The organism is Streptomyces sp. NPDC030021 (assembly GCF_055574035.1).
Map to the genome: position 1 here is coordinate 71,795 of NZ_JBVIAH010000006.1, position 112,776 is coordinate 184,570.

At 71.5% G+C, this 112,776-nt stretch carries 109 protein-coding genes and 2 pseudogenes (1 of these 111 running past the window's edge); 29 read left to right on the forward strand and 82 right to left on the reverse strand.

From position 1 onward, the window contains the following. Window positions 1-168: 168 nt before the first annotated feature. Together ACZ4YL_RS13575 and ACZ4YL_RS13580 are read left to right on the forward strand one after the other, a co-directional pair. A complete protein-coding gene (locus ACZ4YL_RS13575) occupies window positions 169-501 on the forward strand; it encodes a hypothetical protein (RefSeq protein WP_468116394.1) in 333 nt (110 codons plus the stop codon). Between the two features lie 53 nt (window positions 502-554). Further along, window positions 555-1,316: an SDR family oxidoreductase gene (locus ACZ4YL_RS13580; protein ID WP_468116396.1), complete on the forward strand. Its 762-nt coding sequence runs from the start codon at window positions 555-557 to the stop codon at window positions 1,314-1,316. Window positions 1,317-1,456: 140 nt separating this feature from the next. Here the strand turns inward: ACZ4YL_RS13580 and ACZ4YL_RS13585 are convergent, their stop codons facing one another. Then, the gene (locus ACZ4YL_RS13585) at window positions 1,457-2,614 is read right to left on the reverse strand and encodes an ROK family transcriptional regulator (protein WP_468116398.1); all 1,158 of its coding nucleotides are present in this window, start codon (window positions 2,612-2,614) and stop codon (window positions 1,457-1,459) included. Between the two features lie 55 nt (window positions 2,615-2,669). Between ACZ4YL_RS13585 and ACZ4YL_RS13590 the strand changes: the two genes are divergently transcribed. From ACZ4YL_RS13590 to ACZ4YL_RS13605, 4 genes are all read left to right on the forward strand, one after another. After that, complete coding sequence (locus ACZ4YL_RS13590) at window positions 2,670-3,917, forward strand: MFS transporter (RefSeq protein ID WP_468116400.1); 1,248 nt, start codon at window positions 2,670-2,672, stop codon at window positions 3,915-3,917. 81 nt (window positions 3,918-3,998) lie between these two features. After that, window positions 3,999-5,396: a uracil-xanthine permease family protein gene (locus ACZ4YL_RS13595; protein WP_468116402.1), complete on the forward strand. Its 1,398-nt coding sequence runs from the start codon at window positions 3,999-4,001 to the stop codon at window positions 5,394-5,396. 75 nt (window positions 5,397-5,471) lie between these two features. Further along, the gene (locus tag ACZ4YL_RS13600) at window positions 5,472-6,113 is read left to right on the forward strand and encodes a DUF5995 family protein (RefSeq protein WP_468116404.1); all 642 of its coding nucleotides are present in this window, start codon (window positions 5,472-5,474) and stop codon (window positions 6,111-6,113) included. A 49-nt stretch (window positions 6,114-6,162) separates the two neighbouring features. Next, window positions 6,163-6,756: a hypothetical protein gene (locus tag ACZ4YL_RS13605; protein ID WP_468116405.1), complete on the forward strand. Its 594-nt coding sequence runs from the start codon at window positions 6,163-6,165 to the stop codon at window positions 6,754-6,756. Window positions 6,757-6,834: 78 nt separating this feature from the next. Here the strand turns inward: ACZ4YL_RS13605 and ACZ4YL_RS13610 are convergent, their stop codons facing one another. The 3 genes from ACZ4YL_RS13610 to ACZ4YL_RS13620 all read right to left on the reverse strand — a co-directional run bounded on the left by ACZ4YL_RS13610 (window position 6,835) and on the right by ACZ4YL_RS13620 (window position 10,011). Beyond that, on the reverse strand, window positions 6,835-8,532 hold the full coding sequence (locus ACZ4YL_RS13610) for a flavin monoamine oxidase family protein (protein ID WP_389116644.1): 1,698 nt from the start codon (window positions 8,530-8,532) through the stop codon (window positions 6,835-6,837). Window positions 8,533-8,575: 43 nt separating this feature from the next. Beyond that, window positions 8,576-9,376, reverse strand: coding sequence for a carbon-nitrogen hydrolase family protein (locus ACZ4YL_RS13615; RefSeq protein WP_468116406.1), 801 nt, complete (start codon window positions 9,374-9,376; stop codon window positions 8,576-8,578). A 236-nt stretch (window positions 9,377-9,612) separates the two neighbouring features. Continuing rightward, on the reverse strand, window positions 9,613-10,011 hold the full coding sequence (locus ACZ4YL_RS13620; RefSeq protein ID WP_468116407.1) for a hypothetical protein: 399 nt from the start codon (window positions 10,009-10,011) through the stop codon (window positions 9,613-9,615). 387 nt (window positions 10,012-10,398) lie between these two features. Between ACZ4YL_RS13620 and ACZ4YL_RS13625 the strand changes: the two genes are divergently transcribed. Continuing rightward, the gene (locus ACZ4YL_RS13625; RefSeq protein ID WP_468116408.1) at window positions 10,399-11,109 is read left to right on the forward strand and encodes a GNAT family N-acetyltransferase; all 711 of its coding nucleotides are present in this window, start codon (window positions 10,399-10,401) and stop codon (window positions 11,107-11,109) included. A gap of 17 nt (window positions 11,110-11,126) precedes the next feature. Here ACZ4YL_RS13625 and ACZ4YL_RS13630 read toward each other — a convergent pair whose 3' ends face one another. Then, the gene (locus ACZ4YL_RS13630) at window positions 11,127-11,582 is read right to left on the reverse strand and encodes an Lrp/AsnC family transcriptional regulator (RefSeq protein ID WP_007262967.1); all 456 of its coding nucleotides are present in this window, start codon (window positions 11,580-11,582) and stop codon (window positions 11,127-11,129) included. 10 nt (window positions 11,583-11,592) lie between these two features. Continuing rightward, window positions 11,593-13,083 carry an amino acid permease gene (locus tag ACZ4YL_RS13635; protein ID WP_468116409.1) on the reverse strand — a complete coding sequence of 497 codons (1,491 nt, stop codon included), beginning with the start codon at window positions 13,081-13,083 and terminating at the stop codon, window positions 11,593-11,595. A 298-nt stretch (window positions 13,084-13,381) separates the two neighbouring features. Here ACZ4YL_RS13635 and ACZ4YL_RS13640 point away from each other — a divergent pair, with 298 nt between their 5' ends. The 8 genes from ACZ4YL_RS13640 (at window position 13,382) to ACZ4YL_RS13675 (ending at window position 23,352) form a co-directional block, all read left to right on the forward strand. Continuing rightward, complete coding sequence (locus ACZ4YL_RS13640; protein ID WP_468116771.1) at window positions 13,382-13,672, forward strand: SDR family oxidoreductase; 291 nt, start codon at window positions 13,382-13,384, stop codon at window positions 13,670-13,672. Between the two features lie 83 nt (window positions 13,673-13,755). Continuing rightward, complete coding sequence (locus ACZ4YL_RS13645; protein ID WP_468116772.1) at window positions 13,756-14,772, forward strand: GDSL-type esterase/lipase family protein; 1,017 nt, start codon at window positions 13,756-13,758, stop codon at window positions 14,770-14,772. A gap of 118 nt (window positions 14,773-14,890) precedes the next feature. Next, window positions 14,891-15,862, forward strand: a complete 972-nt coding sequence (locus tag ACZ4YL_RS13650) for an SCO0930 family lipoprotein (RefSeq protein ID WP_468116773.1) — start codon at window positions 14,891-14,893, stop codon at window positions 15,860-15,862. Between the two features lie 211 nt (window positions 15,863-16,073). Next, entirely contained in the window at window positions 16,074-16,913 is an 840-nt protein-coding gene (locus ACZ4YL_RS13655) for a LytR/AlgR family response regulator transcription factor (RefSeq protein ID WP_468116410.1), read from the forward strand. 209 nt (window positions 16,914-17,122) lie between these two features. Further along, window positions 17,123-17,398 carry a hypothetical protein gene (locus ACZ4YL_RS13660; RefSeq protein WP_468116412.1) on the forward strand — a complete coding sequence of 92 codons (276 nt, stop codon included), beginning with the start codon at window positions 17,123-17,125 and terminating at the stop codon, window positions 17,396-17,398. A 116-nt stretch (window positions 17,399-17,514) separates the two neighbouring features. Beyond that, a complete protein-coding gene (locus tag ACZ4YL_RS13665) occupies window positions 17,515-19,245 on the forward strand; it encodes a sodium/solute symporter (protein ID WP_468116413.1) in 1,731 nt (576 codons plus the stop codon). Next, a complete protein-coding gene (locus tag ACZ4YL_RS13670; RefSeq protein ID WP_468116415.1) occupies window positions 19,242-20,483 on the forward strand; it encodes a sensor histidine kinase in 1,242 nt (413 codons plus the stop codon). Before ACZ4YL_RS13665 ends, ACZ4YL_RS13670 begins: the two co-directional genes overlap by 4 nt. Before the next feature lie 58 nt (window positions 20,484-20,541). Beyond that, window positions 20,542-23,352 carry a helix-turn-helix transcriptional regulator gene (locus ACZ4YL_RS13675; protein ID WP_468116417.1) on the forward strand — a complete coding sequence of 937 codons (2,811 nt, stop codon included), beginning with the start codon at window positions 20,542-20,544 and terminating at the stop codon, window positions 23,350-23,352. On the opposite strand, the gene ACZ4YL_RS13680 is transcribed toward ACZ4YL_RS13675, so the two are convergent. The 29 genes and pseudogenes from ACZ4YL_RS13680 to ACZ4YL_RS13820 all read right to left on the reverse strand — a co-directional run bounded on the left by ACZ4YL_RS13680 (window position 23,304) and on the right by ACZ4YL_RS13820 (window position 52,735). After that, window positions 23,304-23,849 carry a sigma-70 family RNA polymerase sigma factor gene (locus ACZ4YL_RS13680; protein WP_468116419.1) on the reverse strand — a complete coding sequence of 182 codons (546 nt, stop codon included), beginning with the start codon at window positions 23,847-23,849 and terminating at the stop codon, window positions 23,304-23,306. The genes ACZ4YL_RS13675 and ACZ4YL_RS13680 overlap by 49 nt on opposite strands. 298 nt (window positions 23,850-24,147) lie before the next feature. Beyond that, window positions 24,148-25,590 carry a GuaB1 family IMP dehydrogenase-related protein gene (locus ACZ4YL_RS13685; RefSeq protein ID WP_468116420.1) on the reverse strand — a complete coding sequence of 481 codons (1,443 nt, stop codon included), beginning with the start codon at window positions 25,588-25,590 and terminating at the stop codon, window positions 24,148-24,150. Between the two features lie 145 nt (window positions 25,591-25,735). Next, window positions 25,736-26,887, reverse strand: a complete 1,152-nt coding sequence (locus ACZ4YL_RS13690; protein WP_468116421.1) for an XdhC family protein — start codon at window positions 26,885-26,887, stop codon at window positions 25,736-25,738. Then, entirely contained in the window at window positions 26,887-28,197 is a 1,311-nt protein-coding gene (locus ACZ4YL_RS13695; RefSeq protein ID WP_468116423.1) for an IS701 family transposase, read from the reverse strand. Before ACZ4YL_RS13695 ends, ACZ4YL_RS13690 begins: the two co-directional genes overlap by 1 nt. A gap of 72 nt (window positions 28,198-28,269) precedes the next feature. Beyond that, window positions 28,270-28,917 carry a TMEM175 family protein gene (locus ACZ4YL_RS13700; protein WP_468116424.1) on the reverse strand — a complete coding sequence of 216 codons (648 nt, stop codon included), beginning with the start codon at window positions 28,915-28,917 and terminating at the stop codon, window positions 28,270-28,272. 114 nt (window positions 28,918-29,031) lie between these two features. Further along, on the reverse strand, window positions 29,032-29,373 hold the full coding sequence (locus ACZ4YL_RS13705; protein WP_301372423.1) for a nuclear transport factor 2 family protein: 342 nt from the start codon (window positions 29,371-29,373) through the stop codon (window positions 29,032-29,034). A gap of 12 nt (window positions 29,374-29,385) precedes the next feature. Beyond that, a complete protein-coding gene (locus tag ACZ4YL_RS13710) occupies window positions 29,386-30,912 on the reverse strand; it encodes an ATP-binding protein (protein ID WP_468116425.1) in 1,527 nt (508 codons plus the stop codon). Next, on the reverse strand, window positions 30,909-32,165 hold the full coding sequence (locus ACZ4YL_RS13715) for an MFS transporter (RefSeq protein WP_468116426.1): 1,257 nt from the start codon (window positions 32,163-32,165) through the stop codon (window positions 30,909-30,911). The genes ACZ4YL_RS13710 and ACZ4YL_RS13715 overlap by 4 nt, the downstream gene beginning before the upstream one ends. Window positions 32,166-32,227: 62 nt before the next feature. Continuing rightward, entirely contained in the window at window positions 32,228-33,061 is an 834-nt protein-coding gene (locus tag ACZ4YL_RS13720; RefSeq protein ID WP_468116428.1) for an FAD binding domain-containing protein, read from the reverse strand. Continuing rightward, a complete protein-coding gene (locus ACZ4YL_RS13725) occupies window positions 33,058-35,463 on the reverse strand; it encodes a xanthine dehydrogenase family protein molybdopterin-binding subunit (RefSeq protein ID WP_468116430.1) in 2,406 nt (801 codons plus the stop codon). Before ACZ4YL_RS13725 ends, ACZ4YL_RS13720 begins: the two co-directional genes overlap by 4 nt. A 5-nt stretch (window positions 35,464-35,468) precedes the next feature. Further along, on the reverse strand, window positions 35,469-35,993 hold the full coding sequence (locus ACZ4YL_RS13730) for a (2Fe-2S)-binding protein (protein WP_351157508.1): 525 nt from the start codon (window positions 35,991-35,993) through the stop codon (window positions 35,469-35,471). Window positions 35,994-35,995: 2 nt separating this feature from the next. Next, window positions 35,996-36,637: pseudogene (locus ACZ4YL_RS13735) on the reverse strand (NADPH-dependent F420 reductase); the annotation flags it as partial. A gap of 75 nt (window positions 36,638-36,712) precedes the next feature. Continuing rightward, complete coding sequence (locus ACZ4YL_RS13740; RefSeq protein ID WP_468116431.1) at window positions 36,713-38,197, reverse strand: aldehyde dehydrogenase family protein; 1,485 nt, start codon at window positions 38,195-38,197, stop codon at window positions 36,713-36,715. A gap of 34 nt (window positions 38,198-38,231) precedes the next feature. Then, window positions 38,232-38,972 carry a type 1 glutamine amidotransferase domain-containing protein gene (locus ACZ4YL_RS13745; protein WP_468116432.1) on the reverse strand — a complete coding sequence of 247 codons (741 nt, stop codon included), beginning with the start codon at window positions 38,970-38,972 and terminating at the stop codon, window positions 38,232-38,234. 70 nt (window positions 38,973-39,042) lie between these two features. Further along, window positions 39,043-39,786 (reverse strand): MinD/ParA family ATP-binding protein, encoded by a 744-nt coding sequence (locus tag ACZ4YL_RS13750; protein ID WP_468116434.1) that lies wholly within the window; start codon window positions 39,784-39,786, stop codon window positions 39,043-39,045. Beyond that, on the reverse strand, window positions 39,787-41,046 hold the full coding sequence (locus ACZ4YL_RS13755; protein ID WP_390799878.1) for a PP2C family protein-serine/threonine phosphatase: 1,260 nt from the start codon (window positions 41,044-41,046) through the stop codon (window positions 39,787-39,789). Continuing rightward, the gene (locus ACZ4YL_RS13760) at window positions 41,028-41,501 is read right to left on the reverse strand and encodes an ATP-binding protein (RefSeq protein ID WP_468116436.1); all 474 of its coding nucleotides are present in this window, start codon (window positions 41,499-41,501) and stop codon (window positions 41,028-41,030) included. The genes ACZ4YL_RS13755 and ACZ4YL_RS13760 overlap by 19 nt, the downstream gene beginning before the upstream one ends. After that, a complete protein-coding gene (locus ACZ4YL_RS13765; RefSeq protein ID WP_030008825.1) occupies window positions 41,498-41,809 on the reverse strand; it encodes an STAS domain-containing protein in 312 nt (103 codons plus the stop codon). The genes ACZ4YL_RS13760 and ACZ4YL_RS13765 overlap by 4 nt, the downstream gene beginning before the upstream one ends. 16 nt (window positions 41,810-41,825) lie before the next feature. Then, window positions 41,826-43,973 (reverse strand): glycogen debranching protein GlgX, encoded by a 2,148-nt coding sequence (gene glgX / locus ACZ4YL_RS13770; RefSeq protein ID WP_468116437.1) that lies wholly within the window; start codon window positions 43,971-43,973, stop codon window positions 41,826-41,828. Further along, entirely contained in the window at window positions 43,970-44,326 is a 357-nt protein-coding gene (locus ACZ4YL_RS13775; protein WP_468116439.1) for an STAS domain-containing protein, read from the reverse strand. Before ACZ4YL_RS13775 ends, glgX begins: the two co-directional genes overlap by 4 nt. A gap of 37 nt (window positions 44,327-44,363) precedes the next feature. Then, window positions 44,364-46,187, reverse strand: coding sequence for an AGE family epimerase/isomerase (locus tag ACZ4YL_RS13780; RefSeq protein ID WP_468116441.1), 1,824 nt, complete (start codon window positions 46,185-46,187; stop codon window positions 44,364-44,366). 3 nt (window positions 46,188-46,190) lie between these two features. Continuing rightward, a complete protein-coding gene (locus ACZ4YL_RS13785; RefSeq protein WP_468116443.1) occupies window positions 46,191-46,628 on the reverse strand; it encodes a VOC family protein in 438 nt (145 codons plus the stop codon). Then, window positions 46,628-47,239, reverse strand: a complete 612-nt coding sequence (locus tag ACZ4YL_RS13790; RefSeq protein WP_390799874.1) for a DJ-1/PfpI family protein — start codon at window positions 47,237-47,239, stop codon at window positions 46,628-46,630. Before ACZ4YL_RS13790 ends, ACZ4YL_RS13785 begins: the two co-directional genes overlap by 1 nt. Continuing rightward, complete coding sequence (locus tag ACZ4YL_RS13795) at window positions 47,232-48,851, reverse strand: GMC family oxidoreductase (RefSeq protein ID WP_468116445.1); 1,620 nt, start codon at window positions 48,849-48,851, stop codon at window positions 47,232-47,234. Before ACZ4YL_RS13795 ends, ACZ4YL_RS13790 begins: the two co-directional genes overlap by 8 nt. A 9-nt stretch (window positions 48,852-48,860) precedes the next feature. Next, on the reverse strand, window positions 48,861-49,244 hold the full coding sequence (locus tag ACZ4YL_RS13800; protein ID WP_351157529.1) for a nuclear transport factor 2 family protein: 384 nt from the start codon (window positions 49,242-49,244) through the stop codon (window positions 48,861-48,863). Window positions 49,245-49,257: 13 nt separating this feature from the next. Next, a complete protein-coding gene (locus ACZ4YL_RS13805) occupies window positions 49,258-49,713 on the reverse strand; it encodes a nuclear transport factor 2 family protein (protein ID WP_030008817.1) in 456 nt (151 codons plus the stop codon). Window positions 49,714-49,736: 23 nt separating this feature from the next. Continuing rightward, on the reverse strand, window positions 49,737-50,171 hold the full coding sequence (locus tag ACZ4YL_RS13810) for a nuclear transport factor 2 family protein (RefSeq protein WP_468116447.1): 435 nt from the start codon (window positions 50,169-50,171) through the stop codon (window positions 49,737-49,739). A 50-nt stretch (window positions 50,172-50,221) separates the two neighbouring features. Next, window positions 50,222-51,868, reverse strand: coding sequence for a thiamine pyrophosphate-binding protein (locus ACZ4YL_RS13815; protein ID WP_468116449.1), 1,647 nt, complete (start codon window positions 51,866-51,868; stop codon window positions 50,222-50,224). A gap of 42 nt (window positions 51,869-51,910) precedes the next feature. After that, a complete protein-coding gene (locus ACZ4YL_RS13820; protein WP_053169639.1) occupies window positions 51,911-52,735 on the reverse strand; it encodes a type 1 glutamine amidotransferase domain-containing protein in 825 nt (274 codons plus the stop codon). A gap of 318 nt (window positions 52,736-53,053) precedes the next feature. Here ACZ4YL_RS13820 and ACZ4YL_RS13825 point away from each other — a divergent pair, with 318 nt between their 5' ends. The 5 genes from ACZ4YL_RS13825 (at window position 53,054) to ACZ4YL_RS13845 (ending at window position 56,488) form a co-directional block, all read left to right on the forward strand. Continuing rightward, window positions 53,054-53,320 (forward strand): UBP-type zinc finger domain-containing protein, encoded by a 267-nt coding sequence (locus ACZ4YL_RS13825; protein WP_468116775.1) that lies wholly within the window; start codon window positions 53,054-53,056, stop codon window positions 53,318-53,320. After that, on the forward strand, window positions 53,317-55,047 hold the full coding sequence (locus tag ACZ4YL_RS13830; RefSeq protein WP_468116451.1) for an FAD-dependent oxidoreductase: 1,731 nt from the start codon (window positions 53,317-53,319) through the stop codon (window positions 55,045-55,047). The genes ACZ4YL_RS13825 and ACZ4YL_RS13830 overlap by 4 nt, the downstream gene beginning before the upstream one ends. A gap of 55 nt (window positions 55,048-55,102) precedes the next feature. Beyond that, window positions 55,103-55,612 carry a hypothetical protein gene (locus ACZ4YL_RS13835; protein ID WP_030729546.1) on the forward strand — a complete coding sequence of 170 codons (510 nt, stop codon included), beginning with the start codon at window positions 55,103-55,105 and terminating at the stop codon, window positions 55,610-55,612. Window positions 55,613-55,685: 73 nt separating this feature from the next. Next, entirely contained in the window at window positions 55,686-56,009 is a 324-nt protein-coding gene (locus ACZ4YL_RS13840; protein WP_314253357.1) for a putative quinol monooxygenase, read from the forward strand. Window positions 56,010-56,011: 2 nt separating this feature from the next. After that, window positions 56,012-56,488, forward strand: a complete 477-nt coding sequence (locus tag ACZ4YL_RS13845) for a group II truncated hemoglobin (RefSeq protein ID WP_468116453.1) — start codon at window positions 56,012-56,014, stop codon at window positions 56,486-56,488. 285 nt (window positions 56,489-56,773) lie between these two features. Here ACZ4YL_RS13845 and ACZ4YL_RS13850 read toward each other — a convergent pair whose 3' ends face one another. The 7 genes from ACZ4YL_RS13850 to fmt form a co-directional block, all read right to left on the reverse strand. Continuing rightward, on the reverse strand, window positions 56,774-57,235 hold the full coding sequence (locus ACZ4YL_RS13850) for a barstar family protein (RefSeq protein ID WP_468116455.1): 462 nt from the start codon (window positions 57,233-57,235) through the stop codon (window positions 56,774-56,776). Next, on the reverse strand, window positions 57,232-57,663 hold the full coding sequence (locus ACZ4YL_RS13855; RefSeq protein ID WP_468116456.1) for a guanyl-specific ribonuclease: 432 nt from the start codon (window positions 57,661-57,663) through the stop codon (window positions 57,232-57,234). The genes ACZ4YL_RS13850 and ACZ4YL_RS13855 overlap by 4 nt, the downstream gene beginning before the upstream one ends. 49 nt (window positions 57,664-57,712) lie before the next feature. Then, window positions 57,713-57,934 carry a CarD family transcriptional regulator gene (locus ACZ4YL_RS13860; RefSeq protein WP_030012151.1) on the reverse strand — a complete coding sequence of 74 codons (222 nt, stop codon included), beginning with the start codon at window positions 57,932-57,934 and terminating at the stop codon, window positions 57,713-57,715. A gap of 123 nt (window positions 57,935-58,057) precedes the next feature. Further along, on the reverse strand, window positions 58,058-59,071 hold the full coding sequence (locus ACZ4YL_RS13865; protein ID WP_030729529.1) for a sugar-binding transcriptional regulator: 1,014 nt from the start codon (window positions 59,069-59,071) through the stop codon (window positions 58,058-58,060). Between the two features lie 124 nt (window positions 59,072-59,195). Continuing rightward, complete coding sequence (rpe, locus tag ACZ4YL_RS13870) at window positions 59,196-59,882, reverse strand: ribulose-phosphate 3-epimerase (RefSeq protein ID WP_030729526.1); 687 nt, start codon at window positions 59,880-59,882, stop codon at window positions 59,196-59,198. A 240-nt stretch (window positions 59,883-60,122) separates the two neighbouring features. Next, window positions 60,123-61,598: an RsmB/NOP family class I SAM-dependent RNA methyltransferase gene (locus tag ACZ4YL_RS13875; RefSeq protein WP_468116457.1), complete on the reverse strand. Its 1,476-nt coding sequence runs from the start codon at window positions 61,596-61,598 to the stop codon at window positions 60,123-60,125. 134 nt (window positions 61,599-61,732) lie between these two features. Continuing rightward, window positions 61,733-62,677, reverse strand: a complete 945-nt coding sequence (gene fmt, locus ACZ4YL_RS13880; protein ID WP_468116459.1) for a methionyl-tRNA formyltransferase — start codon at window positions 62,675-62,677, stop codon at window positions 61,733-61,735. A 249-nt stretch (window positions 62,678-62,926) separates the two neighbouring features. Here fmt and ACZ4YL_RS13885 point away from each other — a divergent pair, with 249 nt between their 5' ends. After that, the gene (locus ACZ4YL_RS13885) at window positions 62,927-63,478 is read left to right on the forward strand and encodes a hypothetical protein (RefSeq protein WP_468116461.1); all 552 of its coding nucleotides are present in this window, start codon (window positions 62,927-62,929) and stop codon (window positions 63,476-63,478) included. A gap of 156 nt (window positions 63,479-63,634) precedes the next feature. Here ACZ4YL_RS13885 and ACZ4YL_RS13890 read toward each other — a convergent pair whose 3' ends face one another. The 14 genes from ACZ4YL_RS13890 to pyrR form a co-directional block, all read right to left on the reverse strand. Then, complete coding sequence (locus tag ACZ4YL_RS13890) at window positions 63,635-65,755, reverse strand: primosomal protein N' (RefSeq protein ID WP_468116462.1); 2,121 nt, start codon at window positions 65,753-65,755, stop codon at window positions 63,635-63,637. A 239-nt stretch (window positions 65,756-65,994) separates the two neighbouring features. Then, window positions 65,995-67,203: a methionine adenosyltransferase gene (metK, locus tag ACZ4YL_RS13895; protein ID WP_030841517.1), complete on the reverse strand. Its 1,209-nt coding sequence runs from the start codon at window positions 67,201-67,203 to the stop codon at window positions 65,995-65,997. 212 nt (window positions 67,204-67,415) lie between these two features. Next, window positions 67,416-68,615 (reverse strand): bifunctional phosphopantothenoylcysteine decarboxylase/phosphopantothenate--cysteine ligase CoaBC, encoded by a 1,200-nt coding sequence (gene coaBC, locus ACZ4YL_RS13900; protein ID WP_468116777.1) that lies wholly within the window; start codon window positions 68,613-68,615, stop codon window positions 67,416-67,418. Window positions 68,616-68,736: 121 nt separating this feature from the next. Continuing rightward, complete coding sequence (gene rpoZ, locus ACZ4YL_RS13905) at window positions 68,737-69,009, reverse strand: DNA-directed RNA polymerase subunit omega (RefSeq protein ID WP_004948662.1); 273 nt, start codon at window positions 69,007-69,009, stop codon at window positions 68,737-68,739. Window positions 69,010-69,082: 73 nt separating this feature from the next. Beyond that, window positions 69,083-69,646, reverse strand: coding sequence for a guanylate kinase (gene gmk, locus ACZ4YL_RS13910; RefSeq protein WP_030008745.1), 564 nt, complete (start codon window positions 69,644-69,646; stop codon window positions 69,083-69,085). A gap of 61 nt (window positions 69,647-69,707) precedes the next feature. After that, entirely contained in the window at window positions 69,708-70,031 is a 324-nt protein-coding gene (locus ACZ4YL_RS13915; RefSeq protein ID WP_030008746.1) for an integration host factor, read from the reverse strand. 303 nt (window positions 70,032-70,334) lie between these two features. After that, entirely contained in the window at window positions 70,335-71,174 is an 840-nt protein-coding gene (gene pyrF, locus ACZ4YL_RS13920; protein WP_468116464.1) for an orotidine-5'-phosphate decarboxylase, read from the reverse strand. Then, on the reverse strand, window positions 71,171-72,280 hold the full coding sequence (locus ACZ4YL_RS13925) for a quinone-dependent dihydroorotate dehydrogenase (protein ID WP_468116466.1): 1,110 nt from the start codon (window positions 72,278-72,280) through the stop codon (window positions 71,171-71,173). Before ACZ4YL_RS13925 ends, pyrF begins: the two co-directional genes overlap by 4 nt. Before the next feature lie 89 nt (window positions 72,281-72,369). Further along, window positions 72,370-75,678, reverse strand: a complete 3,309-nt coding sequence (gene carB, locus ACZ4YL_RS13930; RefSeq protein ID WP_468116468.1) for a carbamoyl-phosphate synthase large subunit — start codon at window positions 75,676-75,678, stop codon at window positions 72,370-72,372. Continuing rightward, window positions 75,671-76,834, reverse strand: a complete 1,164-nt coding sequence (gene carA / locus ACZ4YL_RS13935) for a glutamine-hydrolyzing carbamoyl-phosphate synthase small subunit (RefSeq protein WP_468116470.1) — start codon at window positions 76,832-76,834, stop codon at window positions 75,671-75,673. The genes carB and carA overlap by 8 nt, the downstream gene beginning before the upstream one ends. Continuing rightward, a complete protein-coding gene (locus ACZ4YL_RS13940) occupies window positions 76,831-77,412 on the reverse strand; it encodes a PH-like domain-containing protein (protein ID WP_030008751.1) in 582 nt (193 codons plus the stop codon). Before ACZ4YL_RS13940 ends, carA begins: the two co-directional genes overlap by 4 nt. After that, entirely contained in the window at window positions 77,409-78,695 is a 1,287-nt protein-coding gene (locus ACZ4YL_RS13945) for a dihydroorotase (RefSeq protein WP_468116471.1), read from the reverse strand. The genes ACZ4YL_RS13940 and ACZ4YL_RS13945 overlap by 4 nt, the downstream gene beginning before the upstream one ends. Before the next feature lie 2 nt (window positions 78,696-78,697). Next, window positions 78,698-79,741, reverse strand: a complete 1,044-nt coding sequence (locus tag ACZ4YL_RS13950) for an aspartate carbamoyltransferase catalytic subunit (protein ID WP_468116473.1) — start codon at window positions 79,739-79,741, stop codon at window positions 78,698-78,700. Between the two features lie 106 nt (window positions 79,742-79,847). After that, window positions 79,848-80,423: a bifunctional pyr operon transcriptional regulator/uracil phosphoribosyltransferase PyrR gene (pyrR, locus tag ACZ4YL_RS13955; protein ID WP_030732111.1), complete on the reverse strand. Its 576-nt coding sequence runs from the start codon at window positions 80,421-80,423 to the stop codon at window positions 79,848-79,850. Between the two features lie 297 nt (window positions 80,424-80,720). Between pyrR and bldD the strand changes: the two genes are divergently transcribed. Beyond that, window positions 80,721-81,221, forward strand: a complete 501-nt coding sequence (gene bldD / locus ACZ4YL_RS13960) for a transcriptional regulator BldD (protein WP_030008755.1) — start codon at window positions 80,721-80,723, stop codon at window positions 81,219-81,221. A 168-nt stretch (window positions 81,222-81,389) separates the two neighbouring features. Here bldD and nusB read toward each other — a convergent pair whose 3' ends face one another. The 15 genes from nusB to ACZ4YL_RS14035 form a co-directional block, all read right to left on the reverse strand. Beyond that, a complete protein-coding gene (gene nusB, locus ACZ4YL_RS13965; RefSeq protein ID WP_189740290.1) occupies window positions 81,390-81,824 on the reverse strand; it encodes a transcription antitermination factor NusB in 435 nt (144 codons plus the stop codon). A gap of 3 nt (window positions 81,825-81,827) precedes the next feature. Continuing rightward, entirely contained in the window at window positions 81,828-82,394 is a 567-nt protein-coding gene (gene efp, locus ACZ4YL_RS13970) for an elongation factor P (protein ID WP_030008757.1), read from the reverse strand. A gap of 59 nt (window positions 82,395-82,453) precedes the next feature. After that, window positions 82,454-83,560, reverse strand: coding sequence for an aminopeptidase P family protein (locus tag ACZ4YL_RS13975; protein ID WP_468116476.1), 1,107 nt, complete (start codon window positions 83,558-83,560; stop codon window positions 82,454-82,456). A gap of 125 nt (window positions 83,561-83,685) precedes the next feature. Then, window positions 83,686-84,495, reverse strand: coding sequence for an AAA family ATPase (locus ACZ4YL_RS13980; protein ID WP_468116478.1), 810 nt, complete (start codon window positions 84,493-84,495; stop codon window positions 83,686-83,688). Window positions 84,496-84,587: 92 nt separating this feature from the next. Next, entirely contained in the window at window positions 84,588-85,028 is a 441-nt protein-coding gene (aroQ, locus tag ACZ4YL_RS13985; RefSeq protein WP_453706381.1) for a type II 3-dehydroquinate dehydratase, read from the reverse strand. Then, window positions 85,025-86,116, reverse strand: coding sequence for a 3-dehydroquinate synthase (aroB, locus tag ACZ4YL_RS13990; RefSeq protein ID WP_030009558.1), 1,092 nt, complete (start codon window positions 86,114-86,116; stop codon window positions 85,025-85,027). Before aroB ends, aroQ begins: the two co-directional genes overlap by 4 nt. Continuing rightward, window positions 86,113-86,631 (reverse strand): shikimate kinase, encoded by a 519-nt coding sequence (locus ACZ4YL_RS13995; protein ID WP_468116481.1) that lies wholly within the window; start codon window positions 86,629-86,631, stop codon window positions 86,113-86,115. The genes aroB and ACZ4YL_RS13995 overlap by 4 nt, the downstream gene beginning before the upstream one ends. Further along, window positions 86,628-87,812 (reverse strand): chorismate synthase, encoded by a 1,185-nt coding sequence (aroC, locus tag ACZ4YL_RS14000; protein WP_301372376.1) that lies wholly within the window; start codon window positions 87,810-87,812, stop codon window positions 86,628-86,630. Before aroC ends, ACZ4YL_RS13995 begins: the two co-directional genes overlap by 4 nt. Window positions 87,813-87,944: 132 nt before the next feature. Continuing rightward, window positions 87,945-88,136, reverse strand: coding sequence for a hypothetical protein (locus ACZ4YL_RS14005; protein ID WP_468116483.1), 192 nt, complete (start codon window positions 88,134-88,136; stop codon window positions 87,945-87,947). 31 nt (window positions 88,137-88,167) lie between these two features. Further along, window positions 88,168-88,992 (reverse strand): shikimate dehydrogenase, encoded by an 825-nt coding sequence (locus ACZ4YL_RS14010; protein WP_468116485.1) that lies wholly within the window; start codon window positions 88,990-88,992, stop codon window positions 88,168-88,170. A gap of 6 nt (window positions 88,993-88,998) precedes the next feature. Continuing rightward, complete coding sequence (mltG, locus tag ACZ4YL_RS14015; protein ID WP_468116487.1) at window positions 88,999-90,837, reverse strand: endolytic transglycosylase MltG; 1,839 nt, start codon at window positions 90,835-90,837, stop codon at window positions 88,999-89,001. A 128-nt stretch (window positions 90,838-90,965) separates the two neighbouring features. Next, window positions 90,966-91,436 (reverse strand): Holliday junction resolvase RuvX, encoded by a 471-nt coding sequence (gene ruvX / locus ACZ4YL_RS14020; protein ID WP_030009552.1) that lies wholly within the window; start codon window positions 91,434-91,436, stop codon window positions 90,966-90,968. A 2-nt stretch (window positions 91,437-91,438) separates the two neighbouring features. Next, on the reverse strand, window positions 91,439-94,108 hold the full coding sequence (gene alaS, locus ACZ4YL_RS14025; RefSeq protein WP_468116489.1) for an alanine--tRNA ligase: 2,670 nt from the start codon (window positions 94,106-94,108) through the stop codon (window positions 91,439-91,441). Continuing rightward, window positions 94,108-94,452 carry a DUF6167 family protein gene (locus tag ACZ4YL_RS14030; RefSeq protein ID WP_468116491.1) on the reverse strand — a complete coding sequence of 115 codons (345 nt, stop codon included), beginning with the start codon at window positions 94,450-94,452 and terminating at the stop codon, window positions 94,108-94,110. Before ACZ4YL_RS14030 ends, alaS begins: the two co-directional genes overlap by 1 nt. An 8-nt stretch (window positions 94,453-94,460) precedes the next feature. Next, window positions 94,461-94,904 (reverse strand): DUF948 domain-containing protein, encoded by a 444-nt coding sequence (locus ACZ4YL_RS14035; RefSeq protein WP_468116492.1) that lies wholly within the window; start codon window positions 94,902-94,904, stop codon window positions 94,461-94,463. A 147-nt stretch (window positions 94,905-95,051) separates the two neighbouring features. On the opposite strand from ACZ4YL_RS14035, the gene ACZ4YL_RS14040 reads away from it, so the two are divergent. Further along, a complete protein-coding gene (locus ACZ4YL_RS14040) occupies window positions 95,052-97,223 on the forward strand; it encodes an ATP-binding protein (protein WP_468116494.1) in 2,172 nt (723 codons plus the stop codon). Between the two features lie 78 nt (window positions 97,224-97,301). Here the strand turns inward: ACZ4YL_RS14040 and rpsD are convergent, their stop codons facing one another. Continuing rightward, entirely contained in the window at window positions 97,302-97,913 is a 612-nt protein-coding gene (gene rpsD, locus ACZ4YL_RS14045) for a 30S ribosomal protein S4 (RefSeq protein WP_008740451.1), read from the reverse strand. Window positions 97,914-98,154: 241 nt separating this feature from the next. Between rpsD and ACZ4YL_RS14050 the strand changes: the two genes are divergently transcribed. Continuing rightward, window positions 98,155-98,877 carry a DUF2470 domain-containing protein gene (locus tag ACZ4YL_RS14050; protein WP_468116779.1) on the forward strand — a complete coding sequence of 241 codons (723 nt, stop codon included), beginning with the start codon at window positions 98,155-98,157 and terminating at the stop codon, window positions 98,875-98,877. Window positions 98,878-98,891: 14 nt separating this feature from the next. On the opposite strand, the gene ACZ4YL_RS14055 is transcribed toward ACZ4YL_RS14050, so the two are convergent. Beyond that, window positions 98,892-99,356, reverse strand: coding sequence for an HNH endonuclease family protein (locus ACZ4YL_RS14055; RefSeq protein ID WP_468116496.1), 465 nt, complete (start codon window positions 99,354-99,356; stop codon window positions 98,892-98,894). 21 nt (window positions 99,357-99,377) lie between these two features. On the opposite strand from ACZ4YL_RS14055, the pseudogene ACZ4YL_RS14060 reads away from it, so the two are divergent. The 3 genes and pseudogenes from ACZ4YL_RS14060 to ACZ4YL_RS14070 all read left to right on the forward strand — a co-directional run. Beyond that, window positions 99,378-99,650 (forward strand): annotated as a pseudogene (locus ACZ4YL_RS14060) (DUF6262 family protein); the annotation flags it as partial. Window positions 99,651-99,674: 24 nt separating this feature from the next. Continuing rightward, window positions 99,675-99,884 (forward strand): hypothetical protein, encoded by a 210-nt coding sequence (locus tag ACZ4YL_RS14065; protein ID WP_468116498.1) that lies wholly within the window; start codon window positions 99,675-99,677, stop codon window positions 99,882-99,884. 195 nt (window positions 99,885-100,079) lie between these two features. Further along, entirely contained in the window at window positions 100,080-100,625 is a 546-nt protein-coding gene (locus ACZ4YL_RS14070) for a hypothetical protein (protein ID WP_468116500.1), read from the forward strand. 151 nt (window positions 100,626-100,776) lie between these two features. Here ACZ4YL_RS14070 and ACZ4YL_RS14075 read toward each other — a convergent pair whose 3' ends face one another. The 5 genes from ACZ4YL_RS14075 to ACZ4YL_RS14095 all read right to left on the reverse strand — a co-directional run bounded on the left by ACZ4YL_RS14075 (window position 100,777) and on the right by ACZ4YL_RS14095 (window position 105,656). Next, window positions 100,777-101,523: a hypothetical protein gene (locus ACZ4YL_RS14075; RefSeq protein WP_468116502.1), complete on the reverse strand. Its 747-nt coding sequence runs from the start codon at window positions 101,521-101,523 to the stop codon at window positions 100,777-100,779. A gap of 1 nt (window position 101,524) precedes the next feature. Then, window positions 101,525-102,883: a replication-associated recombination protein A gene (locus ACZ4YL_RS14080; RefSeq protein ID WP_468116504.1), complete on the reverse strand. Its 1,359-nt coding sequence runs from the start codon at window positions 102,881-102,883 to the stop codon at window positions 101,525-101,527. 41 nt (window positions 102,884-102,924) lie between these two features. Continuing rightward, window positions 102,925-103,542 carry a vitamin K epoxide reductase family protein gene (locus ACZ4YL_RS14085; protein WP_468116506.1) on the reverse strand — a complete coding sequence of 206 codons (618 nt, stop codon included), beginning with the start codon at window positions 103,540-103,542 and terminating at the stop codon, window positions 102,925-102,927. 133 nt (window positions 103,543-103,675) lie between these two features. Next, a complete protein-coding gene (hisS, locus tag ACZ4YL_RS14090) occupies window positions 103,676-104,935 on the reverse strand; it encodes a histidine--tRNA ligase (protein ID WP_468116507.1) in 1,260 nt (419 codons plus the stop codon). Window positions 104,936-104,945: 10 nt separating this feature from the next. Continuing rightward, complete coding sequence (locus ACZ4YL_RS14095) at window positions 104,946-105,656, reverse strand: MBL fold metallo-hydrolase (RefSeq protein ID WP_328964054.1); 711 nt, start codon at window positions 105,654-105,656, stop codon at window positions 104,946-104,948. A 153-nt stretch (window positions 105,657-105,809) separates the two neighbouring features. Here ACZ4YL_RS14095 and ACZ4YL_RS14100 point away from each other — a divergent pair, with 153 nt between their 5' ends. Together ACZ4YL_RS14100 and ACZ4YL_RS14105 are read left to right on the forward strand one after the other, a co-directional pair. After that, on the forward strand, window positions 105,810-106,601 hold the full coding sequence (locus ACZ4YL_RS14100) for a peptidylprolyl isomerase (protein ID WP_468116509.1): 792 nt from the start codon (window positions 105,810-105,812) through the stop codon (window positions 106,599-106,601). Between the two features lie 191 nt (window positions 106,602-106,792). After that, entirely contained in the window at window positions 106,793-108,022 is a 1,230-nt protein-coding gene (locus ACZ4YL_RS14105; protein ID WP_468116511.1) for a DUF349 domain-containing protein, read from the forward strand. Window positions 108,023-108,172: 150 nt separating this feature from the next. On the opposite strand, the gene ACZ4YL_RS14110 is transcribed toward ACZ4YL_RS14105, so the two are convergent. From ACZ4YL_RS14110 to secD, 4 genes are all read right to left on the reverse strand, one after another. Further along, window positions 108,173-110,605: a RelA/SpoT family protein gene (locus tag ACZ4YL_RS14110; protein ID WP_468116512.1), complete on the reverse strand. Its 2,433-nt coding sequence runs from the start codon at window positions 110,603-110,605 to the stop codon at window positions 108,173-108,175. A gap of 301 nt (window positions 110,606-110,906) precedes the next feature. Beyond that, window positions 110,907-111,461, reverse strand: a complete 555-nt coding sequence (locus ACZ4YL_RS14115) for an adenine phosphoribosyltransferase (protein WP_468116514.1) — start codon at window positions 111,459-111,461, stop codon at window positions 110,907-110,909. Continuing rightward, window positions 111,458-112,513, reverse strand: a complete 1,056-nt coding sequence (gene secF / locus ACZ4YL_RS14120) for a protein translocase subunit SecF (protein ID WP_468116516.1) — start codon at window positions 112,511-112,513, stop codon at window positions 111,458-111,460. The genes ACZ4YL_RS14115 and secF overlap by 4 nt, the downstream gene beginning before the upstream one ends. 3 nt (window positions 112,514-112,516) lie before the next feature. Beyond that, window positions 112,517-112,776 carry the final stretch of a protein translocase subunit SecD gene (gene secD, locus ACZ4YL_RS14125; protein WP_468116517.1) on the reverse strand. 1,531 nt of this gene lie beyond the right edge of the window, so 260 of the gene's 1,791 nt are visible here — the last part of the coding sequence; the start codon falls outside the window, past its right edge — the gene reads right to left on this strand; it ends in the stop codon at window positions 112,517-112,519.

Below are 112,776 nucleotides of genomic sequence, written 5' to 3' on the forward strand. Positions count from 1 at the left end.
CTACTAAAGCTACTTGGGAGCCATACGGCCCTCTGGCACTCTGGGGACACCTCTCCCCAGCCCCTTTCTGGGTGGTCGGTGGTGCGGTCCCCCCCCCCCCCCCCCCCCGCGCCCGAGCCGCGCTTCGCACCGGACCCCGAACGGTGGCAGAGCCTCGTGGAAACCTTCATGACGGCGGCGCGCGGCGGGGACCTGGCCCGGCTGGAGGGGCTGCTGACGGCCGACGTCCGGTTCGTCTCCGACGGCGGCGGCGCGGTCAACGCGGCGCTGCGGCCGATCCTGGGGCGGGAGAAGGTGGCCCGGTTCGCGATCGGGGTGCTCAAGAAGTTCGCCGGGGACCTGCCGGTCAGCGTCGCGGAGATCAACGGGGTACCGGCGCTGCTCTTCGGCGAGACGGCCGTTCTTCTGGTGGAATTCGAGAACGGGCTGGTCAGCGGGCTCAGCACGGTACTCAACCCGGAGAAGCTGGAATTCCTCCAGCGGCAGCTGTCACATTCCTGAGGGCCCTCCGGTCTCCGCTGCCGAAGGAACCACATCGGCGAAAGGCGGACCCCATGAGCACCATCCTCGTCACCGGCGGCACCGGCACCCTCGGCGTGCTCGTCGTGGACCGGCTCCGGAACGCGGGCCACGAGGTCCGCGCGCTGAGCCGGCACGCCCCGGAGTATCCGGTCGACCTGCTGGACGGCAGCGGGCTGGACGGTGCGATGGCCGGCGCGGAGGTGATCGTGCACTGCGCGAGCAATACGCGCGCCGGGGGCAAGGACGACGACACCGCCACCCGGCACCTCATCGACGCGGCCCGGCGGGCGGGGACCGTCACCAACATCGTCTACATCTCGATCGTCGGGGTGGACGTGGTGCCGCTCGGCTACTACCGGACGAAGCTGAAGGTCGAGCGGCTGCTGGAGGCGTCCGGGCTGGGCCTGACCATCCTGCGCACGACGCAGTTCCACGACCTGGTGGCGCAGCTGGTGGACACGGCGGCGAAGCTGCCGCTCGTGCCGGTGCCGATGCCCGGCGGGGTGCGGGTGCAGCCGATCGCCGTCGGGGAGGTCGCGGACCGCCTGGCGGAACTGGCCGTCCCGACCCCGTCGGGCCGGGTCCCGGACATGGGCGGCCCGGAGATCCGCACCCTGCCGGACCTGGCCCGCACCTACCTGACCGCGACGGGCCGCCACCGCCGGGTGATCTCCGTCCCCCTGGCGGGCAAGGCCTACGCGGGCTTCAAGCGCGGCGGCCACCTGGCCCCGTCCCACGCGGCGGGCCACCTCACGTTCGCGCAGTTCGCGGCGGGGCGGGGGCGGGGACGGTAGGGGGTGTGGCGGGGCGGGGGCTTCGGGGGCTTCGGGGGCTTCGAGGGGACGGGCGCGGGCGGAATCGGAGAAGCGCGGCGGGGGCGCGGGTGGGCGGGAGCCCCCGCCACACCCCCCGCCCCCGGAGCCCTCCCCCGCCCCTACCCCCCGAACAGCACCGCCTGCGCGGCGTCCCGCGCCGCCAGTTCGGCTCCCGCCAGGACCGCCGGGTCGCCCAGGGTCGTGGCGCGGATCTCCGTCGGGACCGGGGTCAGCTTCGCCACGCGGTGGGCGACCCGGGCGGCCAGGGCGGGGCCGCCTGCGCGGCCCAGCTCGCCCGCCAGGACCACGCAGCCCGGGTCCAGGATCGCGGCGGCCGCCGCCGCGCCCAGCGCGAGCCGTTCGGCCAGGGCTTCGAGGAAGGCCTCCCCCGCGGCTCCGGCCACGGCCTCCTCCGCCGGGCCCGCGAAGCCGTGGGCGCGCGCGAGCGCGGTCACGGCTTCGCGGCCCACCAGGGCGTGGAATCCGCCCGCGCAGTCCTCGGCCGACGGCAGGCCGGCGGTGCCCGGCACCGGAAGGAAGCCGATCTCGCCCGCTCCGCCGGAGGCGCCCCGGCGCAGCCGGCCGTCCAGGACCACGGCCGCGCCCACGCCCGCGCCGAGCCACAGCAGGACGAAGGAGTCCAGGTCGCGGGCCACGCCCAGGCGCTGCTCGGCGAGTGCGGCCAGGTTGGTCTCGTTCTCGACGACGACCACGGCGGGCAGGCTGCGCTGCAGGGCGGTGACCAGGTCCCGGTGCCAGGCCGGGAGGCCGCTGGTGTCGCGGAGTTCGCCGGTGGCCGGGGCGACCAGGCCCGGGGCGCCTATGACGACGGTGTGCAGTTCGGCGGCGCCGGCTTCGCGTGCGGTGCGCAGCAGGGCGGCCACCGCGTCCTCGGGGGCGCCGACGGGCAGGGCGGCTTCGGCGAGGGGGCGGCCCAGGAGGTCGGTGACGACTGCGGTGACCCGGTCGGTGCGCACGTCGAGGGCGGCCAGGTGGGCGCGGTCGGCGACGATCCCGTACAGCTTGGCGTTGGGGCCGCGGCGCTGTTCGCCGGATTCGCCGGCGACTTCGATGAGTCCGGCTTCGGTGAGCCGGTCGACGAGGTCGGCGACCGAGGGGCGGGAGAGGCCGGTCATGGTTTTGAGCTGGGTGGCCGTCAGCGGCCCGGATTCCTGGAGGAGTTGCAGGGCGAGGCGGTCGTTGATGGCCCGGGCCGTGCTGGGCGAGGCGGGGGACGGTGCCGGAGTGGTGGTGGGGGCAGGAGTCACGGAGCCCATCCTAGGGAGTCGGGCCCATTATCTATCAGGCAGGGTCCCTGATAGTTTAATCGTCATGACCGGGGACACCGACCTCAGCCCGGCGCACCTGCGCCATGCCCGCTATGCCATCGCCGCCGTCTTCTGCACCCACGGTGCCGTCACCGGCTCCTTCGCCACCCGTATCCCCTGGATCCAGGAGCACGCCCAGCTCAGCCCGGGCACCCTGGGCCTGGCGCTGGCCGCCCCCGCCGTGGGTGCGGCACTCGCGATGCCGCTGGCGGGCCGCATCAACCACTGGCTCGGCGCACGCGCGGCGCTGCGGGCCCTGCTCTCGTTCTGGACCCTCTCCCTGATCCTGCCGAGCCTCGCCCCGAACCTGCCCACCCTCTGCTTCGCGCTCTTCGTCTACGGGGCCACCGCCGGCATGTCGGACGTGGCGATGAACGCGCTGGGCGTGGAGACGGAGAACCGGCTGGGCCGCTCGATCATGTCCTCGCTGCACGGCATGTGGAGCGTGGGCGCGCTGCTCGGCTCGGCCGCGGGTGCCGTCGCCGCGCACGCCGGGGCCGACGCCCGGCTGCACCACCTGGTCGCCGCGCTGGTCCTGACGGCGGGCGGGCTGTTCGCCGTACAGGGTGTGCTGGACCTGAGGGCCGACCAGGGGGCGCAGGCGCCGCCGCACTTCGCGCTGCCGCCGAAGTCGGCGCTGCTGATCGGGGCCGTCGGGTTCTGCGCGGTCTTCGCCGAGGGCGCGAGCCTGGACTGGTCGGCGGTCTACCTGCGGGACGTCCTGCACACGGACGCGGGTCTGGCGGCGGCCTCCACCACCGCCTTCGCGCTCACCATGGCCCTGGCCCGGCTGGTCGGGGACCGGGTGGTGGACCGGTTCGGGGCGGTGCGCACGGTCAGGGCGGGCGGGGTGGTGGCCACCGCGGGCGGGCTGCTCGTGGTCGGGGTCCGGCATCCGGCGGGCGCGCTGGCCGGGTTCGGGATGATCGGGCTCGGGATCGCGGTGGTGGTCCCGCTGGCCTTCGCCGCGGCGGGGCGCAGCGGCCCGGCCCCGGCGCAGGCCATCGCCGGTGTCGCGACGATCACGTACACCTCGGGGCTGATCGCCCCGTCGGCGATCGGCGCGGTGGCGGACGCGACCTCGCTGGTGGTGTCCTTCGGGCTGGTCACCCTGCTGGCGTTCGCGCTGATCGCGGGTGCCGCGGTACTGCGCCAGGGGCCGGCGGTGGGGCAGGCTGGGGGCGATCTCGGCGGGGTGACGGCGAAGCCCGGCCCCACCGAGCTCGACGAACCTGCCCAAACCCGGCCGTAACATGTCGACTGGCCGCAGCGGCACGTACCCGTGCGCTGCGGCCTCGATGTGTGAGCAGCAGCCGGAGAAACGGAGTGGAACATGGGCCTCGGCGTGGGCTGGACCCTGCACGGAGACGGGCGGACTCCCGCCCCCGGGGCGGTGGTCCGGCCGGAGGAGCGCCTGTCGTGGCCGCGGACCGCCGGGCTGGGCGCGCAGCACGTCGTGGCGATGTTCGGCGCGAGTTTCGTCGCTCCGGTCCTGATGGGCCTGGACCCGAACCTGGCCATCATGATGTCCGGTGTCGCGACGGTGATCTTCCTCCTCGCGACCCGCGGCCGGATCCCGTCGTACCTGGGCTGTTCGCTGTCGTTCGTCGGTGTCGCTGCGGCCATCCGGGCCGCGGGCGGGGACAGTGCGGTGGTCACGGGCGCCGTCTTCGTCGTGGGCGTGGCGCTGTTCCTGGCGGGCCTGGTGGTCCAGCGGTTCGGCGCCCGCGTGATCCACACGGCGATGCCGCCCATCGTGACGGGCGCGGTGGTGATGCTGATCGGCTTCAACCTGGCACCGGTGACGGCGAGCACGTACTGGCCGCAGGACCAGTGGACGGCGCTGCTGACGATGCTGTTCACGGGGGCGGCCGTGGTCTGTCTGCGCGGTTTCTGGTCGCGCATCGCGATCTTCCTCGGTCTGCTCTTCGGGTACGGGATCTCCTGGCTCTCCGACCTGCTCTTCGGGAAGATCCACTCGACGCTGGGCGGGGAGGCGGCCGTCGACCACTGGCGGCTCGACCTCTCGGCGGTGGCCAAGGCCGACTGGCTCGGGCTTCCGTCCTTCCACGCACCCGCCTTCGAGTGGTCGGCGATCCTGATCGCCCTGCCGGTGGTGATCGCGCTGATCGCCGAGAACGCGGGCCACATCAAGGCCGTGGGCGAGATGACCGGCGATCCGCTCGACGACAAGCTGGGCACGGCGATCGCGGCGGACGGCGCCGCGTCGATGCTGTCCACGGCGGTCGGCGGCCCGCCGAACACCACCTACTCCGAGAACATCGGGGTCATGGCGGCCACCCGGGTCTACTCCACGGCGGCCTACTGGGCGGCCGCGGGCTTCGCGCTGCTCTTCGGGCTGTGCCCCAAGTTCGGTGCGATCGTCGCCGCGATCCCGGGCGGGGTGCTCGGCGGCATCACGGTCATCCTCTACGGGATGATCGGCCTGCTCGGCGCGCAGATCTGGATCAACGGCGGGGTGGACCTGCGCAATCCGCTGAACCTGGTGCCGGCCGCGGCGGGCGTCATCATCGGCATCGGCGGCGTGAAACTGCAGATCACCGACACCTTCGAGCTGGGCGGCATCGCGCTGGGCACGATCGTGGTGATCACCGGCTACCACGCACTGCGCTACCTCGCCCCGGCGCACCTCAAGCAGGAGCCCCTGCTCGACGCGGGCACCTCCACCTACGACGAGGGCTCCGGGGACGGCCAGGACAAGCCCCGTTGACGGGGTTTCGCCCGAACCGGGGAAGCCTACGGCCAAGTTCCCCGGATCCGCGCCGGCGCCTGCGACCCTGCCCCCATGGAAGCGGTGCTGGCGCGGATGCGCGCCCTGGAGGAGCGGCTCCCGCCGCAGGACGGTGTCGCCGTCTTCAACCGGGTCTACCTGACGGTGACGGAGACCCTGCACCGGCGGATCGAGCACGGCGCCTTCCCGGCGCCCCGGCGGGCGCAGACGCTCAGTGTGCGGTTCGCGGAGCGGTACCTGACGGCGGTGGAGGCGGACCGGGCCCCGGCCTGCTGGCGCCCGCTGCTGCAGTACCGCCGCCATCCGGGGATCCGCCCGCTGCAGCACGCGCTGGCCGGGATCAACGCGCACATCGGCCATGACCTGGCGCTGGCGGTGGTGGCCACGTGCGGTGAGCTGGACTGTGAACCGCGGGCCCTGGAGGCGGACTTCGACCGGGTCGGCGACACGCTGGTCTCCCTGGAGGAGCACATCCGGGAGGACCTGATGCCGGGCCCGGACCTGTTGGAGATCGCCGACCCGCTGACCCATCTGGTCGGCTCGTGGAGCCTGGAGCGCGCCCGCGCCGGGGCCTGGTCGGCGGCCCGCCTGCTGTGGACGCTGCGCCGGGCGCCGGACCTGGCCGAGGAGTTCACGGACTCCCTCGACGCGGGCGTGGGCCTGGTCGGCCGCTGCCTGCTGACCCCGCGGGGCTGAGACGCCTGCCGCCCCCGGGTCGTCGCGGGCCGCCGGATAGGTTCGCCGTATGACGACGCTTCTCCTCGACGGCGGGCCGGTCACCCCGGACGCCCGGGTCAGCCGGACCGGCGGGGTGCCGACGGCGCCCGCCGGGACCGTGTGGCCGGTGTGCCGCGTGTGCGCGGGACCGCTCCAGTTCCTCGCCCAGATCGTGCTCGGCGACGCCGCCCCTGCGGGGCCCGGCGTGCTGGCCCTGTTCATGTGCGCCCACCGGCCCGGGCGGTGCGAGCAGTGGAGCCCGACCGCGGGCGGCAACCTGGCCCTGCTGCTGCCCGCCGGGGACCTGGTGCCCGTACCGGCGCCCGACGCGGACGAGGACGTCCTCGGGCTGGGCGCCGTCCGCGCGGCCGTACCCGTCCCGGCGGCGCCGGACGGCACCGCACCGGCCGGGCGGGCGGTCCTCGGCTCGCTCGGCGGCGAACCCGACTGGCTCCAGGACGACGAGACGCCCGACTGCCCCGGCTGCGCCCGGCCGATGGCCTTCGTGGCCGGCCTGCGGGAGGGACCGGAGCCCACCACCGCCATGAACTTCGGCTCGGGGCGGGCCTACGCCCACGCGTGCGCCCCCTGCGGGCGGGCCGCGCTGCTCTGGCAGTGCTGACCTGACCCCGGACATGAGAACGGGCCGTCCCCGCGCTGCTCACGCGGGGACGGCCCGTGGCCTGGGGAACCCGGAGGATCAGTCCTCGGGGAGTTCGACCGGGGCGATGTCGTCGTAGACGTCGCCCGGGCCCGGGTTGGTGGAGTCCGTGGAGCCGCCCAGGTGGTGCATGACGCCCCAGACGGCGTTGAGGGCGGTCTGGACCGCGCCCTCGGCCCAGCCGGCCGTCCAGGAGATGTCGTCGCCCGCGAGGAAGATGCCGCGCTTGTCCTCGGGGAGGCGGTCCTGCATGAAGTGGGTGAACAGGCGGCGCTGGTAGCGGTAGTGGCCCGGGAGGTTGGCCTTGAACGCGCCCATGAAGTAGGGCTCGTCCTCCCAGGAGACGGTGACCGGGTTGCCGATGATGTGACGGCGGATGTCGACCTTCGGGTAGATCTCGCCGAGGGACTTCAGCATGACCTCCATCCGCTCGTTCGCGGACAGCGGCAGCCACTTGAGGCTGTCGTCGCACCAGGTGTACGAGAGGCAGATGACGGCGGGCTTGTCCGGGCCGTTGTCCAGCAGGTACGTGCCGCGGGTCATCCGGTCGGTCAGCGTCATCGACATGACGTCGCGGCCGGTCTCCTCGTCCTTGTCCAGCCAGAACGGCCGGTCGACGGGGACGAACAGCTTGGACGACTCCATGTAGTGGGTGCGCTCGATCGCCGTCCAGTGGTCGATCGGGAACAGCGTGTCGTCGCACTCGATCTTCGACAGGAGCATCCAGGACTGGGCCGTGAAGATCGCGGCGCGGTACGTGCGGATGTCGCCGGAGGAGTCGGTGACCGTGATGCGGTTGCCGGCCGTGCGGTGCAGGCGGGTGACCGCCGGGCGCGGGGTGCCGCCGTGCAGGGAGGACAGCGAGGTGCCCTGGGCCCAGTGCACGATCTTCTCCGGCTCGCGCTCCCACAGGCGCAGCGGCAGCTGCTGCGAGCCGCCCACGATGCCGCGGTGGTGGTCGTCGGCCTCGGTGTAGACGACGCGCAGGATCTCCAGGATGGAGTTCGGGAAGTCGGTGTCCCAGCCGCCCGTGCCGAAGCCGACCTGGCCGAAGATCTCGCGCTTGCGGAAGGACTTGAAGGCCTCCGACTTGCAGAGGAAGCCGTAGAAGGTCTCGTCGTCGAGCTTCTCGACGAGCTTGGCCCAGATCTCGCGGATGCGCGGGACGTCCCGCTCGCGCATCGCGGTGTTCATGTCGGAGAAGTCGGCGCCCTCGTCGAGGCAGGCGTTCCACGCGGCGGACACGTCGCGGTAGACCTGCGGGAGGTCGGCGATGGTCTCGGCGTAGTGGGTCTCGCCCTTGAGGTCGACGACCGTGGAGGGGGTGGCCTCGGCGAGCGGGTTCGGGAAGGGCTCCGTGACCAGGCCGACGAGGTCGATGTAGTGCTGCAGGGCCGTGGAGGACGGCGGGAAGCGCATGGCGCCCATCTCCGCGGTGAGGCCCTCGGTCTCGGCGCCCTCGAAGCCGACGGTGCGCAGGCGGCCACCGATCTGGTCGGCCTCGTAGACGACGGGCTTGAGGCCCATCTTCATCAGCTCGTACGCGGAGATGATGCCGGACAGCCCGCCGCCGATGACGGCGACCTCGGTGCCGAGCTCGGTCGCCGGTATCTGGCCGAGGCCCGCCGGGTGGGCGAGGAAGTCGTCGTACGCGTACGGGAAGTCCGGACCGAACATGGTGATCGGCGGCTGTCCGTCGCTGTGCGGGACGGCGGTGGTGGGCACCGTGGACGTCATGGGGGTACGTCTCCTTGCGGCAGGGCTGGGGGAAGAAGGGGGCTCAGACGAGGGAGGCGTAGAGCCCGGGTCGGCGGTCGCGCAGGTACGGGTTGTTCTCGCGCGAGGCCGACAGCAGCTCGGGGTCGGCCTCGCCGAACACCAGCTCCTCGCCGCGGCCGGCCCGGGTCCGGGTGACCCCGTCGGGGCTCGCCAGGCAGCTGAGTCCGACGAACTCGAACTCGCCTTCCGGGCCGGTGCGGTTGACGTACGCGATGTACATCTGGTTCTCGAAGGCCCTTACGGGGACGAGCTGTTCGGCGACGAACTGGAACGGGTGCATCTGCGCGGTCGGCACCAGGAGGAGGTCGGTGCCGGCGAGCGCGTGCGCCCGGACGTTCTCGGGGAACTCCACGTCGTAGCAGATCATGATGCCGATGCGGAGGCCGTTCAGGTCCGCCTGGACGACGGGGGTGTCGCCGGGGGTGAAGGCGTCCTGTTCGAAGCAGCCGAAGAGGTGGGTCTTGCGGTAGTTCGCCAGCGCCGCGCCGTCGGGGCCGATGAGCTGGGCGGCGTTGTAGACGACGCCGTCCGCGCCCTCCGGGTAGCCGTACAGGACGGCGATCCCGTGGCGGCGGGCGATCTCGCCGATGGCCTGGGCGGAGACGCCGTCGGCGGCTTCGGCGAGTCCGGGGATGTCCTTGAGGTCCAGCGCGTAGCCGGTCAGGAACATCTCCGAGGTCACGAGGAGCCCGGCCCCGCTCTGTGCGGCGCGCGCCGCTGCCTCGTCGAGCTCCTTGAGGTTCTCGGCGGTGTCGCCGAGAACTCCGGAGCTCTGGAGGAGGGCGGTGCGCAGCGGGGGCATGGGCTACCTCTGTGACAGGCGGGGAGGGGGTCATAAAACGGTACGTTCGCGCGTTCGATCCGGACAAGCCGTGAGCGTTGCGCTCCGCGCATCGATTCGTTGCGTGTTCCCTGACCGACGCGGCGATTCGTTGCGCGGGCGCCCCCGGGGGTGTCTTGTCGATCAGCCCGGCCTGATCGGCAGGACACCCCCGGGCCCCCTGGTGGACCTCGTACGACCCCTGCTGCGCCCCCCTGCTAGGAGTCGGTGCGGAAGGCCGGGTGGGCGGCCAGGAAGCGCAGGTCGTCGAGGATGTCGGGGGTGTGGCCTGAGACGACGCGGCCGCTCCAGGTGTCGACGAGGGCCGGGACGGTCAGGGCGCCGTCGAAGTGGTGGCCGGTGGCCTCGTAGGCCAGCCGCAGCGCGGTGTACTCGGCCGCCCGGGGGTCCGTACCGAGGACGGTGGCGGTGATCGAGCGGGTCAGGCCCAGCGCGGCGAGGGTGTCGGTCACCCGCAGGGAGCGGGGACAGCCGGCGCGGAGGTAGAGGTGGTAGCGGTGCGGTACGGGGGAGAAACCGGCTCCGATGCGGCCGCGCGGGGCGGGCGCCTGGCCGGTGCGGGGCAGCGGGGTGCGGGGCAGGACGGTGTGCGACATGACTCTCCTGGGGTGGAGGACAACACGGCTGGGCCCCGGGCGGCGCGGTGCGCGCGCCCGGTCCGGGTCACTCGTCTCTGAGGGGGGTCAGCCGCGCGGGCCGAAAGCGCTGCACACCCGCAGGAGGTCGATGTGCAGGCGCCGGGTGAGCCACCAGCGCCGGAGGGTCCGGGATCGCGTGTCCGTGTGCGTGTCCGCCGTCCGGGCCGTGTCCACCGCCGCCACCCCCGTCCTGTCCTCGGCCGCCCCCGTCCGGTGCTGGTTAGGCTTCCGGTGGCGGGCGCTGTCCGTCATGGCCGTCCCCCGCAGTCTCGTGGCGGCGCCCGGGGCCGTCAAGAAGGCGGTCACGACCCGGACGCCGCCACCTATGGAAGGAGTCCAGCACCCATGTCCCCCGAGAGCGGCACGCTGTGCGGCAGTGAAGTACTCGACAATCCGGTCTGGGCCGCGCTGACCGGGCCGCACCGCGATTTCGCCGAGTTCGCGCCGGCGGGTCTGGCGGCCCGCTACACGCTGGACACGTCCCCCTTCTCGGCGCTCGCCGATCCGCAGGACCCGCGGGCGTGGGCGGATCTGGCCGCGCTGACCGGGCCCGGGGAGGAGATCTGGGTGACCGGGCTGCTGACCCCGCCGCCGGGGTGGCAGACGCTGGTGACGGTTCCGGGTGTGCAGCTGGACGGGCGGGGGGTACGGGCCGGGGCGGCGCCGGAGGCGGTGGCGCTGGGGCTCGGTGACGTACCGGAGATGCTGGAGCTGGTGGGGCTGACCAAGCCGGGCCCGTTCCTGGACCGGACGGTCGAGCTGGGCACGTACCTCGGGATCCGTCACGAGGGCCGGCTGGTCGCGATGGCCGGGGAGCGGATGCGGCCGGAGGGCTGGTCGGAGATCAGCGCGGTGTGCACCCACCCGGACCACCGGGGACGGGGCCTGGCGGCCCGGCTGATACGCGCGGTCGCGGCGGAGGTCCGTGAGCGCGGGGAGCGCCCGTTCCTGCACGCGGCGGCGGCGAACACCGGGGCCGTGCGGCTCTACGAGTCGATGGGCTTCACCCTGCGCCGCAGCCCCCTGTTCCTGGGGCTGCGTACGCCGCAGGCGTGACCGCCGGGAGACACCCCCTAGGCGGGTGCGCCCGAGGTGAAGCGGCGCAGGAGCGGGGAGAGGACGAGGACCGACTTGGTGCGTTCCACGAACGGCTCGCCCGCGATGCGTTCCAGGACCCGCTCGAAGTGGCGCATGTCGGAGGCGAAGACCTGGACGAGGGCGTCCGCGTCGCCGGTGACGGTCGACGCGGACACCACCTCGGGGTATCGCTCCAGTCCTCGCCGGATGTCGTCCGGCGAGGTGTTGTGCCGACAGTAGATCTCGATGAAGCCCTCGGTCTCCCAGCCCATGGCGGCCGGGTCCACGCGGACGGTGAAGCCGGTGATGGCGCCTTCGGCGCGCAGCCGGTCCACGCGCCGCTTGACGGCGGGCGCGGAGAGCCCGACCTCGGAGCCGATGTCCGCGTAGGAGCGGCGGGCGTCCTCGGCGAGGGCGTGCACGATGCGTTCGTCGAGATCGTTCAGTCGCACGGGGGGTGAATCAATTCTGTTCAGCGGCCTCCGCGGCCGTGGCGGCCAGGGTGGCCACAGTGGCCAGGCTGGAGCGGCGCATGCCGTAGAAGAAGTAGATCACGAGCCCGACGGCCATCCAGCCACCGAAGTACAGCCAGGTGAGTCCGGGCAGCTCCGTCATCAGGTAGGCGCAGAGGAGGAAGCCCACGATCGGGGTGACGGGGAAGAGCGCGACCTTGAAGGTGCGGTTCATCTCCGGGCGGGTCTTGCGCAGGATGATGACGGCCAGGTTGACCAGGCCGAAGGCGAAGAGCGTGCCGATGCTGGTGGCGTTCGCCAGCTCGCCCAGCGGGATGAAGGCGGCGAGCAGTCCGCAGAAGAGGCAGACGATGATCGTGTTGACGCGCGGGGTGCCGGACTTCGGGTCGACCTTGGCGAAGGCCTTGGGCATCAGGCCGTCGCGGGACATGGCGAAGAGGATGCGGGTCTGGCCGTAGAGGACGGCGAAGACGACGCTGGCGATGGCGACGACGGCGCCCGCGGCGAGGATGACGCTCCAGAAGGAGTGTCCGGTGACGTTCTCCATGATCTGGGCCAGGGCGGCCTCGCTGCCCTCGAACTCCTGCCACGGCATGGCGCCGACGGCGACCAGGGCGACGAGGCAGTAGATCACGGTGACGATGGCGAGCGACAGCATGATCGCGCGCGGCAGGTCCTTCTTCGGGTTCTTGGCTTCCTCACCGGCGGTGGAGGCGGCGTCGAAGCCGATGTACGAGAAGAACAGCATCGAGGCGGCGGTGCTGATGGCGGTGATGCCGAGCGGGGCCAGCGGGGTGTAGTTGCCGGCCTTGATGCCCATGAAGCCGATGACGATGAAGACCGCCAGCGTCACGATCTTGACGCCCACCATGATCGAGTTGATCCGGGCGCTCTCCTTGGCCCCGCGGAGCAGGAAGACCATGCAGAGCAGGACGACGACCAGGGCCGGCATGTTGATGTAGCCGCCCTCGCCCAGCGGGGCGGAGAAGCCCTCGGGGATGGTGAAGCCGAGGGTGCCGTCCAGCAGCTCGTTGAGGTACTGGCCCCAGCCGACGGCGACGGCCGCGACGGAGACGCCGTACTCCAGGACGAGGCACCAGCCGCAGATCCAGGCTATGAGCTCACCCATGGTGGCGTAGGCGTAGGAGTACGAGGAGCCCGAGACGGGGATCGAGCCCGCGAGCTCGGCGTAGGAGAGCGCCGAGAAGAGCGCGGTCAGGCCCGCGACGATGAAGGCGATGAAGACGGCCGGGCCGGCGATCGGGGTGGCCTCGCCGAGGACGACGAAGATGCCGGTGCCCAGGGTCGCGCCGATGCTGATCATGGTCAGCTGCCACATGGTGAGCGACCGCTTGAGCGCGCCGCCCTCACCCTGGCCGCCCTCGGAGACCAACTGCTCCACCGGCTTGCGGCGGAGCAGCGGGTTGACGGGCCTGCGGGCCTCTGAAGCGAGCGGTGGCGCCTGGCCGTGGTCGAGCACGAGGGGACTCCTTGTCACTGCGGATCGGGGAGGTCAGGGGAGGCGTCGACCGCGACGATCCGGAGCAGGGCAGGGCCCGTCGGAAGAAGGGTCTGCTCATGGGGGACCGCCGAGCAGGCGATCCGCGCCACTCCACGTACAGCGAGTGAGCCTACGAGCTGAGTGATACCGCCCGTAATGGACCATCCTTGCACATTGACGCACGATCGTTGCGCGGATCCGTCACTGACAGTCGTTTGTTGCGTAGGGATGATCGATCGCTGCGCAGGCCGCCCTGGGCCCCTTTTCTTGACACTTCATCAGATCTGCCGCAGCGTGCCGCGCTGAACCCGCCCGGAGCACCTACGGGGCCGCCGCGTCCGACCTGACGGCATTGGTCCGCTCCGCGGCGGTGGAACCGGGCCCGAGCGGGGTACGGGTGAACGCGGTGGCACCGGGGGTGGTGCGGACCCCGCGGGCCGCCGCCCCGCCGGGCACCGGGGGCGGCGGCGCACCACGGAGAACGCCCCGCCGGGCCGAGGCAGGCGCTCGTGGCTGGCGGTGGGTCGGCCTGAAGTTCCCGTATCCGACGATCGGAGGCGACCAGTGATACCAGCGGGACCAGGTGGACCAGCCGGGCCGGCAGGACCGGGACTGCCGGCCGGGCCGACGGAACCGGCGTGGCCGGCCGGGCTGCAGCGCCACCCTGACGAGCCGGAGCCCTGGCAGGACGCGCTGCCCTTCCTGCGCGGGGTCGCCTGGCTGGACCGGGGACGGCCCGTCCGCGCCGATCCGGCCGACACCATGCGGCTGCCCTGGGACACGGGCGAGCGCTCCACCCTGCCCATCGGCGTCCGGCTGGAGTTCACCACCGAGACCGCGCGGGCGGTGGAGGTCCGCTACCGGGCGACCGTGCCCGGCCCCACCGACGCGCTGCGCGACCTCGCGCACGGCTTCGCACTGTGGGACCGGCACGGGGTGGTCACCGAGGTGTTCACCGACCCGGCCGCGGAGGCCGTCGTACGGATCGGCCTGGGCGGCGGCACCGGCCCGTTCACCATCCACCCGCCCGAGACCCAGTCCCCGCTGATCCTCGGACTGCGCGGGATCGGCGGCCCGCTCGCCCCGGCGCCGCCCGCCCCGCGCTGGGTGGTGCACGGCGACTCCATCACCGAGGGCTGGTGGTCCACGCGCCCCGCGCACGGCTGGCCCGCCGTCACCGGCCGGGCGCTCGGCTGGGACACCGTCAACCTCGGCTACGCGGGCGCCGCGCGCGGTGAGCTGACCACCGCCGAGCAGCTCGCGGGCCTGCCCGCCGACGTCCTCACGCTCGCCTTCGGCACCAACTGCTGGTCCCGGGTGCCCTTTTCGGCTCCCCTGCTGTACGAGACCACGCGGGCGTTCCTCGAACTGGTCCGCCAGGGGCACCCGCGGACCCCGATCCTGCTGGTCTCCCCCGTCCTGCGGCCCGACGCCGAGCGCACCCCGAACAAGCTCGGCGCCACCCTCGGCGCCCTGCGTGACGCGATGGAGCGCGCCACCCGGGACCGGATCGCCGCGGGGGACGACCGGCTCGCCGTGCTGCCGGGCCGGGACCTGCTCGGTCCGGAGCACCTGGCGGACGGCCTGCACCCCAACGACAGCGGACACCAGGTGCTCGGCCTCGCTGTGGCCACGGCTCTGCGGCGCAGCGGGTTCGGCACGGGGTGAGTGAAACAGCCCACACCGGGCAAGGTGAACAGATCTCCCCCACCGCGGCGTGTCCTGGGCAGAGTTGACGCCATCACGGTGGCGGACACGAAGGACACCACAAGTGGGAGAGATCAAGATGGGCATCAAGCGCGGAACCACCCTGGCCGCGGCCGCGATCGTCGTCGTCCTCGCGGCGACGGCCTGCGGCCCCTCGGACGACAAGGCCGCGGACACGACCAAGCCGGTCGGGGCCGCCGCCGCCGCGGACAACGGGAAGGCCCCGGCCGCCGCCGACGGCGCCTACGGCTCCGACGGCGCTGCGGGCGCCTCCGGCGCCAAGCCGGCCGGGCAGTTGGCGATCGCACCCAACGACCAGCTCGGCTCGGTCCTCACCGACAGCGCGGGGATGACCCTCTACCGCTTCGACAAGGACACGGCCAAGCCCCCGAAGTCGAACTGCGACGGCGACTGCGAGAAGACCTGGCCGGTGGTCGCCGCGGGCGATGCCACCGCCGCCGCGGGCATGGACCCGGCGCTGCTGGGCGAGGTGGTGCGCACCGACGGCAGCAAGCAGCTGACGGTGGCCGGCTGGCCCGCGTACCGTTACAGCAAGGACGCCAAGGCGGGCGACGTCAACGGCCAGGGCGTCGGCGGGGTGTGGTTCGCGCTGGCGGCCGACGGCAAGAAGGCCGCGAAGGGGGCGGCGACCGAGGGGGCGCCCCCGGCCGCGGGCGGTGCCGCCGAGGCCGACGGGAAGCTGTCGGTGGCCAAGGACCCCAAGCTGGGCGACCACATCGTCGACGGCAAGGGCATGACCGTCTACCGGTTCAAGCCGGACACCCAGTGGCCGATGACCTCCAAGTGCGTGGGCGACTGCCTGACCAAGTGGCCGGTCGTCGCGCCGGTGGAGAAGGCCAAGGACAAGGGGATCGCCGAGAAGAACTACACGGTGCTCAACCGCCCGGACGGCATGAAGCAGCAGAGCGTCGACTGCTGGCCCGTCTACACCTTCACCGGTGACAAGAAGCCCGGCGACGTCAACGGCCAGGGCGTGGGCGGCACCTGGTACGCCGTGTCCCCCGACGGCAAGCTCATCACCGTCCAGTAGTCCCTCCCCCTCCCGTCACTCCCCTCCCTCCCCCCACCCCGTTCGCGCGGCCCTCGCCCACATCCCCCCTGGGCGGGGGCCGCGCCCCGTCCCCGTTCCGCCGCGGCCGAGTCCTCCCTAGGGGTGTCTTGCCGATCAGGCCGGGCTGGCGGGGCCTGGCACCGCGCCCTGATCCGGCCTGATCGGCAAGACACCCCCTAAACTCGGCCGCATGCTGCGCGTACTGGCCGTCGACGACGAGAAGCCGCTCCTGGAGGAACTCCTCTACCTGCTGCGCTCGGACCCCCGGGTGCGCAGTGCGGAGGGTGCCTCGGACGCCACCGAGGCCCTGCGCCGGGTCACCCGGGCGCTGGAGTCCGGCCCGGACGGGGCCGACGGCATCGACGTGGTGTTCCTGGACATCCACATGGCCGGACTGACCGGGCTGGACATCGCGCGGCTGCTGGCCGGGTTCGCGCGGCCGCCGCTGATCGTGTTCGTCACCGCCCACGAGGGTTTCGCCGTACAGGCCTTCGACCTGAAGGCCGTGGACTACGTGCTCAAGCCCGTGCGCCCGGAGCGGCTGGCCGAGGCCGTCCGGCGGGCCTGCGAGCAGCTCGGCCGGTCCGAAGAGGGCCCGGCTGCCGCGGTGGCAACCGCCGACGCCCCGGTGGCGGGCGCCCCGGCCGTGCCGGCGCCGCGCCGCCCGGTCGCCGAGGTCACCGTCGCCGACCGCGCACCGGACCAGATCGCCGTCGAACTGGGCGGGGTCACCCGCTTCGTGGCGATCGCGGACATCTCCTACGTCGAGGCGCAGGGCGACTACGCCCGCCTGCACACCGACGAGGGCAGCCACCTGGTCCGGATCCCGGTGTCCACGCTGGAGGAGCGCTGGGCGGCGCGCGGGTTCGTACGGATCCACCGCCGTCATCTGGTGGCGCTGGCGCGGATCGACGAGCTCCGGCTGGAGGCCGGGACCACCAGTGTCCGGGTGGGGGCGGCGGAGCTCCAGGTGAGCCGCAGGCACGCGCGGGAGCTGCGGGATCTGCTGATGCGGCACGCGACCGGCTGAAACCGGCCGCGCCCGGGCCGCTCCCGGGCCGTTCATCGGTCGCCGCCGGGCCGTTCGCGTCCGACCGTCCGGCGCTCGGGGGCGCCGTTCGTCGCGCTGGGAGGGGCGTACGGCGATCCGCCGGAGCCGTCGGCCGCACCGCCGCCCGATCGGCCCTCGGCGCCGTCGCCCCTCTCGTATCGTGGATCTTCCGGCGCGGGAGGAGCGAGATGTCCGAGATCCAGGCGCTGGTCGACGCCCTGAACGGGCTGCCCCGGGCCCGGCCTGCCGGGCCCGCCGAGGCCGAGGCGCTGCTGGCCCGGCTGCGCAGTGCGGCCGCCCGCTGGGCCGACATCCTGTACGAGGCCCGCGAGGGGGTCCGTGAGCAGGTGCCGCCGCGGGCGGAGGCGGCTCTGACGCTGGCGTTCCGGCGCGCGGAGGAGTCGTACGTGGAGCTGGAGATCGCCCTGCGCGACTGCGCGGAGCACCGCGACCCGGCCCTGTGACGGGGTCGTCCGGGCGGGCGGATCCGACGGCTCCGGTGGGTCCGAATCGAGCCTGTCGCCCGGTCAGGGGGCGTGCGTAGACTCCGGACACGCCTCTCCAGCCGAAGGACCGCCCGGTGAACCAGACGTACGCGCTGACCGCGGTCGCCGTCGTCGTCCTGGTCACGATCCTGGTCGGGGCGCTGGGCCTGCGGATGTCGCGGACCACGTCCGACTTCTACGTCGCCTCGCGCACGGTGGGGCCCCGCCTGAACGCGGCGGCCATCAGCGGCGAGTACCTGTCCGCCGCGTCCTTCCTCGGAGTGGCGGGGCTGGTGCTGCTCCAGGGGCCCGAGATGCTCTGGTACCCGGTGGGCTACACCGCCGGGTACGTGGTGCTGCTCGTGCTGGTGGCGGCCCCGCTGCGCCGCTCGGGCGCGTACACGCTGCCGGACTTCGCGGAGGCGCGGCTGGAGTCGCTGGTGGTGCGCCGGATCGCGGTGCTGTTCGTGGTCGGGGTCGGCTGGCTGTACCTGCTGCCGCAGTTGCAGGGTGCCGGGCTGACGCTGGAGATCCTGACCGGGGCCCCGCACTGGGTCGGCGGGCTGGTCGTGGCGTTCGTGGTGACGGTGGCGGTGGCGTGCGGCGGGATGCGTTCGGTCACCTTCGTCCAGGCCTTCCAGTACTGGCTGAAGCTCACGGCCCTGCTGGTGCCGGCCTTCTTCCTGATCGCGGCCTGGGCCGGGGACGGCGCGCCGCGGGCCACCTTCGACGCACCGGCCGTCTTCCGGGAGCACACCTCGGTGACGGTCGCGGAGGACGTGCGGCTGTCGGTGGCGAATCCGCTGACGGTGACGGTGACCGGGCAGGTGGACGGGCGCGGTTACGTGTCGGTGCCGCTGACCCTGGCCGCCGGTGAGCATGCCGTACGGGCCCACGCGCGGCTGGAGTTCGCCGCGGACACGCCGGTTCCGGACACCCTGGCCGAGGCGCGGCCCGGGGTGTCCACCTGGTCGGTGCCGACCTCCGGCGGGCTGCGCGAGTACCGGCTGTACGCCACGTACGGGCTGATCCTGGCGACCTTCCTCGGCACGATGGGCCTGCCGCACGTCGCGGTGCGGTTCTACACCAGCCCCGACGGGCGGACCGCGCGGCGCACCACGCTGGTCGTGCTCGCACTCGTCGGTGTCTTCTACCTGCTGCCGCCGGTGTACGGGGCGCTGGGCCGGATCTACACCCCCGAGCTCGCCCTGACCGGCGACGCGGACGCGGCAGTGCTGGTGCTGCCCGGGCGGATGCTCGGCGGGGTGCTCGGCGAGCTGCTGGGTGCGCTGCTGGCCGGGGGTGCCTTCGCGGCGTTCCTGTCGACGGCCTCGGGGCTGACGATGGCGGTGGCGGGGGTGCTGCACCAGGACGTGCTGCCGGCGCGGGGGGTGCGCAGCTTCCGCTCGGCGGCGGTCGTGGCGATCCTGGTGCCGCTGGCCGGGAGCGTGGCGGCGACGCAGGTGCCGGTGGCGGACGCGGTGGGCCTGGCTTTCGCCGTGTCGGCGTCCTCGTTCTGTCCGCTGCTGGTGCTGGGCATCTGGTGGCGCGGGCTGACCCCGCCGGGTGCGGTGGCCGGGCTGGTCACGGGCGGCGGGGCGGCGCTGGGCGCGGTGCTGGCGACCCGGGCCGATCTGGCGCCGCCGGGCTGGACGCACACGCTGCTGGCGTGGCCGGCGGCGTGGTCGGTGCCGCTCGGGTTCCTGACGATGGTGGCGGTGTCGCTGGCCACCCGGTCGCGGATCCCGGCGGGGACGGCGGCCACCTTGGCCCGGCTGCACCTGCCGGAGGTCGTGGCCGGGGAGCGGGCGGGAGGTCTGCGGTGACCGGGGTGGTACCGGCGGTCCTGGCGTTGCCGACGGTGGCGGGTGCGGTGCTGCTGCTGGGTGCGGGCTGGACGGCGGGCCGGTGGCACGCCCGCCGCGGGGAGCGGGCGGCCGGGATGGACCTGGGGACCCCGGTGGAGCGGGCCACCTTCCACACCCTGCACACGGCTTCGCTGGCCGCTCCCCCGCTGCGCGCCGGGCTGACCGAGGACGCCGCCCGCAAGGCGGCCCGCCGGCTGCGGTCGCTGCTGGGCACGGAGGCGCTGTGCCTCACCGACCGGGAGTCGGTGCTGGCCTGGGACGGTCCGGGCGCCGACCACCATCAGCGCCGGGCGATGGCCCGGGTGGCGGTGATGCTGGCGTCGGGACGCAGCCAGAGCGTACGGACCGAGTGCCAGCGGCCCGACTGTCCGCTGAAGTGGGCCGTGGTGGCTCCGCTCACCGGCGAGGACGGGGTGCTGGGCGCGCTGGTGGCGTACGGCTCGCGCGAGTCGGCGGTGCTGGTGCGGGCCGCGACGGAGGTCGCCCGGTGGGTGTCCGTGCAGCTGGAGCTGTCCGAGCTGGACCGGTCGCGGACCCGGCTGATGGAGGCGGAGATCAAGGCCCTGCGGGCGCAGATCTCCCCGCATTTCATCTTCAACTCCCTGGCCGCGATCGCCTCGTTCGTCCGCACGGATCCGGAGCGGGCCCGGGAGCTGCTGCTGGAGTTCGCGGACTTCACCCGGTACTCCTTCCGGCGGCACGGCGATTTCACCACGCTGGCCGACGAGTTGCGCTCCGTGCAGCAGTATCTGGCCCTGGCCGGTGCCCGGTTCGGCGACCGGCTGAAGGTGACCCTGCAGGTGGCGCCGGAGGTGCTGCCGGTGGCGCTGCCCTTCCTGTGCCTGCAGCCGCTGGTGGAGAACGCCGTGAAGCACGGGCTGGAGGACTCCACCGAGGAGTGCCGGATCACGATCACGGCGCGGGACGCGGGCGCGGAGGCGGTGATCACGGTGGAGGACAACGGGGTCGGGATGGATCCGGCGCTGCTGCGCCGGATCCTGGCCGGGGAGCACGGCGGTTCCTCCGGGATCGGGCTGCCCAATGTCGACGAGCGGATCCGGCAGGTGTACGGGGACGCGTACGGTCCGGTGATGGAGACGGGGGTCGGGGCCGGCATGAAGGTCACCCTGCGCATTCCCAAGTACCGTGCGGGCGTGCACAGTTCACCGTCAGGACACCAGCCTCCGCGGCTCTGAGGGCCTGCCGGCGTGGCATCCTGTGACCGGCGCGACGTGACCGGAGGGAATCGCCGACGTGCGGGTCGGGCGAGAGCAGCAGCGTGACGAGTTACGGGACTGGGTGCGCGGGGGTGCGGAGGGCCGCGGAGGCCTGCTGATCGTGGAGGGCGAGCCCGGCGCGGGCCGCACCGACTTCGTGCGCGGCGCCCTGAGCGGGGCGGCGGCGCTCGGCTGCCGGGTGCGGTACGCGGCGGCCGACGCCCTCGGGGCGGAGCTGCCGCTGCGCGCCGCGCTGGACTGCCTGCACCCCGGGGGCCCGGACCGGGCGGCCGCCGTCGCACTGCTGCGGGAGGCCGAGGAGGCGGCGCGGCCGGGCGGTGCGCTGCTGGCCGCCATGGACCTGCTGACGGTCCGGGTCGAGGAGTGGTGCGCGCGGCGGCCGCTGCTGCTGGTGCTGGACGACGCGCACTGGGCGGACCCGGCCAGCCTGCTGCTGTGGCAGCGCCTGGCGGGCTGGGCGGTGGCGGGCCGGCTGCCGCTGCTGCTGGCGGTGACCCGGTGGGTGGTGCCGGGCAGGCCCGAGCTGGAGCCGCTCTGCGCGACGCCGGGCGGACGCACGCTCCGGCTGGAACCGCTGTCCGCGGCGGAGACGCACGACCTGGTCCGGGACCTGCTGGGGGCGGAGCCGGGCCCCCGGCTGCGGGAGGCGGTGCGCCAGTCGGGCGGCAACCCCCGGCTGCTGCGGGATCTGCTCGCGCAGTGGTCCGGGCTCCTGCGGACCGAGGGCGGCCGGGCGGAACTGCTGGTGGCGGAGGAGGAGTTGCCGCCGCCGTCCGCCTCGGTGACGCGAGGCCTGGACCGGCTGTCGGGGCCCGCGCGCGCCGCCCTGCGGCACGCGGCGCTGCTCGGTCCGGCCTTCACCGTCCGCGAGCTGGCCCTCGTACGGGGCAGGCTCGCCCGGGAGTTGCTCACGGAGCTGGCGGAGCCCCTGGCGGCCCGGCTGCTGGCGGACACCACCGGCGGGCGGCTGCGTTTTCGCCACCCGGCCCTGCGGCTGGCACTGTACGCCGAGACCCCCGAGGCCCTGCGCGCGGCCCTGCACCAGGACGCCGCCCGTGCCTTCGCCGAGGCGGGACTGCCCGCGGCCCGGACCGCGGAACAGCTGCTCGGCGGCGGCCTGCTGACGCCCTGGGCGGTGCGCTGGCTGGCGGACTCGGCCCCGGCGCTGATCGCGGGCGCCCCGGGCGCGGCGGCCGAGCTGCTGGAGCGGGCCATCGCACAGGGCGACCCGCGGGAGCGGGAGACCCGGGACGCGCTGGAGGAGCGGCTGGCGGACGCCGCGCTGCTGCTGCGCCGCCCCGAGTCGGTGGAGCTGCTGGCCGCCCTGCGGGCCCGGACCACCGACCCCGGCCGACGGGCTGCGGTCGACTTCAAGCTGGTCTCCGCCCTGATGATCCAGGGGGACATGGCCCGCTCCCTGGCGGTGACCGAGCGGGCGCTGGCACAGGAGTTCCCGTCCGTCGCCCTGCGGCTGCGCCTGGAGGCCTGCCGGGTACTGGCCCTGGCCGATCTGCACCGGGCGGAGGAGGCCCACGCGCTGGCCGGGCCGGTGGTGGCGGCCGCGCGGCGGCTGCGCGATCCGCTGTGCGGGGCGGAGGCCCACCACGCGGCGTCGTACGCGCTGTTCCACCTGGGGCGCGGCCGGGCCTCGCTGCGGCACGTGGCGGAGGGGATCGGGTGGGCGCGTCGGAGCCCGGAGGCCAACGACATGCGGTTGCTGCTGCTGGCGAACCAGGCGGAGGGGCACATGCGGTTCGACGAGCCGGAGGTCGTGGCCGCCGCGCTGGAGGAGGCGCGCGAGCTGGCTGCGGCGACCCGTTCGACCGGGCGGCTGGTGGTGACGGAGGCCCGGCTCGCCGAGTTCCACTACCGGCTCGGCGACTGGGACGGGGCCCTGGCCGGGGTGGCGCGGGCGGGCCGGCTGCCGGTCTCGGACGGCTGGCTGCCGGTGGTGGTGCACGGGCTGCGGACGCTGGTGCTGGGCCACCGGGACGAGCGGGAGGCGGCGCGGGCCGAGCTCGCGGACCTGCCCGCGGACGCCTTCGCCACGCCCACGGCCCGCCGCTACGCCTCCCACGTACTGCTCGCGCGGGCGCTGCTGGCGGAGCGGGACGGGCGGCCGGCCGACGCGCTGGGCGCGCTGCTGCCCGCGCTGGCGCAGGGTGTGGAGGAGGAGGTGGTGTACGAGCGCCCCTGGGTGCTGTCGGAGATCGTCCGGCTGGCGCTGGAGTGCGGGGAGAGTGCCACGGCCCGGGCGGCGGTGGAGTGCTGCGCGCGCTCGGCGCGGGCGCTGGCCGAGTATCCGGGGCCGGCGCTGGCCCTGCTGCGCTGCCGGGGTCTGTTCGCGCAGGATCCGGAGCTGCTGGAGCAGGCGGTGGTGCGCGGTGAGCGCGGCGGGTGGCCGCTGGTGCTGGGCCAGACCCTGGAGGACCTCGCGGTGGCGCGGGCCTGGCACGGGGATCTGGCGGGGGCGCGGTCGGCGCTGACGCGTGCGGTGGCGGTGTACGAGGGTCCGGGCGCCCGGTGGGACGTCGCGCGGGCCGATGCCCGGCTGCGGACCTTGGGGGTGCGCCGGGGCAGCCGGTCGGCGCGGCGCAGACCGGCCAGCGGCTGGGAGGCGCTGACCCCGGCCGAGCTGAAGGTGGCGCTGCTGGTGGCGCAGGGCCGGTCGAATCCGGAGATCGCGAGCGTGCTGTTCCTCTCGCCGAGGACGGTGCAGACGCATGTGTCGCACATCCTGGCGAAGCTGCAGGTCCGTTCGCGGGCGGCGGTGGCGGCTCAGGCGGCGGCGCGGCCGCCGGGCGCGGCGGGCCCGCCGGGTCCGTAGCCGGGCATGGCGGCGCGCAGGGCCCGTAAGGCGTAGTGGGTACGGGACTTCACGGTGCCGGCGGGCACCCCGAGCTCCGTGGCGGCCTCGCAGACGGAGGCGCCCCGGTAGTAGATCTGCACGAGCACGGCGCGGTGTTCGGGGCTCAGCAGTCGCAGGGCCCGGCGGACGTCGAGGGTGGCGACGGCCTGTTCGGTGTGGTCGTCGGCGGCCGGGGAGTGGTCGAGGGCGTCGGGCCCGACCTCGGCGGGCCGCACCAGGCGGGCCCGCCGGGCGTCGATGGCGAGGCGCCGGCCGACGGTGTAGAGCCAGGGCCGCATGGAGGCGTGGCCGCTCTCCAGGGCCTCGGGGTGGGTCCAGGCCCGGAAGAGGGTCTCCTGCAGGAGGTCCTCGGCGCGCTGGCGGTCGCCGAAGGTGAGGCCGAGGAGGAATCCGTAGAGGGCCTTGCCGTGCTCGCTGTGCAGCCGGGCGAGGGCGTGCGGGTCGGTTCCGGTCACGGGGTGCCCCTTCCAGGTCGGGTCACCTCAGCGTGACGGCCCGCTGCCCCGGAGTTATCCGCCGCTTGGCGTATCCGGACCCGTCCTGCGCCGAACGGTCCCCCGGCGCGCCGAACGGTCGCTCCGTCTTCCCGGGGCTCCGCCCCGGACCCCCGCGCCTCGTATCCAGCCCCGCCGGCGTTTGAGGCGCGGGGGTCTGGGGGCGGAGCCCCCAGCAGTGACTCCGGGCCCGCGGCCGGGTACGACCGTGGCCCCGGCCGTCCGGGAAGGGACGGCCGGGGCCACGGAAAGAGACGGCCTAGCTCCAGCTGGCGTGCAGCGGCTTGCCCTCGGCGTAACCGGCGGCGGACTGGATTCCGACCACGGCCTTCTCCTCGAACTCCGCGAGGGAGCCGGCACCGGCGTAGGTGCACGAGGAGCGGACGCCCGCGATGATCGAGTCGATCAGGTCCTCGACGCCCGGGCGGGCCGGGTCGAGGAACATGCGCGAGGTGGAGATGCCCTCCTCGAACAGGCCCTTGCGGGCCCGGTCGTAGGCCGACTCCTCGCTCGTGCGGTTCTGCACCGCGCGGGCGGAGGCCATGCCGAAGGACTCCTTGTAGAGGCGGCCGTCGGCGGACTGCTGGAGGTCGCCCGGGGACTCGTACGTACCGGCGAACCAGGAGCCGATCATCACGTTGGACGCGCCGGCGGCCAGCGCCATCGCCACGTCACGCGGGTGACGGACGCCGCCGTCGGCCCACACGTGCTTGCCGTACTTCTTCGCCTCGGCCGCGCACTCCAGCACCGCGGAGAACTGCGGGCGGCCCACGCCGGTCATCATGCGGGTGGTGCACATGGCGCCGGGGCCCACACCGACCTTGATGATGTCCGCGCCGGCGTCGATGAGGTCCTTGACGCCCTCGGCGGCGACGATGTTGCCCGCCACGATCGGGACCTGCGGGTCCAGGGCGCGGATGGCCTTGATCGCGCTGATCATCGACTCCTGGTGGCCGTGCGCCGTGTCGATGACGAGCGTGTCCACGCCCGCGTCGAGCAGCTGCTTGGCCTTGGCCACGAAGTCACCGTTGATGCCGACGGCGGCCGCGATGCGCAGCTTGCCGTTCGCGTCGGTGGCCGGGGTGTAGAGCGTCGCGCGCAGGGCGCCCTTGCGGGTGAGGATGCCGACGAGCTTGCCGTCCTTGTCGACGGCCGGGGCCATCTTGCGGTGGCCGGCGTCGAGCTGGTTGAAGGCCTCGCGGGCGTCCATGCCGGCGTCGATGAGCAGCAGCTCCTTCGACATGACCTCGGAGAGCTGGGTGAAGCGGTCGACACCGGTCAGGTCGTGGTCGGTGACGACGCCGACCGGGCGGCCCTCGGCGTCGACGACGACTCCGGCGCCGTGGGCGCGCTTGGGCAGCAGGGACAGCGCGTCGGCGACCGTCTGGGTGGGCGCCAGCGTGATCGGGGTGTCGAGCACGAGGTGGCGGGTCTTCACCCAGGAGATGACGTCGGTGACGATCTCGATCGGGATGTCCTGCGGGATGACGACGATTCCGCCGCGGCGGGCGACCGTCTCGGCCATCCGGCGGCCCGCGATGGCGGTCATGTTGGCCACGACGAGGGGAATGGTGGTGCCGGTTCCGTCGGGCGAGGACAGGTCGACACCCTGACGGGAACCGACCGCGGAGCGGCTCGGCACCATGAACACATCGTCGTACGTCAGGTCGTACGGCGGCTTCAGGTCATTGAGGAAACGCACGTGCTGAACATCCCAGTCGATCGAAGGATCCGTCTACGCCCCGGCAGGACAGCCGAGGAAACGCACGTACTTCATTCTCCCACGACCTGGCGTTCACGCCGCCCGGGCTGATCGTCCAGGACGGACCGGGCCGCATGGTCGTTTCCTACGGGACCTTGGTCCCGGCGGGCCGGGTCCGGCGGTGGACCGGGCCGCGCCGCCGGGCCAGCGGGAGCACCGATCCGCCGTGCCGGACGGCCGTGAACTCGGCGGCGATGGCCAGCGCGGTCTCCTCCGGGGTGGCGCCGCCGAGGTCGAGTCCGATGGGTGAGCGCAGGCGGGCCAGGGCGGAGTCCGTGACGCCCTGGGCCCGCAGCCGTCTCTCGCGTTCGGTGTGGGTGCGCCGCGATCCCATGGCCCCCACGTAGCCCAGGGGCAGCCGCAGGGCCAGTTCCAGCAGCGGTACGTCGAATTTGGCGTCGTGGGTGAGGACGCAGACCGCGGTACGGGAGTCCAGGCGGCCCGCGTCCCATTCGGCGGCCAGGTGCCGGTGCGGCCAGTCGACGACGACCTCGTCGGCGTCGGGGAAGCGGGCCCGGGTCGTGAAAACGGGCCGGGCGTCGCACACAGTGACCCGGTGGCCGAGGAAGGCGCCGATCCGGGCGAGGGCCGCGGCGAAGTCGATGGCCCCGTAGACGAGCAGCCGGGGCGGCTCGGCGGCCGATTCGACGAGGAGGGTCAGGGGCTGCCCGCAGAGCCCGCCGGCCGTGCCGAGCTCGGCGGTGCCGGTGCGCCCGGCCAGCAGCAGCGCCCGAACCTGCCGGGCGGCGGCCCGGTCCAGGTCGGGGCCGCCGGCGAGCCCGCCCTCGTAGGTGCCGTCGGCGTGCACGGCGAGGGCCCGGCCCAGCTGGGGCGGCGGTCCGGAGACCACCCGGGCGAGCGCGGCCCGGGTGCCGTCGGCGGCGGCGTCGAGCACCGAGCCGAGCACGGGCCGGACCGGGTCGAGCCCGCGCACCGGGGTGACCAGGACGTCGAGGACTCCGCCGCAGGTCAAACCCACGGCGAAGGCGTCGTCGTCGCTGTAGCCGAAGCGGTGCAGGCCGCCTTCGCCGGAGGCGATGGCGTCGAGGCACAGCTCGTGCACGGCGGATTCCACGCAGCCTCCGGAGATGGAGCCGAGCGCGGTGCCCTTGTCGTCGACGGCGAGGGAGGCGCCGGGGCCGCGGGGAGCGCTCCCACTGACGGCGACGACGGTGGCGAGTGCGAACTCCCGCTGCGCGGCGCACCACGCGCGTAGCTCGTCGGCTATGTCGAGCATCAGCGGATGTACTCGCGGCGCGGGGTCTGTCCGGGCAGGTGCGGGCGCGGCGGCAGGACGGCCGGGGTCGCCGGCCGGGCTGTGGCCTGTCTGGGCGGTGCGGCGGTCGCGGCGGCCGACCGGGTGGGTCCGGGGTATCCGTCGGGTATCGGCGGGCGCGCGCCGAGCAGTTTCGCGGCGTGGGCCACGCTGGCGAGGGTGGCGTGGTGGTGCCAGCCCCGGAAGGAGCGGCCCTCGAAGTCCCGGATGCCCGCGGGTTCGCAGGTCTCGGCGAAGTCGAGGGAGACGCGGTCGGTGAGTTTGGCGAGCAGGAAGAGCTGGGCGAGCGGCCGGTCTCCGATGTTGGTGATCCAGAACTCGGAGGGCAGCAGGGCGGTTTCGGTCCAGGCTCCGACCAGCAGCAGCGGGGTGGGCGGCGCGGGCACGGGGCGGTCCTCGCAGGGGGTGGCGAAGATCGAGGCCGAGGTCAGCAGGGTCACCGCGCCCTCGGCGCGGCCGTGCCGGGTCCATTCGACGACGCGGCGCTGGGAGCGCAGGGAGTCGATGAGTTCGCGGGCGGGGGCGGTGTGCGGGCCGGGCTTGTACCGGCCGGCGCCACCGAAGGAGACGGGCAGTGAGCCGTCGACCTTGAAGACGAAGGGGATGTCCTGGAGGGTGAAGGACTCGATGCTCTGGGGGAGATCGCAGTTGGCGACCTCCATCACCACGGGCCGGCGCTGGAGTTGCCAGCTGGCGGCCATCCGCTGGACGGCGTGTACGGCGTCCTGGGCGGGGGTGAGGGAGCGGGCCGTGTCGGGGATGCCGGCCCGGCGGCGGCGCAGGAGTTCGCTGGTCCAGGGCCCGGGGAGGGTGAGGGTCCATTCGACGGGGAAGCTGGCCTCGCTGGAGGCGAGCCAGATCCCGCTCGCCTGCTGGCAGTTGGCGGTGCGGCCGAGCTGGGGGACGAACTGCCGGCCGACGCCGACGGAGCGGTCCCCCGCCTTCTCTATGACCATGGGCTGGAGCACCCAGGCCAGGGGGCGCTGTGCGGTGCGTTCGAGGTGCTGGGCGAGGGAGCGGCGGACCGGGGTCCAGTCCCAGGGGGACTTGCTGATGAACTGCTGGAGGCTCTGCTCGACGGAACTGGCCCCTGTTCCGGCGATGTTACGAATTGTTTTCTTCCCGGCGGTCCGCACCAGACCGTTCAGATAAACGCGGGCCCAGTTTCGCTGGTCCCGCCGGGGTAATGATTCGAAGAGAAGAGAGATCAGGACGTCGATCAATTCGGAGATTTCCGTCGTGGAATCCTCCGGCAGGACTACGCGAGCCATCTGGGCCTCCCCCGCGACCAGCTAGATCCAATACCCTACTTGACCGTGCAGAACGGCCGTAGGCCCCGGCGGCTACTTCCTGAGGTCGCTGGCAGATTCGAGCCGCTCTTCCTCTACCACGAGGGGGATGGGGATCTGGTTCGCCGCATAGTAGATCGCGATCAGGAAGTGGGCGACAAGTGTGAGTGGTGCGGAGTAGAAGGCCAGCAGGACGGTGGTGGGGTACGCGATGGCCCCGAGGCCGAAGCGCACCCGAGTGGCGCGTGCGCCCTCCTTGTCCACCCGCTCGTGGAAGAGGTGGCCGACCCGGGTGACGTACCACCAGAAGGCCAGGAACGCCAGGGCGTAGGCCACGGTGACGCCGCTGTAGAGCACGGCGGCGGCGTTGGCGGAGCCGCCTTCCTCCATGAGGTGCTCGGCGAGGACATTGGTGGTGTACGGGACCACCGATACCACCATCAGCACCAGGAGATTCAGGAACAACAGGGGGCGGTCCACCCTCCTGAGATGACTGAAGATGGTGTGGTGGTTCACCCACATCACGCCGATGATGAGGAAACTCACGACGTAGGCGGCGTAATGGGGCCACTGTTCCCGGACTCCGTGCCAGAAGTCCGAGCCGGTTTCTTCCGGAACCTTTAATTCCAGAACGAGGATCGTGATGATGACGGCGAATACACCGTCACTGAATGCCTCGATCCGCCCGGTTTCGTTTTCCATTGCCTCCCCTTTGCCACTTCTTTCATGTGAGCGGCCCGCGCGCACGCGCTATGCCACACATACGGGGAGGGCGCTGCGGCGCCCTCCCCGCACACGCTACCCAGATTCCGGCCGTCAGCTGCCGAATCCGGCTGTCTGGCGCCAGATTCGGCCATCGCGGACGACAAGTGTCCCGAACGCGTGCTCCGGTTCACCGTTCAGGTTCATGATCGCCCGGTAGAAGATGGTGTCTTCGGTCTCGATATACTCCTGGAGTTCCACGAGCGAGGGCTTCACCGTCAGATAGCCGGTGAACGTCTCGCGAACGGCTTCGATCCCCACCGAGGCCCCTTCGAAGCGCAGCAGCACGGCGTCGTCGGTGTAGTTCTTCATCACCGCCTCGATGTCCAGGGCGGCCAGCGCCTCCATCTGGCGGACGAACACCGGGTGCAGCTTGGAGATGTCGTACTTGGCCATGTCGACTCCGTTTCAACTGGGAGAGGTGCCCACGATGGGTGCCGTTTCGGGTGTTGTCGCAGGTGAGGCGCAGGACTGGGTGCTGCCGGCGAAGGGCAGCCGGACGACCATCCGGGTCTCACCGGGACGCGAGCGGGCGGTGATCGACCCGTGGTGGCGCTGGGTCACGATGCGGTAGCTGAGGTGCAGCCCCAGTCCGGTGCCCTTGCCCACGTCCTTGGTGGTGTAGAAGGGTTCGAAGATCCGCGGCAGGGATTCGGCCGGGATGCCGCGGCCGGTGTCGGCGATCTCGACGACCATGCAGACGCCTTCGGCGCGGGCGCGCAGCGTCAGTACGCCGGCGCCCTCCATGGCCTCGGCCGCGTTGTCGACCAGATTGGTCCACACCTGATTCAACTCACTGGGATAGCCCGTCAGTTCGGGCAGGCCGGGCTCGTACTCACGCACGATGCTGATGCCGGCGAGCTTGGCACGCAGGACGACCAGCGTGTTCTCCAGTCCGTCGGTCACCGGGAAGCGCTGTTCGGGCGCCCGGTCGAGGTTGGCGTAATCCCGGGTGGCGGAGACGAGCTGGGAGATCCTGGGACCCGCGGCCCGGAGCTCCGCCGCGAGCGAGCGGATCTCCAGCAGCGCCGCCAGGTGGTCCAGGGCCGGGGCGAGGGCCGGCTCCCCCACGCCCTCCAGCCGCTCCAGCAGCCAGCCCAGCTCCAGTCCGAGGTCCGCGACCCCGGATCCGAGCAGGCCGGGCCGTTCGGTGCCCGCCTCCTCGGCCCAGTCGGCGATCTCCTCCTCGGCGTCGGCCTGGGCGAACGGGTCGGTGGTCACCGGCGGCGGCAGCTTGTCCAGTTCGTCGGCGAGCCGGTCGAGGAGCGCGCGCTCCGCGCCCGAGGCGGCCGCGCCCCAGGCCTGGGCGGTACGGGTGAGCCGGTCCAGGGCGGGGGCCAGTTCCTGTGCGGCCCGGGCCACGGCCGCCGCCGGGTTGTTCAGCTCGTGGGCGAGCCCGGCGGCCAGGGTGCCGAGCGCCTCCACGGTGGCCCGCTTGCGCGCTTGCACCTCGGAGGACTTGATGCGCCACGCCAGTACGGGGATCAGTACGGCGGCCACCCCGTGGCAGCGGGTCAGCATCTCGAAGAAGACCGGCTTCGGGTAGGCCACCACCGTGGTCGAGGGACCGCTGGCGGCCGCGGTGGCCACGTAGGAGCCCTCGGTCAGCAGGGGCAGTTCGCCGGTGAACCGGTGGGCGGCGGACGGCTTGCCGTCGTGCTCCTCGGCGGCGGCGCTCTCCTCCTCGGTGGAGTGGCGGGTGAGCACCTCCTCCCGGCCGTCGACGACCTTGGTGACGACCAGCCCGCCCGAGAGCAGGACGTGGAAGCCGGTGGCCTCCTCGCCGTCCCGGAAGAGGACGTCGCCGTCGGCCAGGATCCGGGGCTCGGACACCGAGACCAGCCAGTCCAGCTGCTCCTCGGTGATCCCGGCGAAGATCTCCAGCTCGCGCAGGGCCGACCGCAGCTCCGGGCCCTTCATGTCCGCCGCGTTCACGCCGCACTCCCCTCGGCCCGGGTACGGGCGGCCAGTCGCAGGGTGGCCAGCAGGGCCAGCGCGCACACGCCGGCCACCGCGGCCATGAAGCCGACCGAGGTGCGGTGCAGCCCGTGGATGTTGGTGAGCATCCCGGCGAGGACCGCCGGAACGCTCATCGCGAGGTACGCGAAAACGTATACGGCGGCGGTCAGTTCACCGCGGTGCGCCGGCTGCGCGAGCGTGCTCAGCGCGCGGAAGGAACCGAGGAACGCGGCGCCCCAGCCGCTGCCCAGGACGGCCGTGGCCACGAGGAACACGGCGGCCGAGCGCATCCCCAGCGCGACCAGCACCAGGCCGAGTCCGGCGAGGAGGCCGAACAGGCCGAGCACGGCGGTGCGCAGCGCCTCCGTGCGGCCGAGCATCAGCTGGGCGGCGGTGGCGGCGCCCGCGAGCAGGGCGACCGTGGCCCCGCCGACCAGGTAGTTGGTGGACTCCAGCAGCGACAGCGCCAGGTGCGGGCCGAGGGAGAGGTAGAAGCCGCCCACCGACCAGACCGCGACGATGGTCAGGACGAGGACGGTGAAGCGGCCCCGGGCGTCCGCCGGTATGCGGATCCGGTGCGGGACCACCCGGAAGCGGCCGCCGGCGCCCGGTGCGCTCTCCCGCATCCGGACCACCCCCACCAGGGTCACGGCGAAGGCCCCGACCAGCAGCAGGTAGCTCAGCACGGTCGGGGCGGGCGCGAACTGGACGAGGAGCCCGGCCCCGATCCCGCCGAGCCCGATGCCCACGGTGGGCCCGGCGCTGTTGACCTGGGCGCCGAGCGCGGGCCTGGACGCGGGGCTGAGTTCCAGCAGGGCCGCGCCCATCGCCCCGGTGGCCAGGCCCACGGCGAGCCCCTGGACGGCGCGGGCGGCCAGCAGCAGTCCGAGCCCCTGGGCCCCGGCGAACAGGGCCATCGAGACCATGGCCAGGATCAGTGCGCCGCCCAGCACCGGGCGCCGGCCCAGGGTGTCGGAGAGGGAGCCGAACAGCAGGAGCCCGGCCAGCACGGTGACCGCGTACAGGGCGAAGACCACCGTGATCGTGCCGGAGGAGAGCCCCCACCGCTGCTGGTAGAGCACGTAGAGGGCGGAGGGCACGGAGGAGGAGAGCATCAGCAGGACGAGGACCGCTCCCACCACCCAGAAGCCGGAGCCTCTGGGCGCACTGGCCGCGTGGGCGGCTGGGTGCACGGTTACCCCCGTGGTCGTCTCGGATGTGTCGGCCACTGCGTCACTCAACTCCCCCGTGATGGGGCCCGTGCCGGGCCCCGTGGTGTGCCCGTCTCGGGCTATCGGTCGAGAGCCTGCTCGGCCCTCTGCAAGGCTCGGGCCGTGAGGACCCCCACGAGATGACCGAGGTATTCGGCCGAGGTGCCGCGCCCGGGGACGAAGAGCTCCCTGGGTTCGGCACGGAAGGCCGCGAGCACGGTCTCCGTGCCGTACGGTCCCCCGCGCAGCCGGTCCTCGACCCCGCGCAGCCGCAGTGCGCGGGAGGTGGCCCCGGTGACGGCGATGCGCGGCCCGCCGGGGGTGATCCGTACGGCTGTGGCGCACACCGGGTAGCGGGTGGCGCGGTCGGCGGTCTTCTCGAAGGCGGCGGCCGGGCCGGCGGCCGGCACCACCAGGGCGGTGAGGACGGTACCGGCGGGCGCGCTGCCGGCGGCGAACTCCTCGGCCGCCAGGGTGGACCGCCCGCCGGGGCCGGCCAGTTCGACCACGGCGTCGGCGGCCATGGCGGCGACCGGCAGGTCGGTGGCCCGCCCGGTGGCGGCGAGGTTGCCGCCGACGGTGCCGAGGTTGCGGACCTGGGGGTCGCCGTTGGCGCGGGCCGCGGCGGCCAGTTCCGGGGCCTCGGCGAGCACCAGCGGATCGGCGGCGAGCTCGGCGAGCGTGGTGAGGGCCCCGATCCGCAGCCGGGTGCCGTCGGGAGTGCGCGTGACGCCGCGCAGCTCCTCCAGCCGCCGGATGTCGACCAGGAGCGCGGCCCGGTCGGATCCCGCGCGCAGGTCGGGCAGCAGGCTCTGGCCTCCGGCCAGGATCCGGGCGCCGCGCGTCCCGGACAGCAGGGTGAGCGCCTCGTCGAGGCCGGCGGGCCGGACGTAGTCGAACTCGGTGAGGATCACTGGGCTTCCCCTCTCAGGCGGCGCCAGACCTTCTCGGGGGTGAGGGGCATGTCGATGTGCTGGACGCCCAGGTCGGACAGGGCGTCGACGACGGCGTTGACGACGGCCGCGGCGGGCGGGACGGTGGCGATCTCGCCGGCGCCCTTGGCGCCGAGCGGGTTGTGCGGGCTGGGCGTGACGGTCTTGTCGAGCGTGAAGAACGGCACGTCGGCGGCGCGCGGCAGGGCGTACGTGGTCAGGTCGGAGCTGATGAGCAGGCCCTGTTCGTCGTAGACGGCGGCCTCCATCAGGGCCTGGCCGAGGCCGTGCGTGATGCTGCCCTCGATCTGGCCGAGGACGATCTTGGGGTTGCCGATGTGGCCGGCGTCGTCGACGGCGGTGTAGGACACCACCTCGGTCTCGCCGGTCAGTTCGTCGATCTCGACGACCGCCACGTGCGTGCCGAAGGGGTAGTTGAAGTCCGGCGGGTCGAAGTGGGTGGTCTCGTCGAGGGCGGGTTCGATCTCCGCGGGCAGCCCCCAGCCGTACCACATGGACATCGCCAGCTCGGCGAAGGTCTTGGTGTTCTGCTCGTTGCCCTCTTCGTAGACGCGGCCGCCCTCGTAGACGACCTTGTCCTCGGGGACCCCCAGGAAGACGGCGCCGGCCCGGATCAGCTTGCTCTTGATCTTGCGGGCGGTGAGGGCGACGGCGGGCGCGGCCATGCTGTAGGAGCGGGAACCGTAGGTGCCCTGCCCGTACGGGGCCTTCTGCGTGTCGCCCTCCAGGACCTGGACGGTGTCCGGGTCGATGCCGAGCTCGTCGGCGGCGACCTGGGCGAAGACCGTGCCGTGGCTCTGGCCGGTGGAGGCGGAACCGACGATGACGGTGACCTCGCCGGTCGGGTGGACGCGGATGTTCGCGCTCTCCCAGGTGCCGCCGAGCATCCCCTCCTGGGACATCCGGGTGGAGGGGCCGACCCCGCAGATCGCGACGTAGGTGGCGAGGCCGACGCCGAGCCGCTTGCCGCGGGTGCGGGCCTCGGCCTTGCGGGCGGGCATGTCGGCATAGCCCGACAGCTCGACGGCCTTGTCGAAGTTCAGCTGGTAGTTCCCGGAGTCGTAGGTCCAGCCGAGGCCGTTGTCGTACGGGAACTTCTCCTTCGGCACCAGGTTCTTGCGGCGGACGGCCGCCGGGTCCATGCCGATCTCGGAGGCGTACCGGTCGACGAGGCGCTCCATGAGGAAGGCGGCCTCGGCGCGTCCGCTGCCGCGCTGGGCGCCGAGCGAGACGGTGTTGGTGAAGGCGGCGTAGACCTCGCAGAAGGCGGCGTCGATGTCGTACATGCCGCTGATGGAGCGGCCCATCAGGGCGGTGGCGACACCGGGGCCGATGGTGGAGGGGTACGCGCCGAGGTTGGCGTAGCTGGTGCAGCGCACGGCGGTGATCCGGCCGTCGCGGGTGCCGGCGAGGGTGACGTGCTGGCGGTGGTCGCGGCCCTGGACGGTGGAGTTCATCAGTCCGGTGCGGGTGTCCACCCACTTCACGGGCCGGCCGAGCGCCCTGGAGAGCAGCAGGACCAACGGCATGTCGGGGTACAGGTACCCCTTGGTGCCGAAGCTGCCGCCGACGGTCGGGGCGATTACCCGGAGCTTGTTGAAGGGGATGCCGAGGACCAGCGCCGAGAGCAGGAAGCGGTGGTTGTGCGGGCCCTGCGTGGTGGCGTAGAGCGTGTACTCGCCGGTGGCGGTGTTGTAGTCGCCGACCGCGCCGCGGGGCTCGATGGGGCTGTTGATGGTGCGCTGGTTGACCAGGTCGAGCTCGACGGTGACCTCGGCCTCGGCGATGGCCGCGTCGGTGCGGTCCTTGTCGCCGCAGGTCCAGTACGCGTTCAGGTTGCCCGGGACGGCCTCGTGCAGCTGCGGCGCGCCCTCGGCGAGCGCCTCGTCGGCGCGGGTGACCACGGGCAGCGGCTCGTACTCGACGGCGATGGCGGCGAGTGCCGCGGTGGCCTGGCGCGGGGTCTCGGCGACGACCACGGCGATGGGGTCGCCCACGTGCCGCACGGTGTCGCCGGTGAGGACCGGGCGGGCGCCGGGAAGTCCGTAGGGGTGGGGCGGGAAGTGGCTCTCGACGCCGCCGGGGATCCAGATGCAGGGCAGCGGCATGACGTCGGTGAAGTCGGCGGCGGTGGCCACCTTGAGCACGCCGGGCAGCTGCTCGGCGGCCTTGGTCTCGATGGAGAGGATCTTCGCGTGCGCCACCGGGCTGCCCAGGATGGCCATGTGGGCGGTGCCCGGCAGGTCGATGTCCGCCACGTACGTGGCCTCGCCGCGCAGCAGCTGCGGATCCTCGCGGCTGTCCAGCGGCTGTCCGAGGACGCCGTTCCCCGTGGCCGGGGCCTCCCCCGTCACTGCGGTCATGTCCCTCACACCTCCTGTCCGGCAGCGGTGGACGCGGCGACGGCGGCGGGCTCGGAAACACCGGAGGGCGCCTCGGCGCGGGCGGCCGCGCAGGCGCGCTGCACGCCCCGTACGACGCTGTGGTAGCCGGTGCAGCGGCAGAGGTTGCCGGTGAGCCACTCGCGGATCTCGGGTTCGGTGGGGGCCTCGCCGCCGGCGGTGGAGTCGACGAGTTCGCCGAGGGCCATGACCATGCCGGGGGTGCAGAAGCCGCACTGGGTGCCGTGCTCCTGGCGCAGTGCCTCCTGGAGGCCGGACAGTTCACCGCCGCGGGTGGTCTCGCCCTCGATGGTGGCCACCTCGCCGCCGGCGGCGGAGACGGTCAGGACCAGGCAGCTCTTGACGGACCTGCCGTCGAGGCGGACGACGCAGGTGCCGCACTGGCCGGTGTCGCAGCCGACCTTGGTGCCGGTCAGCCCGAGGCCGTCGCGGAGCCGTTCCACGAGCAGTTCGTTCGGCGGCGCCGAGAACTGCTCGGGTCTTCCGTTCACACTCAGTGTGATATCCATGCCAGCGCCTGCGCTTCCGTGAGCGGCCGGTTGAAAAGGGGCCCGCCGGGCTGTTGGAGAATTCCTCCGGAGTGCAACGGGCCGGTGTCCACGGGTGCGAATCCCAGATCCGTGATGATTCCCGCGACGATTTCCTTCGCTTTCACGTCGTCGCCCGCGGTGAAATGCGCCAGGCGTTCTCCGGGGGCGGTTCCGGCGACGGCGAGGGTTTCGAAATGCATGGTGTTCAGGGATTTGACGACCTGGGCGTCGGGGTACCACTCGGCGACCAGGTCGCTGGAGCCGCGCCCGCCGAGGTCGGCGGGGGTGCCGGGGCCGCCGAACGCGTTCGTGGCGTCCACCAGCACCTTGTCCTGCACGGCGTAGGGCGGGAGCAGCCCGCGGACGCGTTCGAAGGGCACCATCAGCACCAGGAGTTCGGCCCGGTCGGCGGCCTCGGCGGGGTGCGCCGCCGAGGCCGCCCGTCCCAGCTCGGCCACGAGCGGGCCGAGGGTCTGCGGGCCCCGGGCGTTGGCGAGGACGACCTGGTGGCCTGCCGCCACGAGGATCCTGGCCAGGGTCGAGCCGATCCGCCCGGTGCCGATGATGCCTGTCCGCATTGCCGCTCCTCGGGAATGGGTTCTCGTTCGTGGGTCTCGTTCGCGGTCTCGTTCGCGGTCCCGGTCGCGGTCCCGGTCCCCGTCGCGGACTCGGTCGCGCTCTCAGTCCATGCCGATCCAGACCGACTTGGTCTGGGTGTAGCTCTCCAGCGACTCGGGGCCGCACTCGCGGCCGTAGCCGGAGGCCTTGTAGCCGCCGTAGGGCACGGCGGGGTCGTACTGGTTGTAGCAATTGACCCAGACCGTGCCGGCCTTGATCTGCGAGGCGACCCGGTGGGCGCGCCGCAGGTCCTTGGTGTGGACGCCGGCGGCGAGGCCGTACGCACTGTCGTTGGCGATGCGCACGGCGTCCTCCTCGGTGTCGAAGGGGATGATCGACAGAACCGGGCCGAAGATCTCCTCCTGGGCGATCCGCATGCCGTTGTCGACGCCGGTGAAGATGGTCGGCAGGAAGTACAGGCCCTGACTGGAGGCGCCCTCGGGGGTCCAGCCGCTGCCGCCGGTGCGCAGGATCGCGCCTTCCTTCTCGCCGACCTCGATGTACGAGCTGACCTTGTCGAACTGTCCGCGGTGGGCCAGCGGTCCGAAGAGGGTGGCCGGGTCGCGCGGGTCCCCGGGCTTGAGTTCGGCGGCCCGGCGGACCAGGCGTTCGACCATCTCGTCGTGGATGGGGCGCTGCAGCAGCAGCCGGGAGCCGGCGGTGCAGATCTCGCCCTTGTTGTAGTAGATGCCGAAGAAGGCGAGTTCCTCGGCGGCGTCGAGGTCGGCGTCGGCGAAGACGATGTTGGCGGACTTGCCGCCGAGCTCCATCGTCACCTTCTTGAGGGTGCCGGCCGCCTTGCGGATGATCGTCTGACCGACCGATGTGGACCCGGTGAAGGCGATCTTGTCGATGTCGGGGTGGCCGGTGAGGGTCTCCCCCAGTTCCACGCCCGGACCGGTGATGACGTTCAGCACCCCGTCGGGGATCTCCGCCTCCTGGAAGAGCTCGGCGATCTTCAGGGCGGTCAGCGGGGTGGCCGGGGAGGGCTTGTGGACCACCGTGTTGCCCGCCGCGAGGGCCGGTGCGATCTTCGTCATCGACAGCAGCAGCGGGAAGTTGAACGGGGTGATGGCGCAGACCACGCCCAGCGGTTCGCGCAGGGTGTAGGCGAGCTGGCCGCCGGCCGGGGCGCGCGAGGAGCCGTCGACGCGGGTCACGGCCCCGGCGTAGTAGTGCATGAGCTGGGCGGCCATGGGGGCGTCGACCGTGCTGGAGAACGCGAACGGCTTGCCCATGTCCACGGTCTCCAGCAGGGCGATCTCCTCCAGGTCGCGCTCGATGAGCTCACCGACCCGGTTCAGCCGCAGCGCGCGCTCCTGGGCGGACAGTCTGCTCCAGGGGCCTTCCTCGTACGCCGTGCGGGCGGCGGCGACGGCCGCGTCCGCGTCGGCGGCGGCGGCCTGGGCCACCGGTACGATCTCCTGCCCGTCCACGGGGCTGATGTCCGGTTCGGTACGGCCGTCCTGGGCCGGGACCCAGGCGCCGCCGATGAACAGTTTCCCGGGGTTGGCGAGGGGCTGGCCGCTCAGCTCACGCTTGGTCATGGCTGCCTTCCGGTTTCGGGTGCGGGGGGCGGTACTAGCCCTTCGCGAGCTGCCGTAAGAAGGTCTCGGCGAGGGCCTTGGAGGAGTAGGGGTTCTGGCCGGTCGTCAGCTTGCGGTCGACGACCACGTGCGAGTCCCAGATGGCTTCGGCCTTCTCGTAGCGGGCGCCGAGCCGGGTGAGTTCCACCTCCAGGATCAGCGGGAGCCGGCCGGCCATGTTGGTGACCAGTTCCTCGCTGTGCGAGAAGGCGGTCATCCGGTAGCCCTCGAAGGGCCAGCGGCCTTCGCCGTCGCGCAGGGCGAGCAGCGAGGTGTGGCCGTGGCAGACGGTGGCGAGCGGTTTGTCCTGCGCGATGACCCAGCGCAGGATCTGGGCGAGCTCGTCGGACTTGGGGAGGTCGCCGATGGCGCCGTGACCGCCGCTGACGTACACCCCGTCGTAGTCCGTGATGTCCTTCTCGGTGAGGGTCTCCAGTGCGATGGGGGCTCTCAGCTGGGGGGTGTTCTCGATGACCCGGACGTATTCGGCGGCGTTGGCCGTGTCCTCGTCCGGCGAACCCTGGGGGCGGACCCACTGGAGGAACTGGGGGTCGATGCTCGTCTGGTCGACCGTCGGCGCCCGGCCTCCGATCGTCGCCACGTCCACGTCGTGGCCGGCTGCTTTGAAGAGCGTGAAGGGCACGACGAATTCCTCGGCCCAGAATCCCGAGGGGTGCTGTTCACCGTCGAGCAGATGCAGTGTGGCTTTGGCCGTCATGACGACGAGAATCTTCATGATTCTCTCCTTGTTCTGGATTCGCTGCCGATTCAACACGCCACCCGCAGGGGGCGTAAGGGGGACGACGTCAGGCCCGCGATACTTCGTCACGTGCGTCCAACGCCGAGATGATGGTGCGGAATTCACCGACCAGGGGGTGGTCGGGGTGAGCTTCGGCAAATATGCGCTCCCCGTACAGAGCAGCCATTTCCGGCGAGTAGGGAAGGATTCCGGCCAGTGGCGCCCCGTAGACCGCCTCGGAGCGCCGACGGGCCGCTTCGCGGTCGATGCCCTCGGGGGCCATGCTCAGTACCAGGGTCCGCCGGCAGGTCAGGCGCCCGGCGAGGGCGATGGTCTCCTCGACCCCGGAGAGGTCGATCCGGTCGGCCCGCGCCATGATCATCAGTACGTCGGCGCTCGCCATGGCGGTCACCGACTCGTTGTTGAGCCCGGCGTGGGTGTCGAGCAGCAGCACGTCGAGGGCGTGGTGCGCGGCCAGCCGGTCGAAGCCCTCCGGCAGCAGCCCCACGTCGTAGCCCCCGGCCATGATCTCGCGCAGGGCGGCCGTCCCGGTCCGGGCCGGTACGACGTACAGCCCGGGTACGCCCGTCTCCTGGGCGGTGGTCTCGATCTCGCAGCGGCCGAGCAGGTAGTCGGTCAGGGAGGCTCCGGGCCCCAGGCGGAACAGCAGGTCCAGGGTGGGTGACTGGATATCGGTGTCGACCACCCCCACCCGGCGTCCCTCGGCCGCGAGGAGCAGCGCGAGGTTCGCCAGTACCGAGGACTTGCCCGTCCCACCGCGGTGCGAGTGCACGACGATGGTGCGGGTCATCTAGGCCACCACCCGGGTGCCGGCACCGTCCGCGCGCGGCCCCCGCGCCGCGCGTGGCCGGTGCAGGGCCAGCATGGTGACGTCGTCGTGCTGTTCGGCGGTGCCGGTGTGCTCGCGCACCGCCAGGTCCATCCGGTCGACCACGTCCTTGCCGCTGACCGGTGGGCCGGCGAGCAGTTCCAGCATCCGGTCGTCGCCGAGGAAGCTGCCGTTCGGGCAGCGGGCCTCGGGGACCCCGTCGGTGAAGGCGAACAGGGTGTCGCCCGGGTCGAGCTGGGCGTAGCCGAGGGTGTAGACGCAGTCGGGCAGGATGCCGACGGCCGGTCCGGTGATGTGGAGGGCGACGGGCGGGCTGCCGTCGGCGGGCAGCAGCAGGGGCGGGTTGTGGCCGCCGTTGATGTAGACGAGGCTGCCGGTGAGCGGGTCGAGCACCCCGAAGAAGAGGGTGGCGAAGTAGCCCTGCCGCAGGTGGTTGCGGGTGAGGTAGCCGTTGGTGGCGGTGACCGCGTTGAGCAGCGGGGTGGCGCCGACGACCGGGATCCGCCGGCTGCCGCCGGCGCGTCCGGCGGCGACCAGGTGCTGCAGGCCGCTGTTCTGGGCGGTGTGCCGCAGCAGGGAGCGGATGAGCGCCATGAACAGCGCGGCTCCGACCCCCTTGTCGCAGACGTCGGCGACGACGAAGGCGAGCCGGCGGCCTCGGGAGATCTCGAAGACGTCGTAGAAGTCTCCGGCGACCTGCCGGGCGGGACGGAACCGCACGTCGATCTCCCAGCCGTCGGGGACGGGCATCGATTCGGGCAGGAAGCCCGCCTGGATCTCCCGGCCGATCTCCAGTTCCTTCTCGTAGCCCATGAGTTCGGCGCGGGCGTCGGCCTCCCGCAGGGTGCGGCCGAGTCCGGCGCGCTCCGAGCAGCTGTGCAGCCGGGCCCCGACGAGGGCGGGCAGGAAGGGCGGTACGAGGTAGTCGTGCCCGATCCGGACGTGCTCCTCCAGGGCGGCGAACTCCGTCACGGTCCAGACGACCACGATGGGGGCCCCGGCCCAGCGGCGGAGCCGGCGTACGGCCATCCGTACCGCCTCCCCGTCGGACTCGGCCGGGGCGAGCAGGACGTCCGCGACGGGCAGCAGTTCCAGCGCGCCTTCGCGCAGCTCCGTCAGGGAGCGGGTGACGAGTGCCGCGTCCATCGTCCGCAGAGCGTCGAGCAGCTCGGGCGGCGGTGGCGGGTACACGTCGAGGATGATCACGGTCGTGGAGGGCATCGGTCCGTCCCCTCAGCCTTCACAGTCAGGGTGCTGATGTTGCGGCCGTCCCTGTGCGCGTAGCCGAACTCGTCCACGCTGGTCAGCGCCAGGTGGATGCCGAGGCCGCCGATCCGCCGCTCCTCCGGGGGGACCCCGGGGGCGGGCGGCAGGCGGCCTTCGACGGGGTCGAAGGGGGGTGCGGTGTCCTCGATGACGATCTGCACCCCGCCCGGGCCGGAGCGGCCGCGGACGGTGATCCGTCCGTCGCCGCCCCGGTACCCGTGCATCACGACGTTCGTGGCCAGTTCGTCCACGGCCAGCCGGAGCCGGTAGGTGGCACCCTTGTCCAGGTGCGCCGTTCCGGCCAGCCGCAGGATGAACGTGGCGATTTCGCCCAGTGCCCCCACCGTTGCGGGCACTTCCAGTACGCGGGACGTCCTCGCCAGTTCGACCATGTCAGTCACGGTGGTCACTCATCGGAGAGAACGATGCTCCGGTCGAGCCCGGCGGTCCGGATGGTCCGGGACACGGGCTCGATGGCACCGACCACCTTGATGGTGACGTCGTTCGCGACCTTCTGCTGGGCGAAGACCAGGGAGCGCAGTCCGGCGCTGGCCATGTAGCCGACGCCGGCCATCCTGATCTCGACGGTCTGGGTGCCGTGGCCGGCGGCCTTCTCGATGGTCCGGTGGAAGTCCGGCGCGGTCTTGGCGTCCAGCTCGCCCGTCAGTTCGATCACGGTGGTGTCGCCCTCGATGCTCAGGGACACGGAAAGCGGCATGTCAGGTCTCCTTCGGTCAGGGCGTGTCGAGGTCGTCGCGATCGTTCGTGCGGCCCACCAGGATCACGACCGAGCGCGGGCCGATCAGGTACTTCCCGGCGTTGTCCAGCTCCTGCTCGGCCCCGGGGGTGCGGATGTCGTACGGTGCTTCGGCCCCGGTGTCGGCGAACAGGTGCCAGCTCCGGCCTCCCGGCAGGGCGGGCAGTTCCAGGTCGTGCGACTCCCAGTGCGCGTTCATGGCCACGTACACCACGTCGTCGTCACCGGTACCGCAGCGGGCCACCGCCAGCAGCCGGCTCTCGGCCGACCAGTCGGGCTGCCAGGCCCGCTCCCCGTGCCAGCTGATGTCCGGCAGGCCCAGGTTCTCGCGGACCCGGCCGGTGGGGTGGGCGGTGGAGCGCAGTTCGCGGTGGTGCTTGCGGAACTCGATCATCTCCCGCGTGAACCGGAGCAGTTCGGCGTTGTCGTCGACCTGGTCCCAGTCGAACCAGGAGAGCTCGTTGTCCTGGCAGTAGGTGTTGTTGTTGCCCTGCTGGGTGCGCGCGACCTCGTCCCCGGCCAGCAGCATCGGGATGCCCTGGCTGGTGAAGAGGATGGCCAGGGCGTTCTTCATCTGGCGCGTCCGCAGCCGGTTGATCTCGGGGTCGTCGGTCGGCCCCTCGGCCCCGCAGTTCCAGCTGGCGTTGTCGTTGCCGCCGTCGTTGTTGCCCTCGCCGTTGGCCTCGTTGTGCTTGTCGTTGTACGAGACGAGGTCGGCCAGGGTGAAACCGTCGTGGGCGGTGAGGAAGTTGACCGAGGCGGAGGTGCCGCGGCTGGAGTACAGGTCGGGCGAGCCGGCGATCCGGGTGGCCAGCTCGCCGGTGACGCCGGGGTCGCCCTTGAGGAAGCTGCGCACGGTGTCGCGGTACTTGCCGTTCCACTCGGCCCAGCGGCCGTACGCCGGGAAGTTGCCGACCTCGTAGAGGCCGCCGGCGTCCCAGGCCTCGGCGATGAGCTTGGTGTGCCGCAGGACCGGGTCGTAGGCGAGCAGTTCCAGCAGCGGCGGGTTGGGCAGCGGGGTGCCGTCCAGGGCCCGGCCGAGGATGGCCGCCAGGTCGAAGCGGAAGCCGTCGATGTGGTAGTCGGCGACCCAGTGGCGCAGGCAGTCGAGCACGTAGTTGCGCACGACGGGGTGGTTGCAGTTGACGGTGTTGCCGGTGCCGCTGAAGTTGAAGTAGTACCCCTCGGGCGTGAGCATGTAGTACGTGGCGTTGTCGAGCCCCTTGAAGGAGATCGTCGGGCCCTGCTCGTTGCCCTCGGCGGTGTGGTTGAAGACGACGTCGAGGATGACCTCGATGCCGGCCGCGTGCAGGTCCTTGATCAGGGTGCGGAACTCGTCGCCCTGCATGCCGTAGCGTCCGGTGGCCGCGTAGCCGGCCTTGGGCGCGAAGAACGAGACGGTGTTGTAGCCCCAGTAGTCGAAGAGCTGCTCGCCCGTCTCCGGGTTGGTGCGCGGGTTGTCGCTCTCGTCGAACTCGAACACCGGGAGCAGCTCGATGCAGTTGATCCCGAGTTCCTTCAGGTACGGGATCTTCTCGCGCAGCCCCGCGAAGGTGCCGGGTGCGGTGACCTGCGAGGACGGGTGCCGGGTGAAGCCGCGCACGTGGGTCTCGTACACGACGAGGTCCTCGGCGGGGATGCCCAGCGGGGTGTCGTCGCCCCAGTCGAAGTCCTGGAGGCAGACGCGGGAGCGGTACTGGTAGCCGCGGCTGCGGTCCGGCTCCACGCCCCACACGTCCCGGCCGGCGATCAGCCGGGCGTACGGGTCGGAGAGCACCTGCCGGGCGTCGAAGCGGTGGCCGGTGACCGGGTCGTAGGGGCCGTCGGCCCGGTACCCGTACTCGATGTTCTCGTGGTCGAGGCCGAAGACGGTCATGGCGAAGACGCTGCCGGTGCGGAATTCCTCGGGGAACTCCAGTTCGGCCATCGGCTCGGGTTCTCCGCGCTTGAAGATGACCAGGGTCATGGAGGTGGCCTGGTCGGAGAAGACGGAGAAGCTGACCCCGCCGGGGACCACGTTGGCCCCGAAGGGGAACGGTTTGCCGGCGCGGACGCGGTACCCGCCCACCTCGTGGGTCGGGTACGCGTCGACGCGCAGCACCTGCTCGGACCGGGTCTCGGTCATCGCGCGGCCTTGGCCTTGGCCTTGGCCTTGGCCGCCGCGGCGACGGCCTCGCCGGTCTCGAAGAAGTCGAGGAACCCGGTGGCCGACATGACGAACCGGACTTCCTCGCTCACCCCGTAGAGGGTGACCGCGACGCCGGCGTGCTGCGCCTCGCGGTAGACCACGAGCAGGGTGCGCAGGCCCGCGCTGGAGACGTAGGAGACCGCCGTGAGGTCGATCTTCAGCGGCTTGCCCTCGCGGACCAGCGGCAGCAGTGCCTGGAGCAGCGATCCGGATGTCTCGCTGTTGATCTCGCCGGTGGCGACGAGCACGGTGCCCGTCTTGTTCCGGCGTTCCTTGACGTTGAGAGTCATTGCATTCCCCTCTGGTTGGGGCGCCCCCCGTTGAGCGCTACTTCTTGGCCACTGGACGCAGCCGGACCTTGACCTTCACGCGGCTCTGCACGTCGGGCAGCCGTACGGTGAGGGCATCGGCGTCGAAGTCGGTGTACGGCTTCTCGTCGATCTCCACGGACGCGATCCGCACCGAACCGGCGGGAAGCAGGTCGGGCGAGACGCGCAGGACGCGGTCGGGCAGGTTCGTCGGGTCGGGCTGGAAGTGGAAGTCCATCTCCCGGCCGTTGATGAGCAGGTTGTTGTAGACGGCGGAGAGGTAGCAGAGCTCCGCCGAGTGGTACATGGACATCGAGTGGCTGCCCTTGAGCCGCTCGGTGCCGAGCAGGTACGGCGTACCGCTGGCGAGCACGTTGAAGTAGACGGCTCCCTCGTCGTGGTCGAGGAAGAAGGTGTTGTAGAAGGCCTGGGCCTGCCGGGCCTCGCGCAGGTTCGCGTCGCCGCCGACCGTGCCGTTCAGGATGAGGTAGGCGAGGATCGCCTGCTCCTGCTGCCACCAGGCCTTGCGGTCGTGCCAGGCGAACCGGTACGCCTCCTGGTCGCCGTCCTTGATCCGCTCGACGACGTCGTACCAGCCACCGCGCTGCACGTCGCTGCCGACCGCCGGCATGATCTCGCCGATCTTCTTGGCGAGCTGCTCGTACTCCGGCTTGGCCTTCAGCGAGTTCATCCGCATCAGGTTCCAGGCGATCTTCAGGTTGTGTCCGACCACCGCGCGGTTCTGCTGCCAGCTGTGCGCGGTGTCGTGCGACCAGTCGCGGAAGAAGCGCTCCTGGACGAAGGGGCTGTTCTTGTAGTCCGGGAACTTGTCCGCGATGGTGTCGAAGGTGTATTCGAGGAAGTCGGCGTACTTCTGGTCGCCGGTCGCCAGGTACAGGTTGATCAGGTAGGCGGGCGCGTGGTCGCCGACCGAGTTCCAGTTCTTGCGCTCGGCGTTCTCGCCGAGGGACTCGTGGTCGGCGCTGAAGAGGATCGGGTCGATGTGCGAGTAGTAGCCGCCCTGCTCCGGGTCGAAGAAGAACTTGTCGAACAGCCTGATGGTGGCGTCCGCATCGTTCTTGATCCGAATGTCACCGGTGACCCGGTACGTCTGGATGGGGCCGGCCAGCGCGTAGATCTGCTCGTACATCGGGATCGCGTCGTAGTCGTCGGAGAACTCCGAGGTGAAGAGCTTGCGCTCGCTGTCCCCGTCGACGCTGATGCCGTGGTACCAGAAGACCACGTCCTCCTCGCTGTCCACGACCCGCATGTGCTTGCGCAGGTACTCGGTGCCGCGCTCGGCGACCTCCAGGTACTCGTCCTTGCCGGTCAGCAGGTAGGCCGAGGCCATGCCGTAGACCAGGCGGGAGATCGTGTCGGTCTCCTGGACGTGGCTGGCGGTCTTGTCACCGCCGAGCCGGATCTCGGTGCGGTACCCGGTGAAGTCCACCGGTCCGTCGCCGAACTGCGCCCGCTTGTAGAAGTCGGCCAGGGATTCGATCTGCTTGATCCACCAGCTGGGCTCCTCGAAGCGGTAGTCCTCGGCCCCGCGGCCCAGGAAGACCAGGCGCTTGGCGTCGAAGCGTCCGCCGTGCTCCGGGTAGTGGACCCCGTAGACGAAGAGGAACCGTCCGGGCGAGAGCATCTCGTCGATGTGCCCGGAGGCGTCGATGTAGGGCTCGTCCAGGTTGCGGACCAGCTCGGCGCTGGGGTCACCGGCGAGGGAGACGTCGAACTCGCGTCCGTCGGAGGTCTTCAGCCTCAGCAGCCGGGCCCCGGAGTCGAAGCGGGTGACGTATCCCGCGATCGTGTCGGAGAAGGAGAAGGTCACGGCGTCAGCCATGGGTCACGCACCGTCCTTGTCGTGAGAGCCGTCGTCCTCGTATCCCTGACTGACCTCGACGATGACCCCGTCGGGATCGCGGACCCACACGGTCCGCCAGCCGCAGATGAAGTCGTCGAAGTCCAGTGGTCCCAGGGTCACTTCCGCCGCGTCGCCCAGCTCGGCCAGGAACGCGTCCACGCTGTCGGTCTGGAAGGCCAGGTGGCGCATCCGGCCGGGGGCCTGCGGGCCGTCGTCGTTCGCCGGGCGGGCCGGGCCGGTCTCGCCGGCCGCGAAGAGCTCCAGGTACGCGTCCCCCTGGCGCAGGAACACGATCTGCGTCTCCCCGAGGTCGACCACCCGGGCCCGGGTGAAGCCGAAGTACCGGGTGTAGAACTCCTCGGTGGTCTTCTGGTCCGTGCAGTTCAGTCCTACGTGGGACCACCGCAGCCCGGCCGCCATCAGCCGGCTCCCCGGCCCCGGCCGGCCGCGATCAGCTCGATGATCCGGCGGGCGAACAGGTGGTGGTGGGCTCCGGTGCGGCCGGTGACCAGGTCCCCGTCGACCACCACGTCCTCGTCGACGTACTCCCCGCCCATGTTCCGGACGTCACCGATGAGGTTGTTGTGGCAGACCACCTTGCGGCCGCGGATCTTGTCCGGGATCGAGGAGGCCAGCCACATGCCGTGGCAGATGATCCCCTTGAGGACCGTCGGCTCCTCGAAGGCCCGGCGCAGCAGCTCGGTCGCCGGGGCGAGGACGTCCACGTCCTCGGTGTAGCGCAGCCGGTCGGCCACCATGCCGGAGGGCACGATGATCGCCGCGTACCGGCGCAGCTCCGCGTCGCCCAGTCCCTCCAGGGACTGCGTGGCCGTGAAGGGCGCCCGGTACTCGTGCCCGGTGAAGGTGATGGAGTCGTTGCCCCACAGCCGGGTCAGGAAGTCGACCTCGGCGCCCTCCTCGGCGAAGCGGCGCTGGTAGTAGAAGATCTCCGGCTCGTAGTAGTCGCTCTCGACCAGGACCGCGATCCGGGTCCCGGACAGCGCGCCCTCGCGCAGCACCGCGTCAGACACGGGAGGCTCCCTTCAGGAAGTCCGCCGCGCGCTCGGCGATCATCGCGATGGCGGTGTGGCAGTTGCCGGACGGGACCGCGGGCATCACGCTCGCGTCGACCACGCGCAGGTTCCGTACGCCGTGCACCCGCAGCTCGGGGTCGACGACGGAGAGGTCGTCGATGCCCATGCGGCAGGAGCCGGCCTGGTGGTGGTAGCTCTCCGACTTCTGCTTCACGAAGGTCCGCAGGTCGTCGTCGCTCACGTAGCCCGGGCCGGGCTGGAGCTCCTGCTTGTACCAGGGGGAGAAGGCGGAGGTCGCGAAGATCTCCCGGGCGATCTTGACGCCCTGCACCATCCGTTCCAGGTCCCACCGGTCACCCAGGTAGTTCGGGTTGATCAGCGGGTGGGCCAGCGGATCGGCGCTCGCCAGCTTGATCCAGCCGCGCGATACGGGCCGTACGACACCGGGCAGGATCGACACCGTATTGGGGTGGTCCTGGCCGACGATCACGTCGAACGGCACGTGGACGAAGGCGATCTGCAGGTCGGGGGCGGGCAGCCCGGGCTGCGAGGACAGGAATAGAGCGCTCTCCGACAGGTTCTGCGCCGGCGGCGGGAGCTCCTGGGTGACCTCGGCCATCAGCCCGGTCAGGACGTGGTTGTGGAAGTTCTCGCCGACCCCGGGCAGGGCCGCGGTGACCTCGATGCCGTGCTCGCGCAGCTGCTCGGGGTGGCCGATGCCGGAGAGCAGCAGCAGCTTCGGGGACTCGATCGCCCCGGCCGCCACGATCACCTCGCGGCGGGCCCGTACGGTGTGCGTCCCGGGCGCCGCGACGCTGCTGTGGCCGTCCCGGACGGTCCGGCCCGGAACGTCGCTGTCCGAAAGCGTGGCGGGAGCCTTCAGCTGGACGTACTCGACGCCCGTGCAGGTGTCCCCGTCGAACAGCAGCCGGGTGCTCTGCGCGTTGGTGCGCAGGGTCAGGTTGGGGCGCCGCAGCGCCGGCTCCAGGTAGGCGGCGAGGACGCCCTGGCGGCGGCCGTCGGCCACGTCGATGTGGTGCCAGCCGGTGCCGAAGAGACCGCGCCGGGGGCCGTCGGTGTTGAAGTCGTCGATCTCCTGGTGGCCCAGCTCGACGGCGGCGTCGATGAAGGCGCGGGAGACCGGGTTGGGGTCGTGCCGCCCGGCGTTGGTGATCCGCTGCGGGCCGCGGGTGCCCGTGGTGGCGGCGGTGGCGTCCTCCTGGCCCTCCAGCAGGGCGAAGTAGGGCAGCACGTCCTCGTGGGACCAGCCGGCGGCGCCCTGGTAGGCCCAGTTGTCGAAGTCCGAGGCGTGGCCCCGGATGTGCATCATGATGTAGAGGTTGCTGCTGCCGCCGGGGGCCTTGCCGCGCGGTTCGTACGTACGGCGGCCGTCGAGTCCGGGCTGCGGGGTGCTGGTGTAGCCCCAGTCCACCGGCCCGCCGAGGAGCTTGTACCAGGAGGACGGGTCGTCCACCTCGGGCGGGATGCGGGAGCCGCCCGCCTCCAGGACCAGGACGGAGACGTCCGGATCCTCGGAGAGCCGGTCCGCCAGCACGCTGCCGGCGGTGCCGGATCCCACGACGATGTAGTCGTACTCTTCGACGCTCACGGATCCCCCTCAGCCCTGGCTCAGCACCTGGAAGGGAACCGTGTCGTGGTAGTTCGCCATGTAGGCGATCTTTCCGTCCACGATCCGGAAGAAGTTCATGACCTCGGCCTCGATGGCCTCGCCGGAGGCGCTGACCGCGGTCAGGTGCGAGACGGCCGCGGCCTTCTCCCCGTCGACGACGAAGTGCACGGGCTCGTTCCGGAAGACCCGGTACATCGTGCCCATGCCCTTCATCATCGAGCGCAGCACGTCCAGGCCCTCGATGTGGCCGGCGAGCTGCTCGTCCATCACCTGGTCGTCGGCGAACAGGTCGCACCAGCGGTCCCAGTCCCCGGCGTTGGCGTACTCGTAGTACTTCCGAAGGATTTCGGTGTGGCTCTCGTGTCGGTCCATCGTGCCCAACCCCCTATCGGTCCCTGCGGGTTCCGTCCGGCGCGAACGGCGCCCAGAACTGGCTGAAGGCGGTCGCCGAGTCCCCGAAGAGCCCGTCGCGGCCCTCGACGATCCGGCCGCCGCGCCACCGCATGAAGTGGAAGACCGGGTAGTCCATCCGCTCGTACGGGGACGTGCTCGTCTCGTCCGCGCCGTCCCGCAGGGCCACGTTGCGGCACACGTCGGCGCTGCAGTCCTCGCCGACGAGGACCGCCTGGATGTCCATCCGGAAGGTGCCGCCCGTGAGCTTGTGGGTCTGCCCCATCAGCTCCAGGAAGGCGTCCAGGCTCTCGTACCAGCCGGCCAGCGGGTGGCTGCCCGGCACCAGCCAGCGCAGGTCCTCGGAGTAGTACTCCAGGATGCGCGCCCGGTCGCCGGAGCCGAGGGCGGCGTAGGCCGCCTCGACCCGCTCTCGTGTCACTTCGGTCATCGTCGCTTCTCCTTCGCCGGCGCTCAGAGCGAGCCGGAACCGGGCATCGGCGCCAGGTCGTTGACGGTGTACTGCTTGATCAGCGGTCCGTCCGGACCGGCCACGACCGTCCAGGTCTGGTCGGCGTCGAAGCCGAGCCACTGGCTGCGGGCGGCCGGCGGGTCCCAGATCTTGGCCTGCCAGTTGACGAGGACCCGGACGACCGCCCGGTCGCCCTGGATGACGGGCTCCACCTTCGTGACGGTGTGCACCTCGTCGAAGAAGCGGTGGGTGACGGCCGCGTACCAGCGGCCGAACCCGTCGTGTCCGAGGAAGGTGTCCTCGGGGACCTTGAACTCCAGGTCCTCGGTGATCAGGGCGAGCACGTCGTCCAGACCCACGTGCTGGTCCAGCGCCACGTACCAGTTCTCGGCGAAACTGCGGATCGCGTCCTCGGTCAGCTGCCGCTCGGCGGGCATGCGGTCTCCTCCTGTCCGTACGGGGCCTTGCGTCGGATGGCTGTCGGCTGTCAGATCTGGATGTCGACGAGGAACGGTCCGGGGTGGGACAGCATCCGGCCCACGGCGGCGACCGCCTCGTCCGGCTTCTCCACGCGCATCCCGCCGGCGCCGAGCGACCGGGCCAGCCCGGCGAAGTCGATCTCGGGGTGGGAGAGGTCGAAGGAGCCCGGGAAGCCGTGCTCCGGGATGTCCCGCTCCCGCCAGTACTGGGCGATGTTGTCGTCCAGCAGCCGGTACTTGCGGTTGTTGCACACCACGAACTTGGCGTCGATGCCGTGCCGGGCCGCCGTCCACAGCGCCTGGTACGTGTACATGGACCCGCCGTCGCCCGCGAAGCCGACCACCAGCCGGTCCGGCCGGGCCAGCTTGGCCCCGACCGCGCCCGGGAAGCCCACGCCGAGCGAGCCGCCCCGGGTGAGGTGGTAGTCGCCGGGCCGCTCCGCCGGCAGGTACCGGGTGACCAGCGGCGAGGTGGTCAGCGCCTCGTCGAAGACGATCAGGTCCCCGCCGGTGCGCTCGGCCAGGGTCTTCAGGAAGACGGCCATCGGCGTGCCGTCGTCCGTGGCCGACCGCGCCTCCCGCACCTCGCGGACCCGCTCGCGGGTCCGAACGTCGAGGCGTGCGGCCGCCGCGGCCCGCCGCTGCGGGCCGAGGCTCCGCTCCAGTACGCCGGCCAGCGCGCGCAGCGCCTGCTTGGGATCCGCGGCCAGGCCCAGGTCCACCGGGTGGTTCTTGGCGATCTCGTAGGCGTTGAGGTCGATGTGGACGACCTTGGCGCCCGCCCGGAAGGGGCTCTCCAGTTCGGGGAAGACCTCCGGGAAGACATAGGTGCCGACGATCAGCACCCCGTCGGCGTCCCCGACGAGCTCCTTGCTGTGCGGGCCGAACATGTGCCCGGTCTGGCCCCGCCGCAGCGGGTGCGAGGCCGCGATGTTCACCTCGGACGAGTCGACCTCGTACACGTCGGCGCCCAGCAGCTCGGCGACGGCGACGAGCTCGTTCTGCGCCCCGGAGAGCGCGACCCCGTCCCCGACCAGGACGACCGGCCGCTCGGCGGAGGCGAGCAGCTCGGCCGCCCGCCCCACCGAGGCCGGCGAGGGCGACACGTCGGTGAGCACCTCCGTGGAGGGCAGGACGGGCTCGGAATTGAGCTCGTCCAGCACGTCCATGGGCAGCGCCACGAACACGGGCCCGCGGGGCGGGGTGAGCGCGATCTTCACGGCCCGCCGGATGGTGCGCAGGACCGAGTGCCGGTCGGTGACCCGCGTCGCGTACTTGGTCACCGGCTTGGCCATGGCCACCAGGTCGGAGGCCATCTGCGCGTCCATGGCGTCGTAGCGCACCCCTGCGTCACCGGCGACCACGACGAGCGGGGTGTGGCCGCGCAGCGACTGGTAGAGCATGCCAATGCCGTTGCCCAGGCCGACGCCGGAGTGCAGCTGGAGCAGGGCCGCGCCGCCGGTCGCCCGGGCGTACCCGTCGGCGATGCCGGCGGCCACGGTCTCCTGGAGGGCGAGGATGTAGTGGAAGTCCTCCGCCGCGTCCACCGCGTCGAGGAATCCCTGTTCCACCGTCCCCGGATTTCCGAACATCACATTCAGGCCGTCGGCCTTGAACTGCTCGATCAGCCTTTCCCGTCCGGGAGTGGCTTCCATGACTTCCCCCTCAACTCTCCGATTTCCCTGCGGCCTCCGGGATCACCAGCCGTATCGGGTGAGACCGTCCTCCAGGACTTCCACGATCTTCTGCCCCGTGAGATATGAGTCGGGGGTGGAACGTCCGGTGACGAAGGGGAAATCGACGATGACCGACACCGGCTTGCCGAAGTTCCCGTGGTACGCGCCGCGCGGGCCCGTCGCGTCGCGCAGGATGTATTCCAGCGGATACGGCGGCGGCCCCATGTTGAAGTCGGTACCGAGGAATCCGGTGCCGTCCTTGTAGTCGTACTCCTTGCAGTGGCCGGTCACGTGCTTGCCCCAGATGATGCTCCTGCGGTCGCCCCAGTCCCGGGCGAAGGCCAGGCAGGCGACGCCGTAGCACTCGGCGGCGACGACCTTGCCGGCCTTCCGGAAGGCCAGGATCAGGGCGTGCACGCGCTCGTTGTTGGCGAGGTCCGCGATCGGGCCGCTGCCGCCGACGATGAGGATCGCGTCGTACCCGGCGATGTCGGCGTCGAGTTTGTCGAGATCGCGGTGGTACTGCTCCAGCTTGGGCAGATAGCCCTCGTCGCTCGTGTACGGACGCTCGGGGACCCACGCCTCGATGTCGAGCGGCGAGTCCAGCCGGCTCGACTGCTCGAACTCGCGCCCCAGCCGGGCGTTCTCCTCGGTGGTGACCGAGCGTCCCAGCGGGGGATCGATGTAGTTCGCGTCGAGGCTCGGCGGAAGAGCGTGTGCACGCTTTCCGGTCGGCGTGGCGAATATGACCTCGTAGCCCCGCTCGTCGAACTTCGATACGGGGCCTATCAGTTCCTCGGCCCAGTAACCGTGTTCGGAGACAATGACCAGAATCTTTCTGCTCACGTATTCCTCCAGGCGCCGCCTGTTGTCGTTGGCGTCCCCCACACTGGCCGTGCCCAGGGGCTTCGTCAAAGCGCTGGTATGCGACTTCGTGAGGTAGCGGGCCAGGTCGTGGCGGCACCTCAGGAAGTCGTCCGCAGACGTCATGAAGTAGCTTCAGGACTACCTGACTTCGGCCGAATCGATGAACCATTCCGGTGGCTCCGCCCTATCGTCTGGACGCGCCGTGAATCACGGGCGAACGAGCCGATTCGATGAACGAGTGACAGCGCGAGCGACAGCACGGGCAAGAGCACGAGGAGAGGGACGGGGACGATGGCGATGGACCTGTTGTGCACACACGGCGATCAGATACGTCCGGTGAAACCCACGGCCGTGGGCTGCGAGGAGTGCCTCATCGCCGGCGACACCTGGGTGCACCTGCGGATGTGCCTCAGCTGCGGGCACGTCGGATGCTGCGACTCGTCGAGGAACCGTCACGCCACCCGGCACTACCGGACCACCGAGCACGCCATCGCGGCCTCCCACGAGCCCGGCGAGGACTGGGCCTGGTGCTACGCCGACCAGCTGATGCTGGACCCGGCATGAGCGCGGCCCCGGAGAGTTCCGCCGCCGCCACCGCCACCTCGGCGGCCGCGGCCGCCGAACGCGCGGAGCACAAGAAGCCGGTCATCCTCGCCGTGGACGACGACCCGCAGGTGCTGCGCGCCGTCCGCCGCGACCTGCGCAGCGCCTACGGCGACCGATACCGGGTGCTCGGCGCCTCCTCGGCCGCCGACGCCCTGAAGATCCTGGACTCCCTCGACGAACGCGGCCACGACCCGGCGCTGTTCCTCGTGGACCAGCGCATGCCGGACGTGACCGGCGTCGAGTTCCTGCTGGAGGCGGTCAGCCGCTTCCCGGACGCCCGCCGCGTCCTGCTGACTGCCTACGCGGAGACCGACGCCGCGATCACCGCGATCAACCGGGTCCGACTGGACTACTACCTGCTCAAGCCCTGGGACCCGCCGCACGAGCGGCTCTTCCCGGTCCTGGACGACCTGCTGTCGGACTGGCTGGCCACCTACCGGCCGGCGTACGACGGGATCATCGTCGCCGGCCACCTCGTCTCCCCCGGCACCCACGCCGTGCGGGACTTCTTCACCCGCAACGGCCAGCCGTTCCGCTTCCTCAACGTCGAGCGGGACCCCGAGGCGCTGACCCTGATAGCCGCCCAGCCCGACGGGGCGCTCCCCCTCGTCCGCTTCCCCGACGGGTCGGTCCTCTCGGCCCCGACCGACACCCAGCTCGCCCAGCGCCTGGGCCTGGCCACCACCGCCTCCCGCCCGCACTACGAGTGCGTCATCGTCGGCGCGGGCCCGGCGGGCCTGGCGGCGGGCGTCTACTCGGCCTCGGAGGGCCTGTCGACCCTCATGCTGGACTCCCGCGCCCCGGGCGGCCAGGCGGGCACGTCCAGCCTGATCGAGAACTACCTCGGCTTTCCCTCGGGCCTCTCGGGCGGCGACCTGACCCGCCGGGCCACCATCCAGGCCTCCCGGTTCGGCGCCGAGATCCTGCACCCCGTGGAGGTGGTCTCGCTGACCCGGGACGACCCGGCCAAGATCCTGACCCTGGCGGACGGCACGGAGATCTCCGCCGAGACGGTGCTGCTGGCCACCGGGGTCTCGTACAACCGCCTCGACGCCCCCGGCGCGGACCGCTTCGAAGGGGCCGGCCTCTACTACGGCGCGGCCACCACGGAGAGCTCGGCCTGCATCTCGCAGCACGTGTTCATCGTCGGCGGGGCCAATTCCGCGGGCCAGGCGGCGGTGCACTTCGCCAAGTACGCCGCCCGCGTGACGATCCTGGTCCGCGCGGCCTCCCTGGACGCGAGCATGTCCCGCTACCTGATCGACGAGATCGACCGCACCCCGAACATCGAGGTGAAGGTGCGGACGACGGTGGTCCGGCTGGACGGCGAGGAGCACCTCGAACGCCTCACCCTCCACGACGCGGACACGGGCGAGGACACCGAGATCCCGGCCCGCTTCATGTTCACCTTCATCGGCGCCCGCCCGCACACCGACTGGCTCACTGGCGTCGTCGAGCGCGACGAGTACGGCTTCGTCCTCACCGGCTCGGACCTGATCTCGAACGGCGGCGAACTCCCGGCCGAGTGGAGCCTGGAGCGCGCCCCGTACCCCCTGGAGACGAGCGTCCCCGGAGTCTTCGCGGCGGGCGACGTCCGCGCCCACTCGGTGAAACGGGTCGCCTCGGGGGTCGGCGAGGGCGCGATGGCCGTCTCGCTGATCCACCGCTACCGCTCGATGGGCTGAGAGCGAACACCGCGAGCCTTGCGATCAAGGCCACAACGGATGCAACGTTGATTACATGATTACAGCCGAACAGAGCGAACAGCTCCGCGCGTGGTTTGCCGAGCGCCTGCCGGTCGACGTCTACGAGTCCCTGGACTCGGTCACCCTCGACCGCGAGGAGATCACGGTCGTCGGCGTCATACCGGCGACCGAATCGGTCAAGGAGTTCCGCGAACGCACCCGCGAACAGCGCATCGAAGTGGCCCGCGAGGCCGAAGAGCTCTACCGCCGGAAGGTTGCCTGGGGCGTGCGGGTGGGTGAGGAGACGACCCTGTTCACCCACCTCGCCGTCCCGGTGATGACCCGCCTGCGCCAGTCCGAACGCCAGGTCCTCGACACGCTGGTCGCCGGCGGAGTGGCCCGCAGCCGGGCCGACGCCCTCGCCTGGTGCGTCCGGCTCGTCGGCCGCAACACGGACGAGTGGCTGACTGAGCTGCGCGACTCCCTGGACAAGGTCCAGCGGGTCCGCGCCCAGGGCCCCGACGTCTCGGAACCCACCGACTCCATGAAGTCCGAGTCCGAATGACGAATCCGCCCCACGGCGGCGCGTGATCGCGTAAGGCTGGCGACGACCTACACCCAGGGAGAGGCACGCACCCATGACCACCACCGTCGAATACATCCGCTACCGGATCGCATTGGACGACCAGTCGGCCTTCGAGGACGCGTACGCCCGGGCCGCCGAGTCCCTGGCCGCTTCGCCCGAGTGCATCGACTACGAGCTGGCCCGCTGCGACGAGGAGAAGGAGCGCTACATCCTCCGGATCCGCTGGACCTCGATCGAGGACCACCTGGGCGGGTTCCGCAAGGGCGAGCACTTCCCGGCCTTCTTCAACGCGATCCGTCCGTACGTGACGGCCATCGAGGAGATGCAGCACTACCTCGTGACGGGCGTCGTGGGCACGGGAAAGGCCGCCGGATAACGATGAGCACCACACCCACCATCTACGAGTGGATGGGCGGAGCGGAGGCGATGAACCGCCTCACGGACGCCTTCTACACCCACGCCCTGCAGGACGAGATCCTGGCCCCGGTCTTCGCCGGCATGGACTCGGAACACCCGCAGCACGTCGCGGTCTGGCTGTCGGAGGTCTTCGGCGGCCCCGCGGACTACACCGCCCACCACGGCGGCCACCAGCACATGGCCACCAAGCACCTGGGCCGGGCGATCACCGAGCAGCAGCGCCGCCGCTGGGTGGACCTGCTGATGGACACGGCCGACGAGGTCGGCCTCCCGACGGACCCGGAATTCCGGGGGGTGTTCGCCTACTACATCGAGTGGGGCACCCGCATGGCCCTGATCTACTCGGGCTCCAACCCACCCCCGGTCGATGCGGCCAAGATCCCGGTCTGGTCCTGGGGCCAAACCCCACCCTGGATCCCGAACACCCCGCAGGACTGAGCCAACGGGGGGCAGGCCTAGCGCTTGCCCCCCAACCAGGCCGCCCAAGCACCCCAGCCCGGCCGCACAACCCAGCCCCGCCGGCGCCTGAGGCGCTCCTTCAGCCCCGCCCAGCCCCGCCGGCGCCTGAGGCACTCTTTCAGCCCCGCCCAGCCCCGCCAGCGCCTGAGGCACTCCTTCAGCCCCGCCCGGCCCGACCCAGCCTCGCCGGCGCTTGAGGCGCTCTTTCAGCCTCGCCGGCGCTTGAGGCGCTCTTTCAGCCTCGCCGGCGCTTGAGGCGCTCTTTCAGCCTCGCCGGCGTTTGAGGCGCGGGGTCCGGGGCGGAGCCCCGTCAACCGGCCCGGGCCCGGCTTCGGCTTCGGCTTCGGCCAGCACCACCACCAGCTCCGGCCCGCCTCCGCCGCCGCCGCCAGGATCCGGCTCCCGCCAGAAGTCCACGGCCTCCTCCAGCACCTCGACCAGCGTCTCCCACTCGCCCGGCCGGGCACTGGCATACCCACGCCAAGAGCTGATGGCCAACAGCCGCCCCCCGCCCCCGGCACCCGGGAGCCACGACAGGTCCCGCAGCGCGTCGGCCAAGGCGTCCCAGTTCCCGCCGACCCACTCCGGCAGCCGCAAGGCATCCCCGCACCGGCGCATCAGCTCGGCCTTGCCCCGTACCCCGCCCAGGTCCAGCCGTACGGTCGTCCAGCCCGCAGCTTCGGCGGCTTCGAGCGCCGGGGCGAGCGGCTGCGGGTCCAGGCTCATCGGAGAACCGCCTTGAAGGTGTCGTAGTGGTCGTCCGTGTAGAAGAACTCCCCACCCTCACCCGTCACGATCCGCCGGGCTCCGCGATCACGCTCTCCCGGCGTCCGCACGGTGTACTCGTGGTAGTAGCCACGTTTCTGCTGGGGCAGGACCTTCTCGAAGTTCCCGAAGACCGTGCCGTCCTGCCGGTAGGGGTACGGCCCGCCCTTGTCGATCAGCGCGAGCACGTCACGGGCCTGCTGCGGCAGCCCGTCGGCCCGTACGGTGGCCATCCCCTTCGCCCACCCCGGGACGGCGGAGGCACTCGCACTGGCGGCGGCAGGTACGGGTTTCGACCCGCCACAACCCACCGCACCGACCAGCGCGGCACAAAGGAACAGGGCCCCCAGCAAACGCAGCAACGATCGGGGCACGTTCCGAAAGATCATGCACCGATCGTGCCAAATATCCGATTCGCTCGCGAATCGCCCGGTGGCCTCAGAGCGCGGCCATCTTGGTGTAGGGACTCAGGATTCGCTTCTGAACCGAACCGAAGTCGACGAGAACAGCGATCCCCTCCTCGATTCCGACGACACGGCCGAGGCCGTGCTCATCGTGGGTAACCCGGTCGCCGACGTTGAACTGCCGGATGGGCTGCTCCACGGGGGCCTTGAACGGGCTGGACGGCAAATGGCGGCGAGGTACTGCTGACTTTGTCATTGGAACCAGTATGCGCCCCGCAGGCCGCCGCGCGGTCCGCCGTTCGGATCTCAATTCCAGCACCATCCACACCGATGGCGGCAGCAGCGGCCGCCACGGCCCGTCACGCCCGGTCAGACCGCATCAGTCGTCCGGGTCGGCCCGGTCCAACGCCGGCCGCAGTCCTGGGGCCGACTCGGTGAGGAGGTAGTCGGCGACCGCCGTGTCGGTGACGAGACTGGTCACCAGACCCGACCTCAGCACGGCCCCGATCGCGGAGGCCTTGCGCAGCCCGCCCGCGATCGCCACGACCTCGGGAATCCGCCGCAGCCGGTCCGCCTCCACGGTGATGCACCGCTCGCCGAGGTCCCGGCCCACACGACGCCCCTCGGAGTCGAACAGATGCGCGGACATCTCCGCCGCCACACCCAGCGAGGCGTAGTGCTCCCGCTCCTCGTCGGTCAGCATGTCGTGCACCGTCGAGATGCCCGGCTCCCACGAGCCGATCGACACGGCCGCGACCGTCACCTTGTCGAAGTACTCGAAGGCACGCGCGATCCCCGTCTGGCTGCGCAGCGCGGCCGCGGTCGCCGGATCGGGCAGCAGCATCGGCGCGTAGATCGGGTGCGCGTCACCGCCCGAGACCTGGGCGGCCCGGCGTACGGCTTCGACCGAACCGCGCTCGGCGGTCCCCGCGTCGTACACGCCGGTCAGCTGCACCACGGTGCACTGCGGCAGCCGGTGCAGGGAGGCGGCCATGTGAATGGTCGACCGCCCCCACGCCAGGCCCAGTACGTCGCCTTCGTTGACGAGCTCGCCCAGCAGATCGGCGGCGACCGCGCCCAGGTTCTCCGGGTCGGGCGCATCCTCGGTGGCGTCGGCGGGCGACTCCACGACGACGGCGTGCCGGAGCCCGTACCGGGCCCTGAGCGCGTCCGACCGCTCGGCATCGAGCTCGGCCGGTACCCGGATCTCGATCCGTACGAGGTCACGTTCGAGGGCGGTCTCCAGGACCCGGGCCACCTTGAAGCGGCTCACGCCGAACTCCTCGGCGATCTGGATCTTGGACTTGCCCTCCAGGTAGAAGCGGCGCGCCATGGCCGCCGCCTGCACCAGCTCCGCGGGTCCCATCCGCAGGGCTGACCGTCCCGCCGACATTGCAGACACCGCGTTCTCCTCACTGCTGTTCACACTCTCGACTCGCCGTTCATCCTGTCAGATCCGACGGCCGTTGATCAGCCTGGACAGCTCCCGTTCACCGAGCTGTTCATCAACCCTTGGTTCAGTGGTCGCAAGCCCACGGCGCGGCTGCGATCGCCGCACCCGCCTGCTCACGCAGCGTGCGCACGGCGGTGGCGGGATCGACCGCTCCGTAGACCGCACTGCCCGCCACGAAGACGTCCGCGCCGGCCTCGGCACAGCGTTCGATGGTCGAGGCGGAGACCCCGCCGTCGACCTGGAGCCACAGCTCCAGACCGTGCTTGGAGATCAGCTCCCGGGTACGGCGGATCTTCGGGAGCATGATGTCGAGAAAGGGCTGGCCGCCGAAGCCGGGCTCGACCGTCATGATCAGCAGCATGTCGAGCTCGGGAAGGATGTCCTCGTACTGTTCGATCGGCGTCGCGGGCTTGAGCGCCATCGAGGCGCGCGCCCCCTTGGCCCGGATCTCCCGCGCGAGCCGCACGGGCGCGGCGGCGGCCTCGGCGTGGAAGGTGACCGAACCCGCGCCGGCCTCCACGTACTGGGGGGCCCAGCGGTCCGGGTTCTCGATCATCAGGTGAAGGTCCAGCGGGATGTCCGTGGCCCTGCTCAGGGATTCCACGATCGGCATACCGAGGGTCAGGTTCGGGACGAAGTGGTTGTCCATGACATCGACATGCAGCCAGTCGGCCCCCTCGACGGCCTTCGCCTCCTCGGCAAGTCGGGCGAAGTCGGCGGACAGGATGCTGGGATAAATCTGAGCGGCCATGCCCCAAGCCTGCCATGCCCCCACCGGGTTCCGGCCACGACCCCGCAAGTCGCCCCACGCGGGACGGGACGGGACCACCGGGCACGGTACAGCCGGGACCGGGTGGTGCGAGAGCGGCCCCGGGGGGCGGGATCCGGCCGGGCGGAGGCTTCGAGATGCGGGAGCCGGCCGGGCGGCGTCGGGGAGGTGAGGCGGGGGCGCCGGAAGCCGGGGCCTGTCACTGAGCGGTACCCGGCTCGGCTACGCCGTCCGCCTCAGCAGCGCCAGGTACATCGCGTCCGTGCCGTGCAGGTGGGGCCAGAGCTGGACGTCGGGGCCGTCGCCCAGGGCCGGGACGCCCGACATGAAGGGCCGTGCGTCGATCAGTTCCGCGGACACCGGGGACTGGCCCGCGCCGCGGCCCTTCAGGACGTCGTCCACGACGACCCGGGTCTCCGCCAGGTGCGGCGAGCACGTCGCGTAGCCGACGATGCCGCCCACCCGCACCGCCGACAGCGCCTCGCGCAGCAGCCCGCGCTGGAGCGGCGCAAGGCTCTCCAGGTCCTCCGGGCGGCGGCGCCAGCGGGCCTCCGGGCGGCGGCGCAGCGCGCCCAGGCCCGAGCAGGGGACGTCCATCAGGACGCGGTCGAAGGAGCCCGGCAGCCAGGCCGGGCGGGTGCCGTCGGCCGCGATGACCTGGTACGGGCCCGGGTTGCCCGCGAGCGAGCGCTCCACGAGCCGGGCCCGGTGCGGCTGCTTCTCCGAGGCCAGCAGGAACGCCCCGCGCTGTGCCGCGAGCGCCGCGAGCAGCGCCGCCTTGCCGCCCGGGCCCGCACAGCCGTCGAGCCACCGCTCGTCGCGGCCCTCGACCGGTGCGGCCGCCAGGGCCATGGCCACCAGCTGGCTGCCCTCGTCCTGCACACCCGCGCGGCCGTCGCGGACCGCCTCCAGCGCGCCCGGTTCGCCGCCCTCGGCCATCCGGACGGCGTACGGCGACCAGCGGCCCGGCAGTGCCGAGTCCTCGCCGACGGCCTCCAGGAGTTCCGCCGGCGTGGACCGGCCCGGGCGGGCCACCAGGGTCACCTCGGGCCGTTCGTTGTCGGCCTCCAGCAGGTCCTCGATGCCCGCGCGCCCGCCGCCCAGCGAGTCCCACAGGGCGCTGACGACCCACCTGGGGTGCGAGTGGTACACCGCGAGGTGTTCTTCGGCGTCGTCCTCGTAGGGCGGGGCGACGCGCTCCAGCCAGCCGTCGAGGTCGTGCGCGGCGATCTTCCGCAGGACGGCGTTCACGAACTTGGCGCGTCCGTCCCCGAGCACCACCCGGGCCAGTTCCACGCTCGCCGAGACCGCCGCGTGCGTGGGGATGCGGGTGCCGAGCAGCTGGTGGGCGCCGAGCGAGAGCACGTCCAGCACCGGCGGGTCGACCTCGCGCAGCGGGCGGTCGATGCACGCCTTGATGACGGCGTCGTAGGTGCCCTGGCGGCGCAGTGTCCCGTAGACCAGCTCGGTGGCCAGTGCCGCGTCGCGCGCCTGGAAGGTCTCGTCCTGGCGGGCCTTCCTGAGCAGCGGCGGCAGCACGAGGTTGGCGTAGGCGTCGCGCTCGGCCACCGCCCGGAGCACCTCGAAGGCCAGCATCCGGACGGGGTCCTTCTGGGGCCGGCGGTAGGGCTTGGCCTGCTTGCCGCCCGCGCCTGCGGGGGCAGGCTTGCGACGGGGCTGACGGGGCTGTTCGCTCACGTGAAAGGTGCTCCGGGGTTACGAGTGCTACGAGTGCTACAGGTGGTGCGAGTGGTGCCAGTCCTGCGGGTCCTGCGGGCGGGTCCTGCGCGTGGTGCTTGGGGACGTCCGCGCTCGGGCGCCGTCCCCACCGATCAGCCTACGTCGGCTCCGCCGAGCCGCTCGCCGGGTGCGATCCGCACCCCGCGCGCCCAGTCGGCGGCCCGCATCGGCTTCTTGCCCTGCGGCTGCACCCACAGCAGCTCCACGGCGTGCGAGCCGGTGCCGGCGTACACGTTGTTCTTGGCGGGGGCCAGCTCGCCCGGTTCCAGGTCCGTGCGGTCGGGCACCAGGCCCAGCGAGATCAGCTTGAGGCGTTCGCCGCGGAAGACGGTCCACGCACCCGGGGCGGGCGTGCAGCCGCGCACCACGCGGTCGGCGCGCATCGCGGGGGCGGTCCAGTCGATACGGGCGTCCTCCACGGTGATCTTGGGCGCGTGGGAGATCCCGTCGTGGGGCTGTTCGACGGCGCGCAGGGTGCCGTCCTCGATGCCGTCCATGGTGGCGGCGAGCAGTCCGGACCCGGCGAAGGCGAGCCGGGTGAGCAGGTCGCCGCTGGTGTCGGTGGGCCGGATCTCCTCGGTGAGGATGCCGTAGACCGGGCCGGTGTCCAGGCCTTCCTCGATGCGGAAGGTGGAGGCGCCGGTGACCTGGTCCCCCGCGATGATCGACTGCTGGACGGGGGCGGCTCCGCGCCATGCGGGCAGCAGCGAGAAGTGCAGGTTGACCCAGCCGTGCCGGGGGATGTCGAGGGCGCTCTTGGGGATCAGTGCGCCGTAGGCGACGACCGGGCAGCAGTCCGGGTCGATCTCGCGCAGCCGGGTCTGGAAGTCGGGGTCGCGGGGCCGGACGGGCTTGAGCACCTCGATGCCCGCTTCCTCGGCGCGTTCGGCGACCGGGCTGGCGACGAGGCGGCGGCCGCGGCCGGCCGGTGCGTCGGGCCGGGTGATGACGGCGGCGACCTCGTGCCGCCCGGAGGCGATCAGGGCGTCCAGGGCGGGTACGGCGACCTCGGGGGTGCCTGCGAAGACGAGCTTCACTGGGGGACTACCTCGCTATCTCGGCTGTCAGCAGCGCACCAGTCTATGGGGCGCGGGTCGGGCCGCCCACCTGTGGTGTTGAGGGGGCGTACGCACACGCGCGCGCCTCTCGCATATGCCGACACGCCCCCACAGCGTGACCTGGGCGACGGGTGGCGCGTTGTCAAGAGAGATTGACCGAAACGGGCCGCGCGTGAACGGTGTCTGCGGCCCGATCCGCCCTTCAGCACCGGTTCGAGAGGCTTCTTCATGGCCGACCACGCCACCCACGACGCCCAAGCCCGGGCCAGCCTGCACCTCCTGGTACGGGACATCGAGCGGGTTCGCCGGCAGGTGGATGCCCTGCGTACGCTCACCGCCCAGCTCGGCAACGTGTACCGCCCGCGCCGATCGGGTCCCTCCACCGGCTTCGTCGTCTACGGCCGGGCGCCCGCGCCGACCGTCCGCCTCGCGCAGGAGCTTCGGGACAGCGTCGAGACGCTGGTCACCGCTGCGGTGGACTTCGACCGCTCGCTCGGTTTCTCGTGGGACGCGGTCGGTTCGGCGCTCGGTGTCACCAAGCAGGCCGTGCACCGCCGCTACGGGGCCCGGCGGGCGCAGTCCGCCGAGTCCACGGAGCCGCCGGCCGAGGGGACGACCACCCGGACCCTGGGGCCGCTGCCGACCGTCCCGGCGGCCCGCTCGATGCCGCCGCAGCCGGTGCGCGAGGAGGCCCAGGCGGCCGCCGCCGGGGGTGTTCCCGGGCGGGGGCTCGCAGAGGCGCCCCGCTCCCCCGCCTTCCCCGGTCCGCGCAACGGCTGAGGGGCGTCCTGCCGCCGGGACGCCGACACCCGACGGCCGGCCGCGCCGGCTCGCCGCGCCTGAGTCCACCCCCGGTGGGACGACCGTACGGGTCGTCCCACCGGGGGTTTCGACGTTCGGCGACGGCCTTGTGCGCACCGCGTCGGCGCGGCCGCGTCAGCCGATGTCGGGTGGGTCGATCCGGACCCGGACGGCCTCCGCCGCCGGAACCCCCTTCGCCAGCCGGGCCACCTGCGCCGACTTCAGGGCGGCCGCCAGGGCGGCTCCGCTGCCCGGCGGCACCCGGACCAGCGCCCGCTCCCCGGGGGACGGCTCGCCGCGCCGCCCGGGGAGCGGCACCGGCCCCAGGATCTCGGCGTCGGGCGGCAGTCCGGCTCCGGCCAGGAAGGCCTCCACGGCCTCGCCCCGGCCGGCCACCGCCGCCATCCGGGACACCGGGGGGAAGCCGAGCTGGGACCGCTCCGCGAGCTCCCGTACGGCATGGCCCACGGGGTCCCACCGGACGAGCGCCTGGACGGGCCGCAGCGTCGGCTCGGCGACCACCACGACCTGGCCGTCGCCGCGGACCAGGGAGGCGGCCGCGATCCACCGCCGCAGCGCGTCCTCGCCGGCCCGCAGGTCGGGCCGGGTCAGCATGGCCCAGCCGTCGAGCAGCAGCGCGGCCGCGTACCCGGCGCCCGCCGCCACCGGTTCGGCGCCCGGGGTGCACACCACCAGGGCGGGCCGGTCCGGCACCTCGTCGAGGACGTGGTCGCGTCCGGAGGTCCGTACGGCCACGGCGGGGAAGGCGCGTCCCAGTTCCTCGGCGGTGCGCCGTGCGCCGACCACCTGGGCCCGCAGCCGGAACGATCCGCATTCCTCGCAGTGCCAGGACGGCTCGCCCCGCCCGCACCACCCGCACCTCAGGTCCCGCTCGTCGGGGGCCTCCAGCGGTCCCGCGCAGACCGTGCAGCGGGCGGGGGTGCGGCACCGCTCGCACGCCAGCCGGGGCACGTAGCCCCGCCGCGGTACCTGTACGAGTACGGGCCCGGTCTTCAGCCCTTCCCGTACGGTCTCCCAGGCCAGGCTCGGCAGGCGCGCGGCCCGGGCGGCCTCGTCGCGGGCGAGCAGCTCGTCCCCGACGGTCCGGATCCGGGGCGCGCAGGCACGTACGGTCTCGCGGTCGGCGATCAGGGGCCTGGCCCAGCCGGACTCGACCAGCTGGGCGGCCTCCACGGTGCAGCTCGTGCTGCCCGCGAGGAAGCCGCAGCCGTCGCCCACGGCGCGCAGCTCCAGTACCTCCCGGACGTGCGGGAAGGGGGCGTTGTCGTCGCTGTGGCTGGAGTCGCCGTCGTCCCAGACGGCGACCAGCCCGAGGTCCCGTACGGGTGCGAACATCGCGGCCCGGGTGCCGATGACGGCCCGTACGGAGCCCCGGTGGACCGCCAGCCATTGGCGGTAGCGCTTCTCGGGCCCCGACTCGGCGGTCAGCAGCGCGTGCCGGCCCTCGCCGAGCAGCGCGGTCAGGGCGGCGTCGACGCGGGCGGCGGTCCGCCCGTCGGGGAGGACCGCGAGAGCCCCGCGTCCGGAGGCCAGGGTGGCGGCCATGGCGCGGGCGAGTTCGTCGGCCCAGCCGGGGCCGGGCAGGGCGGTCCACACGGCGCGCGGGGCGGCGCCGGTGGCTAGGGCCCGCAGGAAGCCGGGCCCGGCGCCGTACCGCTCCCAGCCCGCGGGCTCGGGGGCGGGGGGCGGCGGCAGGGGTTCCGGGGAGGGCTTGGCCTCGGCCTTGGCGTTGCGCGGGGGCAGGGCGAGCTGGAGCACGTCGGCGAGGCTGCCCGCGTAGCGGTCGGCGACGGCCCGGGCGAGGGCGAGCATGCGGGGGCTGAGGACCACCTCGGGCGAGACCACGTGGGCGAGGGCGGCCAGTGCGCCGTCGTAGTCGGACTCGGCGCGGCGCTCGACGATGAAGCCGTCGATGAGACCGCCGCCCTCGCGGCGGCCGCCGCGCACATGGTGGGAGCCGGCGCCGAACCGGACGCGGACGCGGACGCCGGGCTGGGCGGCCTCGGAGAGCTCCTCGGGGACGGCGTAGTCCCAGAGCTGGTCGAGGTGGAGCACGCCCTTGTTCACGAGGATCCGGGCGACGGGCAGCTCGGCTGCGAGGGCGGCCCCGCGCCAGGTGCGCGGCTTCGCCTTGGGCGCCTTGGCCTTCGCCTCGGCGACCATGTCCCGGATCAGCGCGAGCTGCTCCGGCGGGCCACCCGCCTCGGTTTCGCTCTCGCCGTTGTCCCTGCTCACAGCAGCATTCTTACCAAACGCCACCGACAGTGGGCGCCCTCCCGAGATCAGGGCGGGCGGCGGCGGGTGGAACCGTCCTTCAACGCCGGGCTCGCGCCCGGCTCCAGATGAAGCCGTCACCCCGCGCACCGGGAGGGCAGGAGCAGCATAGGCACCGGGGCGACGGCCGATCAACGCAATACGGCCCCGGACCTGTGGGGGTCCGGGGCCGTACGTGTCCGCAGTGCGGCGGGGCGTGCTTACAGGCCGGCGGCCGTGCGCAGCGCGTCCACGCGGTCGGTGCGCTCCCAGGTGAAGTCCGGCAGCTCACGGCCGAAGTGGCCGTAGGCGGCGGTCTGGGCGTAGATCGGGCGCAGCAGGTCCAGGTCGCGGATGATCGCGGCCGGGCGCAGGTCGAAGACCTCGCCGATCGCGTCCTCGATCTTCTGGACCTCCACCTTGGCGGTGCCGAAGGTCTCGACGAAGAGACCGACGGGCTCGGCCTTGCCGATGGCGTACGCGACCTGCACCTCGCAGCGCGAGGCGAGACCGGCGGCGACCACGTTCTTGGCGACCCAGCGCATGGCGTAGGCGGCGGAGCGGTCGACCTTCGACGGGTCCTTGCCGGAGAAGGCGCCGCCGCCGTGGCGGGCCATGCCGCCGTAGGTGTCGATGATGATCTTGCGGCCGGTGAGGCCGGCGTCGCCCATCGGGCCGCCGATCTCGAAGCGGCCGGTCGGGTTCACCAGGAGGCGGTAGCCCTCGGTGTCGAGCTTGATGCCGTCCTCGACGAGCTGGGCCAGGACGTGCTCGACGACGAACTCGCGGATGTCGGGAGCGAGCAGCGAGTCGAGGTCGATGTCCGAGGCGTGCTGCGAGGAGACCACGACGGTGTCCAGGCGCACGGCCTTGTCACCGTCGTACTCGATGGTGACCTGGGTCTTGCCGTCGGGGCGCAGGTACGGGATGGTCCCGTTCTTGCGGACCTCGGAGAGCCGGCGGGACAGCCGGTGCGCGATGTGGATCGGCAGCGGCATGAGCTCGGGGGTCTCGTCGCAGGCGTAGCCGAACATCAGGCCCTGGTCGCCGGCGCCCTGCTTGTCGAGCTCGTCCTCGTCGCCCTCGACGCGCTTCTCGTAGGCGGTGTCGACGCCCTGCGCGATGTCCGGGGACTGGGCGCCGATGGACACCGAAACGCCGCAGGAGGCGCCGTCGAAGCCCTTCTTCGACGAGTCGTAGCCGATTTCGAGGATCTTGTCCCGGACGAGCTGCGCGATCGGCGCGTAGGCCTTCGTCGTCACCTCTCCCGCGATGTGCACGAGACCCGTGGTGATGAGGGTTTCCACGGCGACGCGCGAGGTCGGGTCCTCGGTGAGGAGCGCGTCGAGGATCGTGTCGCTGATCTGGTCAGCGATCTTGTCGGGGTGGCCCTCGGTGACGGACTCCGAGGTGAACAGACGACGGGACACAACGCTCCCTGGGGTTGCAGCGGCTGCTGGCTGATCATTTGGCGGAACCACATCGGGGGCTGCGCCCGATCACGTTCCGGATGCAGTTTATCGGTCGCCACCGTTTCCTGGGCCACCCGTCTCGCCTTATGGGAGCCGTGTGACCTGCGGCACTCCCATTCTTACCCACGGAAGTGACCTGGAGAAGGGGAAACGGCCCAGGCGCGTCGCGACTAGAGCCGGGCCGCCACCTGGTCCCAAATCACCTCGGCCAGAGCCTCCTTCGGACCATGGGGCACCTGCGCCTCAGAGCCATCGGAGGCCAGGATGACCGCTTCATTCTCCTCGGAACCAAAGGTTCGGGCCTCTCCGACCTCGTTCACGACGAGAAGATCACAGCCCTTCCGGGCGAGCTTGGCGCGGCCGTTCGCGAGGACGTCGTCGGTCTCGGCGGCGAATCCGACGACCACCTGACCGGCCCTGGCACGATCGGCCGAGATCTCCGCGAGAACGTCCGGATTCCTTACGAGCGCCACCGGCGCCGGGTCCTGCCCGTCCTTCTTCTTGATCTTTCCGCCCGCGTATTCGGCGGGCCGGAAGTCGGCCACGGCCGCTGCCATCACCACGGCGTCGGCGTCCGCGGCGGCCTTGAGCACGGCCTCCCGCAGCTGCACGGCCGTCCCCACGCGTACGACGTCCACCCCGGCCGGGTCTGCCAGCGCGGTGTTGGCCGACACCAGGGTGACCCGGGCGCCGCGGGCGACGGCGGTACGGGCGAGGGCGTAGCCCTGCTTGCCGGAGGAGCGGTTGCCGAGGAAGCGGACCGGGTCCAGCGGCTCCCGCGTGCCGCCCGCGCTGATCACCACGTGCCGCCCGGCGAGGTCGGGCTCGGCCACCCCGCGGGCCAACACCCGTCGGCAGACCTCGTAGATCTCCTCGGGGTCGGGCAGCCGGCCCTTGCCGGTGTCCTTGCCGGTCAGCCGGCCGACGGCGGGCTCGATGACGAGGGCGCCGCGCCTGCGCAGCGTGGCCACGTTCTCCTGGGTGGCGGGGTGCTCCCACATCTCGGTGTGCATGGCCGGGGCGAAGACCACCGGGCAGCGGGCGGTGAGCAGGGTGTTCGTGAGCAGGTCGTCGGCGAGCCCGTGGGCGGCCTTGGCCAGCAGGTCGGCCGTGGCGGGGGCGACGACGACGAGGTCGGCGGACTGTCCGATGCGCACGTGGGGCACCTCGTGAACGGATTCCCAGACCTCGGTGGAGGCCGGGTTCCCGGAGAGGGCGGACCAGGTGGCCTCCCCCACGAAGTTCAGGGAGGCCGCGGTGGGCACCACCCGCACGTCGTGGCCGGACTCGGTCAGCCGGCGCAGCAGCTCGCACGCCTTGTAGGCGGCGATCCCGCCGCTGACTCCCAGTACGACCTTCGGCTTGTCCACCACGTACTTCCCTTCGACGGCTGCGACGCGTTCGGCTCTGATCGTCGTCGTACCCACCCATGACACACCACAGGCCCGGCAGATGTTCTGCCGGGCCTGTGGTGAAAGGACTTCTGGTGCCTTACTGGGCCGGGGCCTCGATGGCCTCGGAGGTCAGCAGACCAGCGTTGATCTCGCGCAGCGCGATCGAAAGCGGCTTCTCGTGGACGTGGGTGTCCACCAGCGGGCCGACGTACTCGAGCAGGCCCTCACCGAGCTGCGAGTAGTACGCGTTGATCTGACGCGCACGCTTGGCCGCGTAGATCACGAGGCTGTACTTCGAGTCCGTGGCCTCGAGCAGCTCGTCGATCGGCGGGTTGATGATGCCCTCGGGCGCAGTGATGGAAGAGGACACGCTCTACCTTCCGAAGATGGGTGAAAGATGGGGCCGCCCTGGAATCGATCGAATGAAAAACATCGATCAACGATCAGACAACTGCCATCAAGGCTAGCAGCTCACGGGCCACGTCCTCGACGGAGGTGTTGACCAGGGTGGTGTCGAACTCGGATTCGGCAGCGAGTTCGATCTTGGCGGCCGCGAGCCGGCGCTCGATGACCTCCGCCGATTCGGTGCCCCGGCCGGTCAGCCGGCGGACCAGTTCGTCCCAGCTCGGCGGGGCCAGGAAGACCAGCTGGGCGTCGGGCTTGGACTCGCGGACGAGCCGTGCGCCCTGGAGATCGATCTCCAGCAGTACCGGCTCGCCGTTGTCCAGGCGTTCCAGCACCGCGCCGCGGGGGGTGCCGTAGCGGTTGCCCGCGAACTCGGCCCACTCCAGCAGCTCGCCGTTGGCGATCAGCTTGTCGAACTCGTCGTCATTGACGAAGAAGTAGTGGACTCCGTGTCGCTCACCGGGCCGCGGCTTGCGGGTGGTGGCCGACACCGAGAGCCATACCTCGGGGTGAACCTTGCGCATATGCGCGACGACCGTGCTCTTGCCGACCCCTGAGGGGCCGGAGAGCACGGTCAGCCGCGGACGAACCTCTGCTGCCATAGAGCGATTATCCAGGTTCTCAGGACTGCCTGAGAACGCCGGGAGAACTTCAGGCGACGCCTCAGGCGCCGGTGCTGCCGAACTCGCGCTCCAGAGAGGCGATCTGGTTGGAACCGAGACCTCGGACACGCCGGGACTCGGAGATGCCGAGACGCTCCATGATCTGCTTGGCGCGCACCTTGCCCACGCCAGGCAGAGACTCCAGCAGGGCGGAGACCTTCATCTTGCCGATGACGTCGTTCTCCTGGCCCGTCTTGATGACCTCTTGGAGCGAGGCACCGGAGTGCTTGAGTCGATTCTTGACCTCGGCCCGCTCCCGGCGAGCCGCGGCGGCCTTTTCGAGCGCGGCTGCGCGCTGTTCAGGGGTAAGGGGCGGAAGAGCCACGCCTACGTCACCTCGGATGTCGAACTGTCGGATACGGACCGGTGGGCAGCCCGAAGGCACCACACCTGGCGAGCTCCCGAACAGCGATCGAAACGCGTTCGCTGCACGTTCACTCTGGTCGGAGACTAGCGGCCAACAACGCTCCAGTCAGCGAGAACGGACGAAAAGTCCTGGTCAGCCTCCACCGAACCGTACATCACGGACAAAATACCCCGGTTTTGTCCGATGAAGAGCGTTCGAGTTTCGCCAAGAAATGCGAGAGGCCCTGCCGCGGAGGTGCGGCAGGGCGTCCCGGGTGACCGATTACGCGGTGACGGCCTCGTGGATCTCGTCGGCGAAGCGCCGCGCCGCGTCGCGCAGGGCGCGCACGTCCGGACCGTGCTTCAGGACCCCCCGCGAGACGTTCGGGACCACGTTGCGCACGGCCTTGCCGAAGACGCCCGGCAGGTCCGCCGCCGTCGCGCCCTGCGCGCCGATGCCGGGGGCCAGCAGCGGCCCGTTGATGTCCAGGTCGAAGGAGGACAGATCGCCCAGCGTGGCACCGACCACCGCGCCGAAGGAGCCCATGGGGGTGGCGTCCGCGTTCTCCGCCGCCAGGTGCGCCAGCATCGTCGCGCCGATCGTCCGGCCGTCCTCGCGGACCGCCCGCTGGACCTCGGCACCCTCCGGGTTCGAGGTCAGCGCCAGGACGAACAGGCCCGCGCCCGACTCCCGGGCCAGGTCGACGGCCGGCTTCAGCGAGCCGTAGCCCAGGTAGGGGGAGACCGTCAGCGCGTCCGAGAACAGCGGCGAGGCCGGGTCCAGGAAGGCCGAGGCGTACGCCGCCATGGTCGAGCCGATGTCCCCGCGCTTCGCGTCCATGACGACCAGCGTGCCGGCCGCCCGGGCGTCCGCGACGGCCCGCTCCAGGACGGCCACGCCCTTCGAGCCGAACCGCTCGAAGAAGGCCGCCTGGGGCTTGAAGACCGCCACCGACTCGGCGAGCGCCTCGACGACCGTACGGGAGAACCGCTCCAGGCCCGCGATGTCGTCCTGCAGGCCCCACTGCGCCAGCAGGGCGGCGTGCGGGTCGATGCCGACGCACAGCGGGCCCCGGGAGTCCATCGCCGCGCGCAGGCGGGTGCCGAACGGGGTCACAGTCACTTGGTGGCCTTTCGGGTCTCGGCGCCCACCGCTTCGGCGAGCGTCGCGTACGGGCTGTTGGCCAGGCGCGCGGCAAGGCCCTTGTGGATGGCGCGGGCGTAGAACGGGCCCTCGTAGATGAAGGCGCTGTAGCCCTGGATCAGCGTGGCGCCGGCCAGGATCCGCTGCCAGGCGTCCTCGGCGTTCTCGATGCCGCCGACCCCCACCAGGACCAGGCGGTCCCCCACGCGGGCGTACAGGCGGCGCAGGACCTCCAGCGAGCGCTCCTTGACCGGGGCGCCGGAGAGCCCGCCGGTCTCCTTCACCAGGGACGGGGAGGACTTCAGGCCCAGCCCCTCCCGGGCGATGGTGGTGTTCGTCGCGATGATGCCGTCCAGGCCCAGCTCCAGGGCCAGGTCGGCGACCGCGTCGACGTCCTCGTCCGCCAGGTCGGGGGCGATCTTGACCAGCAGCGGCACCCGGCGGTCGGTCACCGTGCGGTCGGCGGCCTCCCGTACGGCCGTCAGCAGCGGGCGCAGCGACTCGGTGGCCTGGAGGTTGCGCAGGCCCGGGGTGTTCGGGGAGGAGACGTTCACCACGAGGTAGTCGGCGTGCCGGGCGAGGCGCTCGGTCGAGGCGACGTAGTCCCCCACGGCCTCCTCCTCGGGCACGACCTTGGTCTTGCCGATGTTGACGCCCACGACGGTCCTGAAGACCGCCTCACGGGCCGCCAGGCGGGCCGCCACGGCCGCCGAGCCCTCGTTGTTGAAGCCCATGCGGTTGATCAGCGCGCGGTCCGGCACGAGGCGGAAGAGCCGCTTCTTCGGGTTGCCGGGCTGCCCCTCGGCCGTGACCGTGCCGATCTCGATGTGGTCGAAGCCGAGCATCGACATGCCGTCGATGGCGACGGCGTTCTTGTCGAAGCCGGCGGCGAGGCCGAAGGGGCCGTGCATGCGCAGGCCGAGGGCCTCGGTGCGGAGCTCCTCGTAACGCGGGGCCAGGGCGGCCGCGACGAAGGTGCGCAGCACGGGGGTGCGGGCGGCGAGGCGGATCCAGCGGAAGGCCAGGTAGTGGGCCTGCTCCGGGTCCATCCGCTTGAAGACCAGGTTGAAGAAGGTTTTGTACATTGTCGGAAAATCCCTCTGCGCTCGTGAAGAGGGGGACACCCGTCGTGAAACCGGTGTCCCCCTCCCCGTGTCCGGGCTTACGGCCTGCGTCAGTCGCGGGCTGCGGTCAGGTGCTCCGCGTGCTCCTGGAGGGAGCGGACGCCCACGTCGCCGCGGTTGAGCGCGTCGATGCCCTGGACGGCGGCGGCGAGCGCCTGGACCGTGGTCAGGCAGGGGACGCTGCGGGCCACGGCCGCCGTACGGATCTCGTAGCCGTCGAGGCGGCCGCCGGTGCCGTACGGGGTGTTGACGATCAGGTCGACCTGGCCGTCGTGGATCAGCTGGACGATGGTCTTCTCGCCGTTCGGGCCCTCGCCCTCGCTGAGCTTGCGCACCACGGTGGCGTTGATGCCGTTGCGGCGCAGCACCTCGGCGGTGCCGGAGGTGGCCATCAGCTCGAAGCCGTGGGCGACGAGCTCGCGCGCCGGGAAGATCATCGAGCGCTTGTCGCGGTTGGCGACGGAGATGAACGCGCGGCCCTTGGTGGGCAGCGGGCCGTACGCACCGGCCTGCGACTTGGCGTAGGCGGTGCCGAAGACGGCGTCGATGCCCATGACCTCGCCGGTGGAGCGCATCTCCGGGCCGAGGACGGTGTCCACGCCGCGGCCGTGGATGTCGCGGAAGCGCGACCACGGCATGACGGCCTCCTTGACGGAGATCGGCGCGTCGATCGGCAGGGTGCCGCCGTCGCCGGTCTTCGGCAGCAGGCCCTCGGCACGCAGCTCGGCGATGGTGGTGCCGAGCGAGATGCGGGCGGCGGCCTTCGCGAGCGGGACGGCGGTGGCCTTCGAGGTGAAGGGGACGGTCCGGGAGGCGCGCGGGTTGGCCTCCAGGACGTAGAGGATGTCGCCCGCCATCGCGAACTGGATGTTGATCAGGCCGCGGACGCCGACGCCCTTGGCGATGGCCTCGGTGGAGGCGCGCAGGCGCTTGATGTCGTAGCCGCCGAGGGTGATCGGGGGCAGGGCGCAGGCCGAGTCGCCGGAGTGGATGCCGGCTTCCTCGATGTGCTCCATGACGCCGCCGAGGTAGAGCTCGTGGCCGTCGTAGAGGGCGTCGACGTCGATCTCGATCGCGTCGTCGAGGAAGCGGTCGACCAGCACGGGGCGGGTCGGGGAGATCTCGGTGGACTCGGCGATGTACGACTCAAGGCGGGCCTCGTCGTAGACGATCTCCATGCCGCGGCCGCCGAGCACGTAGGACGGGCGGACCAGGACCGGGTAGCCGATCTCGTCGGCGATCGCCTTCGCACCCGTGAAGGTGGTGGCGGTGCCGTGCTTGGGGGCCGGCAGGCCGGCGTCGGCGAGGACCTGGCCGAAGGCTCCGCGGTCCTCGGCGGCGTGGATGGCCTCCGGGGAGGTGCCGACGACGGGGACGCCGTTGTCCTTGAGGGCCTGGGCGAGACCGAGGGGGGTCTGGCCGCCGAGCTGGACGATGACGCCGGCGATGGGGCCGGCCAGCGACTCGGCGTGGACGATCTCCAGCACGTCCTCGAGCGTCAGCGGCTCGAAGTACAGGCGGTCGGAGGTGTCGTAGTCGGTGGAGACGGTCTCCGGGTTGCAGTTGACCATCACGGTCTCGTAGCCGGCGTCGCTGAGGGCGAAGGAGGCGTGGACGCAGGAGTAGTCGAACTCGATGCCCTGGCCGATGCGGTTCGGGCCGGAGCCCAGGATGATCACCGCGGGCTTGGTGCGGGGCGCGACCTCGGACTCCTCGTCGTACGAGGAGTAGAAGTACGGGGTCTTCGCGGCGAACTCGGCGGCGCAGGTGTCGACCGTCTTGTAGACCGGGCGGACCCCGAGGGCGTGCCGGACCTCACGGACGACGTCCTCGCGCAGGCCGCGGATCTCGGCGATCTGGGCGTCGGAGAAGCCGTGGCGCTTGGCTTCGGCGAGCAGCTCGGGGCCGAGCTTCTCGGCGGCGGTCAGCTCGTCCGCGATCTCCTTGATGAGGAAGAGCTGGTCGACGAACCAGGGGTCGATCTTCGTGAACTCGAAGACCTCTTCCTGGGTGGCGCCGGCGCGGATGGCCTGCATGACGGTGTTGATGCGGCCGTCGGTCGGGCGGACCGCGGTGCGCAGCAGCTCGTCCTTGTCGCCGGTGGGGCCGACGAAGGTGAACTGCGAGCCCTTCTTCTCCAGGGAGCGCAGGGCCTTCTGGAGGGCCTCGGTGAAGTTGCGGCCGATGGCCATGGCCTCGCCGACCGACTTCATGGTGGTGGTGAGGGTGGCGTCGGCCAGCGGGAACTTCTCGAAGGCGAAGCGCGGGGCCTTGACGACGACGTAGTCGAGGGACGGCTCGAAGGAGGCCGGGGTCTTCTCGGTGATGTCGTTGGGGACCTCGTCGAGCGTGTAGCCGATGGCCAGCTTGGCGGCGATCTTGGCGATCGGGAAGCCGGTGGCCTTCGACGCGAGCGCCGAGGAGCGGGAGACGCGCGGGTTCATCTCGATGACGATGACGCGGCCGTCGACCGGGTCGATCGCGAACTGGATGTTGCAGCCGCCGGTGTCGACGCCGACCTCGCGGATGATCGCGATGCCGATGTCGCGCAGCCGCTGGTACTCGCGGTCGGTCAGGGTCATCGCCGGGGCGACGGTGATCGAGTCACCGGTGTGGACGCCCATCGGGTCGAAGTTCTCGATGGAGCAGACGACGACCACGTTGTCCTTGGTGTCGCGCATCAGCTCCAGCTCGTACTCCTTCCAGCCGAGGATGGACTCCTCCAGGAGCACCTCGGTGGTCGGGGAGAGCGTGAGGCCCTGGCCGGCGATGCGGCGCAGCTCGTCCTCGTCGTGGGCGAAGCCGGAGCCGGCGCCGCCCATGGTGAAGGAGGGGCGGACGACGACGGGGTAGCCGCCGAGGGTGTCGACGCCCTTGATGACGTCGTCCATCGAGTGGCAGATGACCGAGCGGGCGGACTCGCCGTATCCGATCTTGGCCTTGACGGCTTCGACGACGCCCTTGAAGAGGTCGCGGTCCTCGCCCTTGTTGATGGCCTCGACGTTGGCGCCGATGAGCTCGACGCCGTACTTCTCCAGCACACCCTGCTCGTGCATGGAGATCGCGGTGTTGAGCGCGGTCTGGCCGCCGAGGGTCGGGAGGAGCGCGTCGGGGCGCTCCTTGGCGATGATCTTCTCGACGAACTCGGGGGTGATCGGCTCGACGTACGTGGCGTCGGCGATCTCCGGGTCGGTCATGATCGTCGCGGGGTTGGAGTTCACCAGGATGACCCGCAGGCCCTCGGCCTTGAGGATGCGGCAGGCCTGGGTGCCGGAGTAGTCGAACTCGGCGGCCTGTCCGATGACGATCGGGCCGGAGCCGATGACCAGGACGGACTGGATATCGGTGCGCTTAGGCACGCTCGGCCTCCATCAGGGCGGTTTCCATCAAAGACGTGAAGCGGTCGAAGAGGTACGCGGCGTCGTGCGGGCCGGCGGCCGCCTCGGGGTGGTACTGGACGCTGAAGGCCGGCTGGTCGAGCAGCTGGAGGCCTTCGACGACGTTGTCGTTCAGGCAGACGTGGGAGACCTCGGCGCGGCCGTAGGCGGTCTCGGTGACCTGGTCGAGGGGCGCGTCGACGGCGAAGCCGTGGTTGTGCGCGGTGATCTCGACCTTGCCGGTGGTGCGGTCCTGCACCGGCTGGTTGATGCCGCGGTGGCCGTACTTCAGCTTGTAGGTGCCGAAGCCGAGCGCGCGGCCCAGGATCTGGTTGCCGAAGCAGATGCCGAAGAGCGGGGTCTTGCGCTCCAGCACGCCCTGCATGACGGCGACGGGGCCGTCGGCGGTGGCCGGGTCGCCCGGGCCGTTGGAGAAGAACACGCCGTCCGGCCGGACCGCGTAGACGTCCTCGACGGTGGCGGTGGCGGGCAGCACGTGCACCTCGATGCCGCGCTCGGCCATCCGGTGCGGGGTCATGCCCTTGATGCCGAGGTCGACGGCGGCGACGGTGAAGCGCTTCTCGCCGATCGCGGGGACGACGTACGTCTCCTTGGTGGCGACCTCGGCGGAGAGGTTCGCGCCCTTCATCTGCGGCTGCGCCTGGACCTTGGCCAGCAGGGCCTCGTCGCGGATGCCGACCCAGGCCTCGCCCGAGAAGATGCCGACGCGCATGGCGCCGCGCTCGCGCAGGTGGCGGGTCAGGGCTCGGGTGTCGATGCCGGAGATGCCGACGACGCCCTGCTTGACCAGCTCCTCGTCCAGCGAGCGCCGGGAGCGCCAGTTGGAGGGGACGCGGGCGGGGTCGCGTACGACGTAGCCGGCGACCCAGATGCGGGAGGACTCGGGGTCCTCGTCGTTGACGCCGGTGTTGCCCACGTGCGGGGCGGTCATCACGACGACCTGCCGGTGGTACGACGGGTCGGTGAGGGTCTCCTGGTAGCCGGTCATGCCGGTGGAGAACACGGCCTCGCCGAAGGTCTCCCCCACAGCGCCGTAGGCGCGGCCGCGGAAGATCCGACCGTCCTCCAGGACGAGTACGGCGGGAGCTTTGGCTGCTCCCCTGGTGGAGGTCGTCATCGTTCGGCGCCTTCCGTCGTGATGGATGAGTTCATGAGATTGATGGCTTCGACCCAGGCGGCGTGTTCGGCCGCGCGGTCGGAGCGGAATCCGGAGTCGATCAGCTTGTCGCCGTGCGCCCAGGTGACGACGAGGAGACCGCCCTCGGTGAGTACCTTGCCCGCGATTCCCTTGTCGAGGCGGGCGCCGCGCAGTTGCGCGGCCGGTACGAAGAAGTCGTTGGCCCCCGGTCGGACCACATCGAGGCCCGCGTCGGTGAGCGTGAGCTCGACCCGGCTGCGCAGGCCCAGACCGTGGGCGACGATCCGGTCGAGCCACTGCCCGGCGGTGGTGGACCCGTGGTACCGGCCGGTCAGGGCCAGCCGGTGCTCGGGGAGACCGTCGGGTGCGGCGGGCAGCTCCGGCAGATCGTTCTGCAGGGCGCCGCGCCATTTCCAGCCCTGCCGCATCAGCCAGTAGACGAACGCGACGAAGACGGCCAGGCCGATCACCCACGCCATGCGGGCACCGAAGCTGGTCACCTCCGCCGACTGTCGTTCGGCGGCCTCGGCGGCCAGTTGGATTACTGCAGGTGTCACGCCAGTTTCCCGTCCACGACCGTTGCCCGGCCCCGCAGGAAGGTATGAGTGACGCGCCCCGGCAGCTCACGGCCCTCGTAAGGCGTGTTGCGGCTGCGGGAGGCGAAGTGTGCGGGGTCCACGACACCACGGTACGAGGTATCGACCAAGGTCAGGTTCGCGGGTTCACCTGCCGAGACGGGACGGCCGTGGTTCTCCAGGCTGCCGATGCGCGCCGGAGCGAAGCTCATCCGCTCGGCGACGCCCGCCCAGTCAAGCAGTCCGGTCTCGACCATCGTCTGCTGGACGACGGAGAGCGCGGTCTCCAGGCCGACCATGCCCATGGCGGCGGCGGCCCACTCGCAGTCCTTGTCCTCGTGCGGGTGCGGGGCGTGGTCGGTGGCGACGATGTCGATCGTGCCGTCGGCGAGCGCCTCGCGCAGGGCCAGCACGTCGCGCTCGGTGCGCAGCGGCGGGTTGACCTTGTAGACCGCGTTGTACGAGCGCACGAGCTCCTCGGTGAGGAGGAGGTGGTGCGGGGTGACCTCGGCGGTGACGTCGATGCCGCGGGACTTGGCCCAGCGGACGATCTCGACGGATCCGGCGGTGGAGAGGTGGCAGATGTGGACGCGGGAGCCGACGTGCTCGGCGAGCAGGACGTCGCGGGCGATGATCGACTCCTCGGCGACGGCCGGCCAGCCGCCGAGACCGAGTTCCGCGGAGACGATGCCCTCGTTCATCTGGGCGCCCTCGGTGAGGCGGGGCTCCTGGGCGTGCTGGGCGACGACTCCGCCGAAAGCCTTCACGTACTCCAGCGCGCGGCGCATGATCACGGCGTCGTCCACGCACTTGCCGTCGTCGGAGAAGACGGTGACGCGGGCGGCGGACTCGTGCATGGCGCCCAGCTCGGAGAGCTGCTTGCCCTCCAGTCCGACGGTGACGGCGCCGATGGGCTGCACGTCGCAGTAGCCGGACTCCTTGCCCAGGCGCCAGACCTGCTCGACGACGCCGGCGGTGTCGGCGACCGGGAAGGTGTTCGCCATGGCGAACACGGCGGTGTAGCCGCCGGAGGCGGCGGCGCGGGTGCCGGTGAGGACGGTCTCGGAGTCCTCACGGCCGGGCTCGCGCAGGTGGGTGTGCAGGTCGACGAGGCCGGGGAGGAGGATCTGGCCCTCGGCCTCGATGACGGTCGCGCCCTCGGCGGACAGGTTCTGGCCGACCTCGGCGATGGTCTCGCCGTCGATCAGGACGTCCTGCGCCTCGCCGCCGAGTACCTTCGCACCACGGATAAGGATCTTGCTCATGGTTACTTGCTCTCCTCGGCATCAGAGGGACGGCGCGAAGCGCCTCCGTCAAGGGTGGTGGTGGGCGACGGGCGGGAGGCTGCGGGGGTGGTGGTGACGGCGGGCTCGGAACCTCCGAGCAGCAGGTACAGGACGGCCATCCGGGTGGAGACGCCGTTGGCGACCTGCTCGACGGCCGTGCAGCGGTCGGAGTCGGCGACCTGGGCGGTGATCTCCATGCCGCGGTTCATCGGGCCGGGGTGCATCACGATGGCGTGCTCGGGCATCTTCGCCATGCGGTCGCCGTCGAGGCCGTACCGGCGGGAGTACTCGCGCTCGGTCGGGAAGAAGGCGGCGTTCATGCGTTCGCGCTGCACACGCAGCATCATCACCGCATCGGACTTCGGCAGCACCTCGTCGAGGTTGTACGAGACCTCGCAGGGCCAGGTCTCGACGCCGATCGGGACGAGCGTGGGCGGGGCCACCAGGGTGACCTCGGCGCCGAGGGTGTGCAGCAGGTGGACGTTGGAGCGGGCCACGCGGCTGTGCAGGATGTCGCCGACGATGGTGATCCGGCGGCCGTTCAGGTCCTTGCCGAGGCCGGCGTCGCGGCCGACCAGGCGGCGGCGCATGGTGAAGGCGTCCAGCAGGGCCTGGGTGGGGTGCTCGTGGGTGCCGTCGCCGGCGTTGACGACGGCGGAGTCGATCCAGCCGGAGGTCGCGAGCCGGTAGGGGGCGCCGGAGGCGTGGTGGCGGATGACGACCGCGTCGGCGCCCATGGCCTCCAGGGTCAGGGCGGTGTCCTTCAGGGATTCGCCCTTGGAAACGGAGGAACCCTTCGCGGAGAAGTTGATGACGTCGGCCGAAAGCCGCTTGGCGGCCGCTTCGAAGGAGATCCGGGTGCGGGTCGAGTCCTCGAAGAAGAGGTTGACGACGGTGAGGCCGCGCAGGGTGGGCAGCTTCTTGATCGGCCGGTCCGCGACACGGGCCATCTCCTCGGCGGTGTCGAGGATCAGGACGGCGTCGTCGCGCGTGAGGTCGGCGGCCGAGATGAGGTGGCGCTTCATCTGGATGGCTCCGTAGGTCGGGAGGGCAGGCGGACTGACTGCAGGGGTGCGAGCGGGCAGGGCAGGGCTCGGCGCGGGCCCGGTCGGGGCCCGTCACTCGGACGGTCTACTGGCCTGCTGCCTGGGCGGTCCGCTGGCCGAGCAGCACGGCGTCACGGCCGTCCTCCTCCTGGAGCTGGACCTTGACGGTCTCCCGCAGCGACGTGGGGAGGTTCTTGCCGACGTAGTCGGCGCGGATCGGCAGTTCGCGGTGGCCTCTGTCGACGAGGACCGCGAGCTGCACGGCGCGGGGGCGGCCGAGGTCGCCGAGGGCGTCGAGAGCGGCGCGGATGGTGCGGCCGGAGAAGAGCACGTCGTCGACGAGGACGACGAGGCGGCCGTCGAGGTCGTCGCCGGGGATCTCGGTGCGACCGATCGCGCGGGCGGGCTTCATCCGCAGGTCGTCGCGGTACATGGTGATGTCGAGGGAGCCGACCGGGATCTTCGTGCCGGTGATCTCTTCGAGCTTGGCGGCCAGCCGGCGGGCGAGGTAGACACCGCGGGTGGGGATGCCGAGGAGCACCACGTCGTCGGCACCCTTGGCGCGTTCGACGATCTCGTGGGCGATGCGGGTCAGGACCCGCGCGATGTCCTGCGCTTCGAGTACGGGGCGCATGGAATCGGTGTTCTGCTGGGTGTCCATGAAAAGGACCTCCTTCTCCGCCTCACGGGACGGACCTTAAAGGACGTCTGATGTACGCCTCACACGGTACCAGGGAGAGGCCGGTGACTCGGACCGGGCCGGTACGGAATGACCCTCTCCGGGCTGCTGGGACGAACACTCAGGGGGGCGACGAAGACCATTCGGCTTGACGCATCCAAGTAACGCTGCGTAACCTCACAGTGAGTTACCAGCCGCGCGGCGGAGCCGCACGTAGTTACGTAGTTACGTAGTCGCAGTGTGTCCACCAGTCACAGCGTCACAGCGTCCGGGAGCGTTATGTCCAGCGAATACGCCAAACAGCTCGGGGCCAAGCTCCGCGCCATCCGCACCCAGCAGGGCCTTTCCCTCCACGGTGTCGAGGAGAAGTCCCAGGGCCGGTGGAAGGCCGTCGTGGTCGGTTCCTACGAGCGCGGGGACCGCGCCGTGACCGTCCAGCGTCTTGCCGAGCTGGCGGACTTCTACGGGGTTCCGGTGCAGGAACTGCTGCCGGGGACGACGCCCGGCGGGGCTGCCGAGCCGCCGCCGAAGCTGCGTCTCGACCTGGAGCGCCTGGCGGGCGTCCCCGCCGAGAAGGCCGGCCCGCTGCAGCGTTACGCGGCGACGATCCAGAGCCAGCGGGGCGACTACAACGGCAAGGTGCTGTCGATCCGCCAGGACGACCTGCGCACCCTGGCCGTCATCTACGACCAGTCCCCCTCGGTCCTGACCGAGCAGCTGATCAGCTGGGGCGTGCTGGACGCGGACGCCCGTCGCGCGGTGGCGCACGAGGAACTCTGAGTCCCGGTCTCCGGACCAGCAGAAACGTTTACCGGTGGGCGCCGGACCCTTGCGGGGTCCGGCGCCCGCCGGTTTTTGCGTTCCCCGCCCCGCGCCGCATACGGAAGGGCCCGCAACGCGTACGTTGCGGGCCCTTCCGTATGGCGGTGCCGGCGCCGGTCCGTGCGGTCAGCTCTCGCTGCGCCGCAGGCTCGGCTTCAGGTCCTTGAAGCGGGCCAGCAGCCCGTTCACGAACGAGGGGGACTCGTCCGTCGAGAACTCCTTGGCCAGCTGGACGGCCTCGTCGATGGCCACGGCGTCCGGGGTGTCGTCCACCCAGATCAGCTCGTAGGCACCGAGCCGCAGGATGTTCCGGTCCGCGACCGGCATGCGGTCGAGTTCCCAGTCCACGGCGTAGGTGATGATCAGATCGTCGATGCGGTTCACCTTGTCGGCGTAACCCTCGACGAGATCCATCGTGAAGGCGCTGACCGGCGGCTGCCGGTCGTCCGACCGCGCGTGGCGGATCCAGTCCGCGAGGACCTCGCGGACGGGCACGTCGCGCTGGTCCGCCTCGAAGAGGATCTGGAAGGCGCGCTTGCGCGCATTGCTCCGAGCAGCCACGGGTTAGTTGCTCTTCCGGCCGAGGTAGTCGCTGGTGCGGGTGTCGACCTTGACCGTCTCGCCGGTGGTGACGAAGAGCGGGACCTGGATCTCGTAGCCGGTCTCCAGGGTGGCGGGCTTGGTGCCACCGGTGGAGCGGTCGCCCTGGACACCCGGGTCGGTGTGCTCGATCTTGAGCTCGACCGCGGCCGGGAGCTCGACGTAGAGCACCTCGCCCTCGTGCTGGGCGACAGAGGCGGTGAAGCCCTCGATCAGGAAGTTGGCGGCGTCGCCGACAGCCTTCTTGTCCACCATCAGCTGGTCGAAGGTGGTCATGTCCATGAAGACGAAGTACTCGCCGTCCATGTAAGAGAACTGCATGTCACGGCGGTCGATGGTGGCCGTCTCGACCTTCGTGCCGGCGTTGAACGTCTTGTCGACGACCTTGCCGGAGAGCACGTGCTTGAGCTTGGTGCGCACGAAGGCCGGGCCCTTGCCGGGCTTGACGTGCTGGAACTCGACGACGGACCAGAGCTGGTCACCGTCGAGCTTGAGCACCATGCCGTTCTTGAGGTCGTTCGTGGAAGCCACGGTTGCGGAATCTCCTGCACTGGAAGACCACGGGTGCGCGCACAGCCCGGCAGAGCCGGCTAGAGCGCGAGCAGCTCCTTGGTCGTAATGGTGAGTAGCTCGGGACCGCCGTCCGCCTCGGGGCGTACGACGAGCGTGTCATCGATCCGGACACCTCCCCGGCCCGGGAGGTGAACCCCCGGTTCGACGGTGACCGGCACGCAAGCGTCCAGTTTACCCATTGCCGTAGGTGCAAGCTGCGGGTCCTCGTCGATTTCGAGGCCCACGCCGTGTCCGGTCCACGGAGCGAGGGCTTCCGCGTGGCCCGCGGAGTCCAGGACGGAGCGTGCGGCATGGTCCACGTCCCGGTACGCGGCCCCGGGCAGCAGGGCCTCGCGCCCGGCCCGCTGGGCGGTGAAGACGAGGTCGTACAGCTCGATCTGCCAGTCGGCGGGGCTGGTGCCGATCACGAAGGTCCGGCCGATCTCGCACCGGTAGCCACGGTAGTTGGCGCCCAGGCAGACCGTGAGGAAGTCGCCCTCCTCCACCCTGCGGTCGGAGGGCCGGTGCCGGGAGCGGCCGGAGTGCGGGCCGGTGCCGACGGAGGTCGGGAAGGCGGGGCCGTCCGCTCCGTGGTCGACGAGCCGCCGCTCCAGCTCCAGGGCGAGGTGCCGTTCGGTGCGCCCGACGAGGATGGACTCCAGCAGCTCCCCGAGAGCCTGGTCGGCGATCTCGGCGGCGATCCGCAGGCAGGCGATCTCCTCCTCGTCCTTGACGAGGCGCTGCTGCTCGACGGCGGTGCCGAGGTCGGCGAGGCGCAGTTTGGGCGCGACGGAGCGCAGGGCCCGGTGCCGGCTGACGGTGAGGTGGTGTTCCTCCACCGCGAGCGAGTCGGCCCGGACGGAGGCGGCCAGATCGGCGGCCGCGACGGCCGGGTCCCCGCCGGGGCTCCCCAGGACGGAGACGTGCAGGTGCTCGTCGAGACGGCCCTCGTCGGCCTCGCCGGTGGGCGCGCCGGAGCAGAACAGCATGTCCTCGGTGGGGCCGACGAGCAGCACCGCGCCGAGCGGGGACGCCCCGGAGAGGTAGCGGACGTTCGCCGGACGCGTGATCAGTGCGGCGGCGTTCCCCGCGGCGGCACATCGGTCGCGAAGCAGGTCCCGGCGGGCGGCGTACACGTCTGACATGTCTTCGAGCGTACGAGCGCCCCGCCGATCCGGCCCGGCGAGCGCGTCCGGACGGGCCTGGGACGGCCTGGGGCGATGCCGTGCCGATCGGCGGGAGCCCGGCCTGAGCGGCAGCACGCCCCCTGCTACCCGGGCCAGCCGCCGGGGGCGGACAGGGCGCGGGCCAGGGCCTCGTCGAGGGCGCGGGCGGTGCCCTCGACGTCGAGGTGGGAGTTGTCGATGATCGGCAGTCCGGAGCCGTACCAGCCGGCCATCCGGCCGTGGATCCGCGCGACTTCCTCGTCGGAGAGCCGGCGGTTGCCGGAGCGGGCCGCGTTGCGCTCCAGGACGATCTCCAGGCCGGGCAGCAGCACCACCGGCAGCAGCGTGGGGCCCACGTGCCGCTTCCAGCCGCCCAGCCCGACCACGGGCCGGTCCGGGAAGACGGCGTCGTCCAGGATGCAGGAGATGCCGTTCGCCAGGTAGTTGCGGGCGGCGAAGCCGCAGGTGCGGCGGGCGAGCCGGTACTGGGCCTCGGAGTGCTCGTTCCAGCCCGCCTGGGGGTCGGCGAAGCCGGAGCAGACCCACTCGCGGACGTCGTCCAGGCTGACGTGGGCGGTCGGCACGGGCCGGGTGCTGGCCCAGTGCCGGGCGACGGTGGTCTTGCCGGCGCCGGCCGGGCCGATCAGCAGTACGGCGAGGACGGCCCCGCCGGTGCCCGGCACTGCGGGAGGCAGCGGGATGTGCCCGGTGGCCTCCGGCACGGCGGGCACCGGCTGCGACTGATGGTGCTGGTGAGGCGGCTGGTGGGGCTGGTGGGGCGGCTGGGGCGGAGACTGCGGCGGGGGCGAACCCGGCCAGCCCTGTGCCGGGGGTATCGGCGGCTGCGGGGGCGCCGACGAATGCGGTCCCGGCTGCCCCCAGCCCGCGCCCCCGCCCCCCACTCCGTGCTGCATCCGCTGCCACTCCGTCTCGTTCCGGCGACTGATGCGAGAACGTTATATGACTGCCGGGGCCCGGCCGTCCACCAGCACCGTCAGGCAGCGTGTCAGGCGGAGATCTCGTCCGCCAGTGCGCGCAGCGCAAGCCGGTACGAACCGATACCGAAGCCCGCCACCGTTCCGGTCGCCACGGCTGCGATGACCGAGGTGTGACGGAACTCCTCGCGGGCGTACGGGTTCGAGATGTGCACCTCGATCAGCGGCGCCGTGCGCTGCGCGGCCGCGTCCCGCATGCCGTACGAGTAGTGGGTGAAGGCCCCCGGGTTGATGACCACGGGGATCTTCCCGTCCGCCGCCTCGTGCAGCCAGCGGATCAGCTCGCCCTCGTCGTTGGTCTCCCGGACCTCGACGTCGAAGCCGAGCTCCTCTCCCAGCGAGCGGCAGCTCTCCACCAGTCCCGTGTACGAGGTGGCCCCGTACACATCGGGTTCGCGCGAGCCGAGCCGGCCCAGGTTCGGGCCGTTCAGCACGAGGACGCGGCGGCTCACGCCGACACCTCTCCGTAGGCCGCGACCAGGTGCGCCGGGTCGGGACCCTCCAGGACGGTCGGCTTGGCCAGCCCGTCGAGGACGATGAAGCGCAGCAGGTTGCCGCGGGACTTCTTGTCGACCTGCATGGTCTGGAGCAGCTTGGACCACTGGTCGCCGCGGTAGGTCAGCGGCAGCCCGACCGAGGCGAGGACCGCCTTGTGCCGGTCGGCCGTCGCGTCGTCGAGCCGGCCCGCGAGCCGGCCGAGCTCGGCGGCGAAGACCATGCCGACGGACACGGCCGCGCCGTGCCGCCACTTGTAGCGCTCGTTCTTCTCGATGGCGTGCGCGAGGGTGTGGCCGTAGTTGAGGATCTCGCGCAGTCCCGACTCCTTGAGGTCGCTGGAGACCACGTCGGCCTTGACCTGGATGGAGCGCACGATGAGCTCGGCGGTGTGCGGGCCCTCGGGCGTACGCGCCGCGGCCGGGTCCTCCTCGATCAGGTCGAGGATCACCGGGTCGGAGATGAACCCGGCCTTGATGATCTCGGCGAGGCCGCTGACGTAGTCGTTGACCGGCAGCGAGTCCAGGGCCGCCAGGTCGCAGAGCACACCGGCCGGCGGGTGGAAGGCACCCACGAGGTTCTTGCCCTCGGCGGTGTTGATGCCGGTCTTGCCGCCGACCGCCGCGTCCACCATCGCGAGGACGGTGGTCGGTACGGCGACCCAGCGCACCCCGCGCAGCCAGCTGGCCGCGACGAAGCCCGCGAGATCGGTGGTGGCTCCCCCGCCGACGCCGACGATCACGTCGGTGCGGGTGAAGCCGGACTGGCCGAGGGCCTTCCAGCAGTAGGCGGCGACCTCGACCGTCTTGGCCTCCTCGGCGTTCGGCACCTGGATGGCGACCGCCTCGTAGCCCTGCTCGGCCAGGTCGTCGCGCAGCGCCTCACCGGTCGAGGCCAGCGCCTCGGGGTGGATCACGGCGACCCGCTGGGCCTTCGTACCGATCAGGGAGCCGAGCTCGCCGAGCAGCTGCCGCCCGACGAGCACGTCGTACGCGTCGTGTCCGGCGCTGGCGCCGACCTGGATCCGCGTCACCTGGTCTGTCATACGTCCTTCAACTCCAGAGCGTCGAGGACCGCCTGGGCGACCTCTTCGGGGGTGCGGTCGTCGGTGGCCACGACGACGCGCGCGACTTCGGTGTACAGGGGGCGCCGGGCGTCCATCAGCTCGCGCCACTGGCGCCGCGGGTTGACGGCGAGCAGCGGGCGGGCGGCGCCGAGGCCCACGCGCCGTACGGCTTCCTCGACGTCCATCGACAGGTAGGCGACGGGCAGGCCGGCCAGCAGCGCGCGGGTGCCCTCGTCGAGGACGGCGCCGCCGCCGAGGGCGAGGACTCCGGTGTGCCCGGCGACGGCGGCGGAGACCGCCTGCCGCTCCAGCTCACGGAAGTACGGCTCGCCCTCGTCGACGAAGATGTCGGAGATCTCCCGGCCCTGGGCCAGGGCGATGTCGGCGTCGGTGTCCCGGTAGGGGACGCCGAGCCGCTCGGCGAGCAGCGCCCCCACCGTGGACTTGCCGGACCCCATGGGGCCGACGAGGACGACCAGCGGTCCGGCCGTCACCGGATCTGCAGGTTGTCGAGGTACGACCGGACGTTGCGGCGGGTCTCCGGGACGGAGTCCCCGCCGAACTTCTCGACGACCGCGTCGGCCAGGACGAGGGCGACCATGGCCTCCGCGACGATGCCGGCGGCTGGCACGGCGCACACGTCGGAGCGCTGGTGGTGGGCCACCGTCGCCTCTCCGGTGGCCACGTCGACGGTCGCCAGCGCGCGCGGGACGGTCGCGATGGGCTTCATCGCGGCGCGTACGCGCAGCAGTTCGCCGGTGGTCAGTCCGCCCTCGGTGCCGCCGGAGCGGCCGGAGGTGCGCCTCAGGCCCTCGGGGGTGGAGACGATCTCGTCGTGCGCCTTCGAGCCGGGCACGCGGGCGAGCTCGAAGCCGTCGCCGACCTCGACCCCCTTGATGGCCTGGATGCCCATGAGGGCGGCGGCGAGGCGGGCGTCGAGACGGCGGTCCCAGTGGACGTGCGAGCCGAGGCCGACCGGGACTCCGTACGCCAGCACCTCGACGACACCGCCGAGGGTGTCGCCGTCCTTGTGGGCCTGGTCGATCTCCGCGACCATCGCCTTGCTGGCGTCCGCGTCGAGGCAGCGCACCGGGTCGGCGTCGAGCTTGTCGACGTCGGCGGGGGTCGGGTAGACGCCGTACGGGGCCTTGGCCGCGGCCAGTTCCACCACGTGCGAGACGATCTCGATGCCGGCGACCTCCTTGATGAAGGAGCGGGCGACGGCGCCGAGGGCGACGCGGGCGGCGGTCTCCCGGGCGCTGGCGCGCTCCAGGATCGGCCGGGCCTCGTCGAAGCCGTACTTCTGCATGCCGGCGAGGTCGGCGTGGCCGGGGCGCGGACGGGTCAACGGCGCGTTGCGGCCGGTGTCCTTGAGCAGCGAGGGGTCGACGGGGTCGGCCGACATGACCGTCTCCCACTTGGGCCACTCGGTGTTGCCGATCATGACCGCGATCGGGGAGCCCTGGGACAGGCCGTGGCGGACGCCGCCGAGGAAGGTGATCTCGTCCTGCTCGAACTTCATCCGGGCACCGCGGCCATAGCCGAGCCGGCGCCGGGCCAGGTGATCGGCCACCAGCTCGGTGGTGACCGGGACGCCGGCGGGAAGACCCTCCAGCGTCGCGACCAGTGCCGGTCCGTGCGACTCTCCTGCGGTCAGCCAACGCAACCTGCTCAACGATGCTCCTCATGCTCGCGCCTGGTACAGCGACGGCGCGATCGGGTGCGCGGCCCGGACCCGCCTCACCCGATCCTCCCACGTCCGGAGGGGTTTATCGGGCCCCGGTCCAGCTATCGGACGCCTGGGGCGTCAGCGGGCCCGCCGGCCGCGCTCGCGCTGCCAGGTGATCCCGTACCAGAGGACGACGGAACCGAAGAGTCCGAGAATGAGCGCCTTGGCCCACAGGGGCAGGGTCCCGAACGCCACCCTGACCATGCTGAAGACGACGAAGGGGAGGTCCCACTTCGACGCGAGTACCTCGTCCGTGCTGTTCCCGTCCATGCCGCCCCCCGTGAATACGCAGGTGGAAAGCCTAACGGGCGGCGAGCGCCCGCTCTCCGGCGGCCCTCATGGCGGCGAGCGGACCCGGGGTCCGGCCCGTCATCAGCTCGACTTGGAGCACGGCCTGGTGGACGAGGAGGTCGAGTCCGCCGACGACCTGGCCGCCCTGCCGGGACCAGGCCGCGGCCAGCGCGGTCGGCCAGGGGTCGTAGAGGACGTCGAAGAGGGTGCCCGCCCCTTCGGGTACGGACGCCGCCAGGGCGTCGGTCGTACCGGCCGGAGTGGTGGCGATCACCAGGGGCGCGGACAGCGCGGCGGCCGCCTCGGACCAGTCGGCCGTGCGGACGGGCACGCCGAGCCGCTCGCCCCACTGCCGCATCTCGTCCGCGCGGGCCGCCGAGCGGACGTACGCCGTGACCTCGCCGGAGCAGATCCGCGAGAGCGCGGCGAGCGCCGAGGAGGCCGTGGCGCCGGCGCCGAGGATGGCGGCGGACGGCACCTTCTCGACGCCGCGCTCGTGGAGCGCGGCGACGATGCCGGGGATGTCGGTGTTGTCGCCGAGGCGTCGGCCGTCCTCGGTGAGGACGACGGTGTTGACCGCCTCGACGGAGGCGGCCGTGTCACTGATGCCGTCCAGCAGCGGCATGATCGCCCGCTTGAGCGGCATGGTCAGGGACAGCCCGGCCCACTCGGGGCCGAGTCCTGTCACGAACTCCGGGAGCGCGGCCTCGTCGATCTCGAAGCGGTCGTACGACCAGTCGTCGAGGCCGAGCTCCTGATAAGCGGCGCGGTGCAGCACCGGTGAGAGGGAGTGCTCGATGGGCGAACCCAACACCGCGGCCCTTATGCGTGACATGTCCTGCTATCCGCCGTTCTTCTGCTTCTGCCGTTCCTGGAACTCGTTGGCCAGCTTGGTGTGCTCTTCGTAGGTCTTGGTGAAGGTCGTGGTCTTGCCGTCGACCGACACGAAGAACATCCAGCCACCGTGGTCCGGGTTGAGCGTAGCGGTCAGCGCGTCCAGGCCCGGGTTGTTGATCGGACCTGTGGGCAGTCCCCTGACGAAGTGCGTGTTGTAGGGGTGGTCGAAGGCCTGGGCTTCCTTCAGGTTGAAGTTGATCTCGCTCTGGTTCTTGACGTAGTTGTACGTCGAGTCGAACTGGAGCTTCTGGTTGGTGACGTCGTTGGTCTTCTTGAGGCGGTTGTAGACCACCTCGGCCATCTTCCGGAAGTCGTCGTGGTTCTTGCCCTCGGCGTTGACGAGGCTGGCGACCGTGACCACCTGGAGCGGATTCTCCAGGCCCAGCTCCTTGGCCTTGCCCTCAAGGCCCAGCTCCGCGTACTTGTCCGTCGCGTTCTTGACCATCTGCTTGAGCAGGGAATCGGGGGTGCTGTCCTTGCTGAGGTCGTAGCGCGCCGGGTACAGGAAGCCTTCGAGCGGGTCGATCAGCTTCGGGTTGTTGTTCGCCCAGGCCGGCAGGCCGAGGTTCTTGACCTCGCGCTTGGCGATCTCGGCGGTGGTGCCCTCCTGCTGGCCCAGCTTCTTGTCGATCGCCGCGTACACCGCGGTGTTGCGCATGCCTTCGGTGACCGTGATGACGTTCAGCTTCGAGGGGTCGCTCATGACATCGACCGCGGACGCGGCCGACATCTTCTTCCTGAGCGGGTAGACACCGGCCTGGATGGCCTTGCCCGGAGGGAGCTTGGACGCGGCGTCGACGAACGCCTGGCCGCTGGCGACGACGCCCGCCTTCTTGAGGATCAGGCCCATCTGCAGGAGACCCGAGCCCTTGGGGATCTCGACCTCGACGATCTCGCCGGTGCCCTCGCCCGCGAAGTCCTCGGCCGAGGCGAACCGGGCCTTGATGTAGTTGTAGCCGTAGTAGCCGCCACCGCCGACCACGCCGAGGATGACGACCGCGGCGACCAGGCAGGCCGCGCCTCTGCGCTTCTTGGGCTTGCCGCCCTTGGAGCGGCCGCCCCGGCGGCCGTCACCGTCGTCGCCGTCGTCCCCGTCGTCACGGCCTCCACCGTCGGTGAGCAGGCCCTTCTCCGGCTCCTCCGCCGGTTCCGGCTCCTCCACGGGTTCCGGCTCCAGGTGCCGCCGGCCCGGGGGCTTCGGCGGCTCGTAGGCGTCTTCCGTGCTGTAGAGATCGGGGGCCTCACCCGGGTAGCCCGCCACGGGCTGCTGGGTGTAGGGGTCCACGCCCGCGTACGGGTCGGTCTGCACCGCCGCCGTGTACTGGCCCTGGCCGGTGTCCCAGCCCTGGCTGTCGTACACCGGCTGCTGCGGCTGGGGCCGCTGCGCCTGCTGCTGCGGGGCATAGGCCTGCTGCTGCCCCGCGTACTGCTGCTGCGGGTACTGGCCCTGCATGTACTGCTGCGGCTGCTGCGGCTGTTGCGGCTGTTGCGGCTGTTGCGGCTGCTGCGGTTGTTGCTGCTGCGCCTGCTGCGGGTACTGCCCCTGCGGGTACTGCTGCTGCTGGTATTGCTGCTGCTGGTACTCCGGGTACTGCTCGTACTGCGGATGCTGGGGGTACTGCTGCTGGTACTGCGGCTCCTGTGGGTACTCCTGCTGCTGCGGGGCACCGCCGTAAGGCACCTGGCCCTGCTGGGTCTGGTGCCCGGTCCACCCCTGGTCCCCGTAAAGGGGGTCCTCAGGGTGCCAGGGTTCGGGGCCACGGCCCCGGCCATACTCAGTCATCGGTCCCCTAGAGCCGCGAGACGGAGGCCACGGACTCCGTCGTCCGTGGCACCCGGTTCCGCCTCTTTGACGGTGGGCGACGGCTGTTCGAATGCCGTCTCATCGCGCGGAACGTTACCGTATCGCGATCAGACAACCACTTCGACGCACTCACCGGGAGGATTACCTGATACCCGTTCGGTCTCAAGAGCGTTCTGAAGGATCACCACAGCGGCTGCCTGATCGATGACCGACCGGCCCTTCTTGGCGTTCTTCCCGGAGGCCCGCAGACCCTGGGCGGCGGTGACCGTGGTCATCCGCTCGTCCACCAGACGGACCGTCACCGGCTTGATGCCCTTGGCGAGTTCGTTCGCGAAGGCGCGCACCTTGACCGCGGCCGGCCCCTCCCGTCCGCTGAGCGAGCGGGGAAGGCCGACCACGACTTCGAGGGGCTCGTACTCCTCGACGAGCTGCCGCAGCCGCCGGTGCGCGAAGGGGATGTCCCGGCCCGGCACGGTCTCCACCGGTGTGGCCAGCACCCCGTCGGGGTCGCACGAGGCGACCCCGATACGGGCGTCACCGACATCGATGGCGAGCCGGCGGCCGCGGCGCAGCGTCATCGTCAGACCGTCTCGACGACGAGGCGCTCGACGGCGCTGATGGCCTCCGGCACGGCGGCCGGGTTCTGGCCGCCGCCCTGGGCGACGTCCGGCTTGCCGCCACCGCCGCCACCGAGGGTCTTGGCGGCCGTACGGACCAGGTCGCCGGCCTTGAGGCCGCGCTCGCGGGCAGCCTCGTTGGTGGCGATGACGGTCAGCGGGCGGTCGTTCGCCACGGTGAAGAGGGCCACGACGGCCGGGCGGTCGCCCGGGATGCGGCCGCGGACGTCGAGGACCAGCTTGCGCAGGTCGTCGGCGCCGATGCCGTCCGCCACCTGGCCGACGACGAGGGCGACGCCCTTGATGTCCTGGGCGTTCTGGGCGAGCCCGGCGGCGGCCTGGAGGACCTTCTCCGCACGGAACTTCTCGATCTCCTTCTCGGCGTCCTTCAGCTTGCCGAGCATGGAGGCGATCTTCTCCGGCAGCTCCTCCGGACGGCCCTTGACCAGCTCCTGGAGCTGGGCGACGACCGTGTGCTCCTTGGCGAGGAAGTTGTACGCGTCCACGCCGACGAGGGCCTCGACGCGGCGCACGCCGGAGCCGATGGAGGACTCGCCGAGCAGCTTCACCAGACCCAGCTGGGAGGTGTTGCCGACGTGCGTGCCGCCGCACAGCTCCTTGGAGAAGTCGCCGATGGTCACGACGCGCACGCGCTCGCCGTACTTCTCGCCGAACTCGGCGATGGCGCCCTGCTTCTTCGCCTCGTCGATGCTCATGATCTCGGCCGTGACGTCGAGCTCGCGCGACAGCACGTCGTTGATCTTCTGCTCGACGTCGGTCAGGACCGAGCCGGGAACGGCGTTCGGCGAACCGAAGTCGAAGCGGAAGCGGCCGGGGCTGTTCTCGGAACCGGCCTGGGCGGCCGTCGGGCCGAGGGCGTCGCGCAGCGCCTGGTGGGTCAGGTGCGTGGCCGAGTGGGCGCGGGCGATGGCCCGGCGGCGGCTGACGTCGATGGCGGCGTAGGCGGAGGCGCCGACCGTCACCTCGCCGACCTGGACGGAGCCCTTGTGCACGGAGACGCCCGGAACCGGCTGCTGCACGTCGCGGACGACGATGACGGCGCCGGAGTCGAGCTTGATGCGGCCCTGGTCGGCGAGCTGGCCGCCGCCCTCGGCGTAGAAGGGGGTGCGGTCGAGGACGACCTCGACCTCGTCGCCCTCGGAGGCGGCGGGCGCGGAGACGCCGTTGACCAGGAGGCCGACGATGGTGGACTCGCCCTGGTTGGTGGCGTAGCCGGTGAACTCGGTGGCGCCGGCGCCGTCGGCGATCTCCCGGTAGGCGGACATGTCCGCGTGGCCGGTCTTCTTGGCCTTGGCGTCGGCCTTGGCCCGGTCGCGCTGCTCCTGCATCAGGCGGCGGAAGCCGGGCTCGTCCACGGAGAGGCCCTGCTCGGCGGCCATCTCCAGGGTGAGGTCGATCGGGAAGCCCCAGGTGTCGTGGAGCAGGAACGCCTTGTCGCCGGAGAGCACCGTGCCGCCGGCGGCCTTGGTCTCGGTCACGGCGGTGTCGAGGATGTTGGTGCCACCCTTGACGGCCTTGAGGAAGGCGGCCTCCTCGGCGAGCGCGACGGTCTCGATGCGCTTGCGGTCGGTGATGAGCTCCGGGTACTGCTGGCCCATCGTGTTGATCACGACGTCCACGAGGTCCTGGACGACCGGACCGGTGGCGCCCATGAGGCGCATGTTGCGGATGGCACGGCGCATGATGCGGCGCAGCACGTAGCCGCGGCCCTCGTTGCCAGGGGTGACGCCGTCGCCGATGAGCATGACGGAGGTGCGGATGTGGTCGGAGACCACGCGCATCGACACGTCGGTGCCCTGGGCGGCGCCGTACCGCACGCCGGTCAGCTCGGTGGCCTTGTCCATGACCACGCGCAGGGTGTCGGTCTCGAACAGGTTCTGCACGCCCTGCAGGATCATCGCGAGGCGTTCGAGACCCAGACCGGTGTCGATGTTCTTCGACGGCAGGTCGCCGAGGATCGGGAAGTCTTCCTTCCCGTCGCCGGCGCCGCGCTCGTACTGCATGAAGACCAGGTTCCAGATCTCCACGTAGCGCTCGTCGTTGACGGCCGGGCCGCCCTCGACGCCGAACTCCGGACCGCGGTCGTAGTTGATCTCCGAGCACGGGCCGCAGGGGCCGGGGACGCCCATGGACCAGAAGTTGTCCTTCTTGCCCAGGCGCTGGATGCGCTCGGCGGGGACGCCGATCTTCTCGCGCCAGATCGTCTCGGCCTCGTCGTCGTCGAGGTAGACGGTGATCCAGAGCTTCTCCGGCTCCAGGCCGTAGCCGCCGTCCGCCACGGAGCTGGTGAGCAGCTCCCAGGCGTACTTGATGGCGCCTTCCTTGAAGTAGTCCCCGAAGGAGAAGTTGCCGCACATCTGGAAGAACGTGCCGTGCCGGGTGGTCTTGCCGACCTCTTCGATGTCCGGCGTACGGACGCACTTCTGCACGCTGGTGGCCCGCGGGGCCGGGGGCTTGGTCTCGCCGAGGAAGTACGGCTTGAACGGGACCATGCCCGCGTTGACCAGCAGCAGAGTCGGGTCGTCCGCGATGAGCGACGCCGAAGGGACAACGGCGTGACCGCGCTCCTCGAAGAAGCTCAGCCAGCGGCGGCGAATCTCAGCCGACTCCATCAGTGGTCCTCATTCCGGTCGTACGAAAACTTAGGTCGGTAGGTGGTCTTGCTGTTCTCTAGGGCCCGCAGCCGCCGCGGCCCGGGGAGGGCCGTGACGTTGTCGGGCCGGTCGGGATCCTGGTGGAGTCCCAGTGCGTCGTTCAGCTCGTCCTCGCGCTGCGTCATTCCCGCTTTGACGTCGAGGGCGAAGTCCTTGAGGCGGTGTCCCGCCTCCACGGCCTTGTCGGCCGCCTGGGCGGCGAGACTCTCCGGCGTCAGCTTCTTCAGCTGGCGGTTGACCTTGGTGGTGGCCCACACGCCGGCGGCTGCGCCGGCGGTGAACCAGAAAGCTCGGCGGAACATCGGCGGTCTCAGCCCTTCTGCTTCCGGCGCCGGGCGGCCGGCACCGTACGTCCAACGATCACGGTTCGTCGGGATGCCTTCGCCGGCGTGCCGCCCGACGTCGCGGCATCCCCCTTGCCCAGCGCCTTGCGGACGCCATAGCCGAAGGCCGCGACCTTCACCAGCGGCCCGCCGAAGGCGGTGGCCACGGTGGAGGACAGCGCGGACGCGTTGGAGGTGACCTCCTGCACGTCGCTCGCGATGGCGTCGACCCGGTCGAGCTGGGTGCGCGCGGAGCGGACGGTGGTGGAGGCGTCGGCGAGCAGCGGGACGGCCTGGTCGGTCACGTCGGCCACCAGCTTGGTGGCCGCCCTGAGCACCTGGGCCAGCCTCACCAGGGCCACCGCGAGGAAGGAGATCAGGATGGCCCAGAAGACGGCCACGATGATCCCGGCCACCTCTACACCGGACACGTCACACCGCTCTCTGTCTGTACCTGAACCGCAGGACTATTCGCCCTCCGACCCTATCGCGCCGGAGATCCCCGGCCGTACCGGAAATCCGGGAGGGCCGGACCCGCCTTGAACGCAGCGCATCCGGACCAGTACCCTCCGTGTCCCATGCGACAGAGACCCCTTCGAAGTACCGCCGGGGGCAATCTTCCCTCGGAGCTCGGCCGGTTCGTCGGGCGGGGTGGCGAACTCGCCGAGCTGGGGCGGCTCCTGGAGTCCTCGCGGCTCGTGACGGTGACCGGCGTGGGCGGGGTGGGGAAGTCCCGGCTCGCGCTCGTGGCCGCCCGGGCCGCCGCCGAGGGATCGCAGGAACGCTACTGCGACGGGGTCTGGCTGGCCGAGCTGGCCACCGTACGGGATCCCGCCCTGCTGGAGCTGGCCCTCGCCGAGGCCCTGGAGCTGACCGACCACACCACCCGGCCGCCGCGGACGGTCCTGGCCGAGCACCTGGCCGGGCGCCGGCTGCTGCTGGTCCTGGACGGCTTCGAGCAGCTGGTCGACGAGTGCGCCGACCTGGTGCGGGAGCTGCTGCGGCGCTGCCCCGGCCTGCGCGTCCTCGCGGCCGGCCGGCGCCCGCTGGCCCTGGACGGGGAGCTGGCCTTCCCGCTGGCCCCGCCGGCCGCGGAGGAGGCGCTGGCCCTGCTGGCGGCGCGGGCGTCGGCGGCCGACCCGGCCTTCGCGGTGACCGCGGAGAACCGGGCGATGCTGGTCGAGCTGTGCGCCCGCCTCGACGGGATCCCGCTGGCGCTGGAGCTGGCGGCGGGCCGGCTGCGGACGCTGTCCCCCGCGCAGGTGCTGGCCCGGCTGGAGGACCGCTTCGCGCTGCTGACGGGCGGTGCGCGCGGCGGGCTCGCCCGGCACCGGGCGCTGCGGACGGCGATCGGCTGGAGTCACGAGCTGTGCACGTCGGCGGAGCGGCTGCTGTGGGCGCGGCTGTCGGTGTTCGCGGGGCAGTTCGACCTCGACGCCGTCGAATACGTGTGCGCGGGTCCGGATCTGCCGGTGGAGGACGTGCTGGACCTGGTCGGGGAGCTCCTGGCCCAGTCCCTGCTGGTCCGGGAGGAGACGCCCGCCGGGGTGCGTTTCCGCATGCTGGAGACCGTACGGGCGTACGGGGCCGGGTGGCTGGAGTCGCTGGGCGACGCGGGGCGCCTGCGGCGGCGCCATCGGGACTGGTACGTGGGGCTGGCGACGTGGTGCGAGCTGGACTGGTTCAGCCCGCGCCAGCAGGAGGTGGCCGCACTGGTGGAGGCGGAGCTGCCGAACATCCGGCTCGCCCTGGAGTGCTGCCTGGACGAGCCGGACGAGGCGCATCTGGGTCACTACCTGGCGGGGACGCTGTGGTTCTACTGGGCGGGCTGCGGGCGCCTGACCGAGGGGCGGCACTGGCTGGACCGGACCCTGGAACCGGCGGACCGGGCGGTGGAGTACGAGAGCTCGCGGCTGAAGGCCCTGTGGGTGTTGGGCTATGTCGCGGCCCTGCAGGGGGACGCGACGGCCTCGATGAGCGCCCTGTACGAGTGCCGGGACGGGGCGGAGCAGAGCGGGAACCCGGTCGCGGCGGCCTACGCGGTGCACCGGATGGGCTGCCTGGCGCTGGTCTCGGACGACATGGCGCGGGCCCGGGAGCTGCTGGGCGCGGCGCTGGAGCAGTACCGGGCGGCCGGCGAGCTGAACAGCAACGTGCTGATGTGCCAGGTGGAGCTGGGGATGGCGCTGGCCTTCCTCGGTGACCTGCCGGGCGCGCTCGCGCTGTGCGGGGAGGTCCGGGAGATCTGCGAGGAGCGCGGGGAGCGCTGGACGAAGGCGTACGCCCTGTACGTCCTCGCGTACGCGGCCCTCGACGCGGGGCGCACGCAGGAGGCGCGGCAGCTGCTGACCGAGTGCGTGGCCGTCAACCACGTCTTCCACGATCTGGTCGGGCTGGTGCTCGCGCTGGAGCTGCTCGCGCTGGTCACGGTCGCGGAGGGGGACGCGGCCGAGGCGGCGGTGCTCCAGGGCGCGGCGGAGCCGATGTGGGGCGGGGTGGGGCTGCAGCTGTTCGGCTCGGGGTACTTCAACGCCCCGCGGCTGATGTGCCGGGAGCAGGCGGGCGAGCTGCTGGGCGCCGAGCGCTATGCGGCGTACGAGGCCGAGGGGCGGGAGCTGAGCCGTGAGGCGCTGGTCGGGCGGGCGCTGAGCGATCCGCAGGAGCGCGGCGGCGGGGTGCCACGGCAGGCGGGGCGGCCGCGCGGCTCCCGTGTGCCGACGGGCGCGGCGGCGGAGCAGCCACAGCCCTGACGCCGGTCCGGGAAACGGAAAACCCGCCGCCCCCCGGAGGGGACGGCGGGCTGACCAGTCGGTGAGACTAGGCCTGCATCAGCGGGCGTAGTACTCGACGACGAGCTGCTCGTCGCAGATGACCGGGATTTCCTTGCGGTTCGGGTCGCGGTCCAGGCGGAAGGCCAGGGCCTTCAGGTTGACCTGCAGGTAGCGCGGGGTCTCGCCCTCACCTGCGTAGCCACCCTCACGGGCAACCTGGAACGGAACCTTCTCGCGGCTGCGCTCGCGCACGGTGATGACGTCGTCCGGACGGACACGGAACGACGGCTTGTCGACCTTGTCACCGTTGACCTCGATGTGGCCGTGAACGACCATCTGGCGGGCCTGGTAGATGGTGCGGGCGATGCCCGAACGCAGGACCAGGGCGTCGAGGCGACGCTCGAGCTCGACGACAAGCGCCTCGCCCGTCTTGCCTTCGGCCTTCTTGGCGCGGTCGTACGCGCGGGCCATCTGACGCTCAGAGATGTCGTACTGAGCGCGCAGACGCTGCTTCTCCAGCAGACGAACCTTGTAGTCCGAGTTCTGCTTGCGGCCACGGCCGTGCTCGCCCGGCGGGTAGGGGCGGGCCTCGAAGTACTTGACGGCCTTCGGGGTCAGCGCAATGCCGAGGGCACGCGACTTCTTGACCTTGGGTCGCTTCTGGTTCACGGGGAACCTACCTCCATGTAAGTTAGGTGAGGCTTACCTTAGCGAGGAGGACGTAATGTCTCGACCACATGGGATCCCCCTGCCCAGTGCGCAACGCAGTTCGGATTCAGACGAAACAGAATCCGCTTGCGCCGACGATAAGCAAGGTCAGCCGCGTCCCAGGGAAGGCGTTCGGCAGCTCACCGGAGCCGAACGCGTACGAACCCTCGTAGAGTCCAACGCCTCAGTATCCCTCACGCTGATCGGTGCTCGTGACAGTCACGAGACCGAGGAGTTCGGGACAGGGCTGCCGGTCGCACGGACCGTCACCCCGGACGGGGACGTGATTCTCCTTGTTTCCGGGGAATCCACGGCTGCCAGGGCAGCCGCTCACGCCCAGGACGACGACCTCACCGCCGTGATCGAGATCACGGATGTGGCGCCGGTGTCCGTGCCACATCGTATCCGAGGTCGCGCCTGGCTGGCCGGGTGGCTGACGCCGGTGCGCGGGGACGACCGCGCGGCCTGCGCGGCGCTGCTCGCGGAGCGGCAGCCGGTGGGCGAGCTGCTGGGCATGAGGGAGTCCCTCGACGCCCCCCACGCCGGGCGTCCGGCCTGGATGATGCTGCGCCTGGAGGTCGGCGAGATCTCGGTGGACGACCTGTGGGGCGCCGAGCACGTGGACCCGGACGACCTGGCCGCGGCGGAGCCGGACCCGATGGTCGCGCACGAGTCGGAGCTGCTGCAGCACCTGCACTCCGCCCACGGCGACCGGCTCGGCGAGCTGGGCGGCCTGCTCGGCGCCCGCGAGGCCGGCGGGATGAGCGCCGTGCCGCTCTCCCTGGACCGCCTGGGCCTGCGCGTCCGCTTCACCGGCGGCCCGGCCGGCTCCTTCGACGCCCGCTTCGACTTCCCGGAGCCGGTCGCGGACATCTGCGGCCTGCGCCGGGCGATGCACTCCCTGTTCTCGGCGGCCTCGCACTAGACCACGGGGGCGCCTCACGGAGCGCAGGTGGCCGGCATGTCCTGGAGGGCGAGCTTCTCCGGCGCCGTCACGGACAGCCCGTACTTGGACTTGATGCCGGTGTAGCGGCGCGCGTACTCGCACCAGTACGCACGCCGGGGCGGCCGCCATTTGTCGGCCGTCCTGCTGCCCTTGTCGTAGTTGGTCTGTTTGTCCACCGCGAGCAGTACGTCGAGGTCGTTGGCGTACTCCAGCCTGCGCCGCGGGGTCCACGCGTACGCGCCGCCCCGCCAGGCGGCGCCGAGCGCGACCACGTGGTCGGTCTGGATCTGCGAGGCGCGCCGGTAGGTGTAGGGCAGCACCTTGCCGTTGTAGGGATCGTGCAGCGTGCCGGACAGCACGACGCACGGGTTCCGGTCCCCTTCGCGGAGCTCCCCCAGGTCCCGGCGCAGCACGTCGTCGCGGGTTATCTGTACTTCCTCCCTGCTCTCGATGCACATGAGAGACAGGCGTAACCCTTACTGCGCGCGCTCGACGCGGTACGCGGCCTTCTCAGGGCGGGCAGGCGGATCACCATCGCCCAGGTGGCCCGAGACGCGTCGGTGTCCACATGGTTCGTCTACAACCAGCCCCAAGTACGCGACGCCGTTCATGCCGGCATGGCCACCCAGCCCGAACAGGGTCTGCAGAGACCTCCTGCTCCGGGCAGGCACCAGGTGTCACCCGCTGGTCTGCAAACGGAGCTCGCTCTGGCACGGGACGAGATCAGGGACCTCAGGAAGGAACGGGACCGACTCCGAGAACGTGTCCGGCTGCCCTTGGGAGCGGAAATCGAGGAGGTCGACCGCAACCGGCTGGTGGAACGCGTCCAGCAGCTGGAGCGTGACGACGCATCCCTGAGCGCCCAATTGACAAGCACCCGGGACCGACTGGCGGCCATGGAGGGACGTCTGCTGGAGACCGAGGACGACCTCACAGCCGCCAGAGCGGGACTCCGGCGCGCCATCCGCTCCGTGCCGCCGCGTTGAGGGGAGCCCATCCACGCCGCTGGGTGGCCGCGTACCGGAGAAATGCGGCAGGGTTCGCGGAGGACATTGCCTCGGAGGATGACTGTGGCCTCCCCCACACGGGGGAAGTCATCGCCCCACTCTCGTCCACGGGGCCGTCTAAGTCGGTCGCGCAGGCGGATGAAGCCTTGTTGGCGGCACGTGACGATGAGTGGCATGAGCATTCAAACGAGCGACTCGACCGTCATCTCCGCAGCGGCGCCGCCTCGCTGGGCTGTCTGGGCTGCGCATCTGACGACATGGGTAGTCCTGCCGAGCGGGCTGTGGCGCATTGCCCTGGTGCTCGGATACCCCGCCGGGTACACCGACGTTGACTTCGAGAGCTTCCAGACGATCGGTGCGAAGGTATGGATGCTGTCACTCAGCGTGCTCTGCGAGCTCGCAGCCTTCCTCACGATCGGTCTGGTACGGCCGTGGGGCGAGGTCGTGCCCCACTGGATACCGCTGATCGGAGGACGAAGAGTCCGCCCCATGGCCGCCGTGGTTCCTGCCGCCCTCGGCGCGGCGGTCCTGACCCTGCTCTGGGCCTTCGTTCCATGGTGGTGGACCTTTCCTCACGATGACATGACGCACACCGGAAACCTCGTCGTCGGCATCCTTTACCAGCCGCTGTTCCTCTGGGGCCCGCTCCTCGCCGCAGTCACTGTGTCCTACCACCGCCGCCATCGTGCCCCGCGTCGCCAAACAGAGATCGCCGAGTGAGCACCCGCCCAGAGGTGGTTCAGTGACAGACGGGCCGACGGTCAGCGCGAGGATGCGCTGTGTGACACCGGCTACGACACCGCGGGGATGCCGCCCGCGGCCAGCTGCTGTTTCGAAGCCGCGGCCGACGATGCTGTGACTCACGTGCCTCTCAGTGCGCACAGTCCGCTACACCCCGCATACGCTGTGAGAGCGCCCCCATCACCGCGCGAAGCATAGAGATAACGGGGGTGTCACAGCCGTTGCGCCCGCCGACGGCATCGGTCTCGTCGGACCAGTACCTGCCGAAGTTCTCGCGCTTGTACGTCTGCCTGTTGCGGCCCCGCTCGACCTTCAGCCTGGCCAGCTGCGCCTTGGCGGCGTCCGCGCCCGGTGGGAAGCCGGCCCGGGTGAGCGGCACCCGGTCCAGGGAACGCCAGATCCGCTGGGCCCAGGCCAGGTCGGCGGGGTCCTCGTAGCTGCAGAAGAGCCCGGCGGCGGTTCCGGCGGTGACGGCCATGCCGTAGAACGCGTGCCGCGGCCGGCCGTGGTCCTGCGGGGTCAGCCAGAACGCGTGCCGCACGCCCTCCCCCAGCGGCTCGCGCGCCCGCTGGGCCGGCCGTGTGTCGGGGGCGCCGGACAGCAGGGCGTCCAGGAAGTCCGCGGGAGCCCGGCCCGGGACGTCGTCCCCCTTCAGGCTGACGGCGGCGCTGCGGTCCGGGGCGGTGAAATGGTCCGTGCCGTCGGCGAAGGACGCGGTGAGACCGGAGGGGCGCAGGACCGACCAGTGGTCGCCGAGGTCGGTACGCACGTCCACGGGCAGCGGGAACGGGAAGCGGCTGAGGACGTCGTCCCGGTCCCAGGTCCGGGTCAGGACGCGGGCCGCCACGGGGTGGCGCACCTCGACGACGCAGGACACCTCAGCCGCGGTCGGCGCCCCGGAGCCGCTCGCGGACCTTCTCCACCACGTCCGCGTAGCGGGCTTCGGCGCCGTAGCGCGTCGGCTCGTAGTACCGCTTGCCCTGGATCTCGTCCGGCGCGTACTGCTGCGCCGCGATCGCGCCCGGCACGTCGTGCGGGTACACGTACCCCTGCGCGTGCCCCAGCTTCGCCGCGCCCTTGTAGTGCCCGTCCCTCAGGTGCGGCGGGACCGATCCCGCAAGGCCCGCCCGTACGTCGGCCAGCGCCGCGCCGATCGCGGTCGTGGCGGTGTTCGACTTCGGGGCCAGGGCCAGCGCGATCGTGGCGTGCGAGAGGGTCAGCGCCGCCTCCGGGAAGCCGATCATCGCCACCGCCTGGGCCGCGGCCACCGCGATCGGCAGGGCCGTCGGGTCCGCCAGGCCGATGTCCTCGCTCGCGGAGATCATCAGGCGGCGCGCGATGAACCGGGGGTCCTCCCCGGCCTCGATCATCCGGGCCAGGTAGTGCAGGGCGGCGTCGACGTCCGAGCCGCGGATCGACTTGATCAGCGCGCTCGCCACGTCGTAGTGCTGGTCGCCGTCCTTGTCGTACCGGACGGCCGCCCGGTCGACGGCCTCCTCCAGGGTCTGGAGGGTGATCTCGTCCTCGCCCTTGGCGATGGCCGACCCGGCGCCGGCCTCCAGCGCCGTCAGCGCCCGCCGGGCGTCGCCGCCCGCGATCCGCAGCAGGTGCGCCTCCGCGTCCGCCGGGAGGGTGACGGCCCCGCCCAGGCCCCGTTCCTCGGTGAGCGCGCGCCGCATCAGGGCGCTCAGGTCCTCGTCGGTCAGCGGTTCCAGCGTCAGCAGCAGCGAGCGCGACAGCAGCGGGGAGATGATCGAGAAGTACGGGTTCTCGGTGGTGGCCGCGATCAGCGTCACCCAGCGGTTCTCGACGGCCGGGAGCAGCGAGTCCTGCTGCGCCTTGCTGAAACGGTGGATCTCGTCGAGGAAGAGGACGGTCTCCTTGCCGTAGCCACCGGCCGCACGCTTGGCGCCCTCGATGACGGCCCGTACCTCTTTGACGCCCGCGGTGATGGCGGAGAGCTCCACGAAACGCTTCTGCGTGGCCTGGCTGACCACGTACGCCAGCGTCGTCTTCCCGATGCCGGGCGGGCCCCAGAGGATCACCGACGAGGCACCGGCCGGGCCGCCGGCCCCTTCCCCGACCAGCCGCCGCAGCGGTGATCCGGGCTTCAGCAGGTGCTGCTGGCCGACGACCTCGTCCAGGGTGCGCGGGCGCATCCGGACGGCGAGCGGGGAGCTCGCGGGGTCCTTCTCCTGGCGGTCTTCGGCAGCGGCGGTGAACAGGTCTGGTTCCACACAGGAAGCCTATGCGAGCCCACCGACAGGGCCGCCCGCGCTCAGGAGGTCCAGAAGGCCCACCAGCGGGTCAGGATCAGCATCCCGATGATCCCGACGTGGAGAACGGGCAGCACCCAGGTGAACTCGTCGAGGAAGGACTTGAGCCAGCCCGGGGCGGGCAGCAGCCCCTCGCGGACGTTGTGCGCGGTGACGTACCAGAACATGAAGATCGTGGCGACCCAGGCCAGGCAGCACCACAGGCAGAGCGAGTTGATGTTGTACAGCGACTGGTACATGAGCCAGGTGCAGAAGGCGACGCCGAAGAGGGTGCCGGCGTTGAAGGTCAGCCAGTACCAGCGGCGGAACGAGGCCCCGGCCAGCATGCTCATGCCGACGCAGATCACGATCCCGTAGGCGACGAGTCCGAGCATCGGGTTCGGGAAGCCGAAGGCCGACGCCTGATCGCTCGTCATGATGTTGCCGCAGGAGACGATCGGGTTGAGGCTGCAGGCGGGCTTGAAGGTCGGGTCCTCCAGCAGCTTGAACTTGTCGATCGTGATCACCCACGCGGCGAGCAGACCCGCCGCTCCGGTGATCACCAGCAGCAGGGCCAGGGCCCGGCTTCCCCCGACGGTCCTGCCCCGGGCGGTGTCCGCGTCCGCGCTTCGTGTCGTCATACCGCCCGCTCCACATCTGCCAGGTGATCAAGCACGGGCCATTGTGCCGTACGAGCCTGTGAACGGACGGGGGCCGGGGAAAGATCCCCGGCCCCCGTCGCGTGTACTCCCGTGCCGCCGCGGCCGGTTGCCGTCAGGCGAGGCGGGCGCGGACCGTGTCGACCAGCTCGGTGACGGGGACGGGCGACTGCTCGCCGGACTCCATGTCCTTCAGCTGGACGACGCCCTCGGCGAGGTCCCGCTCGCCGGCCACGATCGCGAAGCGCGCACCGCTGCGGTTGGCGTCCTTCATGGCGCCCTTGAGGCCCTTGCCGCCGTACGACATGTCCGCCGCGACGCCGGCCTTGCGCAGCTGTGTCACCAGCCCGAACACGGCCGGCTTGGCCTCGCCCAGCGCCACCGCGAAGACCGTCGTCGTCGCCGGGATGTCCAGCTCGATGCCCTCGGCCTCCAGGGCCAGGACGGTGCGGTCCACGCCGAGCGCCCAGCCCACCGACGGCAGTGCCGGTCCGCCGATCATCTCGGACAGGCCGTCGTAGCGGCCGCCGCCGCCCACCGCGGACTGCGCGCCCAGACCGTCGTGGACGAACTCGAAGGTGGTCCGGGTGTAGTAGTCCAGCCCGCGCACCAGCTTCTCGTCGTCCTCGAAGACGACGCCGGCGGCCGTGATCAGCGCCCGCACCTCCTCGTGGTACGCCTTGCACGCGTCGCACAGGTAGTCCCGCAGCACCGGCGCGCCGACCAGTTGCTTCTGCACCTCGGGCCGCTTGTCGTCGAGGACGCGCAGCGGGTTGATCTCGGCCCGGCGGACGGTCTCCTCGTCGAGGTCGAGGTCGCGCAGGAAGGTCTGCAGCGCCTCGCGGTAGACGGGGCGGCACTCCTTGTCGCCGAGCGAGTTCAGCAGGATGCGGAAGTTCGACAGGCCGAGGGTGCGGTAGGCCTCGTCGGCCAGGATGATCAGCTCGGCGTCGAGCGCCGGGTCCTCGGAGCCGATGGCCTCGGCACCGACCTGCGAGAAGTGGCGGTAGCGACCCTTCTGCGGGCGCTCGTAGCGGTAGTACGAGCCGGAGTACCAGAGCTTGGCCGGGAGGTTGCCCTGCTTGTGCAGGCTGGCCTCCAGGGCCGCGCGCAGCACGGAGGCGGTGCCTTCCGGGCGCAGGGCGAGATTGGTGCCACCCTTGGTGGTGAGGGTGAACATCTCCTTGGTGACGATGTCGGTGGACTCGCCGACACCGCGGGCGAAGAGGTTCACGTCTTCAAAGCCCGGCGTCTCGATGTAGCCGTACCCGGCCTTGCGCAGCGGGGCGGAGATGGCGTCACGGACCGCCAGGTACTTGGCCGAGTACGGCGGGATCAGGTCGTACGTGCCCTTGGGGGCCTTGAAAGTGGTCACGAAACTCTCGTCACATTCCTCGTCGTGGAGCGGCGGTGCCGTCTCCGAGCCCGGCGGCGACTTCCCGCAGGTAGGGGTTGGTCGCGCGCTCGCGGCCGATGGTGGTCTGGGGACCGTGGCCGGACAGCACCACGGTCGAGTCGTCGAGCGGCAGGCACACGCGGCCCAGCGATTCGAGGATCTCGGCGTGGGAGCCGCCGGGCAGGTCGGTGCGTCCGATGGAGCCGGCGAAGAGCAGATCGCCCGAGAAGAAGACCGGCGGGATGTCGGCCAGCTCGGGCATCCGGAAGGTCACCGACCCCTTGGTATGCCCCGGCGCGTGCGCCACGGAGAATTCCATTCCGGCCAATTTCAGGGTGGCGCCGTCGGACAGCTCGCGGACGTCGTCCGGCTCCCCCACGGTCAGCTCGCCCATGAGCGGCATCCCGATGGAGCGGCCGAGGGCCTTCTCCGGGTCGCTCATCATGTAGCGGTCCTCGGGGTGGATCCAGGCCGGTACGTCGTGTGCTCCGCACACCGGGACCACCGAGGCCACATGATCGATGTGGCCGTGGGTCAGAACGACCGCGACGGGCTTGAGCCGATGCTTCTTCAGCGTCTCCTCGACACCCTGGGCGGCCTGATGGCCCGGGTCGATGATGACGCACTCCTCACCGGCGGCGGGGGCGACCACGTAGCAGTTGGTGCCCCAAGCGCCTGCGGGGAACCCGGCAATCAGCACGTTCGTCCTCAATCGTCGTCCGGCGGGAGGCTGCAGACAGGAATGCTGCTGCTCAGAGCCTACCGGCGCCGCTCATTACACAGCGAACCCATATACGGTACGGCCTATCCCAGCCCGGACAGCAGTAGCAGACACGTACAAGGAGACGACCCGGTGGTCACGAGCGATCAGCGACGGCGACAGCTCGCCAAGGAGAAGTACGAGCGCCAGCAGAAGCGCCGGGCCGAGGCCCGGAAGAAGTCGCGGCAGCGCGCGGCCGTGATCGGCGCGGCCGTGGCCGTGGTGATCGCGACGCTGGTGGGCCTGATCGTCGGCGGGGTCTTCGACAAGGACAAGAAGGACTCGGCCGCGGACCCGTCCGCGAGCCCGTCGGCCTCGGCGAGCGAGCCCGCGCCCAAGCAGTCCCCCTCCCCGGAGATGGCGATCGACCAGAAGGCGAAGTACACCTTCGCGCTGAAGACGAGCGCGGGTGACATCAACTTCGCGATGGACGCGGCGAAGACCCCGCAGACCGTGAACTCCTTCAAGTCGCTCGCCGACAAGGGCTACTTCGACAACACCAAGTGCCACCGGCTGACGTCCGGCGGGATCTTCGTGCTCCAGTGCGGCGACCCCGAGGGCACCGGCCGCGGCGGCCCGGGCTACAACATCCCGGACGAGAACCTGGACTCGCTGGGCAAGGCCAACGAGCAGGGTCAGGTCGTCTACCCGGCCGGCACCGTGGCCATGGCCAACACGGGCCAGCCCGGCTCGGGCGGCAGCCAGTTCTTCCTGGTCTACAAGGACAGCCCGCTGACGCCGACGTACACGCCGTTCGGCAAGATCGACGCGGCCGGCCTGAAGGTCCTGGAGGAGATCGCGAAGGCCGGTACGGTCGACGGCGGCCAGGACGGCGCGCCCAAGACCGAGGTGAAGATCGAGAAGGGCACGGTCACGCAGAACTGACGTGAGGTGCCGACCCCGGGCGCGGCCGGCCCGCCGCCCGTACGCCGATATTCCGTCGTGCGGGATGCGGACAGCCGGCCCGGCGGTCGCCTATGTTGGCGTTGTGCAGGGCGGGCGCTGCCCGCCCCAGGAAACTGTGGACGATGCCCAGGGGGTGAACCCCTCGCAAGGCATCAGGTGGAGGAGGCGCTGTGAGCAGCGACCCGTGGGGCCGAGTCGACGAGACGGGCACCGTGTACGTGCGTACTTCCGAGGGCGAGCAGGTCGTCGGATCGTGGCAGGCCGGCACCCCTGAGGAGGCCCTGGCCTATTTCGAGCGCAAGTACGAGGGCCTGGTGGTCGAGATCGGTCTCCTCGAAAAGCGGGTGCGGACCACTGATCTGTCCGCCAAGGACGCCCAGACGGCGATCGACCACCTGCGCACGCAGGTCGACGAGCACCATGCCGTGGGTGACCTGGAGGCCCTGCGCGTGCGGCTGGACAAGCTGGTCACGACCGTGGAGTCCCGGCGCGAAGAGCGCAAGGTGGCGAAGGCCAAGCAGACGGACGAGGCCCGTGCGGCCAAGGACGCGCTGGTCGTCGAGGCCGAGCAGCTGGCCCAGAGCGACCAGTGGCGCAGTGCCGGTGAGCGGCTGCGCGCCCTGGTGGACATCTGGAAGGGCCTGCCGCGGCTGGACCGCAAGTCGGACGACGAGCTGTGGCACCGGTTCTCCCACGCGCGTTCCGCCTTCTCCAAGCGCCGCAAGGCGCACTTCGCCTCGCTGGACGCGCAGCGCGAGGATGCCCGCAAGGTCAAGGAGAAGCTGGTCGCGGAGGCCGAGTCGCTGTCGAAGTCGACCGACTGGGGTCCGACGGCTGCCCGCTACCGCGAGCTGATGGCCGACTGGAAGGCGGCGGGCCGGGCGCAGCGCGAGTCCGAGGACGACCTGTGGAACCGTTTCCGCGGTGCGCAGGACGTGTTCTTCGCGGCCCGCAGCGAGGTCTTCGCGGAGCGTGACGCCGAGCAGATCGAGAACCTGAAGCTCAAGGAGGAGCTGGCCGACGAGGCCGAGAAGCTCGTCCCGATCACGGACCTGAAGGCGGCTCGTGCCGGGTTCCGCTCCCTCAACGAGCGCTGGGAGGCCATCGGCCACGTGCCGCGGGACGCCCGGCCGAAGGTCGAGGGCCGTATGCACGCGGTCGAGCGGGCGATCCAGGAGGCCGAGGAGGGCGAGTGGCGTCGTACGAACCCGGAGGCGCGGGCCCGTGCGGCCGGTCTGACGGGCCAGCTCCAGGCGGCCGTCGACAAGCTGCGTGAGCAGATCGACGCGGCGCGCGCGGCGGGCAACAACGCCAAGGCCGACAAGCTCTCGCGCGAGCTGGAGGGCCGCCAGGCCCTGCTGGACCAGGCGCTGAAGGGCCTGGAGGAGTTCGGCGGCTGATTTCCGCCCTTTGCGCCTAAACCGGCGTCGCTCTCGCGGAGGTGGTTGCTCGCCGTGGGAGTTGCTCAATTGATGGCTTAGGCGGCCTTCGCGAAAAAGGCGGCCCCGGTACGCGGGATGCGTACCGGGGCCGCCTTTCGTGTGGCGTGCCTACGGCCGCCTGGCCGAGGTCACGCGGTAGACGTCGTAGACGCCCTCGACGCCCCGGACGGCCTTCAGGACGTGCCCCAGGTGCTTGGGGTCGCCCATCTCGAAGGTGAACCGGGAGGTGGCCACCCGGTCGCGGGAGGTCTGGACGGCCGCCGAGAGGATGTTGACGTGCTGGTCCGACAGGACCCGGGTGACGTCCGACAGCAGCCGGGACCGGTCCAGCGCCTCGACCTGGATGGCGACCAGGAAGACCGAGGACTGGGTGGGCGCCCACTCGACCTCCAGCATCCGCTCGGGCTGCTGGGAGAGCGAGTCGACGTTGACGCAGTCCGCGCGGTGAACCGATACGCCGCTGCCGCGCGTGACGAACCCGATGATCGGGTCGCCCGGCACCGGGGTGCAGCAGCGGGCCAGCTTGACCCACACGTCGTCGACGCCCTTGACGACGACGCCCGGGTCGGCGTTGCTGCGCCGCTTGCTGCGGGCGCGCGCCGGCGGGATCGACTCCTCGATGTCCTCGTTGGCCGCCTCCTCGCCGCCGAGGGCCGCCACCAGCTTCTGCACGACGCCCTGCGCGGCCACGTGGCCCTCGCCGATCGCCGCGTACAGGGAGGAGATGTCGGGGTAGCGCATCTCGTGCGCGAGGGTGACGAGCGAGTCGCCGGTGAGGATGCGCTGGATGGGCAGGTTCTGCTTGCGCATGGCCCGCGCGAGGGCGTCCTTGCCGTGCTCGATCGCCTCGTCGCGGCGCTCCTTGGAGAACCAGCCGCGGATCTTGTTGCGGGCCCGCGGGGACTTGACGAAGCCCAGCCAGTCCCGGGACGGGCCCGCGCCCTCGGCCTTCGAGGTGAAGACCTCGACCAGGTCGCCGTTGTCGAGCGTGGACTCCAGCGGCACCAGCCGGCCGTTGACCCTGGCGCCTATGGTCCGGTGGCCGACCTCGGTGTGGACGGCGTACGCGAAGTCCACGGGGGTGGCGCCGGCGGGCAGCGCGATGACGTCGCCCTTGGGGGTGAAGACGAAGACCTCGTTGCGGGAGAGGTCGAAGCGCAGCGAGTCGAGGAACTCGCCCGGGTCCTCGGTCTCCTTCTGCCAGTCCAGCAGCTGGCGCAGCCAGGCCATGTCGTTGACCGTGTCCTGGCCGGCGCTGCCCTTGGCGGCCTGCGGGACGTCGGTACGGACCTTGGAGGTGCCGGCGACGGTCTGCTGCTTGTACTTCCAGTGCGCGGCGATGCCGTACTCGGCGCGGCGGTGCATGTCGAAGGTGCGGATCTGCAGTTCGACGGGCTTTCCGCTGGGCCCGATGACCGTCGTGTGGAGCGACTGGTACATGTTGAACTTGGGCATCGCGATGTAGTCCTTGAACCGGCCGGGGACCGGGTTCCAGCGCGCGTGCACGGTGCCGAGGGCCGCGTAGCAGTCCCGGACGGTGTCGACGAGGACGCGGATGCCCACCAGGTCGTAGATCTCCGCGAAGTCTCGGCCGCGGACGATCATCTTCTGGTAGACGCTGTAGTAGTGCTTCGGCCGGCCCGTGACGGTGGCCTTGATCCGGGCGGCTCTGAGGTCGACCATCACCTCGTCGGTGACGACGGCGAGGTACTCGTCGCGCTTGGGCGCCCGCTCGGCGACCAGGCGGACGATCTCGTCGTACATCTTCGGGTAGAGGATCGCGAAGGAGAGGTCCTCCAGCTCCCACTTGATCGTGTTCATGCCCAGCCGGTGCGCCAGCGGGGCGTAGATCTCGATCGTCTCGCGGGCCTTCTTCTCCTGCTTCTCCCGCTTGAGGTAGCGCATGGTGCGCATGTTGTGCAGCCGGTCGGCGAGCTTGATGACGAGGACGCGCGGGTCCTTGGCCATCGCCACGACCATCTTGCGGACCGTCTCGGCCTGGGCGGCCTCGCCGAACTTCACCCGGTCCAGCTTGGTGACGCCGTCGACGAGGAGGGCCACGGCGTCGCCGAAGTCGCGGCGCAGGTCTTCGAGGCCGTACTCGGTGTCCTCGACGGTGTCGTGCAGCAGACCGGCCATCAGGGTGGCCGGGTCCATGCCGAGCTCGGCGAGGATGGTGGTCACCGCGAGCGGGTGGGTGATGTACGGGTCGCCGCTCTTGCGCTTCTGGCCGCGGTGCCAGCGCTCCGCCACCTGGTAGGCCTGCTCCAGCTGGCGCAGCGTCGCCGTCTCGATCTTCGGGTCGTTGCTGCGGACTATGCGGAGCAGCGGCTCCAGAACCGGGTTGTACGGGTTCGAGCGCTGCACGCCGAGCCGGGCGAGACGGGCGCGCACCCGGTTGGAGGACCCGGCGGACTTCGACGGCGCGGGTTTGACCGGCGGCACCGGCGGGGCCGGCGGGGGCGTGGCGGGGGCCGCCGTGGTCTGCTCGGCCTGCGGGTCGGGCTGCGCGGCGGAGATTGGCTGGACCTCGTCTGGCAAGAGCGCTCCTCACGGGGGTCCCCCCGGACGGAGTCTGGGGGTGGATCCGGTGCCCGTGTCCGGTCCGGACAACCCATGGTAGCGAGGGTTCGGCCCCCTCGTTCCGCGAGCCCGGTCCCCTGCCGGTCCGCTGCGGGGGCCAGCCCCCGAGCCCTCGCTCCTCAAACGCCGGAGGGGCTGGAAAACCAGCCCCTCCGGCGTTTAGGAGCGGGGTCCGGGGCGGAGCCCCAGCAGCGGCGCCGCACACGAAAGCGGCGGGCACCCGGAGGAACCGGATGCCCGCCGCTTCGGCACAGCAGTGTCAGACCACGATCAGCGCGTCCAGCGGAGCCCCGCCCAGCGCCGGGCCCAGCTTGGCCCGGCCCGGGAGGAACGACAGCTCCATCAGGACCGCCACGCCCGCGACCTCCGCGCCGGCCCGCCGGATCAGCGAGAGCGAGGCCTCGGCGGTACCGCCGGTGGCCAGCACGTCGTCGATGACCATGACCCGGTCACCCGCCGCCAGATCCTCCGCGTGGACCTCGATCTCCGCGGTGCCGTACTCCAGCTCGTACGACTGCGCGAGCGTCGCGCTCGGCAGCTTTCCGGCCTTGCGCACCGGCACGAAACCGATCCCGGCCTGCACGGCGACCGGAGCCGCGAGGATGAACCCGCGCGCCTCCAGGCCGACGATCTTCGTCGCGCCGTACCGCCCGGCCAGCTCCACCAGCGCGTCCGTCAGCGCGGCGAACGCCTTGGGGTCCGCCAGCAGCGGGGTGATGTCCTTGAACATCACGCCCGGCTTCGGGTAGTCCGCCACGTCCTTGATCCGGCTGAGGAGCAGGTCCCGGACGTCCTCGGACAGCGGCGCGGTCAACGCCGCCGCCCCGGCCGGCCCTGCGCCACGACCTGCGGCTCGTCCTCGGCCTCGTAGGCCTCGTCCGGGGACTCGCCCTTGGCCGACGCGGCCGCCCGCTTGGCGAGCACCCGCTTCTTGAGCGCCTTCATCGCCGGCTCGCGCTCCTTGAGGTCCACGACCAGCGGGGTCGCGATGAAGATCGAGGAGTACGCACCGGCCGCGAGGCCGACGAACAGCGACAGCGAGATGTCGTTCAGCATGCCGGCGCCCAGGAAGCCGCCGCCGATGAACAGCAGCGCGGCGACCGGGAGGAGCGCCACGACCGTGGTGTTGATCGAGCGGACCAGGGTGCCGTTGATGCTGCGGTTGGCGACCTCGCTGTACGTCCAGCGGGTCTGCTTGGTGATGTCCTTCGAGCCCTCCTTGAGACCGTCGAAGACGACGACGGTGTCGTAGAGGGAGTAACCGAGGATCGTCAGCAGACCGATGACCGTGCCCGGGGTGACCTCGAAGCCGACGAGCGCGTACACGCCCACGGTGATGGTGAGGTCGTGGATCAGCGCGATCAGCGCCGCGACCGCCATCCGCCACTCGAAGGCGATGGCCAGGTAGATCACCACGAGGACCATGAAGACGCCGAGACCGGTCCAGGCCTTGTTCGCGATCTGCTCGCCCCAGCTGGGGCCGACCAGGTCGGCGTTGACGTCGGCCTCGCTGACCTTGAGGTCGGCGGCGAGGACCTTCTTGACGTCGGTCGCGGAGGCGGTGTCCAGACCGGAGATCTGGATCCGCAGGCCGCCGGTGCCGAGCTCCTGGACGATCGCGTCGTGGCCCGAGGCCTTCTCGGCGGCTTCCGTCGCCTTGGCCACGGAGACGGTCGACTTCGGGGTGGTGAAGACGGCACCGCCCTTGAACTCGATGCCCATGTTGAGGCCCTGGACGGCCAGGGCGACGATCGCCGTGATGGTGATCAGGATGGAAACGCCGTACCAGAGAAAGCGCTTGCCGACGAAGTCGTAGCCGACCTCACCGCGGTACAGCCTGGCGCCGAGATCTCCCAGCTTCGACATCTCTCACGCCTCCTTTGCGTCGACGGGGGCGGGGGCGGAACCGGTACGGCGGGACCGGCGCAGCGGAGGCTTGGCGCCCAGCCGCTTCGGGTCCAGCCCGGACCACGGATGACCGCTGGCGAAGAACTTCGTACGCGCCACCAGTGTCATGACGGGCTTGGTGAAGAGGAACACCACGACCACGTCGAGCAGGGTCGTAAGACCCAGTGTGAAGGCGAAGCCCTGGACCTTGCCCACCGTGACGATGAACAGCACCGCCGCGG

Bases quoted from the DNA above. Each gene is read 5' to 3' on its own strand.
- ACZ4YL_RS13575 (WP_468116394.1), top strand. From the start codon at position 169: ATGACGGCGGCGCGCGGCGGGGACCTGGCCCGGCTGGAGGGGCTGCTG.
- ACZ4YL_RS13580 (WP_468116396.1), top strand. From the start codon at position 555: ATGAGCACCATCCTCGTCACCGGCGGCACCGGCACCCTCGGCGTGCTC.
- ACZ4YL_RS13585 (WP_468116398.1), bottom strand. From the start codon at position 2,614: ATGGGCTCCGTGACTCCTGCCCCCACCACCACTCCGGCACCGTCCCCC.
- ACZ4YL_RS13590 (WP_468116400.1), top strand. From the start codon at position 2,670: ATGACCGGGGACACCGACCTCAGCCCGGCGCACCTGCGCCATGCCCGC.
- ACZ4YL_RS13595 (WP_468116402.1), top strand. From the start codon at position 3,999: ATGGGCCTCGGCGTGGGCTGGACCCTGCACGGAGACGGGCGGACTCCC.
- ACZ4YL_RS13600 (WP_468116404.1), top strand. From the start codon at position 5,472: ATGGAAGCGGTGCTGGCGCGGATGCGCGCCCTGGAGGAGCGGCTCCCG.
- ACZ4YL_RS13605 (WP_468116405.1), top strand. From the start codon at position 6,163: ATGACGACGCTTCTCCTCGACGGCGGGCCGGTCACCCCGGACGCCCGG.
- ACZ4YL_RS13610 (WP_389116644.1), bottom strand. From the start codon at position 8,532: ATGACGTCCACGGTGCCCACCACCGCCGTCCCGCACAGCGACGGACAG.
- ACZ4YL_RS13615 (WP_468116406.1), bottom strand. From the start codon at position 9,376: ATGCCCCCGCTGCGCACCGCCCTCCTCCAGAGCTCCGGAGTTCTCGGC.
- ACZ4YL_RS13620 (WP_468116407.1), bottom strand. From the start codon at position 10,011: ATGTCGCACACCGTCCTGCCCCGCACCCCGCTGCCCCGCACCGGCCAG.
- ACZ4YL_RS13625 (WP_468116408.1), top strand. From the start codon at position 10,399: ATGTCCCCCGAGAGCGGCACGCTGTGCGGCAGTGAAGTACTCGACAAT.
- ACZ4YL_RS13650 (WP_468116773.1), top strand. From the start codon at position 14,891: ATGGGCATCAAGCGCGGAACCACCCTGGCCGCGGCCGCGATCGTCGTC.
- ACZ4YL_RS13655 (WP_468116410.1), top strand. From the start codon at position 16,074: ATGCTGCGCGTACTGGCCGTCGACGACGAGAAGCCGCTCCTGGAGGAA.
- ACZ4YL_RS13660 (WP_468116412.1), top strand. From the start codon at position 17,123: ATGTCCGAGATCCAGGCGCTGGTCGACGCCCTGAACGGGCTGCCCCGG.
- ACZ4YL_RS13690 (WP_468116421.1), bottom strand. From the start codon at position 26,887: ATGCTCGACATAGCCGACGAGCTACGCGCGTGGTGCGCCGCGCAGCGG.
- ACZ4YL_RS13695 (WP_468116423.1), bottom strand. From the start codon at position 28,197: ATGGCTCGCGTAGTCCTGCCGGAGGATTCCACGACGGAAATCTCCGAA.
- ACZ4YL_RS13700 (WP_468116424.1), bottom strand. From the start codon at position 28,917: ATGGAAAACGAAACCGGGCGGATCGAGGCATTCAGTGACGGTGTATTC.
- ACZ4YL_RS13705 (WP_301372423.1), bottom strand. From the start codon at position 29,373: ATGGCCAAGTACGACATCTCCAAGCTGCACCCGGTGTTCGTCCGCCAG.
- ACZ4YL_RS13725 (WP_468116430.1), bottom strand. From the start codon at position 35,463: ATGACCGCAGTGACGGGGGAGGCCCCGGCCACGGGGAACGGCGTCCTC.
- ACZ4YL_RS13740 (WP_468116431.1), bottom strand. From the start codon at position 38,197: ATGACCAAGCGTGAGCTGAGCGGCCAGCCCCTCGCCAACCCCGGGAAA.
- ACZ4YL_RS13745 (WP_468116432.1), bottom strand. From the start codon at position 38,972: ATGAAGATTCTCGTCGTCATGACGGCCAAAGCCACACTGCATCTGCTC.
- ACZ4YL_RS13750 (WP_468116434.1), bottom strand. From the start codon at position 39,786: ATGACCCGCACCATCGTCGTGCACTCGCACCGCGGTGGGACGGGCAAG.
- ACZ4YL_RS13755 (WP_390799878.1), bottom strand. From the start codon at position 41,046: ATGCCCTCCACGACCGTGATCATCCTCGACGTGTACCCGCCACCGCCG.
- ACZ4YL_RS13765 (WP_030008825.1), bottom strand. From the start codon at position 41,809: ATGCCGCTTTCCGTGTCCCTGAGCATCGAGGGCGACACCACCGTGATC.
- glgX (WP_468116437.1), bottom strand. From the start codon at position 43,973: ATGACCGAGACCCGGTCCGAGCAGGTGCTGCGCGTCGACGCGTACCCG.
- ACZ4YL_RS13775 (WP_468116439.1), bottom strand. From the start codon at position 44,326: ATGACTCTCAACGTCAAGGAACGCCGGAACAAGACGGGCACCGTGCTC.
- ACZ4YL_RS13780 (WP_468116441.1), bottom strand. From the start codon at position 46,187: ATGGCTGACGCCGTGACCTTCTCCTTCTCCGACACGATCGCGGGATAC.
- ACZ4YL_RS13785 (WP_468116443.1), bottom strand. From the start codon at position 46,628: ATGGCGGCCGGGCTGCGGTGGTCCCACGTAGGACTGAACTGCACGGAC.
- ACZ4YL_RS13800 (WP_351157529.1), bottom strand. From the start codon at position 49,244: ATGGACCGACACGAGAGCCACACCGAAATCCTTCGGAAGTACTACGAG.
- ACZ4YL_RS13805 (WP_030008817.1), bottom strand. From the start codon at position 49,713: ATGACCGAAGTGACACGAGAGCGGGTCGAGGCGGCCTACGCCGCCCTC.
- ACZ4YL_RS13810 (WP_468116447.1), bottom strand. From the start codon at position 50,171: ATGCCCGCCGAGCGGCAGCTGACCGAGGACGCGATCCGCAGTTTCGCC.
- ACZ4YL_RS13815 (WP_468116449.1), bottom strand. From the start codon at position 51,868: ATGGAAGCCACTCCCGGACGGGAAAGGCTGATCGAGCAGTTCAAGGCC.
- ACZ4YL_RS13825 (WP_468116775.1), top strand. From the start codon at position 53,054: ATGGACCTGTTGTGCACACACGGCGATCAGATACGTCCGGTGAAACCC.
- ACZ4YL_RS13830 (WP_468116451.1), top strand. From the start codon at position 53,317: ATGAGCGCGGCCCCGGAGAGTTCCGCCGCCGCCACCGCCACCTCGGCG.
- ACZ4YL_RS13835 (WP_030729546.1), top strand. From the start codon at position 55,103: ATGATTACAGCCGAACAGAGCGAACAGCTCCGCGCGTGGTTTGCCGAG.
- ACZ4YL_RS13840 (WP_314253357.1), top strand. From the start codon at position 55,686: ATGACCACCACCGTCGAATACATCCGCTACCGGATCGCATTGGACGAC.
- ACZ4YL_RS13845 (WP_468116453.1), top strand. From the start codon at position 56,012: ATGAGCACCACACCCACCATCTACGAGTGGATGGGCGGAGCGGAGGCG.
- ACZ4YL_RS13850 (WP_468116455.1), bottom strand. From the start codon at position 57,235: ATGAGCCTGGACCCGCAGCCGCTCGCCCCGGCGCTCGAAGCCGCCGAA.
- ACZ4YL_RS13855 (WP_468116456.1), bottom strand. From the start codon at position 57,663: ATGATCTTTCGGAACGTGCCCCGATCGTTGCTGCGTTTGCTGGGGGCC.
- ACZ4YL_RS13860 (WP_030012151.1), bottom strand. From the start codon at position 57,934: ATGACAAAGTCAGCAGTACCTCGCCGCCATTTGCCGTCCAGCCCGTTC.
- ACZ4YL_RS13865 (WP_030729529.1), bottom strand. From the start codon at position 59,071: ATGTCGGCGGGACGGTCAGCCCTGCGGATGGGACCCGCGGAGCTGGTG.
- rpe (WP_030729526.1), bottom strand. From the start codon at position 59,882: ATGGCCGCTCAGATTTATCCCAGCATCCTGTCCGCCGACTTCGCCCGA.
- ACZ4YL_RS13885 (WP_468116461.1), top strand. From the start codon at position 62,927: ATGGCCGACCACGCCACCCACGACGCCCAAGCCCGGGCCAGCCTGCAC.
- gmk (WP_030008745.1), bottom strand. From the start codon at position 69,646: ATGGCAGCAGAGGTTCGTCCGCGGCTGACCGTGCTCTCCGGCCCCTCA.
- ACZ4YL_RS13925 (WP_468116466.1), bottom strand. From the start codon at position 72,280: ATGTACAAAACCTTCTTCAACCTGGTCTTCAAGCGGATGGACCCGGAG.
- carA (WP_468116470.1), bottom strand. From the start codon at position 76,834: ATGACGACCTCCACCAGGGGAGCAGCCAAAGCTCCCGCCGTACTCGTC.
- ACZ4YL_RS13945 (WP_468116471.1), bottom strand. From the start codon at position 78,695: ATGAGCAAGATCCTTATCCGTGGTGCGAAGGTACTCGGCGGCGAGGCG.
- ACZ4YL_RS13950 (WP_468116473.1), bottom strand. From the start codon at position 79,741: ATGAAGCGCCACCTCATCTCGGCCGCCGACCTCACGCGCGACGACGCC.
- pyrR (WP_030732111.1), bottom strand. From the start codon at position 80,423: ATGGACACCCAGCAGAACACCGATTCCATGCGCCCCGTACTCGAAGCG.
- bldD (WP_030008755.1), top strand. From the start codon at position 80,721: ATGTCCAGCGAATACGCCAAACAGCTCGGGGCCAAGCTCCGCGCCATC.
- ACZ4YL_RS13975 (WP_468116476.1), bottom strand. From the start codon at position 83,560: ATGTCAGACGTGTACGCCGCCCGCCGGGACCTGCTTCGCGACCGATGT.
- ACZ4YL_RS13980 (WP_468116478.1), bottom strand. From the start codon at position 84,495: ATGCAGCACGGAGTGGGGGGCGGGGGCGCGGGCTGGGGGCAGCCGGGA.
- aroB (WP_030009558.1), bottom strand. From the start codon at position 86,116: ATGACAGACCAGGTGACGCGGATCCAGGTCGGCGCCAGCGCCGGACAC.
- ACZ4YL_RS14005 (WP_468116483.1), bottom strand. From the start codon at position 88,136: ATGGACGGGAACAGCACGGACGAGGTACTCGCGTCGAAGTGGGACCTC.
- ACZ4YL_RS14010 (WP_468116485.1), bottom strand. From the start codon at position 88,992: ATGTCACGCATAAGGGCCGCGGTGTTGGGTTCGCCCATCGAGCACTCC.
- mltG (WP_468116487.1), bottom strand. From the start codon at position 90,837: ATGACTGAGTATGGCCGGGGCCGTGGCCCCGAACCCTGGCACCCTGAG.
- ruvX (WP_030009552.1), bottom strand. From the start codon at position 91,436: ATGACGCTGCGCCGCGGCCGCCGGCTCGCCATCGATGTCGGTGACGCC.
- alaS (WP_468116489.1), bottom strand. From the start codon at position 94,108: ATGGAGTCGGCTGAGATTCGCCGCCGCTGGCTGAGCTTCTTCGAGGAG.
- ACZ4YL_RS14030 (WP_468116491.1), bottom strand. From the start codon at position 94,452: ATGTTCCGCCGAGCTTTCTGGTTCACCGCCGGCGCAGCCGCCGGCGTG.
- ACZ4YL_RS14040 (WP_468116494.1), top strand. From the start codon at position 95,052: ATGCGACAGAGACCCCTTCGAAGTACCGCCGGGGGCAATCTTCCCTCG.
- ACZ4YL_RS14055 (WP_468116496.1), bottom strand. From the start codon at position 99,356: ATGTGCATCGAGAGCAGGGAGGAAGTACAGATAACCCGCGACGACGTG.
- ACZ4YL_RS14070 (WP_468116500.1), top strand. From the start codon at position 100,080: ATGAGCATTCAAACGAGCGACTCGACCGTCATCTCCGCAGCGGCGCCG.
- ACZ4YL_RS14085 (WP_468116506.1), bottom strand. From the start codon at position 103,542: ATGACGACACGAAGCGCGGACGCGGACACCGCCCGGGGCAGGACCGTC.
- secF (WP_468116516.1), bottom strand. From the start codon at position 112,513: ATGTCGAAGCTGGGAGATCTCGGCGCCAGGCTGTACCGCGGTGAGGTC.